This is a genomic window from Macrococcus lamae (assembly GCF_004359545.1).
In the GTDB taxonomy this organism is placed as follows: domain Bacteria; phylum Bacillota; class Bacilli; order Staphylococcales; family Staphylococcaceae; genus Macrococcus; species Macrococcus lamae.
The window spans coordinates 1-85,239 of sequence record NZ_SCWB01000011.1; the positions used below are offsets into that span (position 1 = coordinate 1).

Consider the following 85,239-nt stretch of genomic DNA (forward strand, 5'->3'; position numbering starts at 1 on the left):
GTTATTACGTAATTACATCAGTAAAAAAATGGATGATCGCTACCTCTGTTTAGGTGTTTTCAATTTTTAAATTTTCGTAGAAAATAAAAGTTCAGAAAATTCTGTATTTATTTATGCAACACTAGTGAAATGATATCTAAAATTTAATTATATTATCTCATATCATTGCATATTTTATGACTTAAACAAATAAAGACTAATAATTTAATTCGCTAAATATTAAGTACTCCTTTTTTTACTTTTCTCTACGGTAAAAATTAAAAAAGTACATTCGTTTTGAATGTACTTAGTTTTATTTATGGTAAGCCTGCCCCTTCATAATTCTAAAACTTCTATACAACTGCTCAAGCAATATCACTTTCATCATCTGATGGGGGAAGGTCATTTTGCTGAAGGAGAGTTTGTAGTTGGATCTTGCGCTGACGGTCTGATGCAGGCCGTTTGAGCCGCCGATGATGAAGGTTAGGTGGCTTTTGCCGGTGTTCATGTTATTTTCGATGTGCTGTGAGAGTTCGACTGAATCCAGTTGCTTGCCTGCGATTTCAAGCGTATAGACATAGCTGTCGTCTTTGATTTTTGATAGGATGCGCTCCGCTTCTGTGTGCTTCGCGATTTCAATGTCTTTATCACTCATATTATCCGTATCTTTCTCGTCCTGCACTTCGATTAGCTCTATCTTCGTATAGGCACCGAGTCGCTTTACGTATTCATCCACTGCCTGCTTCCAGTACTTTTCTTTTAACTTACCCACAGTTATTAAGGTTATTTTCATATATATTCATCCTTTTTGTATGACTTATCCTAGTTATCCACAAGTTATTCACTTATTCACATTTCTCAATCCTTATTTTACACTGATTTAATAATTTATTGTAATTTTTATTTACATAAAGTCTGCATAAACATAAAAAAAGACGCCCATTTTACTGGACATCTTTATACATTGTGGATAACTCTCGTTTTACCCACAGAGTTATCCACTATTTTCTGTGAATTACTTGTAAAGGTTGTAAACTACAGTTCATAAATCATTGTCGCAAAGTCTTTATCCGTATCATACAGTACGACATCATTCCGCGTATCTATATCATGCTCGTTCAGCACTTGTTCTACACTCATACGGGCCAAATCCTTCATATTATTATCCCGTGACAAATGAGAGAGATAAATCCGCTTCGTCGATCCTGTAATCACTTCGCGCATCGCATAAGCCGCATCTTCATTTGAGACGTGGCCTTCGTCGCTGAGTATACGCTGTTTCGTCTTCCATGGATATCTGCCCATTCTCAGCATATCGACATCGTGGTTGCTTTCAAAGATGAAGCAGTCACTGCCATGGATCATGCCCTTCATACGGTCTGATACATATCCTGTGTCCGTAATCAGCGACAATTTTTTATGGTCGTTATGAAAGATATAAAACTGCGGATCAACAGCATCATGAGAGACGCTGAATGACTCGATATCGAATCCTGCGATTGATTTTGTTTCGTATGGGTTGAAGATGAATTTCTGGTCGGACGGTATATTTCCGTCTTTACGTTCAATGGCTTGCCATGTGTTCTCGTTCGCATAAACTGGCAAGTTGTATTTTCGTGCAAGTACACCGAGTCCTTTAATATGATCGATGTGTTCGTGCGTCACAAGTATGCCGTTGACATCTTTAATGTCACGGTCTATCTGGTTAAACAGTGCTTCCATCTTCTTGCCGGTCAGACCGACATCAACCAGCAGCGCCCCTTTGTCACTTTCGACATAAGTCGCATTTCCGGTTGAGCCGCTTGCCAGTACAGACATTTTTATCAACTTAATCACTCACTTCATTACTTCAATATAGTTTCTTCAGGCTCCAGTGCATCCACATAGAACGTTTCACGTTTTTTGTCATTATGAATGATAGCTACCTGCCACGTTGGTTTCAATACTTGTCCTTCAATATTCGGGCTGACGGAATAATAGCCAAGTCTGACTGCTGATACTTCATCTCCTGAGTGAAGGACATTCTGGTAATAGAGTGTCTCTATTGCCTCTTTCGGCTTAATGACCTGCTTCTTCTCGTTATTTTTACCGAGACCTATTTGCAGATCATCGAGATACGTCTGTTTGAACCTTTGAACTTGATGATCTTCATCATATTTAAAGACTATCTGTGCTGTTTCGTTATTCAGAATCGGGTACTTATCAAATGTCTGTTCATAGTAGATTCGTTTATTCTGACGATCAATGCCGCTAAGAATGTATTCCATACCATGAAAAGGTTTGTCTTTAATGAAACTGTCCAGCGACTCAATGATAGACTGAGCTTCTATTTCTGGAATAGTGATTGCTGCATCAACTTTATCGCTTAAAATAGTTGCTTTCTTTTTATCTTTAGTGTCTTTATGGAATACTTTGCTTCTTCCGGACACATAACTGAGCTTCACACCTTCTGTTGAAGGCAATTTCGGAAGCTTAATATTTTCCTTTTCAAACGATAGTGTTTCTTCGTGCTGTGTATCAATTGTATGCGACTGCTGCACTTTTTGATAGTAAATAAAGCCAAGACAGACATTCATTACGAGAAAGACAAAGATGAAGAGGGAGCTTGCATGTTTCCAGTCCACTATTTCAGCCTCCCATCTTCGAATTTCTTCCATTCCCCTTTATAGTTAACGTACCAGTTCGGTTCAAACAAGAGCGTTGACTGTATTTGCAGATCGCTCGGCTCAGAGATCTTCATCTCATAACCGATCAGTAAATGCGTTACTTCTTCAAACTGGTAATGTTTATTTGAAGCAAGTGCGAACCTTACTTGTTCAGCACTGGGAAGATTTTTAGTGGTTGTTGTTGACGGGACTGCGACGCTCGTCGATAATAACCCCCGGCGATATTCGTATATTTCTTTGTCTCCCCATGTCACGTTAATCTCCGATAACCCCGAGTTATTGAAAACAGGAAGTCCGCTTAAGAACATCTGATAGTCTATGGAATTATTTTCGTTATAAACAGAAAACAGTCGGTAATCATCAGTAAATCCACCGTGCTTGCTGATGAAACTGAATGATTTGACCAAATTATTATAAGGTTCTCGTTTAACACTGTCTGTCTGCGATAAGTTGTTATATTTATATATGGAGTTCTGGGTAATGGATACGACTCCTGTATTACCGAAGTAAGTTGTCGAGCCATTTTTACGAGTGCGCTCGATTACGTGTTCCTTTTCATCAAGCACTGCATTGTTGATATCTTCAACATTAATTCTATCAGCCATATAACGATAGGTTTTTGCATGCTTTGCATTCGACGGCGCGTAAACATTAGTTTTTTCGTCTGTTGTAATCTCATTAGTAATAATTCCTGAGTATTTAATCATCTGCTCATTATATTGGTTTAACAGTTTGTTGAACGGTTTACTTTCAGCATTCGTCTGCACTTTCAACATCTTCTTATCAGATATTAAGTAAAGTATCAGTTCGGAATGACTTTCACTGTCAATGATGAGTCGGTTGAACATGTTCCCATTTGTCAGCTTATTGTCTAAATCCAATACACTCGTCAAATACATCGCATTCGGCATATTGACCGTAAAGTCGAAAATGACATAACGATTAGCAATGTCACCTGATAGTTTGTTGTCAAGCAGCGACATTTTTTCAACTTTACTGCCCGCTATATAATTTGTCAGGTCCATAATGGCATCTGAATCAGATGTTCCTTGGACATTTTGTTCACTATAGGAAATGATCTGAAACGGCATGAAAATACTTCTGATATTATCGTTGTTTCTTGGACCGATTGTTGGTATTTTTTCTTCAATAGAAGATTCCACATTGGTCAGCTCAGGTGTATAATTCCATATTTTATATGTGAGAACGATGCTAGAAATAATCAGACTGAAAAGTATTAAGCTTTTCAAAACATCTTTAAACATCCCAATCACCATCATCCAATACTTCACAAGGAAGTGTGATATAGACTGACGTGCCTTGTCCTTCTTTACTGTTAGCCCAGATTCTTCCGTTATGAGATTCAACAATTTCTTTACTGATTGCAAGACCAAGACCTGTACCGCCCATGTTTCGTGTTCTTGCCTTATCTACACGGAAGAATCGGTCAAAAATCTTATCCACTTTATTGAGTGGTATACCAATCCCATTATCTTTAATTTGGATCGTCATACGGTTGAACAGCATATTCTGTTTCACGTGGAATTCTACCTTTTTTCTACCTTTTGAGTACTTCAATGCATTGGAGATGACATTATCGAATACTTGGGTCATTTTATCGGGATCGATTTCAACGAATATACCTGCTTTAGGAATATCACGAACAAATGTCGCATTTTTACCTTCTGACATCTCAAAACGATTGATAATCTTATGGATGAACATATTAAAATCAATGAGTTCTTTGCTTAACACTTCTCCTGAATTATCCATTTTGGACAATTGCAGCAGATCATTCACAAGACGTATCATGCGGTCCGTTTCTTCACGTGTCACTGTCAAAAACTGGGGTGCGAGTTCAGGATTTTGCCAAGCGCCTTCTTCAAGCGCTTCAATATAGCTGCGCATTGATGTTAAAGGTGTCCGAAGTTCATGTGATACGTTTGCGACAAACTCACGACGTTCATTTTCAACATGATGCTGTTCTGTCACATCGTGAAGAACGGCAATGTAACCATTGATAAACCCTGTATCCTGGATAATCGTGGAAAAACTCGTTCTGACAATCAGGTGTTCTTTCTCATTGACATCCATAATAATGCCGCCCGAATTGTCCTGCAATTCTTCCAGAGAATAATGCTCTTCAATTTTAAGGACGTCGAGCACGTGACGACCTTCAATTTCATCGCGGTTCATATCAAGCATTCTCAGCGCCATATCGTTGACGATTCGTACGCGTCCGCGTCTATCTGTTGCGATGACTCCGTCGCTCATATGCGTGATAACTGAATCCAGACGCCGCTTTTCACTTTCCGTGTTAGCTTGAGCTTCCTGGACACGTTTTGCCAGGTTATTGAACGTCAGAGCAAGTTCACCAATTTCGTCCCCACCATATACTTTTACACGGTTTGTATAGTTACCTTTAGACATTTCAAGAGCCTGATTACGCATATCAGCGATAGGTTTAGTAATGGTTCTCGCAATAAAGAACCCTAGTATTCCTGTAATGACAAGAGACAGCCCTGTTCCGATGATGAAAATCTGGTTGATCTTATCAAGCTGTTGATAAATAGTTTCTATCGTGGATTCCACATGGATGACACCGATGACTTTATCGTTGACATTGACTGTTTCATTCATCACCCAGACTCGCTCTTTTGTTGTTCCGACATTGCGCAGTTGAATTCGGTCATTGCCGCTGCCAAGTGATAGTGCTTTCTGTATTTGTGTATCATTATTCTTTTGAATCGACGGCACTGCGTTATTATTTTTACTGGAGGCGACAATTAGTTCGTCACTATTGATTACTCTAATTTCGTCTATATCAGAGCGCGACTCACCAATACCTGAACGAGAAGAATACTCATCAATAATATTCTGAATTTCACTTTCTGCGTTATCATTGCTGCCACTATCCTGATATGCCTTTTGAATATCATAATCAATCTGTTTGACTTGACGTGTAATATTATTCTTGAAGTTATCTGTCAGCTCTTTTTCAAGATTGTTCGTAAAATATAGACCGATGATCTGCATACCAATAATAATCAGCAGAACATAAATCAGTACGAGTTTGATATGGAGTGATTGTAGACGCTTTAAAAACTTCTTCATCATTTATTCCTGTGACTGCAGAAAATAACCCACACCACGTCGTGTGACAATATATTCCGGATGAGAGGCATCGTCCTCAATTTTTTCTCTTAATCTTCGAATCGTGACATCGACTGTACGAACATCACCAAAGTAATCATATCCCCACACCGTCTGGAGCAAGTGTTCCCGCGTCATCACCTGGCCGATATGCTTTGCGAGATAATGAAAAAGTTCAAATTCACGATGTGTCAGTTCAATATCCTGACCCCGTTTCTTAATGGAATAGGCATCTGGATAAACAGTAATATCCCTAATGACGATATCGTTTGTTTCTTCTTTTTCCTCAGACTGAGCCTGTGTATAATGACGTCTGAGATTAGCCTTAACCCGGGCAATCAGTTCTCTCGTGCTGAACGGTTTTGTGACATAGTCATCAGCTCCCAGTTCAAGACCTAATACCTTATCGATTTCTGAGTCTTTCGCTGTCAGCATAATAATCGGCATATCATATTTCTTTCTGACTTCACGACATACTTCCATGCCGTCACGTCCGGGCAGCATAATATCAAGCAGAACGATATCCGGCTGCACTTCATAAATTAATTCAACCGCATCATCACCGTCATAGGCTACGGAAACATCGTATCCTTCTTTTTTCAAGTTAAATTCCAATATATCAGCAATCGGTTTTTCATCATCAACTATAACGATTTTCCTCGACATTACATAACCTCTTTTCATAATAGAGTCTATAATTATATGCTACCTTTTAATTTAACATTTTTTTAGAAATTTTTCTATCAGCCATTCTCGGGCACAAAAAAAGATATGCATCAGATGCATATCTAGAAAAGCGGTCCCGACCGGGATCGAACCGGCGATCTCCTGCGTGACAGGCAGGCATGTTAACCGCTACACCACGGGACCTTAATATGATTTTAATTAGTGACCCCTACGGGATTCGAACCCGTGTTACCGCCGTGAAAGGGCGGTGTCTTAACCGCTTGACCAAGGGGCCTTAAATTTTCAGCACAAGATTGATTATAGCATGAGTATAATTCAGCTGGCAAGCGTATTTAGAAAATTTTTAGTATAATAAATAATATACATATTTAAACGAGAGTGAGGTGTATTTATGATCGATATTTCTCCAGAAAAATTACATAAAAAGCTCCCACTTCGGGAGAAAATCAAACGGTTCATCATGATTACAGCAGGTGCCATACTGATGGCCATTGCCCTCGAACTATTTCTTGTACCTAATCAAGTGCTGGACGGTGGTATTGTCGGTATATCCATTATGTTCAGTCATCTACTTCATCTACCACTTGGTCTATTCATCTTCTTATGTAACTTACCTTTTTTCTTCTTAGGTTATAAACAAATCGGTAAATCTTTCGCAATTTCCACTATATACGGCATTGTTGTACTTTCAATTGCAACAGCTATTCTTCATCCTGTTCCTGCGTTTATTGATGAAAAGTTTCTCGTCACTATATTCGGCGGAGCTATACTCGGTATAGGTGTCGGGCTTGTTATCCGTTACGGTGGTTCACTGGATGGCTCTGAAATACTTGCTATACTTATCAGTTCTAAGTCTCCATTTTCAGTCGGAGAGATCGTCATGGTTATCAACTTCTTTATTTTCATTGCAGCTGGATTCGTCTTCACGTGGGAGTCAGCGATGTATTCAGTGATTGCCTATTTCATTGCTTTTAAAGCGATTGATATTGTTCAGTTAGGGCTGGATGAGTCAAAGTCTGCCTGGATTATCAGTGACCATTATGAAGAAATCGGCGATGCTATCACAGACCGTTTAGGACGCGGTGTGACTTATTTATCAGGCGAAGGGGCATACACAGGCGAAGGTAAGAAGATTATCTTTGTCGTTATCACACGACTTGAAGAATATAAGCTTAAAGATATCATCAATCATTTTGATGACTCTGCCTTCGTTGCTATCGGTAATGTATCAGAAGTAAAAGGCGGCCGCTTCAAGAAGCGCGATATTCACTAATTACTACTCTATTATGATTAAATACAAAAAATCCTGAAACGATATCGTTCGTTTCAGGATTTTTTACTTGATAAGCATCACTTATTTCTTCCAGAGATCTTCAAGTAGATTCGTCTGATTACGGTCTGGTCCTACTGAAAAGATAGAAATTTTCACATCGCACAGTTCAGAAATGCGTTCCAAATAGCGACGGGCATTGTCAGGCAGTTCTTCCATTGACTTACATGCTGTGACATCTTCTTCCCATCCTGGCAGCTCTTCAAAGATAGGTTTACAGCGGTTCAACTCATTCAAATTCGCTGGATATTCTGTTATTTCCTGTCCATCCAGCTCGTATGCTGTACAGATTTTTACGGTTTTAAGACCTGTCAGTACATCGATTGAGTTAATCGATAAATCTGTAATACCACTTACACGACGTGAATGACGTAGTACGACTGAGTCGAACCAGCCGACACGTCTCGGACGACCAGTAGTTGTCCCGTATTCACGACCGACTTCACGGATATGATGGCCATCTTCGTCAAATAGTTCTGTCGGGAATGGACCATCGCCGACGCGTGATGTATAAGCTTTACATACACCGATGACGCGGTCAACGAATGTCGGTCCGACACCTGTACCAACTGTCACATTGCCAGCAATTGGATTACTTGATGTAACGAATGGATAGGTTCCGTGATCAATGTCGAGCATGACGCCTTGCGCACCTTCGAACAATACTTTCTCATCTGCCTGGAAAGCATCATCCAGCACTTTTGCTGTATCTGTGACGAATGATTTCAAGCGTTGTCCTGCGGCAAAATACGGTTCAAAGATTTCTTCAAATGTAAATCCTTCAGCACCGAACATTTTTTCAAATAATTCATTTTTAGCATTTAAGTTGTCCTGCAGCTTCACTCTGAATGTTTCTTCATCCAGCAGGTCAGCAACACGGATACCGATACGCTGAACTTTATCGACGTAAGCCGGTCCAATACCTTTTTTAGTCGTACCAATCTTGTTATCTCCGCGTTTTTCTTCTTCCAGCGCATCCTGCTTCAGATGGTAAGGCAGAATGACTTGTGCACGGTTAGATATGCGTAAGTTATCTGTAGAAACGCCGCGCGCATTCAATGCATCTAATTCTTTCAGTAACGCAACTGGATCAACAACGACTCCGTTACCAATCACTGATAATTTATCTGAATAAAAAATACCAGAAGGTACTAAATGTAATTTATATATTTCACCGCCGAATTTAATCGTATGACCTGCGTTATTTCCACCTGAAAAACGTGCAATCACATTTGCCTGTTCCGATAGGAAGTCTGTAATCTTACCTTTTCCTTCGTCTCCCCATTGTGTTCCAACTACTACGATAGATGACATCCTTGCACCTCCAAATTTAATCAACCTTAGTTATTCTATCAATGAATGATATAAAAATCAAACGAAATCCGAACGTTTCAAATGTAATTTTTGATAGAGCAGTCAAGATTTAATGGTTATTATTAAACAGCTGTAATCGTTGGTATATAAGAAATGATAACGATAATAAGAAAATTTAATATACAGACAAACCATATGAAGTCTATACAAAAATAAAATAAAAAACGTACTTTTTAATAATAATATTAAAAAAAGTACGTTTTTTAAAAAGTTGTTGCTAATATAATTATTACTAATCAGTAAATCAGCCTTCAAGGCCAGAATATTCGTAACTGATATCAGTGAATTTATTGTACTGTTTCATAAAGTTAAGCTTAACAGTGCCTGTTGGACCGTTACGCTGCTTGGCGATGATGATCTCAATTTCACCGTTCTCATCCTGCACGCCTGCATCAACTACGCCGTCTTCTCCGTCCTCACCATTACCGCGGTTATAATAATCATCGCGATACAAGAAGGCAACGATATCAGCATCCTGCTCGATTGACCCGGATTCACGGATATCACTCATCATCGGTCGCTTGTCCTGACGCTGCTCTACACCACGAGAGAGCTGACTGAGTGCAATCACCGGACATTCCAGTTCTCTCGCCAGAGCTTTCAGCATTCGTGAAATTTCAGATACTTCCTGCTGACGATTATCCGAACTTCTTGAACCCGATCCTTGAATCAACTGTAAATAATCAATCAGTATCATGTCAAGTCCATGTTCCTGCTTCAACCGACGGCTCTTCGCCCGAATGTCAGTAATACGGATTCCCGGTGTATCATCGATATAAATATTGGTTTTAGCAAGCTTACCGATAGCAACCGTAAATCGGTTCCAGTCCTCATTTTCCATCGTTCCGGTACGCAGACGGTTCGAGTCGACATTGCCGGTACTGCAGATCATACGAGTCGCAAGCTGGTCAGCTCCCATCTCCAAAGAAAAGATGGCGACAGAATAGTCATTATTATGAGTAGCCACTTGCTGTGCGATGTTGAGTGCGAATGCTGTTTTACCGACTGAGGGACGAGCGGCAATAATGATTAAGTCATTTCGGTTGAAGCCGGCTGTCATTTTATCAAGATCGCGATACCCTGTCGGTATGCCAGGTGTCTGCCCCTGGTTGCGGTCAAGTTCTTCAGCATTTTCAAATACTGTCTGAAGGATTTCTTTAATATATTTGAAACCGTCAGTTCCTCGTGAGGCTGAAATCTCCATGATGCGTTTCTCAGCGTCACTGAGCAGCGATTCTAGTTCAAGCTCATTATTATAGCCATCTTTAGCTATAGAATCAGCGACTGTAATCAGTTGTCGTTTTACAGCATCCCGAAAGACAATTTCGGTATAAAAATCAATATTGCGTGTCGTCGGAACAATATTGGATAATTCCAGCAAATAAGCTGGTCCACCTGCTTCATCAAGCGTTCCTTCTGCTGTCATCTGATTGGTAATAGTTACAATATCTACTTCAGAGTTTTTTTCAGCAAGCGACAGCATAGCTTGAAAGATGTGCTGATGATTCTTCCGGTAGAAGTGCTGAGGCATCAAACGTTCGAGCGTCGGCATCAGCAGCTCCGGATCGATCAATATCGCACCAAGGACAGACTGCTCCGCTTCTAAATGATGGGGCATCTGCAGTGATTGATTGTAGTCTTCCATCGGTGCGCCTCCTTCTAATGTTACGCTTCAGTCACATGGACTTTCAGTGTTGCGGACACTTGATGATGAAGTTTTACGGGCACATTGGTGTAACCCAGACTTCTGATACCATCAGGCAGGTCCATTTTTCTTTTATCAACTTTAATATCATGCTGCTGCTTCAATGCTTCTACAATCTGTTTTGTACTAACGGATCCAAAAAGTCGTCCGCCGTCTCCAGCCTTGGCTGTGACACTGACTTCAAGCGCTTCAATGCGCTCTTTTAACTCTTCAGCATCAATTAAAGCCTGCTCTTTATCTTTTTCTACACGTTTATTTTGAGCTTGTAACTGTTTAAGGTTACCCGGTGTTGCTTCAATCGCATAATTATTTTTAAGCAGGAAGTTATTTGCATAACCTACCGGTACCTCTTTGACTTCACCTTTTTTTCCTTTTCCTTTAACGTCCTGTGTAAAAATCACTTTCATTATACTTCACTCCTCGAAAATTGTTCTGCGATGACCTCTTCAAGCTGGTCAATCGCCGTTCCTACTGTCATATTAGTTAACTGCACGGCAGCATTTGATAAATGACCGCCACCACCCATTGCTTCCATCACAAGCTGAACGTTGATTTCACCTAGCGAGCGGGCCGATATTCCGATCATATCGTCACTTCTTCTTGCTACAACAAACGATGCCTCAACACCGTCAAGGCTGAGTAATTCATCTGCAGCCTGAGCGACAACGACTGGATGATAGATTTCATCGTCTCTACCGTAAGCTATCGCTACTCCGTCTCTGCCAAGTTCCACTGTTTTGATAAGTTCACTACGCTTTATGTACGTATCAATATCATCTTTCAGGAAGTGCTGACAGAGAATCGTGTCTGCCCCGTGGCTCCTCAAATAACTTGCCGCATCAAATGTACGAGACCCTGTACGCAGTGTGAAGTTTCTTGTGTCTACAATAATACCGGCCAGCATGACAGTCGATTCAAGACGCGTCAATTTGTGTTCTTCCGGCTGATATTCCAGCAACTCCGTCACAAGTTCCGCCGTGGAACTTGCATAAGGCTCCATATAGACAAGCAGCGGGCTTAAAATAAAATCTTCTCCTCGGCGGTGATGGTCAATGACTACTTTACGTGATGCTTTATTCAATATATTCTCATCAATGACCATATTCGGCTTATGCGTATCTACAACAACAAGTGTCGTCCGGTTAGTCATCAAGAGCCATGCTTCATCAGAAGTGATGAAAGTTTCATTCAGTTCTGGTTTTTCAGCGATTTCACCCATAACGCGGCTCAATGTGTCATCGATGTCATGATCATTTAATACTATATAGGCTTTCAATTGATTCATCTTAGCAAATCTTGCTACTCCGATGGCTGCACCGATAGCATCCATATCCGGACGTTTATGACCCATGATGATGACATTATCACCTTCAGCTAATATATCTTTTAAGGCGTGGGAAATAACCCGGGCACGAACGCGCGTACGTTTTTCCATAGGATCTGTTTTTCCGCCGAAGAAGCGCACACCACCTGCAGAGTTTTTAATCGCTACTTGGTCACCCCCACGCCCAAGTGCAAGATCGAGACTTGATTGAGCGAGTTCACCGAGAGCAATCAGATTATCAGCACCTTCACCGATTCCAATACTTAATGTAATCTGTGTTTTCTTCTCGCGACTCTTCTCACGTATAATATCCAGCAAGTTAAATTTCGTCTGTTCAATCTGCTTAAGGATATGGTGGTTCAAGAAAATGATAAACTGGTCTGAAGAATAGCGTTTGACAAAGACATTGTTCTCCTCAGCCCAAGTGTTTATGGCCGCTGTCATCATACTGTTCATTTCTGTTCTGTTGGCATCACTCATATTCTGTGTCAGTTCATCATAGTTATCAAGAAAAATCGTACCGATGACCGGCTTTGATTCCTCGTACAATTCATAAGTTTCTACTTTATCGGTAATATCCAGGAAGTAGAGGACATTTGTCTCCTTTGAGTATCTCACTTTAAACTTGGAGTCATTGTATTGTGCAGGGACTTCTTCAACACCTGTCACTTTCAGCTGATTAAGCAGATTTGGAAAGATTTCATTGATAGAGTCGCTTAAAATCGGACGATCAATTTTGTCATTAATAAAAAGATTATGCCATTCAACATGATCTGATTCATCAAGCAGCACGACTCCGACAGGTAGCTCTGTGATGGCATACGTCTTGCTTTTTTCAACGCGTGTTGCCAGCTGCTGAAAATACCTTTCGTTTCGCTGAATACTGTTTCTCAGCACAAACGCACAGACAATGATGATTGCTATAATGATACTTCCTGCAAGTAATGCCATTAAACGATGAACAGTAAATAACAGGACTACTAGAATAAGAGCAGCCAGACACATTACTGCGAAAGGAAATACAAGTGTCTGCCTATTATATTTACGATTCATCACGACACCTCACCATACATTATAGTTTGATTCTTGCTTTGACGTTAATAATTAAATCCAGCATACCTAAAAGCTGAGTCACCGGCGCCATTATAAAGGCGAAGATAAACATCAGTATATTGATAATAACAGGGGTACGTTTCACTTTAATAAAGAAACTGATCAGTGAAATTCCTTGAATAAATATAATCCATTCTAACACATACTGTAAGTTTGTTACTATGCCGAGAAGAACGACATCTTCAGGTGACAGAAACAATTTTATAAGCACAGCAATGACGTATATATACAGCGCGGTCTTTGGTACACGCCAAAAATAAAGCGGTCTGAACTCCGGAACTGCTATTTTTAAGTTTCTTAAGAGTGGCATTACAATCAACAAGCTGATTAAACTTAATAGAAAAGCTAACAGTACGATAACACCAGGAACCTGCAGCTGCAGCTGATCAAGAGCCGTATTGAACAGCTGGATATTTTCCCGGGAAATGTTGTCTTTCCCGAGCTCTGCTTCGACCATTGTCATATAAGAATCTTTAATATTGCTGAACCATTCCTTTGTCGTTGGCATTAAATCCATCAGCTGCATGAAAATAATTGAAGCAAGTGAATAGAGACTGAGAAAAGTTGTCAAAGCAAACAACATGTATTCTTTCGAAGCTCGGGCCTCAAGCAGTCGTCCAATTAAATAACCAGCGAGCAATGTTCCGATAATTACTTGAAGAGCAAATAAATCGAAAGCTATCAGTGAAATAGTAATCACTATCCCACTCATCAAATAGAAACCACGTTTATCTTTGCAAAATAAATAGACAGCCGGCAATAACAGAAACGGTGCCAGTATGAGAATAAGTCCAGGTAACAAGTCCATTAGTAAACCGACTAACAGCATAATGGCACTAATAACTATCGTTTTAATTAAATCCAATTTCAAATCTGAACACTCTTTCTCATATAATTTTCATAACGTTTCTATTTTACAACTTATGAGCCAATACCTCAATGTATGACCATTAGACTATAAACCATAAAAAAACACACTGTCTGTAAAGACAATGTGTTCAGCGCTATCAAATGACTTTCTATTCTTCAATTGCAAGTTCAATACCTGCTTCAAACTTAACATCTTTACCAACCATTACGCCGCCTGATTCAAGAGCCTGGTTCCATGTAATGCCATATTTCTCGCGGTTGATTTTTCCAGATACGATGAAGCCAGTTACATCTCCACCTGACATCGGATTTTTCTGGACGCCATTAAACTCTACATCGAACGTTTCAGTGTGAGTTACATCTTTAATTGTTAGTTCACCAGTTACAGAAGTTTCTGATACAGAAGAAGAAACAAATTTAATTTCAGGATACTGTTCAATGTCGAAGAAATCAGCTGATTTTAAATGGCCATCACGATCTCCATTATTTGTGTCGATAGAATCAACTTTAACAGCTGCTGTTACTTGAACAGTTGATAAGTCGTTGATATCTCCAGTTGCCTGAACATCGTAATCAGTGAATTCACCTTTTACTTTTGAAACCATTAAGTGTTTGATAGAAAATTCAATAGAGCTGTGATTTGGATCTAATTTAAAGTTTGTCATGGGTTAATAACCTCTTTCTGATTTGTGTTTTATTAATTCTATATTTAATATATCAGATATAATTAATATAGTAAAGTATAAATTTTATATTAATTTTGAAATTACAAAATTTACAAAGTTATAAAATTTTATACGGATAATTTATTCATTATCAATATCATTTATGTTATGTTATCAGAATAGTCTGATTACAATTGATATGGAGGTAATTATATGAGTACATCAAAGACTGAAAGCAAGGGTATTATGAATCGCTTTTTAGATGTCATTGAAAAATCCGGGAATAAGCTTCCTGATCCAGTAGTCATTTTTATTTCTTTATGCGGCATTATTTTATTTGCTTCCTTCCTTGCAGGAATCACAGGGTTATCCGCCAAAAATCCGGCTGATGGAAAAGTTGTCCATGCGGTTAATTTACTGACACCTGATGGTTTTGTCAAAATACTGACTAAGGCTGTAGAAAACTTTGCTGCCTTTCCGCCTCTTGGTCTTGTGTTAGTAGTCATGCTCGGAGTTGGTCTGGCAGAGAAAACAGGCTATTTTGAAACAGTAATGAAATCTACTATTGAAAAAGCACCTAAGAAAATTATCATTCCTGTCATCATACTTGTTGGGATATTGGGCAATTCAGCAGGTGATGCGGCTCCTATTGTTCTTCCTCCTATAGCGGCGATGGTATTCATCAGGCTCGGCTATCATCCAATTGCTGGACTTGTCATGGCATATGCGGCAGCTCTCGGAGGATTTTCAGCAAGTTTATTAATCGGCATGACAGATGCATTGATGGTTGCTTTTACAGAACCTGCCACTAAACTTATAGATGGTACAGTAAAAGTCAATGCAGCAATGAATTACTATTTCCTTTCAGCTTCTACAGTATTGCTGTTAATCGTAGCATGGTATATTACTACAAAAATTACCATTCCACGATTTGGTTCTTACCAAGATCCCGAAGCCTCATCAAACAGTAATGATGATATTACCCCACAGGAAAGAAAAGCGATGCATCTTGCTAATTTAAGCCTGCTGTTGTCTTTATTACTGTTTGCAGCACTTGCCATTCCACAGAATGGTCTACTCAGAAATGCCGAAACTGGCAGCTTAATTGAGAATTCCCCGCTAATGGCCGGAATAGTCCCTATTATTACCTTACTATTTCTTATACCAGGTCTTGTTTATGGTTTTGTTGCCGGTACTATGAAAAGTACTAAACAATTCGCTAGTATGCTTGGAGAATCTATGAGTACCATGGGACCATTTATCGTTATCGTCTTTTTTGCAGCACAGATGCTCGCTTACTTCTCATGGAGTAACCTTGGTACTATTATTGCCATTAAAGGAGCAGAAGCACTGCAGGGACAGAATGGTGTGGTTCTAATTCTTGGTATCATCATTCTATCTGCTTCTATCAACATGCTGATTGGCAGTGCATCAGCTAAATGGGCAATACTTGCTCCGATACTCATCCCAATGCTAATGCTTCTCGGATTTCACCCGGCATTCACTCAGGTCATATACCGTGTAGGTGACTCAATCACAAACCCTATCACACCGATGATGCCTTATTTGCCACTATTACTATCTTATGCTCAGCGTTATCAGAAAGATGTAGGCCTCGGTACATTAATTGCAGCGTTAATGCCATATTCAATTGGTTTTGCTATTTTCTGGTCTATTCTTGTAGTCATCTGGTATTTACTTGGTATTCCAGTTGGACCTGGCGGACCTATTCATTTGGAGGGATAAATAATGAGTTATCAAAATTATGAGGAAAGAATTATTCAGTATCGCAGACATCTGCATGCACATCCTGAATTATCATTTCAGGAGTACGAAACAGCAAAATACATTAGAGAAATTTTAGAAACGATGGAGAACTGTGAAGTTATTCATCTGACAGAGACAGGCACTGTTGGTGTGTTCAATAAAGGTCAAGGAAAGAAAGTAGGATTACGTGCAGATATTGATGCGCTCCCTATTGAGGAAGAACGAACAGAATTTGACTTCGTATCACAAAATAAAGGAGTCATGCATGCCTGCGGACATGATGGACATACGGCCATACTACTTGGAGCTGCTCATTATATTAATGAACATATAGATGAATTTCCTAATGAAATCCATTGTATCTTCCAGCATGCTGAAGAGCTTATTCCAGGTGGCGCAAGAGAAATGGTTGCAACAGGTCATTTTGATGATTTTGACTTTATATATGGTCACCATCTAATGGCTCTTCTCGAAGAAGGACTGATTGACATTAAAGAAGGTGCTGCAAGTGCAAACTCCGATGTCTATCAAATCATCATTCAAGGTAGAGGTGGTCATGCGAGTCAACCCCATGTAAATATAGATCCTGTGCTCATAGGTTCACAGTACATCACTAATCTTCAGCAAATCGTTTCTCGTCAAATTGATCCGTTTATGCCGGCAGTTATTTCTAATACTGTATTCCAAGGAGGTCAGCTTGCCTCAGCGAATGTAATCCCGGACAAAGTGACTCTCGGAGGTTCAGTAAGGACTACAACTGTTGAGACAAGAGAGTTGATTAAGCGTAATATGGAAAAACAGCTGAAAAATCTCTGTGAAGGTGTTGGAGCTAATTACACATTTAACTATACAGATGGATATGATGCTGTAATCAATGATCCTGATAAAACAGAATTTGTACGCTCAATTGCTGAAAATTTATATCCCGGTAAAGTCGTCAGAGAATTGCCGATGATGGGTGGTGAGGACTTCAGTGCTTTTTCCAATAAAGTTCCTTCTTTCTATGCTTTCATCGGAACTGGACGTAAAGAAGGAGAATATGATGTCGCTCATCATCATCCAAGATTCGCTCTGAATGAAGATGCTTTTGAGATAGGTTACAATCTCTTTATTGAAGTAGCAAAAGAATATCGTTAAACAAAAAATCGGTTGGAATTGAATATTCCAACCGATTTTTATTGTTTGCTGCTAATGGTATAACTTATTTAATAATAGTCTGTCCGCCCATATAAGGAACTAATGCTTCTGGTACGGTAATTGTGCCGTCCGCGTTCTGATAGTTCTCAACTAATGCTGCAAAGGTACGACCGACTGCAAGTCCTGAACCGTTCAATGTATGGACGTATTCGGTTTTACTGTTTTTATCGCGCTTGAAGCGGATGTTGGCACGTCTTGCCTGAAAGTCAGTCATATTAGAGCAAGAGCTGATTTCTTTATACGCATTATAGCTCGGCAGCCATACTTCGATATCATACGTCTTAGCAGAACCGAAACCGATGTCTCCTGCACATAATGCAATGGTACGGTAAGGGATGTTCAACGTCTGAAGTACTTTTTCAGCGTGCTGCGTCATCTCTTCAAGTGCAGCATAAGAGTTCTCCGGCATTTCAAAGCGGACCATCTCTACTTTGTTGAACTGATGCATACGAATCAGTCCTCGAGTATCACGGCCGGCAGATCCTGCTTCAGAACGGAAACATGCTGTCTGTGCTGTAAATTTCACAGGGAATAAGTCTGCGTCCATAATTTCATCGCGGTAGTAGTTCGTCAGCGGTACTTCTGAAGTAGGGATTGTATAGAATCCTTCTTTCTCAACTTTGAACAGATCTTCTTCAAACTTAGGCAGCTGTCCTGTACCGAACATTGACGCCGCATTAACCAGCTGCGGTGTCACCATTTCCTGATAACCGTGCTGCGTCGTATGCATATCTATCATGAAATTCATCAGTGCCCGTTCAAGTCTGGCACCATCTTTAGTGAGGAACACAAATCTTGCACCGGATACTTTTGCTGCGCGTTCAAAGTCAGCCATTTTCAGCTCGTCAACGATATCCCAGTGAGCTTTCGCCTCAAAATCAAAGGTACGCGGCTCACCCCATTTACGGACTTCTACATTGTCGTCTTCGTCTTTACCGGCAGGTGTTTCATCACTTACCAAGTTCGGCAGACTCACTAACTGATTACGCAGTTCTGTGCTGACGGTATCCAGCTGATCATCAATTGCTTTAATTTCTTCGCCGACTTGGCGCATTGCTGCAATAGCGTCATCAGCATTTTCCTTGTTGCGTTTTTTAAGAGCAATTTCTTCACTTGCTTTATTGCGATTTGCTTTCAATTCCTCCGTCTTCACAGTCAGATCGCGGGATTGTTTATCCAGTTCAAGAATTTGGTCAACGATTTCGGGATTGAATCCACGCATTTCCAGTTTCTGTTTGACAAAGTCAGGTTCACTTCTAAATAATTTGATATCTAACATGATGTTGCCTCCTAAAAATGTATTTTCGGTAACAAAAAAATACCACATCCCCATAAAAGGGACGTGGTATTACGCGTTGCCACCCTAATTAACAGCCTGAGCTGTTCACTCCATTAACATAACGGTTAGACCGATTACCCGCTTCATTCGGATAGATTTCATTTCCTGTATTCATCAGTTCTCACCAGCCACTGACTCTCTGAAGCATACGTTAGAAATTACTTATTCCCGGGTAATAGACTATTTAATTAATCCTATCTTATCAAATGAACTTTAGATGTGCAACTGAATCTGTTAGACTATCTGTATTCATATTAAAGGAGACTATCATGGAAACTATATCGCGCATCACTATTCCTCAGAGAGAAAATGAATCTCACAAAGGATATTATGGCCGGATACTACTGATCGGCGGCAATCAGAACATGGGAGGTTCCATTATGCTCAGTGCTCGTGCGTGTGTCTACAGCGGAGGTGGCTTAACGACAGTGGTCACCCATCAGTCAAACCACACGGCACTTCATTCACGCTGTCCAGAAGCCATGGTCAGTGACTTATCAGATATTAAGCGACTGAGTAAGCTTGTAGCAGATGCAGATTGTATTCTTATCGGTCCAGGGCTTGGTCTTGATTTCCAAGGAAATAATACATTGACATTCCTCTTCCAGCATATTAAAAACAATCAGACTGTTATCATCGACGGAGATGCTATCACTATATTAAGCAAATTAAGACATCCGCTGCCGGACTGCAACATTATCTTTACACCGCATCAGAAAGAATGGGAACGACTAAGCGGTATTGAGATTGATGATCAGACACCTGAACGTAATAGAGCGGCTGCTCAGGAACTCGGCGCTCAAGTCGTATTAAAGAAACATAATACTGAGCTATACTTGAATTCTGGTGATTACCGCATCGAAAAAGGGAATCCTGCGATGGCTTCAGGTGGAATGGGTGATACATTAGCCGGCATCATCGCAAGCTTCGCCGGCCAGTTTGAGATTGAAGAAGCAATAAAGAAAGCCGTGTTTATTCATAGTAAGATTGGCGATAAACTGGCACAGGATATGTATGTCGTTCCTGCCTCTAAAATTATCGACGAGATTCCTTATATGATGAAACATCTGGAAGAAGAATAGTTAATAAGAAAACCGGATAGACTTATAAGTCCATCCGGTTTCTATTTTATTTCATGAAAAATTACTCGTCTTCTTTTAAATGATCCATCGTTTCAACATCTTCACTATCTTCAAAGATGTCTTCATCTTCTGTCTCATCCACTGTATCAACTGTTCCAACTAAATGGCCATCTTCCGACTCGATAACTTCCTCGTCCGGCAATTCATCTTCAACAGAATCTTTGTCGACTTTCGCAACAGTTGCTACATGCTGTCCTTCTGTTAAACGAATCAATTTGACACCTTGTGCTCCGCGGCCGTTCTGCGAAATGTCATTGACATCAAGGCGAATGATCACTCCTTGGTTTGTGACAATCATCAGATCTTCAGCGCCAGTCACTGTAGAAATATAGACCAACTTACCATTTTTCTCAGTAATAGTCGCCGTCTTGATTCCTTTACCGCCACGGTTTGAAATGCGGTAGTCGCTTTCTTTCGTCCGCTTACCGTATCCTTTTTCAGTGACTATGAGTACTTCATGCTCATCATTTGAATTGATGACATCCAGTCCGATCACTTCATCGCCTTCACGGAGAGAAATACCTTTCACTCCTGTCGCTGTACGACCGAGCGGCCGTAGTGTACTTTCCTCAAAACGAATCAGAGAAGCATTCTTTGTACCAATAATCAGCTGTTTTGTGCCATCCGTCAGCCGGACTGCAATCAATTCGTCATCTTCTCTGAAACTGATTGCGATTTTACCGTTCTTATTGATACGAGCAAAGTTAGACAAGCTTGAGCGCTTAATCAGACCTTTTTTAGTCGCAAAAATAATAAAGGCATCTTCACGTTCCAGATTTTTCACTGCAATCATCGTACTGATGGTCTCATCTTTTTCAAGAGACAGGGCGTTGACGATTGGAATACCTTTAGACTGGCGTGACAGCTCAGGTATTTCATAACCTTTCAGTTTGTACACGCGCCCTTTATTCGTAAAGAACAGAACATGATCATGTGTTGAAGTCGTTACAATCTGACTCACAAAGTCATCTTCGATTGTATTCATTCCCTGAACACCACGTCCTCCACGATGCTGTGCACGGTATGTCGATACCGGAAGACGCTTAATGTAGTTATTGTGACTTAATGTAATGACAATGTGATCTTCAGGAATTAAATCTTCATCTTCCAGGTGATCAAATCCACCCACTGTAATTTCAGTACGTCTGAAATCGCCAAAACGTTCTTTGATTTCTGTAAGTTCCTCGCGGATAATATCAAGAATTTTCTCTTCGTCAGCAAGAATGGCTTTCAGTTCACCGATATAAGCAAGCAGTTCCTGATATTCCGCTTCAATCTTATCGCGTTCAAGTCCTGTCAGACGACGGAGACGCATATCCATAATTGCCTGTGCCTGACGTTCAGATAAGCTGAATTTAGTCTGTAAGCTTTCCATAGCCTGCTGATCCGTTTCGGATGAACGAATCAATGCAATGATTTCATCGATATGGTCAAGTGCGATACGTAGACCTTCCAACAGATGGGCACGGTCTTCTGCTTTCTTGAGGTTATATGCCGTACGTCGACGAATCACTACTTTCTGATGCTCAAGGTAGTAATAAACCATCTGTTTTAAGTTAAGTACTTTAGGCTTACCATCTACAAGCGACAGCATGTTCATACCAAACGATGTCTGCAGTGGTGTCAATTTGTACAAGTTATTTAAGAGAACATTAGCATTGGCATCCCGGCGCACATCAATAACGATACGCACGCCTTCTTTCAGACTTGTCTCATCTCTTAAATCTGTAATACCATCTACTTTCTTATCACGAGCGAGTTCAGCAATCTTCTCTACAAGTTTCGCTTTGTTGACCTGATAAGGAATCTCTGTGACAATAATCGTTTCTTTACCGTTTGGACGCGTTTCGATAATCGTTTTAGCACGCATCATGACAGAACCGCGGCCTGTTTCATAAGCGCGACGGATGCCACTGCGTCCTAATATCAATCCCGCAGTCGGAAAGTCAGGACCATGAATATGATCCATGAGTTCGGATACAGTAATATCAGGGTTATGACTCAGTGCCAGTACACCATCAATGACTTCGTTCAAGTTGTGCGGCGGAATGTTCGTCGCCATCCCTACAGCGATTCCTGATGCCCCATTGACGAGCAGATTAGGAAAACGCGCAGGTAGAACTGCCGGTTCACGTTCATTGCCATCATAGTTATCAACAAAGTCGATCGTATCTTTATTGATGTCACGCATTAACTCCATTGCAATTTTCGACATACGTGCTTCCGTATAACGCATGGCAGCCGCTCCGTCACCGTCCATTGAACCGAAGTTCCCTTGACCATCCACTAACGGATAACGGTAACTGAAGTCCTGTGCCATACGTACCATCGCTTCGTAAATGGAAGAATCGCCGTGCGGGTGATATTTACCCATGACATCCCCGACGATACGTGCTGACTTCTTGTACGGCTTATCTGAAGTCATCCCTTGGTCGTTCATGCCATATAAAATACGACGGTGAACCGGCTTCATGCCATCTCTGACATCCGGAAGCGCACGTGATACGATAACACTCATTGCATAATCAAGGAACGATTCACGCATTTCCGTACTGATATTTCTATCTTTTAAACGTTCAATATTTTCTGCCATCAAGGCGCCTCCTATACATCTAATGTTGCGTATTCAGCATTCTCCTCGATAAACTGACGACGATGTTCTACGACATCCCCCATCAGCATCTCAAAAGTTTCATCTGCTTCAATCGCATCTGTCAAGGTTACCTGCAGCATGCTTCTGTTTTCAGGATTCATTGTTGTTTCCCATAATTGATCCGCATTCATCTCGCCGAGACCTTTATAACGGGACAGCTGAATCTTTGGTGTCGGGCTGAGTTCTGTTCGCAATCGATCGAGTTCACGATCATTATAGACGTAATAAACTTTCTTGCTTTGTTCTACTTTATATAACGGCGGCTGGGCAATATAAATATAGCCTGCCTCAATCAGCGGACGCATAAACCGGTAGAAGAATGTTAACAGCAGGGCACGGATGTGTGCACCATCGACATCTGCATCGGTCATAATGACAATTTTATGGTAACGTGCTTTTGATATGTCAAATTCACCGCCGATACCAGTTCCCATCGCTGTAATCATTGCCCGGACTTCGTTGTTTCCAAGAATTTTATCAAGGCGCGCTTTCTCGACGTTCAGAATTTTACCGCGCAGTGGAAGGATAGCTTGTGTTTTTGAGTCACGTCCTGACTTCGCTGAACCACCCGCTGAGTCACCCTCTACAATATACAGTTCGCTGTCTTCCGGCGATTTACTTGAACAGTCTGCAAGTTTACCTGGAAGGCTCGCAACGTCAAGCGCTGTTTTACGGCGTGTTACTTCTCTTGCTTTTTTTGCAGCAAGACGTGCACGTGATGCCATAATTCCTTTATCGACAATAATTCTAGCGACTTGTGGATTTTCATACAGGAAGCGTTCAAAGTGTTCTGAGAACAAGTTATCCGTGATTTGACGGACTTCAGTATTCCCGAGCTTCGTCTTTGTCTGTCCTTCAAACTGAGGCTCACCGTGCTTGATAGAAACGACTGCGACCATACCTTCACGTACATCTTCACCGATTAATTTTTCTTCATTCTCTTTGATCAGTTTATTTTTAGTTGCATAGTTATTGATCACTCGTGTCAATGCGCGCTTAAATCCATCCTCATGCGTTCCACCTTCATATGTATGAATGTTATTGGCATATGATAAAAGGTTAGTTGCATAACCTGTGTTGTACTGAATGGAAATCTCCACTTCTACGTCAGTGCGGGATGCATGAATATAAATCGGTTCAGGGAATAGCACTTCCTTCGATTTATTCAGCAGTTCGACGTATGATTTAATACCGCCTTCATAAAAATAATCATCACTGATGATGTTATCTTCGTCACGTTCATCAACGATTTCTATACGAATGCCTTTATTCAGGAAAGCAAGCTCTCTAATACGTTTTTGAAGTATCTCATATTCATATTCAGTCGTTTCCGTGAAAATTTCTTCATCTGCTTTAAAACGGATCGTCGTGCCAGTGTGTTCTGTATCACCAATGACTTTCAAGTCAAAAGCAGGCGTTCCTTGATGATAAGTCTGATGATGAATTTTACCGTCTTTATGGACATAAACTTCCAGTGTAGAAGATAAGGCATTAACAACTGAAGATCCTACGCCGTGAAGACCACCGGACACTTTATATCCGCCGCCGCCGAATTTACCGCCGGCATGAAGGACTGTTAAAATGACTTCTACAGCAGGACGTCCCATTTTTTCATGCATATCAACAGGAATTCCACGTCCATTATCGGTCACTTTAATCCAGTTGTCTTTTTCAATGATGACTTTGATATGATCTGCAAATCCTGCCAGCGCTTCGTCAATACTATTATCAACGATCTCCCATACAAGATGATGCAAACCTTTTGATGCAGTGGAACCGATATACATACCAGGACGTTTACGTACCGCTTCAAGTCCTTCAAGTACTTGTATCTGATCCGCTCCATAAAGTTCTAAATTGTTTTCCAAAGATGGTCACCTACTCTTTATTAGTTTGAATATGCCCGTGATCGACGTAGAACAGTTTCGCCTGATCGATAGTTTCATGTTCTATTCCTTCGACAGAAGTCGTCGTCACAAATGTCTGTACTTTATGTTGAATTGTCGAAAGGAGATGTGTCTGCCTTGTATCGTCCAGTTCGCTGAGCACATCGTCCAGCAGAAGGATAGGATATTCTCCTACCTCTTCGTTAATCAGTTCTATTTCAGCGAGTTTAAGTGACAATGCTGTTGTTCGCTGCTGCCCTTGTGAGCCATATGTCTGAACATCGATGCCATTGATAGAGAATGTTAAATCATCGCGATGAGGTCCATACAGACTTGCCATACGTTCAATCTCCTTATCCATAGATTCAGACAATCTCAGATAAGTCGCCTCTGTCAATGCATCCAGAGTATCTTCCCGCTGCAGGCTGGATTGGTAATGAATATTCAGCACTTCTTCATTTTTAGTAATACCACTGTGAATTTCAACTGCCTTCTCTTCCAGCTGGCTGATGAACTGATGTCGACGCATCGTAAGTTTTGCAGCAAATTCGCTGAACTGCTGATTTAATACTTCAAGCATTGTACGGTCACCTTGCGGATTGAGCCTTAACTGCTTCAAATAATGATTTTTCTGTTTTAATATACGCTGGAAATTAGATAAGTCATTGAGGTAGACAGCTGAAATCTGACCGATTTCTATATCAATAAAACGACGTCTGATCTGCGGGCTGCCTTTAACAAGGTTTAAATCTTCGGGCGCGAAAAGTACGACGTTCATATGACCGATATACTGGGTTAACTTGCCTTGCTCCAGATGATTGGCCTTCGCTTTTTTACCCTTCGATGATATTTGCAGTGAAAGTGGCATGACGCCATATTTATATTCGAGTTCACCTTCAATCAACGCAAAATCTGCATCCCATTTAATGAGTTCTTTATCATGATTAGCGCGATGACTTTTAGCAAGCGCGAGACAATAAATTGCTTCAAGCAAATTAGTCTTACCTTGAGCATTCGCACCGATGAGAACATTCACTTCGTCATGAAATGATAATGTGATATGTTCATAATTTCGGTACTGTGTAAGCTTTAAAAACTTAAGCTTCATCGAACAGAAGGATAAGAAATCTTGAACTTACCTTCCCTTTCAATTTCAAGAATATCGTCCTGATGCAGCTTCTTTCCACGCCGTGCTTCTTCCTCGCCGTTCAACAGCACAGGACTATCCTGTAAATACCATTTCGCCTGGCCACCAGTACCTATAATCCCTTCAGCTTTAAGAAACTGTCCGAGTGTAATTTCATTGTCAAACTGTACTGTCTTTACCATCTCAGGTTCACTCCTATCCGTCTCAGTCATCATTTAATTATACCTTTTTTCGCCTAAAAAAGCATGTTTTTGAGCCAAAAAAGACACTTTATGACTATAAATAGCTTTTCTGTGACGGTATCAATAAAAAAGACCAGGACATTAAAAGTCACTCTTCAAAAATACTTCACATCATGCTTTCCCGGAGGAGCTGCATTTCATTTTCAAAGAAACTTAGACTTTTGTCCTAGCCTTTTTATTAATCTATTAAGTTCACTGGTTTTTTTACAAAAAGCATTAAAATTGTGATCATAAGAAATGCTGTTCCTGCAAGGAACGGAATGGTAATGAATCCTGCCCAGTTGATGTATTCAGTATTACATGGTACACCTCCGACGCAAGCTTTCATAGAAGAAAAACCCGGTATTTTCTGCTCCATGTAATGATAAATTGAAAAACCGAGACCAATGACTGAAAATGTTAATGCTAAATATTTAAACGGATAAAATTCATTCAGCGCAGCAAATCCGAGAATGACAACTAACGGATACATTAATATGCGCTGATACCAGCACATTTCACAAGGTACAAAGTGTTTAATCTCTGAGAAATACAGACTGCCAAGCATTGCAATAATGGCTATTACCCAGGCAATAAAGAACAGTTTATTATTGCGTGCCATTATTTCTTTGCATCCTCTATCGCTTTTTCAATTGACTCAAGCTTAAGCGGATCACTTAATAATTGACCGTTAATAATAACTGTCGGTGTCTGACTAATCATATATTTCTGATTTAATGTCACATCTTCGTCTACTGCTGCTGTTTCTGTTTTATCTTCAGCAGCTTTAACTATTTTGTCAACATCTTTCACACCTGCTTTTTCAGCTGCGTTTTTTACGACATCAGTTGTCAGCCATTCATCTGTAGTCGAGTGATTGTCGTTTGGCTGTGCTTCAAATAATGCATTGTGAAAATCCCAGTATTTCTTTGGTTCATTTTTTAGTACCGCTTCAGCAGCATGTGCTCCTGTCAGAGATTCTTCCCCGTGAAATGGTGTATTAATAAAATACATCTTCAGGTCACCATTTTTAATATATTTATCTACAAGTTTCGGCTGTATTTCCATATCGAAGTATTTACAGGCAGGACATTTATAGTCACCGAACTCGATAAGCGTAACAGGAGCATCTTTATCACCGAGCATCGGCTGACCTGTTACATCAATCTTACTGTAATCTGTACTGGTTTCAACATCTTTATTTGTAGTAGCAGCAGTATCGTCCGTCTTAACATCTTTCTTGTTAAACACGACCATTAAAGCAATGGCTGCGATAACAACAAGGGCGAGAACCATCGCGAAAATCATACTTCCTCTATTTTTCATCATTTTCTCCTTACTAGTAATGACTTTGATATAAAATCAAGATAGTATAAATTTTATACTATCTTGACCCATTTAACCACTATTTAATCATTACTATTCTGTGACAATGCTATTTCATTTGTAACGCCTGTCTGAAGTTTTTAATGAGTCCTTTACCATAGCTGAAAACACTACCTTTATAGACACGTGCTGCAAGCATAAGAAGTAGAATGACAGTGATGATACATATGATGATACCGATGATGATCTGTACGTCATTTGTTTCAGTGGATAATGTACGCAGCAGCATGACCATTGGTGTGAAAAACGGAATATAGCTTGTAATTTTGACAAGCATCGTATCAGGATTCGTCATACTGAAAATTGTAATATAAAATGCGGCTATATTAAGAAAGGTAATCGGCATCATTGCCTGACCAATATCTTCCACTCTGTTAGTCAATGCACCGACAATGGCAGATAAACTGATATTGATCAACAGGCCAAGCAGCATGAAAATCACGGCATAAATAATTACGCGTGTCGTTTCTCCTGTGAACTTAAGTCCCATATCAGTAAGAACACCCTTTAAATCAAATAAATACAGACATGCTAAAATGGTCAGCGCCAGTATAACGATCTGAGTAAGCGCAACAGCGATAATTGCAGCAATCTTTGCCAGAATGTGATTGACAGGTGAGACGCTTGTTACAATCATCTCAATAACGCGGGACGATTTCTCCATCGCAATATCAGTAGCAGCCTGGGAACCGTAATTAATAGTGATAAAGAACACAAGAAAAACACCGATATAGACGACAGCTGTATTCAATGCTTTGGCGTCGTCACTGAGCGATGTATTGTTATGCTCAGACAGCACTTTGTTTTCTACATCAGCCTGTGCATTCAGCTTGCTGACATCTGCTGGTGATAAGTCAAGAGACTGAGCTGCCCGGCTGCTCTGCAAGGCGGACAGCGTGGACTGGATAGATGACAAATCGTTCTCCCCAGCAGCTTTTTTTGTCAGCACATCTGCTTTTAACATGTCTCCCGCTTCAGTCAGATGAATCAGACGTTGATATTTATCATCCTCGACACCTTTTTTTCCGGCCGTATACGATGATTTCTTTAAATTCAGATTTTTATCAGTCTGCTGGTAAGCTTTTAGAAATGTCTCCTGCAACTGTGTATTGTCACTTGATATCACAGTAATTTCATTCTCACTGTGGTCGAAAAAATCAATGATTTTATCAATATTGCTGAGTGCGAGCAGTACACACATCAACAGTATGGTGATGAAAAGAAATGAACGGCTTGATACTTTTTTCCAGTAAGTCAGCCAGAATGTCGGAAGAAATTTATTCATGACGACGTCCCACCTTTGCAATAAAGATATCATTCAGCGACGGTTCCGCTACTTCAAATCTTGAAACATAACCCAATTGTTTCACTGCTTCAAAGACATGCGGTGCTACTGCCTGATCATTGATTGTCAGACGGACATCATTCCGGTTCTGTTTGAAGTCAAGTACTCCTGAAATTTCTTTTAGACTACTGAAATCGTGATCACCGGCAATGATAATCTCTTTTCTGCCGAAATCCTGTTTTACCTGTTTGATATTTCCTGATACTACGGTTTTACCTTTATCGAGTATACAGACACGGTCACACATCTCTTCAACATGTTCCATACGATGTGAACTGAAGACAATAGTGGTGCCATTGTCATTCATTTCCTTGACTGAAGCTTTCAGCAGTTCTACATTGACTGGGTCTAATCCGCTAAAAGGCTCATCCAGAATGAGTAATTTCGGTCGGTGGATAATGGCACCGATCAGCTGGATTTTCTGCTGATTTCCTTTAGATAATGATTCAATCTTCTTATTCATATTTTCCGGCACTTCGAATCTATCAAGCCAGTATTTAAGTTCCCGTAATACTTCTGCGCGTTTCATCCCTTTTAACTGTCCAAGATAATTAATCTGTTCTGAAACTTTTAACTTTGGGTTCAATCCACGTTCCTCCGGTAAATAGCCGATATGGTCAGTCACACTATAGTTAATCGGCTTGCCATTATAGGTAATTGATCCAGAGGTCTTTTCAAGGAGACCTAGAATCATACGGAAAGTCGTAGTCTTGCCCGCGCCATTTCCGCCTAAAAAACCTAGCATTTCATGTTCAGGAACCTGGATATTTAAATTATCAACTGCAGTAAACGTTCCAAACTGTTTCGTCACATTTTGCAAATCCAGCATAAATCAGCCTCCCTTTCTTCTTCATGTTAGCAATAATGGATGAAACTTACAAAACAAAAAAAGACGAATTTCATCTCTGAAATTCGTCATTTACGGTTATTTAATAAGTTCTGATTGGTAGAATCAGCTGGATGACATTTTCATCATCTTTCGGCTTAAGAATAAACGGTCGCATCGTCCCGAAGAACTCAACAGATACTTCATCGTTATCAATTGCTCGTAATGCATCCATCATGTATTTTGAGTTGAATGAAATTTTCAGCCCCTGACCTTCAAATCTTGAAGTTGCCACATCCTCTTTAACAGTACCAATTTCCGGAGATGTAGAAGACAGCTCGACCTGGTTTTGATCAGCTGACAGCTTAATGACGTTGTTGCCTCCTTCACGAGCAAGCAAAGAAGCACGGTCAATCGCATGGAAGAAATCTCCGTTATCGATTGCAAGTGAGGTTTCGTAGCTTTCAGGGAACAGACGTGAAGTGTCTGGATAGTTTCCTTCAAGTAGTCTTGAGATGAAGTTAATATGTCCTACTTTAAAAAGCACTTGGTTTGCTGCAAAGAAAATTTCAATCGTTTCATCGTCGTCATTAATGATTTTATTAAGTTCATTCAAAGCTTTACCTGGAATAATTGCATTAATGTTATCCACAGAAGCATTTTCAAGCTTTAGTCGACGTAGTGCAAGTCTATGTGAATCTGTTGCAGTACAGCTAAGTTCTCCGTCTTTAATCAGCCAGTTAACACCAGTTAACACTGGACGTGTTTCTGAGGTGGACACTGCAAAGTTTGTCTGTCTGATCACATTTTTCAATACTTTGATAGGCAACGTCATCGAGTCCTGTTCAGATACTTGCGGAAGCAGCGGATATTGATCCGGGTCAAGGCCTGAGACATTGAACTCTGACTGTCCTGAGGTGATTTTAGCCTGGAACTGACTGTTCGTTTCGATGATTACTGATGCAGCAGGAAGCTTTTTGATGATATCAACAAAGAAACGACCGGGTAGTACGATAGATCCTTTTTCTTCGATAGTCACAATTTCTTCATGGTTAATTTCTGCTGGAATTGTAATCTCGATAGAAACTTCTGAATCTGAACCTGTTAGTACCAGTTTATTATCAGAAGCATCGATTTTGATACCTGTCAGAATAGGTAGTGTTGTTCTAGGCGAAATCGCTTTTAACGTATCATTTAACTGTGTAATGAAATAATCTCTTTGGATAGTAAATTTCATAGTAGGAAAAACTCCTTATCGTCGTTTTATATATATTATATTATATCTTTTAAATTCGTAGTAATAGTAATAGGGGCTGTGAATAGGTGGATAACTGAGTTAAGCGTATGATACTAAAGATATCCACATGTGTATAAGTTGTTTGTAACTTATGACTCTTCATTCACATTATCCACAACTAACCGGTAATCTCTTTTTCCAGATTTTCTATCTCTTTTTTCAGTGCAGCATCATGTTCAATCTGAGTTTTAATTTTTTCATGTGCATGAATGACTGTTGTATGATCTCGGCCGCCGAATTCCTCGCCGATTTTAGGCAGAGAATAATCAGTCAGCTCACGCGCAAGATACATAGCAATCTGTCTTGGAAAAGCAATAGATTTTGTACGTTTTTTAGCTGTGAAATCTTCCATTCTTACATTATAGAACGAGCCGACAATCGTCTGGATATCCTGGATACTGATTTTTTTAGGTTTGTTTGTAGAAATGATATCCTTCAATGCTTCTGCAACAAGGTCAGGAGTCAATTCACGTTTAACCAATCTGGAATATGCAGTGACACGTGTCAGTGCTCCTTCCAGCTCACGAATATTGGATTGAATCTGACTTGCGATATAGAGCATAGCTTCGTTAGGAATTTCTATGTTCTCTTCTTCCGATTTCTTACGTAGAATAGCAATTCTTGTCTCCAGGTCAGGTGGCGTTACGTCTGTAATGAGACCCCATTCAAAGCGTGAACGCAAACGGTCTTCAAGCGTCGGAATTTCTTTAGGCGCACGGTCACTGGAGATGACAATCTGTTTGTTGTTCTGATGAAGTTCATTGAATGTATGGAAAAATTCTTCCTGCGTTGACTCTTTGCCTGCAAGGAACTGAATATCATCTATCAGCAGTACATCGACATTTCGATATTTTGATCTGAATTCCTCGGTTTTATTGTCTTTAATAGAGTTGATGAATTCATTTGTGAATTTTTCACTCGATGTATAGACGACTTTAGCATTTTCTTTATGTTCCATTACGTAATGACCGATTGCATGCATTAAATGAGTTTTACCAAGTCCGACACCACCATAGATGAATAGGGGATTATAAGCTTTAGCAGGTGCTTCTGCGACAGCTAAAGATGCTGCATGGCTGAAGCGGTTGCCGCTGCCGATAACAAATGTATCAAATGTATTATCGATGTTTAGTTGACTAGGCATAACTTCCTGTTCTTTACGGTTGTTAACGAGTTCAGGTTTAATATCCTCTGCAATGGTGTCTTCTCCAGAAACAATTTTTACTTCAAGTGTTTCTCCGATAGTTTCCTCAATTGTATCTTGAATAATAGTAATATAATTTTTGTTCAGCCAGCTGGCATGAAAAGCAGTCGGTGCTTCAATGATGACCTGACTATTATTCAGCAGACTGATCGATGTATGATTGAACCATGTTTCATAACTCGGCGTAGATAGTTTCTTCTCAAGATTTTCCAGGACCTTTTTCCAGATTGAATCGATTCCACTCATAGTGTGCCTCTTTCTTATAATATTTTTTCAGAAGTTATACACATTTACCCACTTTGTGTATAATCTTAAGCACAAGGTGTGAATAATTATCCACATATTATTAACATCATGTGGATAATTAAATAAAGGTTTATAGTTTTTCACACGAAATATAACAAAATATTATCAAATAAATATGATAATATCAATACATTTATAGAGTTATCCACAAAGTTATCATTACGCACATGCTTTTTTATACAAATATGTGGATTTGTGAGTAACGATAAGAATAATTGTGAGTATCTAAAAATTAATTCCTAATTATCCACAAAACAATTTTAAATAACTGTGGATAAGTGTATAACTCTTTTGTGACATATGACCTTTTTGGTAGTTGCAATGACTTATGTAATTTGTTATACTTCAGTAGTTATTGTCAATCACATACAAAGTGAAATATAGATGAATAGATTAATAGGAGGTGTCCTAAGTGGTAAAACGTACTTATCAACCAAATAAACGTAAACATAGTAAAGTTCACGGTTTCCGTGCACGTATGAGCACTAAAAACGGACGTAGAGTTCTTGCACGTCGTCGTCGTAAAGGCAGAAAAGTATTATCAGCTTAAGATCACTCTCGCAGTGGTCTTTTTTTTGTTTAAAACGAGGGTCTCATCTAGTATAATTGTATAAAATGCGAGCCTGGAAATGAGTGAAGGTAGTGGAAAAGAATTATCGGATCAAAAAGAATGAAGACTTTCAGACAATCTATAAGAGTGGCAGATCTGTAGCCAATCGTCAATTTATTGTCTATCGTTACGATGCTCATAAGCATGAACATTTCAGACTAGGCATATCAGTCTCCAAAAAGTTAGGAAATGCTGTCGTTAGAAATCGTATAAAACGTTCTATCCGTGAGAGTTTTAATAAACATAAGGCAGATATTGTTGCAGCAGATTTTATTGTCATCGCCAGAAAACCGGCTAGTGAGATGTCTGTAGAAGAGATCAACAGCAGTCTTGAACATGTCATGAAAATCGCTAAAGGATACAATAAACGAATTAAGTAGAAGGAGGCTATGTTTGTGCTGCAGAAGACGTTCACAGGCAGAACAGTGGAAGAAGCGGTTCAGCTTGGTTTAAGTGACATGTTTGTTACAGAAAACCAAGTTAAAATAGAGGTCATCAAGCCAGGTAAAAAAGGGCTGCTCGGATTCGGTCAGAGCGATGCAGAAGTGAATCTCATTATTATCGACCCTGAACTGAAGAAATTAAAGTCACTTGATGAATTGAAGCAGGACACTTTGCTAAAAGAACACTCTCAGCCGGCTCAACGAGAAGAAGCGAGCGATTTTGAACAGCGGGAAGAGCAGTTTTCAACAGATGCTCGCGACACATTAGCTGAAAACGCTGAAAAGACAGCGGATTATATCAAAGATATTATTAAAGCGATGAATATTGACGTTACATCTGAATGTCTTATAAACGGTAATAAAATAACGATTGAATTATTTTCAGCGGATGCTGCTCGAATTATCGGAAAACGCGGACAAACATTAAATGCCTTGCAAGTATTCGCACAAACTTACTTCCAGCATATTCAGAAAAGCTTCATCATCGTCACACTCGATATTGAAAATTACAGATTTAAAAGGAAAGAGACACTGCAGAAACTGGCACTGAACATGTCAAAAAAAGCTAAAGTGACGAAACAACCCGTTAAATTTGAACCAATGCCGAGCTATGAACGGAAAATCATGCATCAAATACTTGCTGAAATGAAAGATATAGAGACGTATTCAGAAGGAAGAGAACCTAATAGATATTTAGTCATTAAAGCTAAATAACGATTAATGAATTAACTCTAAAAACTTTTGTTTTTAGAGTTAATCTGTTTATTTAAAGCATATTCATTTTAATTTTTATCAGTTCGTTCTACAATCAACAAATGACTATTATGGAGGAGATACTATGGAGTTTGATACGATTTCGAGCATATCGACACCGATGGGTGAAGGAGCTATAGCTATCGTCAGATTATCAGGTCCGGAAGCTGTGACGATTGCTGACCGCATATATAAAGGAAAAACGGCACTCTCGGATGTTCAAAGCCATACGATAAATTACGGCCATATCGTTGATCCAGTATCTTCTGACATAATAGAAGAAGTGATGGTAGCTGTTATGCGTGCACCGAAAACATTTACGCGTGAGGATATCGTTGAGATTAACTGTCACGGAGGAATAATGACGGTCAATCGAATCCTTGAACTCACATTGTCAAATGGTGGGCGTCTGGCAGAGCCTGGAGAATTTACAAAACGAGCTTTTTTAAATGGACGCATCGACTTATCGCAGGCAGAAGGAATTATGGACTTCATCCGTTCTAAAACAGACCGGGCAAGTAAAGTGGCGATGAATCAAATAGAAGGCCGCCTATCGACAATGATTAAAGGATTGCGCCAATCAATTCTTGAAATTTTGGCACAGGTTGAAGTTAATATCGATTATCCTGAGTATGATGATGTAGAAGAAGCGACGACTCAGTTTCTGCTCAGTGAAGCAAAAAAAATTGATTCAGCAATTGACAGACTGCTGGCAACAGGCGCTCAAGGAAAAATACTCCGTGAAGGCCTGTCAACAGTCATTATCGGTAAACCTAATGTCGGTAAGAGTTCTATGCTGAACAACTTAATTCAGGACAATAAAGCTATAGTGACAGAAGTCGCTGGGACGACAAGAGACCTGCTGGAAGAGTACGTGAATGTTCGCGGCGTACCGCTAAGACTTGTAGATACAGCAGGTATTCGCGAGACAGAAGATATCGTCGAAAAAATTGGTGTGGAGCGCAGTCGTGAAGCACTGAAGAAAGCAGACTTAATATTATACGTTCTGAATTACAATGAACCACTCTCAGAGAGCGATTATCAGCTGGCTGAAGTCATCAATAATGAAGACGTTATTGTCATTATCAATAAAACAGACCTCGAGCAGCAGCTGAATCTGGAAGAAGTCAAACAGATGGTGGGCAATGTACCGATAGTTCAGACATCGATGTTATCACAGAGCGGTATTGACGCATTGGAAGAGGAAATCAGCAGAATGTTCTTCCAAGGGGAAGTTGCGGCTCAAGACATGACCTATGTCTCAAATGCAAGACACATCAGTCTCTTGAAACAGGCAAAACAAACCATTAACGATGCAATGATCGCTGCAGAGTCAGGCGTTCCTATTGATATCGTTCAAATAGACCTAATCAGAACTTGGGAATTACTCGGAGAAGTTATCGGAGAAGAAGTATCAGACAGCTTGATTGATCAGTTATTCAGTCAGTTCTGTCTCGGTAAATAAGGAGGAAATAAATTGGAACAATATGATGTAATCGTCGTCGGTGCCGGTCATGCTGGTGTAGAAGCAGGACTTGCTTCTGCCCGCAAAGGTGCAAAGACACTTATGCTGACTATCAGTCTTGATTCAGTCGCATTTATGCCGTGTAACCCGTCTGTCGGAGGTCCGGCAAAAGGAATCGTCGTCCGGGAAATAGATGCTTTAGGCGGTCAGATGGCTAAAACTATCGATAAAACGCATATTCAAATGCGTATGCTGAATACTGGTAAAGGTCCTGCTGTACGCGCGCTGCGTGCTCAGGCTGACAAAGTGCTTTATCAGCAGGAAATGAAGGAAGTTATTGAAAACACCCCTAACCTTGATATTATGCAGGGAATGGTTGAACGTCTGATCATTGAAGATAATAAAGTGAAAGGCGTAGAAACAGTGATTGGTACGACATATTATGCCGATGCAGTCGTGCTCACTACAGGAACATTCCTACGTGGTGAAATCATTCTTGGAAACATTAAATATTCATCGGGTCCGAACCACCAGATGCCGTCCATTAAACTTGCAGATCATCTGCGGGACCTTGGCTTTGATATTGTCCGTTTTAAAACAGGGACACCACCACGCGTCAACGGAGGAACTATCGATTATTCTAAAACAGAAATTCAGCCGGGTGATAATGTCGGCCGCGCCTTCAGTTATGAAACAACAGAATATATTTTAGATCAGCTGCCATGCTGGCTGACGTATACAAATGATAAAACCCATAAAGTCATCGATGAAAACCTGCATCTATCAGCGATGTATTCAGGAATGATTAAAGGGACCGGTCCACGTTACTGTCCGTCAATTGAGGACAAATTTGTCCGCTTTAACGACAAACCACGTCATCAGATTTTCTTAGAGCCTGAAGGACGCAATACGAAAGAAGTATACGTTCAAGGTCTTTCAACAAGCTTACCGGAACATGTTCAGCGTCAGATGCTGCAGTCAATTCCGGGTCTTGAAAATGCGGATATGATGCGGGCTGGATACGCTATTGAATATGATGCGATGGTACCGACTCAGCTCTGGCCGACTCTTGAAACTAAGAAAATTGACGGTCTCTTTACAGCCGGGCAGATCAATGGAACGTCAGGCTACGAGGAGGCTGCTGGTCAAGGACTGATGGCGGGTATCAATGCAGCTGCGAAAGTGCTGAATCACGAGCCTGTCATTTTAGGTAGAGCAGATGCTTATATCGGCGTATTAATTGATGACCTTGTAACGAAAGGAACGAATGAACCATACCGTCTGCTGACGAGCCGTGCTGAACATCGCCTGCTGCTTCGTCATGATAACGCGGACATTCGTCTGACAGAAATCGGACATACTATCGGGCTGATTACAGATGAACGCTACCAGAAGTTCCAGTTAAAACTAGATGCTATTTCCGAGGAAATGAACCGCCTTTCTAGTTACCGTATTAAACCGAGTGACAGAACACAGGCAATCATTGAAACGCGGGGGGGTACTGCATTAAAAGACGGCATTTTAGCAATCGATCTGCTGCGCCGCCCTGAAATGGATTATGCATCTATTATCGAATTGATGGACGAAGAGCTTGCAGTTGATTCTGAAGTAGCTGAGCAAGTAGAGATTCAGACAAAATATGAAGGTTACATCCAGAAATCTTTGCAGCAGGTAGAAAAAATGAAACGGATGGAAGGTAAGAAAATTCCTGAAAACATCGATTACGATGCTATTCATAGCCTGGCGACAGAAGCCCGCCAGAAATTGAAAGAAGTTAAACCGCTTAGCGTCGGCCAGGCATCACGTATTTCCGGTGTTAACCCAGCAGATATTTCAATTCTCCTTGTCTATATTGAACAAGGTAAAATCGCAAAGGTGAACTAGATGAACGAAGAACAATTTATTGACGAATTAGCTCAAAAAGGGTTTGAATTAACAGAAAAACAACAGAAACAGTTTGCAATCTACTATAAGAATTTAGTAGAGTGGAATGAGAAAATTAATTTGACAGCAGTGACTGCTAAAGAAGAGGTTTATTTAAAACACTTCTTTGATTCGATCACACCTAGTTTCTACTTCGACTTCAATTCAGTCGACACACTGTGTGACGTCGGTGCAGGCGCCGGTTTTCCGAGCATCCCTATAAAAATTTTATACCCACATATTAAATTGACAATTGTTGATTCATTGAACAAACGTATTAACTTTCTCAATCATCTGGCAGCAGAGCTGAACCTTGAACAAGTGAGTTTTATACATGACCGTGCAGAGACATTTGGTAACAATCGTTCTGATAACCGTGAAAAATTTGATGTTGTAACCGCTCGAGCGGTCGCCAGGCTATCAGTGCTCAGTGAACTGTGTCTACCTCTCGTCAAAAAGGGCGGACATTTACTAGCATTGAAAGGCGCGCAGGGTGAAACAGAGATTGAGGAAGGATTGTTCGCTGTCAATATATTAGGTGGCGAAATAGTAGCGAATCATCAGTTCACTTTACCGATGGAAGAAAGTACGCGTTTTATTGTCGATATTGAAAAACGCAGACAGACACCGAAAAAATATCCGAGAAAACCTGGAACACCGAATAAAGAACCGCTGATCAAGTAAAATGATACGACTTAAGAAAGTGAGCCGATTGTGATGAAAAAACCCTTTTCTAAATTATTTGGACTGCGAGATAAGGAAGAAGATGTAGTAATAGCGCGTGAACAAGGAAATGTTATCGTCCTACCGATAGAACGTATTGTGCCGAATCGTTATCAACCGAGACAAGTCTTTGATGAGGAAAAAATTCAGGAGCTTGCAGACTCTATTAAATCATATGGACTACTGCAGCCGATTGTTGTCAGACCGATCGAAGAAGGCATGTTTGAAATTATTGCCGGAGAACGACGCTTCCGTGCGATGAAATTAAACGGTACAGTTGAGACAGAAGTCATCGTTAAACCGATGAATGACAAACAGACTGCAGCGATTGCACTGATTGAAAATATTCAACGTGAGAACTTATCTGCTGTTGAAGAAGCAGAAGCGTATAAGAAATTACTGGATCTGGATGGTATTACACAGCAGGATCTTGCAGTTAGTCTTGGTAAAAGTCAGTCGTTCATCGCAAATAAGTTAAGACTTCTGCGTCTGACACAGCCAGTACTGGAAGCACTCAGCAGAGCGCATATTACAGAACGTCATGCGAGAAGTCTGCTGGCATTGTCACCAGAGCAGCAATATGAAATGCTCGGTATCATTAAAAGCCAGGGATTGAACGTCAAGCAGACAGAGGAACGCGTGAAACGTATGCTCGGCGGCGAAGATGTTAAACCTACACGTATCGCCTTTACACGTGACATTAAGCTTGCCTTCAACACAATCGGTGAAAGTATCAAAGCAGTCGAAAAAAGCGGTATAAAAGTAAAGCGTAAAGATACAGAATACGAGAATTTCTATGAGATTTCCATTAAAGTATTCAAAAATCCTGACAGTAAATAGATGACTATTATAAAAATACGGATAGTTCCAGAATAGAAACGGATTTTTTGTTTCTGTCTCTTTAGGAGCTGCCGTATTTTTTGTGTGCATGCTTCTGTTTTTAGGTTGTGCAGTTTATGCTTAAAATTGATATAATCGGTATTATGAATATGCCCGTAATAGAAACGAGGAGAGAGTTACATGAAAATTTTAGCGATTGCGAACCAAAAGGGCGGCGTAGGGAAGACAACAACGTCCGTCAATTTAAGTGCAGCTCTTGCAGCACTAGGTAAAAAAGTACTGTTAGTCGATACAGATCCACAAGGTAATGCGACAAGTGGTGTCGGTATAGATAAAAATAATGTGGAATACTCGGTGTACGATATGCTGGTTGAAGATATCTCTATTAATAAAGTTGTGCTGAAAACTGAACAGGAAAATCTCTGGATCATCCCGGCGAATATTGCTCTTGCTGGTGCAGAGATTGAACTGGTCTCAGCGATGAGCCGCGAAGTTCGCTTGAAATATGCTTTCAAAGAACTGGAGCAGGATTTTGATTATATTATCATTGATTGTCCGCCGTCGTTAGGTCTGCTTACCATCAACTCATTTACTGCTGCTACAGGTATTATCATTCCTGTGCAATGTGAATACTACGCGCTTGAAGGATTGAGTCAGCTGCTGAATACTATCAAGCTTGTTCAGCGACATTTGAATCAGTCGCTTGAAATTGAAGGTGTTCTGCTGACGATGCTGGATGCCCGTACGAATCTTGGTAATGATGTCATGGCTGAAGTCCGTGCGCACTTTGGTGAAAAAGTATATGATACCATCATTCCGAGAAACGTCCGTTTGTCTGAAGCACCTTCTCATGGCCAGCCGATCAATGTTTATGATGCTCGTTCTGCCGGCGCTAAAACGTACAATGAATTAGCAGAGGAGGTCATCAGTCATGGCTAGAGGTCTTGGAAAAGGTTTAGGTCGTGGGCTGGATGCTCTGTTTCAGGATAATAAGGGCGATGAAGTTGTAGAGCAACTGCGTTTAGATACAATTCGTCCTAACCCCTATCAGCCGCGTCAGGAATTTGAGGAAACAGCTCTGAATGAACTTGCTGAATCTATTAAAATCCACGGTGTTCTTCAGCCGATTATTGTCAGAAATTCTGTCAAAGGCTATGACATCGTTGTCGGAGAACGTCGCTATAGAGCGAGTAAGCTTGCCGGTAAGCACGATATTCCTGCTGTCGTTAAATCTTTGACCGATAAGCAGATGATGGAGCTTGCCATTATCGAGAACTTACAGCGTGAAGATTTAAATCCATTGGAAGAAGCAAGAAGCTATCAGCTGATGATGGACAACTTGAACTTAACGCAATCTGAAACAGCAGACCGGCTTGGTAAATCAAGACCATATATTGCTAATATGCTGCGCCTGCTAAATTTACCGGTTGACATTAAGCAGTTGATCAACGATAAGAAGATTTCAGGTGGCCATGGTCGTACATTACTTGGCTTGAAAGATGCTGAAACAATGCAGGCTGCCGCCGCTAAAGTCATCAGCGAATCGATGAGCGTCCGACAGCTTGAACAGTACGTAAAGTCACTAGGTGATCAACCAGTCAAGGAAAAACATGTTGCTGCAAAACCGAAGTTTCTTGTGAAACATGAGCAGTCACTCAAAGAACGCCTCGGTACTAAAGTTGAAATTTCTAAGTCTCGTAAAAAAGGTAAAATTGCCATTGAATTCACATCTGAAGAAGAATTCAACCGGCTGATAGAGTTACTTGAAAACGCTGGACGCTAATAGGTGACTTATGACTTATTTCAATGATTTTTTACAGGAAGTCGTTAAACCATTTACAGATCCCGTGCTCTGGACAACGATTGTTAAAAATATTTTCTGGGCTATAGTGACCATCATCTGTGCCATCATCATTATTAAATTCGCTCATAAATTTATTGAGCAGTTCTTCAATGTCAGAAGACGGTCCAATTTATCTCAGTCGGAGAAAAGAGATATTACACTGATTAAGCTGCTTCAGAACATCGCGTCATATGTCGTCTGGTTCATCGTCATAACGACGATTTTGAGTAACTTCGGCATTAAGGTGGAAAGTATTATAGCGGGCGCAGGAGTAGCAGGTATAGCTATTGGATTCGGTGCTCAGACACTTGTGAAAGACATAATTACCGGGTTCTTCATCATCTTTGAAAACCAGTTTGATGTTGGAGATTACGTGAGAATTAATACGACAGGCACAAAAGTAGCAGAAGGTACAGTGCAGTCTATCGGTCTCCGTTCGACACGTATCCGTTCATTTACAGGAGAGTTGACCATCCTGCCTAATGGAACAATGAATGAAATCGTTAATTTCTCAGTCAATAATTCTGTCGCTGTATTCGAAGTGTCCGTCTCAAGTGATGAGAATTTGGCGGAAGTTGAGCAACTGCTTGAACCTTATCTGGAATCACTCAGAGAAAAATATGAGGAACTGACTGCGATACCTGAAATTTTAGGTGTTGAAATGGTAAAGGCAGGAGAAGCGGTTATCAAGATTGCTGCTGAAACATTGCCAAATAACCATACAAAAATTGCGCGTCTGCTACGCCGTGATCTGAAGGGCTTCCTGGATAAACAGGGTATAAAAGCACCGGTACCACGTATGATTATGTACAATCAGCCGAAAGGAGGTCCGACAGATGAGCAGTAATTATCAGCTGAACGATATTGTTGAGATGAAAAAACAGCATGCCTGCGGTACAAACGCCTTTCGGATTATCCGACTCGGTGCTGATATTAGAATTAAATGTGAAAACTGCGGCAGAAGTATTTTACTGCCTCGACATGAATTCAACAAAAAAATAAAAAAAATAATTTCGTCTGGTGACGGAGCTTAAAGGAGAAACATATATGGCATTAACAGCTGGAATTGTCGGTCTTCCGAACGTCGGAAAATCTACATTATTCAACGCAATCACTAAAGCAGGAGCACTCGCTGCGAACTATCCGTTCGCGACCATCGACCCGAACGTCGGTATCGTAGAAGTACCGGATTATCGTCTCGACAACTTAACGGAACTTGTTAAACCGAAGAAGACGGTACCGACAGCATTCGAATTTACAGATATAGCAGGTATCGTCAAAGGTGCTTCAAAGGGTGAAGGACTGGGCAATAAATTCTTATCTCATATCCGAGACGTTGATGCGATCTGTCAAGTCGTCCGTGCGTTCGATGATGAGAACATCACTCACGTATCGGGTAAAGTAGACCCGATCGATGATATCGAAGTTATCAATATGGAGTTGATCCTTGCCGACCTTGAGTCAGTGGAAAAGCGTTATGCACGTGTACAGAAGATGGCTAAGCAGAAAGACAAAGAGGCAGTAGCTGAAGAAGCGGTGCTTTCCATCGTGAAAGAAGCACTGGAAAATGAGCAGCCGGTAAGAAGTATTGAATTCACGCCGGAGCAATTGAAAGTTGTGAAAGGGATGCATTTACTGACAGCAAAACCGATGCTTTACGTAGCAAATGTATCAGAAGACGATTTAGTAAGCGGCGATGAAAATGACTATTTAAAAGCGATTAAAAACTATGCTGAGAACGAAGGTTCTGAAGTCATTGTTATTAGTGCAAAGATCGAAGAAGAACTGGCGGCGCTTGACGAAGAAGATAAGAAGGAATATTTAGCTGATCTTGGAATTGAAGAAGCGGGTCTTGATAAACTTATCAGAGCATCTTACCATTTGCTTGGTCTTGCAACTTACTTCACAGCAGGAGAGCAGGAAGTACGCGCCTGGACATTTAGACATGGTATGACGGCACCGCAATGCGCAGGAATTATTCATACAGACTTTGAACGTGGATTCATTCGCGCAGAAACAGTAAGCTATGATGATTTAGTGGATAACAAAGGGATGACTGGTGCTAAGGAAGCGGGTAAAGTCAGACTTGAAGGAAAAGAATATTTGATGAAAGATGGAGATGTCGTACATTTTAGATTTAATGTCTAAGGAGGACCTATATGCAGCCTTTAAAACGGATTATCTATGGAATCAAGGTCATTACAAAGTCTGACAACAGCAAAGAAAAAATGTATCAAGTGACATACTATTACTTTGTCCAGGCAGTACTGCCTGACGAGCATGTGACTTTAAATGAGGACATCTATGACAAGATCAGCTATGCCGACACCGCCATACGCTACTTAGATATTATCAGCTGCGATGATATAGAACCTGGAGACAGTGATTACTATTTATATGAATATCTTTATAAGACGAAAGACACGAAGCTGTTCCATGTTAAAGATATGGTCGTCTATAAGTTGAATGAAGTATTGTACTAATGTTGTAATCTGTATTAATCTGTGCTATAATTTTCAATTGTGAGTAATGAAAATTATTCCTTGCTTTACTTAGTAAAGCCGCATAGACCATAAGGAGGTGTAATAGATGAGAACATACGAAATTATGTACGTTGTACGCCCGAACATTGAAGAAGATGCGAAGAAAGCGTTAGTAGAACGTTTCAACGAAATCTTAACTTCAAACGGAGCAGAAATCATCGAAGCAAAAGACTGGGGTAAACGTCGTTTAGCTTACGATATCAATGACTTCAAAGAAGGCTTCTACCAAATCGTACGCGTTAACTCAACAGACCAGGCAACGAACGAATTCGATCGTTTAGCTAAGATCAATGACGATATCATTCGTCATATTATCGTTCGCGAAGAAGAAAAATAATAACAGGTGGGGGCGATTGCATGCTTAACCGAGTTGTATTAGTAGGTCGTTTAACAAAGGATCCAGAATACAGAGTCACACCATCAGGCGTCTCAGTAGCCACATTTACGTTAGCAGTTAATCGTACATTTTCAAATGCGCAAGGAGAACGCCAGGCAGATTTCTTGAACTGTGTTGTCTTCCGTAAGCAGGCAGAGAATGTTAATAACTTCTTAAGTAAAGGTAGCTTAGCCGGTGTAGATGGCAGATTGCAATCTCGCAGTTATGATAATCAAGAAGGTCGTAAAGTGTACGTGACTGAAGTCGTCTGTGACTCAGTACAGTTCCTTGAACCAAAAGGTGCTAACCAGAACCGTCAGAACAATAGTGATGACTATTCAGGCTATGACTCAGGATTCGGTGGACAGACACAAGGTCAGAATTATCAATCTAACAACACTAACAACCAAAATCAATCCAATCAGAATAATAATGCATCAGCTGCGCCATCAAACAATCCTTTTGCTAATGCAACAGGACCGATTGATATCAGTGATGATGATTTACCGTTCTAAGATATTATTGTAAGGGAGGCAACAATCATGGCAGGTGGACCAAGAAGAGGCGGTCGTCGTCGTAAAAAAGTTTGTTATTTCACAGCAAACGGTATTACACATATCGACTATAAAGATTCAGAAATGCTTAAAAAATTCATCTCTGAGCGTGGTAAAATTTTACCACGTCGTGTCACAGGAACTTCAGCTAAATACCAACGTATGTTAACTGTAGCAATCAAACGTGCACGTCATATGGCTTTATTACCATATGTAAAAGAAGAGCAATAAGATATAAGACCTTGCTGACTTTTGTCGGCAAGGTCTTTTTACATTGTGCTGATATAATCCTGCAGCTTAGTCAGAGAAATGCCATTTGCCTCGTGATATTTGGCCGTATAGATCTGAGTGATTGCCAGGAATCTTTGCCTGCTGTCTTTAATCGTCTTTACAAAAAGGTTCATTGGTACTGGCTGGTCATCACGGAGACCAGGCTGCATATAGTAAATAGGGTATTTGTGATAATCGAACTTTTTATAGAACGGTTCTAGCGGACTATTACGATTCTCATCCTGTTCACATTCAAGCATAATAGACTCAAGATCCGTGTCGATGCTGGACATCCGTTCTTCAGCATAATTCATAAGCTTAGCAGCAATGTTACGTCCTCTATAATCAGGATGGACGACTAAATAGATGATAAATCCGATGTGATACTGTTTCTCCAGATGGAATGTAATAAATCCTACAAGTTTATCAGCAATAACCATACCAACAAAATGATACCGTTCATCTGACAGACTCATACTGTTAAGAAATACTTGTTCTGGTTCTCTAATATTAATAGGGAACGTTTCTCCGTATAATGCCATTGCTTCATCGAAGAAAGTCGATTTTGTAATATTAACAAACATTTTGATTCCCTCTCTATCGATATGATTCTTATTATATCATCAATAAATCTTCGTCTAAAAAATTAATACATAATATAACAAAAAAGTTGATTATTGATTTAACATTAAATATAATTTAAATAGTTGTGTAATATTATACATTAACTATCATTATACAACCACATACGCATTTCTAATTAAATCTAACGGAGGATGAGATGGACGACAGAATGTTAAGGATGATTCTGTTTCAAAATTGTCAGCTGCTTGAAAAACTTGATCCTAATAAGGCTGAACTTTATCAGCAGCAAAGCAGGATTTTAAAAGAAGGTATTATTTATGAGTATGGAATGATATTCGAAGAATTGCCGAAGGATGACGAATGTATTCCGCACGAGATAAGCGAAGAGGTAATAGAAATCATTTCTATGTTTTCGCATATTGGAAATTCTATCAAAGCGCAGCAGTTAATTTTACCGTTTTCTCATGTATTTCTTGGTTTTAATCGTAATGATGATAATGAATGGCACCATGCCCGTTATACTGAACATTATTTATCTGCCATTATTGATTCAGATGAAAGATTGGATTTAACTTTGTATTACTCGATGAAGAATAAGCCGAGTTGTCTTTATCATTATCGCCATATGTTAAAGGTCTATTCTCCCTATAAGGAAAAAACTTATCTATCCTTAAATGAGTTATATAATATTTTAAATCATTATATTTTAAAATAAAAAGGAGCTAGGATTAATAATCCTGCTCCTAACCTAAATGATCTAATAATACAGACGTCAATACGCCGAATGCAGTCACTAGACCGACTACTGCACCGCCATCTTCATACGCTTCTGGCATCATTGTCGCACCGATCATTGTTATAATGCCACCTGCTGCAAAGCTTGAAATAAATGCGAGTATTTTCGGATCAGCATGGTCCAGGAAGACATAACCACCTAATGCACTTAACCCTGCAATAACTGTTACCGCAATAAACAACATCAGTACTTTCTTTTTTGAATTTCCACTTTTAAGCATTCCTGTCGTACTAGATAAACCTTCAGGTATATTGCTAATAAAAATAGCGAGTAGTAACAGAAGACTTACTCCTTTACCACCGATTAAACTTGCTCCCAGCATAATTGATTCAGGGATTGCATCCATAACGGTTCCAATGAAAATACCAATTCCTGATTCATCGTTATTACTTTCTTTCTTATTCGGAATTTCAGACCTTTTACGATGTTTGCCGCCTTTACGGGAGATAATAGCTTCCAGCACTGTGAATGTGACAGCACCTGTAAGGAAACCAATGATCGTATTCATAATCTCACCTTTAGCAAGTGATTCCTGAAGGAGCTCAAAGGTTGCTGCACCAATCAATACACCAACACCGAATGCCATAATAAATCCTAATAATTTTTTAGGTATATGAACGACGAGACTGATAAGAGAACCTAATAAAACAGCACCGCCACTAACTAAACCCCAAACTAAAGCCATACCCATCAATTTTCCCTCCAAAAAAACCTCGAAGGAACCCTTCGAGGTTAGGTAGATTTAATGATTGAATTAACGACGGTCTAAGTCGTTATCGAAGCGGTCACCGTCTAAACGGTCGTTACCTAAACGATCATTGTCTACATGACGGTTGTTAGTGTCGTCAATGTTAACTTCTTCTTTACGTACTGTTTCAGATACGTGTGCTGTATCTTGAACACGGTTTTTCTTGATTACTAATTCTTCAGCGACAACGTTTTCTTTTTCAACGTTGATACGTTCTTCTGTTAATGGGACACGAATTGTATCGTTATCTAAACGGTCAAAATCCATATCTCCTTCTACTTTTTCGTCTACACGGCGACGTTCAATTGTAACTTCGTCACGGCTGACTGGTACATCAAATTCTTGACGTTCTTCTACAACATCTTTATCAATACGTACTTCACCAGTTTGAACTTGGTCTTTTCCTACCCGGATACGTTCTTCATGTAAGCGGATTTTTTCGTCATCTGATAAATCAGTACGGTTTTTAATATCTTCGTCGAACTCATAGTTACGGCGGTCGTTATTTACTCCATCACGGCCTCCTACTAAATTGTTGTCTAAACGGTCGTTATCTACTCTGTCAAAATCGTTAGTGTTGTTAAATTCGTTTCTCATGTCTACTCGTTCCTCTCTATTATTAAGATTACTTTCTCGGTGGTGCGATGAATACTGTGCATCAGTGTCTGATTCGTAACTTGATCGACCACTTAAACCAGTGGTACCATCATCAGGATGATCGTAGCTTTTTTCATTCAGCGTACGTCCAGTATTGCCTGTACTCAATGTTTCTTGACTCACATATCCACCTGCTACACCATTCGTTGAATTACGATGGCTGGCAGTTGAAGTGCTGTCATAAGCGTTGTTTGTGCTGGAAGTGTTATAAGTCGCATCATTATCTACATAAAGTAAGATATTGCCGCTTTCAACTTCTCTCACATACTGACTTTGTTCTGCATCTGATAAGTTTAACTTTTCAAATACACGATGCTGCGGGTCTTCACCTGTAAATAAGGAAGCCACTTTGTCACCAAATGAACCATCAGCGTTCTTGAATTGGACATCTGTATAATCCAATGCTGAACCTTCAAGCTTATTCTTCGAAATTACATGCATGTCGCGTTCTGCAACACCTTGTGATTTCAGGTTGTCAATTCTACTTAAAAGTGCTTGTTCGCTTGAAAACGATTCAATGTTCCTCATTTCAACGTTTACCTCCCAATTACTTTTAATGTGATTGTGATGCTCTAAGATGTCGTTGTAATTTTCTTGTGATAGTAAAGAAATACCCCTACATTTTAAAAACTAAACACTAAAAACAAAATAATTTGAAATTGTATAAATAAAAAAATATGTTTTTTACTATCAAATAATTTATAAGCCCTTATCTAATGCGGATTCCTTATTGATATCCATCACTAACTTTGTTATCATCATAAGGGTAAAAATAAATTAAAAATACTCATATAATATAAAGGATATGGCTTTAAAGTTTCTACCACGTCGCCGTAAATGACGTGACTATGAGTAATAAAAGATCAGCCCCTGTGCATTCTTATCATTGGAATAGGATGTATTTGGCTTTCTTTTCTTACTCACCTTTATTCTTTAATATGGTGAGTTTTTTTGTTGAGGAGGATTCAATTGGAATTGCTGCAGCAGAAAGTAAAAGAAGACGGTGTAGTTATTGACGGCTCAATCTTAAAGGTGGATGCATTTTTGAATCATCAGATTGATGCGCGTTTAATGAAAGAAGTCGGCCTGGAGTTCTACAATCACTTCAAGGAAAAAGAAATTACGAAAGTATTGACGATTGAAGCTTCAGGTATTGCACCGGCTATTATGGCGGCACTTGCATTCGATGTACCATGCCTGTTTGCCAAGAAAGCAGTGCCATCGACATTGACTGAAGCAGTCCATACGACAGACATTCATTCCTATACAAAAAACAAAACAAGTCATGTCGTTATTTCACAGAAGTTTCTCACAAAATCCGATAACGTTCTGATTATTGATGATTTCCTTGCTAATGGTGAGGCAGCTCTTGGTCTTTATGATTTAGTCACGCAAGCGGGTGCAAATTGCGCAGGTGTCGGTATCGTCATCGAGAAGAGCTTCCAGCAAGGTGCCGGAAGATTAAGGGAAGCAGGACTTGATGTCTTGAGTCTCTGCCAGATTGCTTCGCTTCAAGATAACAAAGTGACATTAGTAGGAGAAGAATCATGAAAAACTTACTACTCAGTATCCAGCACCTGCTTGCTATGTATGCCGGGGCGATTATAGTTCCTATTATTGTCGGTGGTGCGCTTCAATTCTCTCCGAAAGAGATCGCTTATTTAGTATCCATTGATATCTTCATGTGCGGAGTAGCGACATTCCTGCAGGTTTATAAAGGCATCGGTATTGGATTGCCTGTTGTACTGGGATGTACATTTACGGCAGTGACACCGATGATCATGGTAGGTTCAAAACATGGTATCGATGTATTATATGGTTCGTTATTTGCCTCAGGTATAATTATCGTTCTAATTGCCCCTTTTTTCTCACATTTAGTTAAAATTTTCCCACCTGTTGTAACAGGCAGTGTCGTGACAATCATTGGAATCACTCTCATGCCGGTAGCGATGAATAACCTGGCAGGTGGACAGGGGTCTAAAGATTACGGAGATCCACTCAATATCACTCTCGGATTGATTACTTTAGTCATTATCCTTCTCATTCATAGACTATCATCAGGTTTTATCAGATCCATTGCAATATTGCTCGGACTTGTTATTGGCACTGTCATTGCTGCATTCTTCGGTCTGGTTCATACTGATGCGGTAGTACAATCCAACTGGTTTGAATTGCCCCGCCCGTTTCGTTTCAGCGGCTTTAAGTTTGAGCTCGGTTCTATTCTGCTGTTTGTCATTGTCGGTATTGTCAGCTTGATTGAATCAACCGGTGTGTACTCAGCGCTCAGCGAAATTACGAAGACACCGATCAGCCGTAAGGATATTTCTAAAGGTTACAGAGCTGAAGGGATAGCTATTATTCTAGGTTCAATTTTCAATGCCTTTCCTTATACCGCTTATTCTCAGAATGTCGGACTCGTTTCATTATCAGGTGTTAAATCGAACAAAGTGATGTACGGTATGGTGGGCTTGCTGCTCATCTGCGGTTCTATTCCGAAACTCGGGGCTCTAGCAACCATTATTCCGTCTGCTGTCCTCGGTGGAGCAATGATTGCCATGTTCGGCATGGTAATGGCATATGGCGTTAAGATGCTCGGGGCCATCGATTTTACCAAGCAGGATAATCTGCTGATTATAGCGGTGTCTGTCGGTATCGGTCTTGGCATCACGACGGTGCCTGGAGCATTTGCTAAGTTCGGCGAAGATTTTGCATGGCTGACTCAGAACGGCATTGTTCTTGGAACATTTACAGCGATTATTCTGAATTTATTATTTAATGGTTTAAATAATGAACAAACTACAGATTATATGAAATAATGAGTGAATAGAAAAAACGTTTGATTTTAAGAATAAAAAATGGAGGTAGTCAGCATGTGGGAAACAAAGTTTCAAAAAGAAGGACTAACGTTTGATGATGTATTACTAATACCAGGTAAATCTGAAGTACTGCCGAATCAGGTCGATTTAAAGGTGGCTTTATCAGAGCATCTAAAATTAAATATTCCTATTCTTTCAGCAGGGATGGACACAGTAACCGAAGCAAAGATGGCGATTGCTATGGCTCGTCAAGGTGGACTTGGTGTTATTCATAAGAATATGTCTATTGAGCAGCAGGCAGATGAAGTACAGAAAGTGAAACGTTCAGAGAATGGTGTCATCACCAATCCATTTTTCCTGACACCAGAAGAGCGGGTATTCGCAGCAGAGCACTTAATGAGCAAATATCGTATTTCCGGTGTACCGATCGTCAATAATGAAACAGAGATGAAACTAGCGGGCATTATCACTAACCGTGATCTTCGCTTCATTGAAGATTACTCCATTAAAATTGATGACGTGATGACAAAGGACAATCTTGTTACTGCACCGGTCGGCACTACGCTTACTGAAGCAGAAAAGCTGCTGCAGCAGTATAAGATTGAAAAATTACCGCTTGTAGATGATAACGGAATCCTAAAAGGGTTAATCACGATTAAAGACATCGAGAAAGTGATTGAATTCCCGGATGCCGCTAAAGATGAGCATGGTCGCCTGCTAGTTGCAGCAGCAGTCGGTATCGCGAAAGACACCATCACACGTGCTAAGCACTTAGTGGAAGCAGGGACAGATGCGCTCGTTATCGATACGGCTCATGGTCACTCTAAAGGTGTCCTTGATATGGTCAAAGAACTGAAAACAAATTTTCCGGAAGTGACGTTGATTGCCGGTAACGTCGCAACTGCTGAAGGGACTAGAGCTCTCTTTGAAGCAGGAGCAGACGTCGTCAAAGTTGGTATCGGACCAGGCTCTATCTGTACGACACGTGTTGTCGCAGGTGTCGGTGTGCCTCAGATTACAGCGATTTATGACTCTGCAAGCGTCGCACGTGAGCTCGGTAAGACCATTATCGCAGACGGCGGTATCAAGTTCTCAGGAGATATCGTTAAAGCACTGGCAGCAGGCGGACATGCGGTCATGCTAGGTTCACTCTTAGGCGGTACAGAAGAAAGTCCGGGCGCAACTGAAATCTATCAAGGTCGTCAGTACAAAGTATACCGCGGCATGGGTTCACTTGGCGCAATGGAGCAGGGCTCAAAAGACCGTTATTTCCAGGATGACAAAGAAGCGAAGAAATTTGTGCCGGAAGGTATTGAAGGGCGTATTGCCTATAAAGGTGCATTGCAGGATACGGTTTATCAGCTCATTGGCGGCATTAGAAGCGGTATGGGTTATACAGGTTCAAAAGACTTACAGGCGCTGCGTGAAGAAGCGCAGTTCATCAAGATGACAGGTGCCGGTCTGAAAGAAAGTCATCCGCATGACGTACAGATTACTAAAGAAGCACCGAACTATTCTATCTAACTAAGGAGATAAACAAATGGAAATGGCATTTGAACAGGAGTTAATCCTGGTACTCGATTTCGGCAGCCAGTACAACCAGCTAATCACGAGACGTATTCGTGAAATGGGTGTCTACAGTGAGCTACACGACCACGAAATCTCAATCGAAGACATCAAGAAGATGAATCCAAAAGGAATCATTCTGTCAGGTGGACCGAACTCAGTGTACGAAGAAGGTTCATTCACAGTAGACCCTGAAATCTTCAACTTAGGTGTGCCCGTACTCGGTATCTGCTACGGCATGCAGCTGATGACAAAATTACTCGGCGGCTCTGTAGAACGTGCGAACGAACGTGAATACGGTAAAGCGATTATTACAGCAGAAACACATTCACTCTTCCATATGCTGCCTGAAGAACAGACCGTATGGATGAGCCATAGCGATAAAGTCATCAATATCCCGGAAGGTTTCCGTATGATCGCGAACTCACCAAGCTGTAAATATGCAGCGGTTGAGAACGCAGAACGTCAGTTATATGGCGTACAGTTCCATCCGGAAGTCCGTCACTCTGAATACGGGAACGATCTTCTTCGTAACTTCATCCGTAAAATCTGTCACTGTACAGGTGAATGGACGATGGAGAACTTCATCGATATCGAAGTGGAGAAAATCCGTGAGCAGGTCGGCGACAAGAAAGTATTATGTGCCATGAGTGGCGGAGTTGATTCATCAGTCGTAGCGGTTCTTCTGCACAAAGCAATCGGTGATCAGCTGACATGTATCTTCGTGGATCATGGGTTACTGCGTAAAGGCGAAGGCGACATGGTCATGAAACACTTTGCGGAAGGCTTCAATATCAATATCATCCGTGTCGACGCGAAAGACCGCTTCATGACTAAACTTGCCGGCGTATCAGACCCGGAGAAAAAACGTAAAATTATTGGTAACGAATTCATCTATGTCTTCGATGATGAAGCGTCAAAATTACAAGGTGTCGAATTCCTGGCACAAGGGACGTTATACACAGATATCATCGAATCAGGTACAAAAACTGCACAGACCATTAAATCACACCATAACGTCGGTGGATTACCGGAAGACATGCAGTTCAAACTGATTGAACCGATCAACACGCTCTTCAAAGATGAAGTACGTGCGCTCGGAATCGAACTCGGCATTCCAGAACACCTCGTATGGCGACAGCCATTCCCAGGCCCAGGTCTTGGCATCAGAGTACTCGGCGAAATCACAGAAGAGAAGCTGGAAATCGTGCGTGAATCAGATGCAATACTCAGAGAAGTCATTGCGCAGGAAGGCTTAGAACGCGACATCTGGCAATACTTCACCGTCCTCCCAGACATCCGTTCAGTTGGCGTTATGGGCGACTACAGAACATACGATTATACAGTCGGTGTCCGTGCCGTCACAAGTATCGATGGCATGACCAGTGACTTCGCACGAATCGACTGGGAAGTGCTGCAGAAAGTCTCAAGCCGAATCGTCAACGAAGTGAATCACGTTAACCGCGTAGTGTATGATATTACGAGTAAGCCACCTAGTACGATAGAGTGGGAATAGAATAATGAATTTAATAGACCTTACAGCCACGGCGGTTGTAAGGTCTTTTTGTGTGTTAGGCTATTAAAAAAGTAGCCAAAAAGTAGCGTAGTGTGAGAAAGTCTAACTATTTTATAGCATTTATTCTTGATATTGATTCATTATCTCAAGTTCAATTGCATCTGATTCCTTTTTCAGTTCATGTATATATTCCAGCTGATAATATAGTCCGTTCAGCTCATCGGCTACCAGGGAAAAAATCTCTTTTAAATTAGTGAGTGAGATGGTAACATTTTCATAAGTTTCAGCGTAGAAATATGTTTTTTCACTTTTGTTCATTGGATACCTTGAAAAATCCATGTGAGGACTTATCTTAAAAATTTGGTACTCATTTAATTGGCTGATATAGGAATTTGTTTGTTTAAATCTTTTTAAATCTTTTTCAATTTTATATAAATTTGTATGATTTAATAACTTCACAACAATACTCATTAATTCACTAATATTGTGTGAGCTAAATGGATTATTTTTAATATTACTAATGTGATCATTATCAGATTCGAGTAAATAAAAGTATGCAATTATTGATTTTAAACGCAACTCTATATAATGATTTAATGAAAATAATATTGGAAATATGAGGCTATCTGCCTTTTTATCAGAATTATCATTAATGCACTCATTTACTAGAATATTGGTGGATTCATAATATGCTTCACTCATGGTATCAAATAAACTTGGTCTATCCTTGAAAGTAAATCTCCAATTTAAAAAAGCGTGTTTATTGATACCATCATGATTATTAAAAATGTCTATCTTCATAATTATCTCCCCACCGCTTCTAATTTACTCATCATGTCTTTATCCATCTGTTCAGTAACATGACTGTATATTTGTAATGTTGTTTTATGATCAGTATGGCCAACACGTTCCATAATTGCTTTAAGTGACACACCTAATTGGCTAAGTAGTGATATATGGCTGTGTCTTAGCGTGTGAGTTGTTACGTGCTTTGTAATGATTTGTTTACCATCTTTATCTTTAATTAAGCCTACAGCCATCTGTATATTGCGATTGATGGATGATAGAGCCATAGGATTGCCATAATGATTAGTAAATATAAACCCTCTATCTTTGTACATACGTTCCCACTGTAAAGCTTTCTTGTTCTCCAGCATGACTTTACGCAAAATATCACAGCTTCTTGTTGTGAGTGATATTGTTCTATAAGATGCTTCGGTTTTAGTAGTATCTTTTACACCGTGGCCAGTACCATCATCTATCCAATGTATTGTACCGTCTATTTCTAATGTTTTTTTATCAAAGTCAATATTATTTGGCTGTATGGCCAAGCATTCCCCTACACGCATACCATTTAAGGACATAAACTCAACGATATAAGCCGTCATAATAAAAGATAGCTTCATATATCCGGCACGCTTTAAAGTGGCCATCTCGTTTAGTTTCTCAATGATTAGCTGTATCTCTGACATTTCTAAATAGTTTTCACGCTTTGCTTTAACTTCGTCTCGTGTTTTGGCTTGTTTAGGGATAACAACGTCATCCAGGTATGATATATCAGTTAGTTTATATTTCTTTTGTGTATGCTTCATGATGTTTCTAATGATACTCATAGCATCTTTAATGACTTTATGGCTTAAGTTGTCTTTACTTGCTGAATTAATTAGATCCTGGACTATCTCAGTATTCATATTCTTAACTAAGATGTCTTTATTGATGTTTCTTTTAATGTGTTTGATTTTATAGAACTTGGTTGAAATGGTTGATTTTTTACTACCGGAAACAGTTTTATAGTTGTCAAACCATTCATCACATGCCTTGTGAAATGTGAGTGTCTTAAGTGATTGAGGTGTCTTATCCGTAATCTTATGCTTAACTTTCTCATCTAATAGCTTCTGTGCTTCCCTCTGTGATGGCTTCGTATCCTTATTCATAACCACGGATACATATTTCTTCTTTTCAGTCAGAGGATCTTTATAGCTTTCATAAAAACGATATCTTTGTTTACCGTGTTTATCAATAAAGGGTACGCAATACATGGCCTAGTCCTCCTTATTTTCTTCAATCACATCAAAGTCTCTTAACATTGGGATTGCTTCAACATAAGTTAATAACTTTCTTTTCTCTTCCTGGGTCAATATTATGCTCTCTCTTTCAATATGGCCGAAATCATATTCTATATTTCTAGACATAACTACATCATTATCATTTTGAGAAAGTAACCAATAAATATTGTAATAAGGCTTATTGAGTACTTTAATCTGACTATTTGTGTCTGTATCATCTTTTTCTATAAAACCTTGTTCTAATAATTTTTCTTTGTCGGCACTGTTTAAATCTAATTTTTCACTTAATCCGTAAGCTATATAGATTTGAGCCGTAACACTATCGTTTAAATGCAATATTTCAGAAAAATTTTCAATGTATTTGGCAGAGGGGTTTGCTCTATTGTTTTCTACCATAGATATATAGGATCTTGAAAATTGCATGACCTCTGAAAGTTTGTCTAAAGTGAATCCTTTTTCTTTTCTTAGTTTCTTAAAAATGTTCATAATCATCCTCCTTTAGACTTCATAATACTGCCTATTAAATATATATTCAACAAAAACTATACTAAAAATAGTTAAAAATATAATTTTTATTGTTCATTTATGTTGACATATAAATCTAGCAACACTATAGTATAGTTATAACTATACTAATTATTAAATTAGATTAGTTTAAATTATTCTAAGGAGGTATAGTATGAAACTTAAAGCTAAAAGAAATGAGTTGAAAAGGGTTCTAGCTTTAAACGGTTACACACCTAATGCTTTTTGTGAAAAACATAAGGTATCTAAGACATTACTTTATAACATCTTAAATCATTCTGTGGAAGTATCAGCAACTACGGGCCGTAAAATTAGTAAAGGCTTAAAAAGAGATGTTAGTGAATTATTTGAAGTTGTGGAACAAAGACAAAAGGAGGTGATTTAAAAATGATGATCATTAAAACAATTTTCTATTCAGTGTTTAGTGTGTTAGTTGCAACTCAATTCAGTCATGAACACCATATTGTATATGGCACAACATTTTTTTTAATGCTTATGTTCTGTAGTTATGAATTATTGAAACATGAAAAGAGAGGGGGATATTAAATGAATAATGTAGTTGAAATGCAAAGGCCACATCCAAGTAATTCAGTGTTAAGTGATGACCAGGTAGCACCGGTTAAGATGATTTATTGTAAAGTATCAACCTTACCGAAGTTATTTAATATTTCAAAAGCAACGGCATACCGCTTCTTGAAAGAAGCAGATACATTGGATGAATTTAAAGATCGTATATGTGTGGATGTATCAGCAACTATGACCCTGGTACACATTGAGACATTTGAAGAATTTCTTAAGTTCAAACACAAAAAACATTATTGAGGAGGTCATACCAATGAAAAATGAAGATGTTATTCAGTATATTGAAGCTGTACAGATGAAACTAAGAGCAGTGTCACAACAGTCTTATACACATTTAGATGGAATTGATAAAGCCTTAGAAACTGAGTGGGTGAAAGAGAACGGTTTAGCCCTTTATTTAATGCATGAATTTAAGCAAGATTCCTATATCACTAACATAGTTATCAGTGACATCATAAAAGACGTTCAGAGTCTTAAAGAAATTATCACTAATAATAAAAAAGTCGATAGTGAACAGCTACCACACCGACACACTACCGACTGAAAAACCGCTTCAATGAATAAACATTAAAGCATAGTTATTTTAACACAATACAAACTTTAAAAGGGAGATTTGCTATGACTAACATGGAATTTTTGGCGGTTAAACTACTCAAGCTATTCCGAGGGGGAAAACCCAAAAAGAATAGAGGTGAACTCCCATTGTTGCAAATACAGACATTTATATGTAAAAAAAATGAACATCTTATTCACTTTGATAACCGTGTTAATACATTCATGCTACAGCCATGGTGTGATGTGCGAGATGTGAAAGTCAATTTCTACAATGAGAACGGTTATACAATTCACGTTGTTACAGTGATGTATACAGATACTACAAAAGCACATTATTAATTAATGAGAGAGGTGAAAATATTGAATGGCATTAACTAGAGATACTGAAATAATTAAACCTTTATTCGATAATGTCCCAGGTGAGCTGAGAACTCATGATAATTGGGTGTTATGGAAGAAAGTAAAAACGAAAAAAGGTGCTTATACAAAAGTACCTTACTACACCAAAACAAAAAAAGCCTCATCAACTAACAGCACTACATGGCTATCCTTTGAAAAGGCTAAGTCCCTATATGAAAATGGTGGTTTTGACGGTATTGGCTTTGTATTTGACGGAAAGTCAAAAATCATAGGTATTGATTTAGATAACGTTGATACTGACAAACTAAGTGATCATAAATTTATTGATAATTGGAAAGATAGAACATACACAGAATTATCACCATCCGGAAACGGTGTTCACTTATACATTATAGCAGATGTCCCCGGCCAATTTCATCCAGGTTTTAATAACAGGGATAACAACATAGAGGCATATAGCATGGCTCGATTCTTTACTGTTACTGGCCATGTGTTAGGCAGTGTAGAAGTAACAGACCAACAAGAATTGGCCAACAAGCTGTATAACAAGTATGGTACTAAATTAGAGCCTATGAACAATCTACAAGCTTTATTAGATATACCTGTAGATGACTCAATGGATGCTAAAGAAGTAATCAGACGTATTAAAAAAGGCTCTAATGAAGAAAAGAAAGACAGGATATTGACGTTACTTGATACAGGTGATTATCAGTCGCTAGGTTTTGAATCACATAGTAACGCTGATTATTCACTCATAAATGATTTACTATTCTATAGTGATCTAAATTATCAGTTAGTTTATGAAATGATGTCAGAAAGTCCACTGTGTGACCGTGAAAAATGGCACTCACCTAGACGGCATCCGCTTCAACCCGACACATACACATCATACGGATATTATTCTATTGTGAAATGTTGTGATCAGTATCTAACTCAAAATAAAAAGACATACAGCACATATCACTTAAAACGTGCTGAGGATGAATTTGAAGAAATTTCTGAGTCACAGGATGAGGATAATACAGAATGGATTAAACGATTAGATAGGCACAGTAAAACAGGTGCAATACTTAATTCAAGAAGTAATATGAAGTTGATTATATGCAACGATTCAAAGTTAAAAGATATATTCCGCTTTAATGAGTTTAGTAGTACTCGAGAGATAGGCAAAAAGCCATTTTGGAGGCTAACTGGTGACAATTCGGTGTATTGGACTGATAGTGATGACTCAGCCCTTAAAAACTATATCAGTACTGTGTATGGTGTCGAGGGGGATAACAGAATAAGAGACTTACTCAATGAAATATTCTATAGAAATACCTATCATCCTGTTGAAGATTATTTAGAAAGTCTTGAGTGGGATGGTGAGCTTAGACTTAACACATTGTTTATTGACTATCTAGGAGCTTCAAATACAGATTATATTAAACGAATATCTGAGTTGTCTTTTATTGGGGCGGTTAAGCGAATATATGAGCCTGGAAGCAAACATGACACGATGATAGTGTTATACGGCCAACAGGGTGTAGGTAAATCATACATCCTTAAGCGATTAGCTAGAGAATGGTTCAATGACTCAATTATTAAAATTTCTGACCGAGATGGATATATGGCTTTACAGGGTTCATGGATCATTGAATTTTCTGAGTTGGCCAGTTGGAATAAAAAAGAGGTTGAGGATGTTAAACAATTTGTGTCCTCGCAAGTAGATACTTATCGAGAGCCATATCAAAGGCATCAAACAAGAAAGCCAAGACAATGTGTATTTTTCGGTACTACTAACAATCGAGAGTTCTTAAACGACACAACAGGTGCAAGACGTTTCTATCCTATTGAGGTTGGTACTCAAGAAAGTAAATTCAATGTGTTTAGCGATTTAACCGATGAGGTGGTCAATCAGATTTGGGCTGAGGCCGTCGATAAATACAGATTAGGTATTTCTAATGTGTTAGATCCTACAAGTGATAAAGACATCATAGAACAGGCACAAGCCATACAAAAGCAACATACTGAAGATGATGGTCTAGCTGATAAGATTATTGCCTATCTTGATACACCGCTTCATGAGTTAGATGGCACTTTAGGAGATGTAAAAGAAGATGATTATGGGTACCTGGATAGAATCTGTTGGGAGATGGTTTGGGATAACATCATTTTCGGTAAAGGCATGGCCAATACCACACAAAAACGTAAGATAAATAATGCTCTCAACAGTATCGAATGGCTAGAGCCTAAAAGCTCCATAAGATTTTCAAAATACGATTTTACTAAGAAATACGGACATACTCGAGGTTTTATGGTGAATAGATAATTGCTTTAGTTTGCTGACATGCTAACACAATGCTTACAAACTTGCTGACGGTAAAAACCTACAGCTCGTTGGCTCTATCCTACTTGTAAGCATTGTAAGCAATTATATATAGGATATAAGTATATAGAGTAATAGGAATATAGGGGGCATACCTCCGTGTAAGATACACATGAATGGATAAAAAAGTTTGAAAAGTTTTGCTTACATCGAAAAAATGGCTCAAAACATTGGTATGACTGGGCTGAAGCGTAATCAATATTGTGTAAGCATTTTGCTACAAATAGCTAAAAACAAATAAAAATTAAAAGAAAGGCGGTAAGTATGACAAATTTATCAGAGAAACAAAAAAAATTTGCCAATGAGTATTTAAGGTGTTTCAATGCTACACAATCGGCCATTAAAGCTGGATACTCCCCTGCGTCAGCACGTACAACAGGTTACAGATTGTTGAAAAATGTTGATGTTAAGCAATATATGGAGGGGCTAAGGTCTGAAATTGAGGATGAAACGATTTTAACAGCTAAACAGCTATTAACTATTTTATCTGAGACAGCAGTCGGAAATTTAGAAGAAGAACAGGCACATGTTATTAAAGTGCCTCACTTTATCAAGAATGAAACAACCGGTAAAGATAATTTAGTTTATACAGAAAGGGTCGAGAAAGTAATGGTAAAGCCTAAAATGGCTGATCAGAATAAAGCTCGTGAATTAGTCGGTAAATATCATGCACTATGGACTGATAAGACTGTTGTGGATGATATGTCACAGGTTCATATCACAGTTGATTATGGAGATGGTGAGCCGGAATATATTGATTATGAATTAGATCCAGGCAATGAAAATAATAAAAACTATAATAATGAAAAAGGAGAAATTTAAAAATGACAGAATTTAATTATGAGGTATTAAGTAACACTGAACATATGACAAAGGTAAATAATGTGAAAGATGCAATCGCTACAGCAGGGCTTTTATTAATTAAAGGTTATAGAGTACATAGAGTACTATCGGACATCACACCGCTTCTAAGTACAGCACAAAATGAATATTCAGCACATTTGAGAGATTTGAAAGAGGATAAGCAAAAAGAACTTAAACAGCTGATCTATAATTTTGAAAGTGAAAAGAAAGTATATGATGATCCTCAACAAGAGGCTTTACACCGTCAAGACTTTGAGGTTAAGCTAAACGCTATGAGAGACACAGAAGTGATTGATTTCTTAATGAATGTTAACGCTGAGGACATCACACCTTATGAGTTTAATAGATTAGTAGCCACTGTGAACGATAAAGGCTTAGAAAGTACAGGATTACAAGAGAAAATCACTGAATTGAAGTATACAGTTACTCAGCCATATACAGCTAAACCGGAATATAAGCAATTAGAGAATGATATTACTGTGTTAGATAATATCCCAGTGAGTAATGATGTGCTTTGGTATCATACTGGAACAGATTTTAAACAGCTAGATGTTGAAAACACCTTAAATAAAGTGATTGATGAGTATAAAGATGTTGAGTATCGTATCAGTCCATCAGAAGAGGAAAATGTAAAAGCTAAAATCATCAGTAACATGTAATGATACTAAGTTTAACTATTAATTAGTGATGAGGTGGTTAATTGAAGCTTATACGACTGAATAAAAGTTATAACTATGTAATTGAGGAATTGACAATGGCTGAGGAGATCTTTTTAAGAGACTTCTCGCCAGTCAATATTAGAATGAAAATTTCATATTTAACTAATCAGATTAATGAGATGTATTATTTATCAGTAAGTCATCCTATACCAACAAACATAGGCATAGTTACTATTGGTTGTAGTGTGTCTGATTTAGCTTTATGGATTATAGATCAGAAAAACGCATTGGCACGATATAAAAAGAGATGTGACCGAAACATGAAGATATTAAGACAGTGCTTAAAGCGGTATACATTAGAAGAACAAAAAGAGATAAAAAGGTACTTAGCCACTGAGGGTAGGTATGGTGATATAGAATTAATGAAGCGTGTGAAAAAAGATTTATTTCAACTATCTGAGTATGAACGATTAAAACGACATAAGGCTTTTAAACAACAAGCCCTAATAGAAAAGTATAAACATGCTGAGAAGATTAAAAGAGCTTTGACTCTAAGCCGTGAGAGTGTATATGAAACAGTCTAACCGTGCACAACTAAGAAACTTTATCCTGGAATACCATAAAACTCATTCATTAACTCTAGAGAAAGATTTAGAATTGGATGATGATATGTTCTTTGATATAAATACTCCTGTAGAAGTTGATATGAGTACCGCTATGACTCAAATATCCCTTACAGGTGATTCAGTATACCTAAATACTCTATTAGAGAAAGTAGATCAGTACGGCACACTTAAAGAGCAATATATATTTCTGTGTTTGTTGCGTGGTTATGGTATTAATCGTACAGCTGAAATATTCAATTTAGATCCACGGAATATACGCTATAAATTTGATAAGCTACTCGATAAGATTTTAAAGCACTCTAATAGTGCAATTTAAGGCAATGATTGATATAATTGTGTTAGATACAGTATCAAATCAAATTTAGAAGTACAATTTTCTGATATGTTTTTGGGATAGCACTTTCACCGTGCTGAACCGCTCACCATTATGGTGGGTGGATTTTTTATGTTTATAAATGTGTCTAAATTGTGAACTTTAAAGATTTTGAATTTTTAGATATTTAGTTAATTTATTGTTTAAAGAGTAAATAAGGGTATATAATAAATAAACAAAGAAGAACGTACGTTCCGAAAAAAGTTAATGGCAAAAGCTTTTTGTCATATTAATACCGAATACAGACACAATCATGACAAAAGGCAGTTTGAATACTGTCTATTTTTGTGCTTGTATTCAGAACACTTGGAGCAGTTGTCGAAAGGGGGATATTATAATGAGAGAGTTAGCCAATCATATTCTTAGTGTAGCTCATAGAAGTGATAGTCCAATTACTAATTTGCAGTTACAAAAAATTATGTATTTTACATTGGGATTTATGATTCAAAATAATATATCAATAAATTTTGCTAGGGATATATTCGAAGAATCACCAATGGAAGCTTGGTTATATGGCCCTGTAGTACCTGAGATATATGAAACGTACAAAAAATATAAGAGTTCTCCTATACCAGACGAAGGAGAGATTTCAGAAATCTTAGAAGTCCCACAACTCGGATTGGTGATTAGGAATTTAATTGACATCAATCCTTTTATCTTAGTGGAAATAAGTCATGAGCATCGTTTTTGGGATCAACATAGAAATGCAATCGTACACACAAACGAGAGACCTCAATATACATTTGATGACTTAGTAGAGGCTTTTAATGGATAACAAATACACATTAAAAGATATAAAGAAAGAATGGAATATTGATGTAGATACTAATATTACTAATATTTCTCAAGTCATTAGAGATTCATATGAGAGTTATGTGAAGGATCCAGCTGAGTATAATGGTTCAGACATAAATTTTGAAGAATTACAAAGAAGTTGTGAGGGTTTACAGCCACAGTTGATTCCCTATTCAATATTGACAGAAATAATATTCAGAAATGATATGTCTGAAAATAATTTAAAAATCAAAGAAATCAGAGAAACTACCTATGCCGAAATACTTCAATCAAATTACGAAAAGTTTTTAAATGATAAATATAGTTTGAATTCTGATTCAAAAAATATAGATCCTTTTCAAAATAATAACTTTATTGAAAAAGAACTTGTTGAGCAAGATAAAGAAAAGATAATTATTGTTTATAAGATGATTGAACATATAAAACTCGCTATTTCTCAGAAAGAAGGGTTGTATGAAAAACAATCTATTGCTATATCTAGGTTAAATAGTGATATTGATGAGAATCAAAAAAAGGTAAAAAAGTTTGAAGATTCGATAAAAAAATTGTCTGATATAGAAAAATCTATAGAAAGTGTGTACCCTCAATTTGTAGCTATACTAGGTATTTTTACATCTATTATATTTGCGGTATTTGGAGGTTTTAATCAAATATCAGCTGTAGGTAAAAATTTACAAGATACTGAGATCACTAAGTTATTGATATTCTTACCTATGGTTATGTTGGGTATTATATTTCTAGTATTTATTTCATTTAATGCAATAAGTAAGCTCACAAATCTTCCTCTTTCAAGTTGTAAGTGTGAAGATAAAAAGAATTGTGACTGTCAATTTCACGAAAAGCATCCATCTATTTTCTATTCAGGCATCTTATTTTTTTATATAATGTGCATTGGAGCTTTATTAAGAATATATTCCATAAAAGACCCTAAAATCACTTTATCTTCTATGTTTAATGAAATAAATGGTGATGATGCAATACCTACTATTTTATTAAGTGTTTTAATCATTCTAGCAATTATAATGTTAACTAGGTATTTACTTAACGGAAGGGTAGAAAAACCAAAAGATACTATTGCTACTAAAGATATAGTTATTGTTGCAAGAAAAGATTTGTATACATTCACAATTATTAATATTTCAATTAGTATATTGTTTTTCTTAATTGTACTGATGATTATAAGAAGATAGCCAAAAAGTAGCCAACTTTTGATAAAAGTAGCGACACTGTGAGAAGTAAATCAGAAATAGAATGCTTAAACCCCTTGATACATAAGGTTTTGAGACTGTGAGAAATTACAGTTAGTGTAGTTCGGGATTGAGTGGGAATAGAAATGAAAAATCCTCTAGCCTTTAAGGTTAGAGGATTATTTAAATTATTATTCACTATCTTCTTTCGACGGCAGCGGATAGAACCCTGCTTTGAACTGCTGCCATAAGGGCTCTGGCAATTCATGTTTGTTTGGATCGTGTAAGTCGAAGTATGAGATAATCTCGTCTTGTCGTCCTTCTTTGATCTTACCTACAAAGGCATGATCGAGTAGGAGTTCTCTGCCGACTGCTATGAGTTCTACACCTGTATTAAGCGCTTCAATCGCATCATCTGCTGTGAAGATTGAACCGATACCGATTAAAGGCACACGACCATCGACCCATTTGTGCAGTAGTTCGATACGATTCTGTCCGGCATACTTACCTTCGTGTACATCGCCATGAATGTGCATGAGTGAAGCGTGCAGGTAATGAAGCGGCTTCTCAATCAGGCTTTTGATCAGCTGCTCTGTCAGTTCCATTTTAATTCCCGGGTTATAAGCTTCTTCCGGCGAGAAGCGGTAACCGATAATGAAGTGATCATTACCATGTTGTTTCACTGTATTCACCACTTCGTCTACTACTTTCGTTGCGAACAGGAACGGGTCTTTCCACTGGTCAGTTCGCTTATTGAAGTGAGGAGAGACAAACTGGTGAATGATATAACCATTTGCACCGTGAATTTCTACGCCGTCGAATCCTGCTTCAATGGCACGGCGTGTTGCTTCGCCGAATGCTTTGATGGTTTCTTCGATTTCGTCCGCTGTTATTTCTCTAGCAGAATGCGTATGCTTCTGACCAAAGCTTTTCAGTTCCATGGCACTAGGTCCTGCAACGTCGCCATCTGGTGTGTATTCGGGTAATGCCTGCACACCGCCATGATGAATCTGTACGATCGCTTTTGCGCCGTTCTTTTTCATGACAGCTGCAAGTCTTTTCAGACCTTCTATGTCGCTGTCGCGTGCAATTGAAGGCTGCCCTGGGAATGCCTGTCCAAGTTCTGTAACATAAGTCGCCGCTGTAATAGACATGCCGACGTCTTTTGAACGACTTTCCATATAAGGAATTTCTCGATCTGCAATCGTGCCGTCTTCATTTGAGGAAATATGTGTTAACGGTGCCAGCACGAAACGATTTCGTAGTTCTACACCATTGTTTAACGTTAAAGGCTGAAACAAATCTTTATATTTAGGGTTCATTAGTAAGTCTCCTTATATGATAAATAAGTTCTGTCGTAAAGCTTATTATATTGTAGTGAGTGAAAGCAAAACATTTGATTGTTAAGTCCATCCTGTCACAAAATTGTGCAATCTTCTGCTGATACTATATTAAGACTTTGTTGTATGATGGTCTTATAGAATGATAAGAAAGGTGATAGCAATGAACTCAACATACAAAAAGCTATTTGTATTTATTCTTGGACTGATTGAAATCATCGCAGGTTTTGCTGTATATAATACGTCAGTATTCGGCGGCATAACACTGGTTGCGTTAGGATTGATTTTCTTTGCAGTCATGTTCATGATCAACTTACGAGAAAAAGATCCAAAACATCCTTACATTTACTAGAACAACAACATAGATGGATAACGGATGCTCTTACAGAGCGCTCTTTTTTTGTTATAAATGATGCTGTGAAAAAATAATCTCAGTCTTCAGTTGTTTACGCGCTTCATAAGCATTGAGCGCTTTTAGCTGTTCAATTATTTTCTGTTGTAAGGTGAAGGCAAGTTCCTGGGTCGTGACTTTGGCAGAAAGTTCAACAATCTTCTGATCATCGATATCCCATTTCTCTAGCTTGATTTTATTGCCGTCGATTTTCCCTTTATGACGTTCGAATGCCACTGGACCGATTAACGTTGGGGTATCCATATTTGTCAGATAAGGTAAGAATGAAGCGGGCGTGTCTGTCGATAAATGGGTATGGCTTTCGTCAAGTGCGGGCAAAATATGGTCATCTACTGGTACTTCGTTGACATGCGTCACGCTCAATGTCTGCTTATTGATGCCATATTCAATCTCCAGCTCACCGTTAATGCCATCTGCTTCTGCCTGTTCAATAGCACGTTGTATGTCGTTATCCATGACAGGATAGCGTTTCTTATACTGAATCTCCAGAAACTCATCGTCTTCTGATTTTCTGATGCGTATCGTTACTTTATTGTGATAATTTTGTCGTTCCTGATGATCGATGAACTGCACGAGAAAATCTTCATCTTTCTTCTTAGCGCCGAATGCTGCTAGAATATCCTGATCGATATGGCCTTTATTGTCGAGTACTTTTGTACTGTCTGCGTATACTTTCACTTCATAGCGCATAACTACTTCCTCCATTTTTCTGTGTGTTTACCCTATAAACAAATATCTAATAGAAATTTTACGAATTTAATTGACAGCAATTAATAGATATTATATGATTGTTATTGTCTTATTTGGAGGAATACCCAAGTCCGGCTGAAGGGATCGGTCTTGAAAACCGACAGGGGCTTAACGGCCCGCGGGGGTTCGAATCCCTCTTCCTCCGCCATTATTTTTAAACCAAGACTAATATTTTGATATGCAGATGTCCACTCCAGGGCATCTTTTTTTTATGTCTGCTATAATATAAAGAAAATTCAGATTTTTAGAGGTGGCACATGAAAATTACAGCGATTGATATGAGACTTAAGTCATCCCCACTCAGTAAAACATTTAAAACATCGCTCCGAGTAGTGGAAGCGGTGGAAAGTTTGTATGTCTTTATCCATACAGATAGCGGTGCCATCGGACTTGGTGAAGCGGTGCCTACTCATGCGATTACAGGCGATACTATACCGGGTATTTGTGGTGCTATTCATATTATTAAAGAAAGACTGATTGGACAGGATATTTCTATAGATCTGCTGCCGGTTATTCAGCAAGCAATTATCGGGAATACAAGTGCAAAAGCTGCACTTGATATGGCGGTATACGATTTGCTGGCTCGTGAACAACAGCAGCCGTTATACGAATATCTTGGCGGAACTTATCAGGAGTTTGAAACGAGCTACACAGTTAGTCTGAACAGACAAGAAGAGATGACGGCAGATGCGCTGCAGTACAAAAATCTGGGTTTTAACTATCTTAAAGTGAAGCTTGGCGGGAAAGTCGAAGAAGATATTGAGCGCATTCAGGCAATTAGAGAAGCAGTTGGGGAAGATGTTAAGCTCGGCATTGATGCGAACCAAGGATGGTCTGTCAAAGATGCTGTTAAGTTCTGCCTTGAAATTGAACGTCGCGGCATCGGAATAACAGTCATTGAACAGCCTGTATTCAAACGAGACATTAAAGGACTCGCTGAAGTAAAGAGAAACACGAAAGTGCCTATCATGGCGGATGAAAGCTTATTCTGTGTCTATGATGCTAAAGAGCTCGTTGAACAATGGGCAGCAGATAAATGGAATATTAAGCTTATGAAAACAGGCGGTCTCTATGAAGCTCTGAAAATCCATCAGATTGCTTCTGTGCCGTGCATGGTCGGCAGTATGATGGAGTCGCATGTTTCTGTTACAGCAGCACTGCATCTGACGATGGCTATCAATGCAGATCAGGTAGATTTCGATGCGCCGCTGATGCTGAAGGAAAAACCAGTATCTGGCGGCATCCATTACGAGAAGAACTATGTCACGTGTAATAGGGACAATGGACTTGGAATAAATAATACGGCGTTATGGGAGGAACTTAAAGATGAGAAAAGTATGTAATGTCGCAGTAGGAACCGTCTGGTCAGCGCCGGACAAAACACGTGAAGTTGACGCAAAAGCATTAACACATCCAGCCGATATACAGCAGTGGCTGCTTGGATTATCGCTGGACGAAAAATTATCATTCAGTGAGGAGCTGAGTATCGATACACAGATTCTGTACGGTGAAGAAGTAGAAGTACTTGAAGAGCAGGACGAGTGGACGAAAGTTGCCTGCATTCATCAGGCATCTGAACAGCATGAACTCGGATACCCAGGATATATTCCTAGCAGTCAATTGTCAGATCCATTAAAAATTGATGAGGACAGTCGCTATGCACGTGTCATTGTGCCAAAGACGTTATCCTATAAAGATAGCGCGCCGCATATCGTTCTCAGCTTTAATACGACACTCCCAGTAATATCAGATTCAGAAGAATTTGTTACTGTCATGAGTCCGGATGGTCCACTAAAATTACGTACAGCAGACGTCGTTATTCAGCAGAACTACTGGCCGGACATTCAGCATGACTTTAAACAATTGTATAATACCGCGAGACAGTCTATAGATCTTGGGTATTTATGGGGAGGCATGTCGAGTTACGGTTATGATTGTTCCGGCTTCGTCTATCAGATGTACCGTCATATGGGTCATAAATTGCCGCGCGATGCACACGAGCAGTATGCAGTGACACATCCGGTAGAAAAAGATGAGCTGATGCCGGGAGACCTTGTTTACTTTTCGAGCAATCAGTCCATCGATTCCATTTCCCATATCGGTATTTATATTGGTGACGGCATGATGATTCATTCACCGCATACACCAAAAGCTATAGAAGAAATGACCATTAATTCAGGATACTACGAAACTATTTACGTAGCAGGGAGTCGAGTGATTGACTTCCAGTGATGATATCAACCAGCATCAGGCCGAATGAGTGAAAGGCCTGGTGTATTTTAATGGAGTCAGGATGATCAGTCATACAGACAAATAACAATACTTTGTCGTTACTTCTTATGATGCCGACTTCATGTCTGACATGATCAAATTCTCCAGACTTAGTTCCTATTTCTACAGCACTGTCATCAATATACAGACGGATTTTTTCCTTCAACTGCTGATGTTTCATAATGTTAAACATTTCTTCAAAATGCTCATGAGCGGTAATCATCTTTAATATACTCATCATATCATTAGCAGAAGTCATATTATCAAATCCTGAAAGCCGTCGTTCTGTATCCATCATCTTTCTATTCAGAACAGTATAAGACCAGTTATTTTCCATGAAATAATGATTCAATTGATTCATACCGATATATTTTATTAAAGTATTGGTTGCTGTATTATCGGACGAAATAATCATCAATGTCACAAGGTCGCGAATACAATATTCATTAACTGACAGATAAGGAGAAGGACCGCACCCTTCAATACGTGTATCCAGTTGTAGCGATCTATCCAGCTCGTCATATAGAAAAGTATAAATATATAACATAATAGGTAACTTAATCAGACTTGCTGAAGGAAACTGCATATCAGCTTGATAATCGCTGTATAGAACTTTGTTATCATCTGCTAATATCACTGCTTTGGTTTTATTCTCTTCAAAAAATAAATGCATACCCTTCATCCCTCCATGTTCTTTACTGATAAGTATAAATAAGTAATCCAAGTGTGACTAACATTTAAACAGTATATTTTAGTTTTGTAAACCTTTTCAGAAAACCTTTACATACTTGTATAGACAGATTACAATAAAGATAATCAAATTTAAGGAGATGACAGAATGGCAGTTAATAGAGATGATGTCAGACGTATCATTGATGCAATAGGCGGTAAAGAGAATGTCAATGCAGCAACGCACTGTGTTACACGTCTACGTTTAGCGTTAAATGATGAGAGTAAAGTCAACAAAGAAGAGCTGGATAAAATCGATCTTGTTAAAGGATCATTTGCAGCGAACAACCAGTTTCAGATTGTTATCGGACCTGGTACAGTAGACGAAGCTTACAAAGTATTCACAGAAGAAACAGGCATCGGAGAGAGCTCCAAAGAAGAAGTCAAAACAGCAGCAGCACAGAATATGAATCCATTGCAGCGTGCTATCAAAACACTAGGTGACGTCTTCATTCCATTATTACCAGCCATCGTTACAGCAGGTTTACTGCTTGGGCTTAACAATGTTTTAACAGCAGGCGGTTTATTTGGAGATAAATCATTAGTTGAAATGTATCCTCAATTGAAAGACTTAGCTGAAATTATCAATTATATCGCAGCAGCACCGTTTATTTTCCTGCCAGCTTTAATCGGTTGGTCGGCTATGAGAGTATTTGGAGGTAGTCCGATTCTAGGTCTAGTTCTTGGTCTCATTATGTGTCATCCGGGTCTTGCGTCACAATACAGCTTAGGTAACGCTGAAACTGGTGAATTGACAAAAATTCCGGAGTGGAATGTTTTTGGTCTCCATATTGAAAAGTTAAATTATCAAGGACAAGTTCTTCCCGTACTTATTGCAGCCTGGTTGCTGGCAAAAGTGGAACGTTTCTTAAATAAACGAGTTCATGATTCAATCAAAATGTTAGTTGTTGGACCTATTTCTTTATTACTAGTAGGATTCCTTGCATTTGTTATTATAGGTCCAGTTGCTTTATGGTTAGGAACTCAGATTACAGATGTAATACAGTTTATCTTTACTAAAGCAGGCTGGTTAGGTGGATTAATTTACGGTATCATCTACGCACCACTTGTAGTAACAGGTTTACATCATATGTTCTTAGCGGTAGATTTCCAACTGATGAATTCAAAATTAGGCGGTACGTATTTATGGCCAATCTTAGCAATTTCTAATATTGCTCAAGGTTCTGCAGCATTTGCCGCATGGTGGTTATATAAACGCCGTAAGATGGTCAAAGAAGAAGGCTTGGCCTTAACATCCGGTATTTCTGGGTGGCTTGGTGTTACAGAACCTGCGATGTTCGGGGTCAATATTCCACTGAAATATCCATTTATCGCAGCAGTTATCACGACAGGGATTGTCGGAGCCATCTTTGGATCACAGCAATTATTAGGTAGAGTTGGCGTTGGCGGAGTGCCAGGTATCATCTCAATCAACGAAGGTTTTCGTATGACATTCTTAATTGGTATGATTATTGCTATTGTGTTACCGATTGTATTAACTCTTCTCTTCTCTAAGTTCGCCAAGGAAAAAGGTGACGAAGTCGTAACTGAACGTGTTGTGGATTAACTTGTAAATACAAGTTAATTGTTATAAATTGAGAATATCTCAAAACGTTAGGAGTTTTTAAAGTGGCTGTTTCAGACTGGAAGAAATCAGTGGTGTATCAAATTTATCCAAAATCATTTAACGATACAACAGGTAATGGACAAGGTGATATTAACGGGATTATCGAGAAACTTGATTATTTAAAGACGCTCGGAGTCGATTATCTATGGTTAACGCCGGTCTATCGTTCTCCGATGAATGACAATGGTTATGACATCAGTGATTACTACGAGATTAATCCGGATTTCGGGACAAAAGAAGATTTCAAGCGTCTGCTGGATGAAGCCCATGCGCGCGGTCTTAAGATTATGTCGGATATCGTCATTAATCATACGTCTACAGACCATCACTGGTTTGTAGAATCTCGTCAATCTAAGGATAATCCATATCGTGATTACTACATCTGGAAAGATGGTATCGGTGATAACCCGCCGACGAACTGGGGGTCGAAGTTCGGCGGCAATGCCTGGCAGAAAGATGAAGTAACAGGTCAGTATTATCTTCGTCTCTTCGATGTGACGCAGGCTGATCTGAACTGGGAGAATGACAAGCTTCGCCGGGAAATCTACGATATGATCAATTACTGGATTGATTTCGGCATGGATGGTTTCCGCTTTGATGTCATCAACTTGATTTCTAAAGGTGAATACAAAAATTCTGAAGCAATCGGTAAAGAGTTCTATACAGACGGGCCACGTGTGCATGACTTCCTGCATGAACTTAATCGAAATACATTCGGTGACAGGGATGGGTTCATGACTGTCGGTGAGATGAGCTCAACAACACTTGAACATTGCATCGCCTATACAAAACCTGAGCGTCAGGAACTGAGCAGTGTCTTTAATTTTCATCATCTTAAAGTAGATTATAAAGACGGCGAGAAGTGGTCGGAGATGCCTTATGACTTTATTGAACTGAAGAATATTTTCTTTAAATGGCAGATAGGTATTCAAGCAGGAGGCGGTTGGAACGCTATCTTCTGGTGCAATCATGATCAACCGCGTGTCGTTTCACGCTTTGGCAATGATGCTACAGAAGAGAATCGTGTGAAAAGTGCAAAAATGCTGGCGATTGCGCTGCATTTTCTGCAGGGAACTCCTTACATTTACCAAGGTGAGGAAATTGGAATGACCAATTTGTATTTTGAGGATATGAAGCAGTACCGTGATATAGAATCATTGAATGCTTATCAGATTATGAAAGAGCGAGGTATTTCGGAAGAACAGGCGTTGCGCATTTTACAGCATAAGTCACGTGATAATTCACGGTCTCCTGTGCAATGGGATGATTCTGAGAATGCCGGCTTTACGACAGGTACACCGTGGATTGAAACAGCTAAGAACTATCAGACTGTCAATGTGAGACAGGCGCTTGCAGATAAAAATTCCATCTTTTACACGTATCAGCGTTTAATCGAACTGCGTCATGAACTGGATATCATGACTTATGGAAAAGTTCTGCCGTTGCTGGAGAAACATCCTGAATTATTCGCATACGAACGACAGCTGGATGATCAAACAGTGATTGTCATTGCTAACTTCAGCGACAAAGTTATTTATGTACCTGAGGATATAGCAATAGATGGCGACGTGCTTATTAACAACTATGAAACGTACAATAGAGCCCTCCAGCCATATCAGGCAGTCGCTATTAGAAAATAATTGCAAACACCTTGTTCCAAAACAGTCATTTTATGTTACGATATTTGGAAATAAGAGGTGACGACAAAGATGAATAGAAACAAGTACCGGATGATTTATCAGGAACTGAGCGGTAAAATCATTAACGGAGAATATAAACAGAATGAACAGCTGCCGTCTGAGAATTTGCTTGTAAAACAGTACAGCGTGTCACGTGAAACCGTGAGAAAAGCACTTAGTCTGCTGCAGACAAATGGTTTTATACAGAAGTTGAAAGGGAAAGGGTCAGTCGTCATCTATAATGAATCGATGAACTTTCCTGTTTCTCAGCTGATCAGCTTCGAAGAGATCAAAGAATCGCTCAACATGGATTACATCACCCGCGTTGAATCATTTGAAAAAGTATTTGCTTATGAACATCCTAGAGTAATGACAGCGTTGAACCTCACAGAACAGACAGAACTGTTCAGAGTGGTGAGAACGAGACGTAAAGGAGATAAAGTCAATATTATCGATACTGACTACTTCCTTGTAGACCTCATGCCTGTACTCACTAAGGAAATTGCTGAGCAGTCGATTTATTCCTATATTGAAAACAAACTAGGACAGATCATCAGTTTCTCAAATAAAGCTATTACCTTTGAACCTATGACAGAAACAGAACTTGAACTCTTCGGTGAAGTAACGCCGCCTTATGCAGCGACCGTACGCTCTATTGTACATCTGGCAAATGCACTGCCATTTCAATATAATATTTCGAAACATAGAGCGAGTGAGTTTAAATTTGTCGACTTCTCAAGACGTGCAGTGAACAAGAAATAGTAACACAAGAAAAGCAGAGTATTTTTCTTGCCAAATATTCGTTATATATAGTATGATAGATTCTGCCGTGCTAAGTGGGGAGTTAGCGGTTCCCTGTACTTGCAAGCCGCTTAGGCAAGACCGAATCCCTCTGCCGAGAGTAACATATTGTGAGGCCTGACCTTAACACGTGGTGTTGAGAAGACGGTCCGAGTCAATATAAGCCCATGAATCATGTCAGGTCCGGAAGGAAGCAGCATTAAGTGGTCACTTGTATGTGGCTGGGGCAGCCGTCTTTGAGCTGTCGATTGAGGTTCCGCTTGTGGATGTTAAACGAAGCAGAGGTGCACGGTATTTATATGATAAATAACGAAATGCCATATATGACAGGCCTGAAATTCAGGTCTGTTTTTTATTTGAAAATCTATAATCTGAAAAAATAGTATTAGTACATATTTGTTGTGTGAAAGTGGTATAGTAGATAGCGGTAGAGAATTACTCACAGAACGGGAGAGTTTTTAATGAAGTTTTGTAATTTGACGATTGATGAATTTGAATCATTTGTTAATGATGAATTCAGTCATTATACACAGTCTAGAGTACATTACGAGGGACGTAAGGCTTTAGGACTTGATGTACATTTAGTGGGCGTGAAAGAAGGGGAGAAGGTGCTGGCAGCTTGTCTGTTGAACGGGGCACCGAGCTTTAAATTCTTCAACTATTTCTACACGCATAAGGGGCCTGTTTTTGACCACCATGATAAAGAATTAACAGACTTTTTCTATAGAAATCTTACTGACTACTTGAAGCAGCGTAAAGGGTTATTTGTTTTAGTCGATCCTTATATTACACGCCACCTTCTTGATGGGGACGGTAATGTCACTGAGTCGTTTGAAATGGATGACATCATCGCAAACATGGAACATGCAGGCTATGTTCACCAAGGGTACAACATCGGTTACTCCAATGACTCTCAGGCGCGGTTTTTATCTGTGCTTGATTTAACGGATAAAACAGATGCTCAGCTGTTAAAGGAAATGGAATACAAGACACGCCGGAATATCAATAAGACGATTGAGATGGGCGTGCAGCTGCGTGATCTGGATGAAGAGGAGATGGATAAGTTCTTCAGACTGTATAAGATGGCTGAAGATAAGCACGGCTTCTCCTTATTCGATCTCGCTACGTTCAAGCGCATGAAGAAGATTTACGGTGACAATGCACGCGTTGTTATGGCTTATATTGACTTAAATGATTATTTGGCTCTTCTGAACGAACAGCTCGCGTCTAAACGCGCTGATTACGAGAAGTCAGCTGCAGAGCTAGCAGAGAAACCTGACTTCAGGAAGCTGAAAAATAAGACGGCGGAACTTGAGAAAGCAGCCATTCAGCTTGAGAAGAAAGCACGCGATATAGAAGCGTTGAAAGCAACTGATGGAGATGTTCTTGAGCTTGCGAGCGCGATTTATGTATTCAACAATCACGAGCTGTATTACTTATCAAGCGGTTCAAATCCTGCATACAATCAGTTTATGGGTGCTTACCACATGCAGTGGGAAATGATTAAATTTGCGAATCAGTTAGGACTTAAGCGCTATAATTTCTACGGAGTGACTGGTGACTTCTCAGAAACTTCTCAGGACCTTGGTGTAGCTAAGTTCAAGAAAGGGTTTAATGCGTATATTGATGAGCAAATCGGCGATTTTATCAAGCCTTTGAATCCTGTAGCTTACGCATTATATAAAAAAGTTAAGAAAAAATAATAGCTGTCATTAGAGATTGACCGATCTGGTCTTTCTCTTTTTTTGTTATGAAGCGGTTCTGTCTAATGGTATAATAGAGAGACTAAAACTTATGGAGGGGACGTCTTGAGTTATCAGGCTTTATATCGTGTGTTCAGATCACAGGCATTTGAAGAAGTGGTCGGTCAGAAGCATGTGACAACTACTCTGAAGAATGCTATAGCGAGAAGTAAGATTTCACATGCGTATTTATTTAACGGACCACGTGGTACTGGGAAGACGAGTATCGCCAAAATATTTGCGAAAGCCATCAACTGTAATGAGCGTCATGACGGTGAACCATGTAACGAATGTCCAAGTTGTGTATCGATTACAAGTGGCACGAATTCAGACGTCATTGAAATCGATGCAGCGAGTAATAATGGTGTTGATGAAATCCGTAATATCCGGGATAAAGTGAAGTATGCCCCAGGTGAATCGAAATATAAAGTATATATCATCGATGAAGTACATATGCTGACGACTGGCGCATTCAATGCTTTGCTGAAGACGCTCGAGGAACCACCCAGTCATGCCATCTTCATCCTGGCAACGACAGAACCGCATAAAATTCCACCGACAATCATCTCCCGCTGTCAGCGCTTTGATTTCAAGGCAATTTCAACGCCTGACATTGTTGAGCATCTGAGTTATGTGTGTGATAAGGAAGGTATTAAATACGAATTATCTGCACTGGAATTCATCGCTCAGACTGCTGAAGGCGGTATGCGGGATGCTCTGAGTATTCTGGATCAGGCGATTGCATTTGGCGATGAAAATCTGACACTATCGCATGTGTTGAATGTGACAGGAAGCGTCGGCAAAGAAGACTTGCGAAAGCTCACTGATGCTATTGTGACGTATGATGTGCGCCTGGCATTTGACCAGTACCATCAGCTGTTAAGTGATGGCAAGGAAGTGAATCGTCTTGTCAATGACTTCATCTATTATCTGCGCGATGTCATCGTCGATTTTGCAACAGGGACTAAAGGAGAAGGGCACATATACGAAGTAGAACTGCCTGTCATATACGAAATGATTGATAAGATCAATGATACGCTCGTTTCCATGCGTTTTGCGGTCAACATGAACATTCATTTTGAAGTATTGATAGTGAAGCTCTCTGAACTCGTGAAGTCTCATGAACATGGCGCAGGGGCAAGCACGCAGTATATTGATGCCCGGATGAAGGAATTTGAAGAGAAACTGGCGCAAGTGCAGCTGAATCCGACAGCTGCTGCCCCTTCTAAACCAAAAGCTAAAACAGAACGCAATGCCAACAAGTTCTCCGTTTCTCAGATTGAAAATGTCCTGGATAACGCAAACCGGGAAGATTTAACTTATCTGCAGGAAAACTGGCAGTCACTCATCGAGCACGTGAAACAGAATAATAGAGCACTGGTCAGTCTGCTGCAGAATTCAGAGCCTGTCGCAGCGAGCAGCACTCACGTATTAATTAAGTTTCAGGAAGACATTCACTGTGAACTTGTCAATAAAGGTGACGATAAACGTGAACAGATTGAGTCGATTGTATACACAATCATCAATAAAAAAGTTAAAATGGTAGGTGTACCTGATTCGCAGTGGCTGCAAGTCAGACATGACTATATTAAGCATAAGAAGCAGCAGACTGAAGTGAAACAGGAGCCGAAAGATGACATCGTCAAGACGGCAGAAGAGCTGTTCGGTAAAGACACAATAAATTTAATTGATTAATAGGAGGAAACAACGATGCGCGGTGGTGGAAATATGCAGCAAATGATGAAACAAATGCAGAAAATGCAGAAGAAAATGGCAGAAGAGCAGGAAAAATTAAAAGAAGAACGCATTGAAGGGACAGCAGGCGGCGGCATGGTCACTGTAATCGTCTCAGGCCATAAGGAAGTCCTTGATGTCATTATCAAGGAAGAAGTCGTGGATCCGGAAGATATCGAAATGTTACAGGACTTAGTACTGGCAGCAACTAACGAAGCATTATCCAAAGCAGATGATGTGACGGCACAACGCTTAGGTCAGCATACTAAAGGAATGAACATTCCAGGAATGATGTAATGCATTATCCTGCACCAATTTCACGGCTCATAGACAGCTTTATGAAACTGCCGGGAATCGGTCCAAAGACTGCGGCGCGTTTAGCGTTTCATGTGTTGGACATGAAGGAAGACGATGTGATGAATTTTGCGAAGGCATTGGTCGATGTAAAGCGTGAACTGACGTACTGTTCTGTCTGCGGGCATATAACGGATACGGACCCATGTTATATTTGTGCGGATAAAACGCGGGATCGCTCTATGATCTGTGTCGTTGAGGAATCAAAAGATGTCATTGCGATGGAGAAGATGCGTGAATATAAGGGGATGTACCATGTGCTGCAAGGTGCTATCTCTCCGATGGAAGGCATTGGACCAGAAGATATTAATATTCCAAGTCTATTGAACCGATTGAAAGATGAACAAGTTCAGGAATTGATTTTAGCGACGAATCCTAATATCGAAGGCGAATCGACAGCGATGTACATTTCTCGTTTAGTGAAGCCGATTGGCATTAAGACAACACGTCTTGCTCATGGGCTCCCTGTCGGCGGCGATCTTGAGTATGCAGATGAAGTCACGCTATCTAAAGCCATATCAGGTCGTACAGAGATATAGTTAATAAAAAGCAGTGATGCACTTAACAAGTGTATCACTGCTTTTTTTGTCTCTTAAAAATGTTACACGAGACGCTTTCTTATAGCACCTGATAATGTATCGACAATGATGACCATAATAATGATACCAATCAGAATGATGCCGACGCGGTCCCAAGTTCTTCCCTGTAATGCGAAGATAAGGGGGGTCCCGATACCTCCAGCACCAATTAATCCGAGGATGGATGCACTACGTAAATTGATTTCAAAGCGATAGAGCACAAATGAAATGAATGCCGGCAGTATTTGCGGAACAACAGCGAACATCAATGTCTTCGTCTTGTTAGCACCAGTTGCGGTCAATGCTTCAGATGGGCCAAGGTCCAGGTTTTCAATGTCTTCAGCAAACAGTTTGCCGAGCATACCGATAGAATGAATACCGACCGCCAGTACTCCGGCGAAGGCTCCAGGTCCGACGGCTTTGATGAATAACAGCGCCATAATGATTTCCGGGAAGACACGGATAACACTGAGAAAGAATTTGCTGACCTCTGACAGGAAACGATTGGAGATGTTACGGGCTGCAAGAAAGGCAAGCGGAATACAGAGCACTGCGGAAATAATTGTTCCTAGAAAAGCGATAGCAAATGTTTCAAGCAGTCCGCGCAGTAAGTCCTCACCTTCAGGCATGTAGACATAGCTCCAGTCAGGATGAATAATGCCTGACAGAATATTTGAAAGAATTTCCCAGGACTTTTCCTTGATTTCGATTTTTGGCATTCCACTGAACGCCCATATGTATATTGCAAGCAGCAAGATAATAAGGAGGATGGTTCTGATAATGGCAGGCACTGATGATTTAGGTTTTAAATAATCATAGTTCTTTGTCATAACAGTCTCTCCCTTACTTTCGTACTAGTGTAGTCAATAATCATTACAATCAGCAATGTGAATAGAATAATTGTTGTTACTTTCGGATATTCAAAGTAACCAAGTGTCTTATCATAGAACAATCCAATACCGCCTGCTCCTACGAGTCCGAGAACAGCTGCCGCACGGATATTGATTTCAAAAGTAAACAATACAAATGACAAGTACGGTGCAAGTGCCTGAGGTAAAACACCGAATGTAATCCATTTGTATTTGTTGGCACCGACTGCAGTCATCGCTTCAAGCGGTCCGTTATCGATGTTCTCGAGTGCTTCATAAAATAGTTTTGCTACGATGCCGAATGACAGTACAGTCAGCGCGAAAATCCCCGGTAATGCACCGATGCCGAAAACTGCTACAAATATAGAAGCGAGCAGCAGGTCTGGAATGGTGCGGATGATATTCAGAACGAAGCGGACAGGCATGTTGATCCAGCGTGACTTAAAAACATTGCTCGCTGATAAAAGAGCGACGGGCAGTGCTAACAGTGAACCGAACGTTGTGCCAAGTACCGCCATACGGATCGTATCAAGCATAGGTTCTATAATTTCAGAAAAATAAGACCAGTCAGGAGGCAGCATTTCTTTAATCAGATTCATCATTTCTGGTGCACCAATAGCTAGACTCTGAAAACTGAATTCTGTCTGGTAACCGCTCCAGATAATTAAAGCGATGAGTAATAGCAGAGAGAAGATGGTTTTGTAACGCTTAGCATGATTAATAGGAGTTGGGTTCATCAGCTGACCCCCGTCTTCTCGTCATCTTTTATTTCACGACCATATATTCTGCTGAAGGCATCATCTGTCGCTTGTTCTACTGGTCCGTCAAAGACAACGCGGCCTGCCTGCAGACCAATAATTCTTGTAGCATATTCGCGTGCGAGATCAACGAAATGGAGGTTGACGATGATGGTAATACCCAGATCTTTATTGATGCGCAGTAAGTCGTCCATTACTTGTTTCGTTGTTAGCGGATCAAGTGAGGCAACTGGTTCGTCAGCAAGAATGATCTTCGGCTCTTGTGCCAAAGCACGTGCGATTGATACACGCTGCTGCTGCCCGCCTGACAATTCGTCAGCACGGCTATAGGCTTTTTCAACAATATTGACGCGATCAAGCGCCTCAAGAGCGATCTGTTTGTCCTGTTTTGGAAACAATCCGAGCACCATCTTCCATGTCGGATGATAGCCGACGCGTCCTGACAGGACATTCCTGATCACAGAAGAGCGTTTAACAAGGTTGAAGCTCTGAAAAATCATCCCGATATTGCGGCGCATCATCAGCAGTTTGTTTCCTTTAGCCTGTGTAATAGACTCGCCATCGATAGAAATATCGCCTGACGAAATTTCATGAAGTCGGTTGATGGAACGCAGCAACGTTGATTTTCCTGCCCCTGATAAACCAACGATCACTACGAATTCTCCTTGGCTGACCTGAAGATTGACGTGATCCAATCCAACATGTCCGTTTGGGTACACTTTACTGACGTCGTTAAATACTATTTGACTCATAGTGACACTCCTTTATAGTAAAAGGCTAAACCCACCGATGTGAGTTTAGCCTTTTTAATAGCATAAAAAATCTATTCTTTGACCTTCTTATCGTACTCACGGATAATATCGAACTTAGAATCATCCGATTTCACATAACCTTCATGTGAATAAACTTCGCGGATAACTTTCTGACCTTCTTTATCTTTACCGATATTGATAAACGCTTCTGTCAATTTATCTTTCCACTCTTTAGACATATCTGAACGGACTGAAATAGTATCATTAGGAATTTTTTCAGTGAATTTGACAATTTCAGTATCTTTGAAAACGTTTGGTTGGTCACCTTTCACGATATTACGTGCATCCTGGAATGTTACCGCTACATCTACATCATCATTTAGTAAAGAAATAACTGCCTGGTCATGACCTTTAACAGTTGTTACTTCCATATCTTTTAATGGATCGATACCTTCTTTTTTTAATTCGACAGCAGGGAAGACATATCCAGCTGTTGAAGTAACATCCTGCATCGCGATTTTCTTATCTTTCATATCTTTAAGGTTTTTGATGCCTGAATCTTTTTTAACGATAAACTGAGATTTGTAGTAATCCACAAGTTCTTTTGTTGGTGTACCATCATCATTAACACCGTAACGCTGTGCCTGCAGTAATACGTCAGCAGCTTTTTGATCATGTGCTAATACATACGCAGTTGGTGGAAGGAAGCCGACGTCTACTTTTTTAGACTTCATTGCTTCAACAATCGTGTTGTAGTTAGTAGATACAGATACTTCTACTGGAATATCAAGTTCTTCTTTAAGCAGTTTTTCAAGAGGTTTCGCTTTAGCTTCAAGTGTTTCTGCATTTTGAGAAGGAACAAACTGCACTGTTAATTTATCAGGTTTGTAACTTTCTTTGCTGGATGAAGCTGTAGAATCTTTTTGATCTTCTGACTTTGTTTCTGTAGAACCACAAGCTGCGAGTACTGTAACTGCCATTAACGCAGGCACAGAAGTTTTAACGATTTTTTTAAACATGATGATGCTCCTTTTCCTTGTTTTGTAACGCACGAGTAAATAATAACAAAAGATTTAATGATATAGCTATGACATTACTGTAAATATTGTAAACTGTCACGTAAATATTGTAAACGGTTACTTATAATTTTTACATCCTGTTTATAGACAGTTAATACTAATCTGTTAAAAATAAATAGAAGGAGTCACTAGCTGAATAACGATTGGGAAAAGAGGAAAAACAATGATTAAAAAGACTGTTCTTGCAACTCTTGTCACATTAACATTTACAGCAACAGCGGCACAGGCTGAAAATTTCAGTGACCAGGCACCCATCATTAAACCGGTGGTAGCAAACGGTAAGAGTGTACTTGTTGATAATACCCACGGACAAACAGCCGGTGCGGCAGACTGGGTAATTGACGGAGCATTTTCTGACTTCGGTCAAGGTATCGCGGCGAAAGGTTATCAAGTTAAGGAGTTACGAAAAGGAACGCCGATTACTTATGAAGATCTCGTAGTTCATGATGTCTTCGTAATACCAGAAGCAAATATTCCTTTTAAACAATCGGAACAGGATGCCATCCTTAAATATGTTAAGGGAGGCGGCAGTGTTTTCTTTATCGCTGATCATTATAATGCAGATAGAAATTTAAACCGCTATGATTCATCAGAGATCTTCAACGGCTATCGTCGAGGTGCTTATACTGATCCGATGAAAGGGATGTCGACTGAGGAAAAACAATCAGCAAGAATGGCGGGTGTCACGAGCACGGATTGGTTGGCAAGCAACTTTGGTGTTAGATTCAGATATAACGCCTTAAATAATATTACAGCGACAGATATTGCAAGAGATGCTGGAGCATTCGGAATTACAAATGGTGTCAACAGTGTAGCAATGCATGCAGGGTCGACGATTGCTCTCACTAATCCTGATATTGCGAAAGGGCTCGTCTATTTACCATCTGGTTTAACATCGACAGACAAATGGGGTCCTGCAGTGGATCAAGGTGTCTATTTTGGCGGTGGTAAGGAAGAAGGTGCTTATGCAGCCATTAGTAAAGTTGGACTTGGTAAAGCGGCATTTATTGGAGATTCTTCTATGGTGGAAGATGCAACGCCGAAATATTTAAGAGAAGATAACGGTCAAATTAAGAAAACATATGATGGTTATAAGGAGCAGAACGACAGCACGTTACTTACAAATGTTATTGACTGGCTGGCTGAAGACGAAGCATATACATCTTTTAAGGAAAAAGGACTGACACTCGATAAAGCATCACCAATTTTACCTTTTGAAGTTCCATCAGTTTCAACCGAACCGGAGAGTGAGCCATGGTCATCTCCGGCAGCGACTTACAAGTGGTATGATGAATCAACTTTCAAGCAACGCAGTTATGGTTATAAGGCAGAAGCGGTTCCGGCACCACAGTCGGGCTACGACTTCGTTCTCCCCGAGATCACTAACGGCACATCGTTCAACGTAAAGCTGACTTTCAGCGGATTAACACCAAATACAACTTATAACAATCTTAAAGTCGGTATTTATAATGCTGGCGGTACACAACTTGGTTCTTTCTATATGAATGGACAGTGGAGTGCTACAGGATATAGTCCATCATTCACTATGACTACTGATGCCAGCGGGGCGGCTGTTACGACATTAACAGTAAAAACAACAAAGGGAATAACCGGTAGTGCCAGTATCAGATTGAAAAGAGGAACGTCTACTCTTTATACAGAAGCATTAAGCATTAAATAATAGAACATTACAGGAAAGCAGCGGTTAATTTCGGCTGCTTTTTTTATATGAAGTCATTTGTTATAATATGGAATAGTCAAAGGAGTGACGTAATGAATAAGCTGGGATTAGTATTAGAAGGCGGCGGTATGCGCGGCATTTACACGGCAGGAGTGCTGGATTTGTTTTTAGACAAGCAATTAGATTTCGATTATATTATCGGCGTTTCAGCAGGAGCTAATATGGCAGCTTCCTATTTATCTAAGCAGCGTGGTCGCAATCGGCAGGTCAGTCTCGACTTTTTAGGAGATAAACGATATTTATCCGTACAGAATTATATTAAAAATCGCGAAATGTTTGGCATGGATTTCATCTTTAATGAAATTCCAAGTATTCATGTGCCATTCAATATGAATGACTTTCTTCTATATGAAGGACAATATGTTGTTGCCTGCACTAATTGTGAAACAGGAGAGACAGAGTATTTTGAGAAGTCTCATTTACAAAAAGACCTATTGACCATATTAAGGGCTTCAAGTTCACTTCCTTTAATGGCACCTATTGTTGAATATGATGGTAAGAAGTTGCTGGATGGCGGTGTTACAGATCCGATACCACTACGTAAAGCCCAGGCTGATGGTATCAAGAATAATGTTGTTGTACTGACACGTCCAAAAGGATATGTGAAGAAGTCAGGTCGTCTTGCTAAATGGTTTAAAGTTAAAGGATATCCAAAAGTTGATGAAGCGATGCGTAGACGTCCGGCACGCTATAATGAAACGCTTCATTATGTCAATCGCCAGGAAGAGACGGGTCGAGTCGTGATCATCCGACCTTCAATCGATTTGAAAGTAGATCGTCTCGAGAAAGACAAAGAAAAACTTGATACTCTTTATAAGCTTGGATATTCAGATGCTGAAAAAGCTTTAGAAAAGATTGAGAAGCTAAGAAGTTTTAATTTATAATTGAAAGTGTAAATTTTATGCTTGTACAAGGGTTTAGAACCCTGTATAGTTATATCTTGTCCGGCAGAGATAAAAGCAACTCACAATAAAAAATTCAAAAAAAGAGTTGACTTATAATTTACGTAAGAGTATAATTAAATCTTGTTCGACAAAGATATAACTTAATACAAAAACTTGATTTTAAAACTTATTTTTAAAAAAGAGTTGACTTTCTAAAAGGAAGAGAGTATAGTTAAATCTTGTGAGACAAAAAATGAACATTGAAAACTGAATCGCAATATGTCAACGTTAATTCCAATAATTTGAGTACTTAGTACTTTAATGAGTGATTGCCATAAGCAATCAACGAGCTTTTATCAGACAAACTATTATGGAGAGTTTGATCCTGGCTCAGGATGAACGCTGGCGGCGTGCCTAATACATGCAAGTCGAGCGGACGGACAGGAGTGCTTGCACTCCTTGATGTCAGCGGCGGACGGGTGAGTAACACGTGGGTAACCTACCTGTAAGACTGGGATAACTTCGGGAAACCGGAGCTAATACCGGATGATATCTTCCACCTCATGGTGG

Annotated in this window: 84 protein-coding genes, 3 tRNA genes, 1 rRNA gene, 1 other RNA gene, 1 riboswitch and 1 other annotated feature; of the genes, 51 read left to right on the top strand and 38 right to left on the bottom strand. The window is 39.5% G+C overall.

Annotation, left to right across the window (positions count from 1 at the left end):
* Positions 1-292: 292 nt before the first annotated feature.
* The 8 genes from rlmH to ERX29_RS06960 form a co-directional block, all read right to left on the bottom strand.
* A complete protein-coding gene (gene rlmH / locus ERX29_RS06925; protein ID WP_133443978.1) occupies positions 293-772 on the bottom strand; it encodes a 23S rRNA (pseudouridine(1915)-N(3))-methyltransferase RlmH in 480 nt (159 codons plus the stop codon).
* 242 nt (positions 773-1,014) lie between these two features.
* Positions 1,015-1,815 carry an MBL fold metallo-hydrolase gene (locus ERX29_RS06930; RefSeq protein ID WP_133443979.1) on the bottom strand — a complete coding sequence of 267 codons (801 nt, stop codon included), beginning with the start codon at positions 1,813-1,815 and terminating at the stop codon, positions 1,015-1,017.
* An 8-nt stretch (positions 1,816-1,823) separates the two neighbouring features.
* Positions 1,824-2,603: a two-component system regulatory protein YycI gene (locus ERX29_RS06935; RefSeq protein WP_165981092.1), complete on the bottom strand. Its 780-nt coding sequence runs from the start codon at positions 2,601-2,603 to the stop codon at positions 1,824-1,826.
* Positions 2,603-3,895 (bottom strand): YycH family regulatory protein, encoded by a 1,293-nt coding sequence (locus ERX29_RS06940; RefSeq protein WP_165981093.1) that lies wholly within the window; start codon positions 3,893-3,895, stop codon positions 2,603-2,605. Before ERX29_RS06940 ends, ERX29_RS06935 begins: the two co-directional genes overlap by 1 nt.
* 7 nt (positions 3,896-3,902) lie before the next feature.
* Positions 3,903-5,759 (bottom strand): cell wall metabolism sensor histidine kinase WalK, encoded by a 1,857-nt coding sequence (gene walK / locus ERX29_RS06945; protein ID WP_133443982.1) that lies wholly within the window; start codon positions 5,757-5,759, stop codon positions 3,903-3,905.
* Between the two features lie 3 nt (positions 5,760-5,762).
* Complete coding sequence (yycF, locus tag ERX29_RS06950) at positions 5,763-6,464, bottom strand: response regulator YycF (protein ID WP_133443983.1); 702 nt, start codon at positions 6,462-6,464, stop codon at positions 5,763-5,765.
* A 131-nt stretch (positions 6,465-6,595) separates the two neighbouring features.
* A tRNA-Asp gene (locus ERX29_RS06955) sits at positions 6,596-6,668 on the bottom strand.
* A gap of 19 nt (positions 6,669-6,687) precedes the next feature.
* Positions 6,688-6,759: transfer RNA gene (locus ERX29_RS06960), tRNA-Glu, on the bottom strand.
* A 117-nt stretch (positions 6,760-6,876) separates the two neighbouring features.
* Here ERX29_RS06960 and ERX29_RS06965 point away from each other — a divergent pair.
* Entirely contained in the window at positions 6,877-7,758 is an 882-nt protein-coding gene (locus tag ERX29_RS06965; protein WP_133443984.1) for a YitT family protein, read from the top strand.
* An 81-nt stretch (positions 7,759-7,839) separates the two neighbouring features.
* On the opposite strand, the gene ERX29_RS06970 is transcribed toward ERX29_RS06965, so the two are convergent.
* The 6 genes from ERX29_RS06970 to ERX29_RS06995 all read right to left on the bottom strand — a co-directional run bounded on the left by ERX29_RS06970 (position 7,840) and on the right by ERX29_RS06995 (position 14,866).
* Positions 7,840-9,129, bottom strand: a complete 1,290-nt coding sequence (locus tag ERX29_RS06970) for an adenylosuccinate synthase (protein WP_133443985.1) — start codon at positions 9,127-9,129, stop codon at positions 7,840-7,842.
* 304 nt (positions 9,130-9,433) lie between these two features.
* Entirely contained in the window at positions 9,434-10,834 is a 1,401-nt protein-coding gene (gene dnaB, locus ERX29_RS06975; protein WP_133443986.1) for a replicative DNA helicase, read from the bottom strand.
* A gap of 20 nt (positions 10,835-10,854) precedes the next feature.
* Positions 10,855-11,301 carry a 50S ribosomal protein L9 gene (gene rplI / locus ERX29_RS06980; RefSeq protein ID WP_133443987.1) on the bottom strand — a complete coding sequence of 149 codons (447 nt, stop codon included), beginning with the start codon at positions 11,299-11,301 and terminating at the stop codon, positions 10,855-10,857.
* Positions 11,301-13,271: a DHH family phosphoesterase gene (locus ERX29_RS06985; RefSeq protein ID WP_133443988.1), complete on the bottom strand. Its 1,971-nt coding sequence runs from the start codon at positions 13,269-13,271 to the stop codon at positions 11,301-11,303. The genes rplI and ERX29_RS06985 overlap by 1 nt, the downstream gene beginning before the upstream one ends.
* A gap of 19 nt (positions 13,272-13,290) precedes the next feature.
* Positions 13,291-14,202, bottom strand: coding sequence for a DUF2232 domain-containing protein (locus ERX29_RS06990; protein WP_133443989.1), 912 nt, complete (start codon positions 14,200-14,202; stop codon positions 13,291-13,293).
* A gap of 148 nt (positions 14,203-14,350) precedes the next feature.
* Entirely contained in the window at positions 14,351-14,866 is a 516-nt protein-coding gene (locus ERX29_RS06995; RefSeq protein WP_133443990.1) for a YceI family protein, read from the bottom strand.
* A gap of 213 nt (positions 14,867-15,079) precedes the next feature.
* On the opposite strand from ERX29_RS06995, the gene ERX29_RS07000 reads away from it, so the two are divergent.
* Both ERX29_RS07000 and ERX29_RS07005 read left to right on the top strand, forming a co-directional pair.
* Complete coding sequence (locus tag ERX29_RS07000) at positions 15,080-16,612, top strand: AbgT family transporter (protein WP_133443991.1); 1,533 nt, start codon at positions 15,080-15,082, stop codon at positions 16,610-16,612.
* 3 nt (positions 16,613-16,615) lie between these two features.
* Positions 16,616-17,770: a M20 metallopeptidase family protein gene (locus tag ERX29_RS07005; RefSeq protein WP_133443992.1), complete on the top strand. Its 1,155-nt coding sequence runs from the start codon at positions 16,616-16,618 to the stop codon at positions 17,768-17,770.
* Positions 17,771-17,834: 64 nt separating this feature from the next.
* Here ERX29_RS07005 and serS read toward each other — a convergent pair whose 3' ends face one another.
* Positions 17,835-19,109 (bottom strand): serine--tRNA ligase, encoded by a 1,275-nt coding sequence (serS, locus tag ERX29_RS07010; protein WP_133443993.1) that lies wholly within the window; start codon positions 19,107-19,109, stop codon positions 17,835-17,837.
* 54 nt (positions 19,110-19,163) lie between these two features.
* Positions 19,164-19,355 (bottom strand) — a binding site (T-box leader).
* Positions 19,356-19,438: 83 nt separating this feature from the next.
* Between serS and ERX29_RS07015 the strand changes: the two genes are divergently transcribed.
* Positions 19,439-20,251, top strand: coding sequence for an NAD(P)H-hydrate dehydratase (locus tag ERX29_RS07015; protein WP_133443994.1), 813 nt, complete (start codon positions 19,439-19,441; stop codon positions 20,249-20,251).
* 61 nt (positions 20,252-20,312) lie between these two features.
* Here ERX29_RS07015 and gyrA read toward each other — a convergent pair whose 3' ends face one another.
* From gyrA to dnaA, 10 genes are all read right to left on the bottom strand, one after another.
* Positions 20,313-22,904: a DNA gyrase subunit A gene (gene gyrA, locus ERX29_RS07020; RefSeq protein WP_133443995.1), complete on the bottom strand. Its 2,592-nt coding sequence runs from the start codon at positions 22,902-22,904 to the stop codon at positions 20,313-20,315.
* An 11-nt stretch (positions 22,905-22,915) separates the two neighbouring features.
* Positions 22,916-24,832, bottom strand: coding sequence for a DNA topoisomerase (ATP-hydrolyzing) subunit B (gene gyrB / locus ERX29_RS07025; protein WP_133443996.1), 1,917 nt, complete (start codon positions 24,830-24,832; stop codon positions 22,916-22,918).
* Positions 24,833-24,842: 10 nt separating this feature from the next.
* The gene (recF, locus tag ERX29_RS07030; RefSeq protein WP_133443997.1) at positions 24,843-25,958 is read right to left on the bottom strand and encodes a DNA replication/repair protein RecF; all 1,116 of its coding nucleotides are present in this window, start codon (positions 25,956-25,958) and stop codon (positions 24,843-24,845) included.
* Positions 25,955-26,179: a S4 domain-containing protein YaaA gene (yaaA, locus tag ERX29_RS07035; protein WP_133443998.1), complete on the bottom strand. Its 225-nt coding sequence runs from the start codon at positions 26,177-26,179 to the stop codon at positions 25,955-25,957. Before yaaA ends, recF begins: the two co-directional genes overlap by 4 nt.
* Positions 26,180-26,417: 238 nt before the next feature.
* On the bottom strand, positions 26,418-26,840 hold the full coding sequence (locus ERX29_RS07040) for a disulfide oxidoreductase (RefSeq protein ID WP_133443999.1): 423 nt from the start codon (positions 26,838-26,840) through the stop codon (positions 26,418-26,420).
* Positions 26,840-27,544 carry a DsbA family protein gene (locus ERX29_RS07045; protein ID WP_165981094.1) on the bottom strand — a complete coding sequence of 235 codons (705 nt, stop codon included), beginning with the start codon at positions 27,542-27,544 and terminating at the stop codon, positions 26,840-26,842. Before ERX29_RS07045 ends, ERX29_RS07040 begins: the two co-directional genes overlap by 1 nt.
* A 109-nt stretch (positions 27,545-27,653) precedes the next feature.
* Positions 27,654-28,889: an ABC transporter permease gene (locus tag ERX29_RS07050; RefSeq protein WP_133444001.1), complete on the bottom strand. Its 1,236-nt coding sequence runs from the start codon at positions 28,887-28,889 to the stop codon at positions 27,654-27,656.
* Positions 28,882-29,778, bottom strand: coding sequence for an ABC transporter ATP-binding protein (locus ERX29_RS07055; RefSeq protein WP_133444002.1), 897 nt, complete (start codon positions 29,776-29,778; stop codon positions 28,882-28,884). Before ERX29_RS07055 ends, ERX29_RS07050 begins: the two co-directional genes overlap by 8 nt.
* Before the next feature lie 100 nt (positions 29,779-29,878).
* Positions 29,879-31,012, bottom strand: coding sequence for a DNA polymerase III subunit beta (gene dnaN / locus ERX29_RS07060; protein ID WP_133444003.1), 1,134 nt, complete (start codon positions 31,010-31,012; stop codon positions 29,879-29,881).
* Between the two features lie 178 nt (positions 31,013-31,190).
* Positions 31,191-32,522, bottom strand: coding sequence for a chromosomal replication initiator protein DnaA (gene dnaA, locus ERX29_RS07065; protein WP_133444004.1), 1,332 nt, complete (start codon positions 32,520-32,522; stop codon positions 31,191-31,193).
* Positions 32,523-32,994: 472 nt separating this feature from the next.
* On the opposite strand from dnaA, the gene rpmH reads away from it, so the two are divergent.
* The 16 genes from rpmH to rpsR all read left to right on the top strand — a co-directional run bounded on the left by rpmH (position 32,995) and on the right by rpsR (position 44,886).
* Entirely contained in the window at positions 32,995-33,132 is a 138-nt protein-coding gene (gene rpmH / locus ERX29_RS07070) for a 50S ribosomal protein L34 (RefSeq protein WP_133417655.1), read from the top strand.
* Positions 33,133-33,224: 92 nt separating this feature from the next.
* The gene (gene rnpA, locus ERX29_RS07075) at positions 33,225-33,572 is read left to right on the top strand and encodes a ribonuclease P protein component (RefSeq protein ID WP_133444005.1); all 348 of its coding nucleotides are present in this window, start codon (positions 33,225-33,227) and stop codon (positions 33,570-33,572) included.
* 9 nt (positions 33,573-33,581) lie between these two features.
* Positions 33,582-34,349 carry an RNA-binding cell elongation regulator Jag/EloR gene (gene jag, locus ERX29_RS07080; protein WP_243720005.1) on the top strand — a complete coding sequence of 256 codons (768 nt, stop codon included), beginning with the start codon at positions 33,582-33,584 and terminating at the stop codon, positions 34,347-34,349.
* Positions 34,350-34,473: 124 nt separating this feature from the next.
* Complete coding sequence (gene mnmE / locus ERX29_RS07085; RefSeq protein ID WP_133444007.1) at positions 34,474-35,853, top strand: tRNA uridine-5-carboxymethylaminomethyl(34) synthesis GTPase MnmE; 1,380 nt, start codon at positions 34,474-34,476, stop codon at positions 35,851-35,853.
* Positions 35,854-35,865: 12 nt separating this feature from the next.
* Positions 35,866-37,737: a tRNA uridine-5-carboxymethylaminomethyl(34) synthesis enzyme MnmG gene (gene mnmG, locus ERX29_RS07090; protein ID WP_133444008.1), complete on the top strand. Its 1,872-nt coding sequence runs from the start codon at positions 35,866-35,868 to the stop codon at positions 37,735-37,737.
* Complete coding sequence (gene rsmG, locus ERX29_RS07095) at positions 37,738-38,460, top strand: 16S rRNA (guanine(527)-N(7))-methyltransferase RsmG (protein ID WP_133444009.1); 723 nt, start codon at positions 37,738-37,740, stop codon at positions 38,458-38,460.
* 33 nt (positions 38,461-38,493) lie between these two features.
* The gene (gene noc / locus ERX29_RS07100; RefSeq protein ID WP_133444010.1) at positions 38,494-39,339 is read left to right on the top strand and encodes a nucleoid occlusion protein; all 846 of its coding nucleotides are present in this window, start codon (positions 38,494-38,496) and stop codon (positions 39,337-39,339) included.
* Between the two features lie 180 nt (positions 39,340-39,519).
* Positions 39,520-40,278, top strand: a complete 759-nt coding sequence (locus ERX29_RS07105; RefSeq protein ID WP_133444011.1) for a ParA family protein — start codon at positions 39,520-39,522, stop codon at positions 40,276-40,278.
* Positions 40,271-41,122, top strand: a complete 852-nt coding sequence (locus ERX29_RS07110) for a ParB/RepB/Spo0J family partition protein (protein WP_133444012.1) — start codon at positions 40,271-40,273, stop codon at positions 41,120-41,122. The genes ERX29_RS07105 and ERX29_RS07110 overlap by 8 nt, the downstream gene beginning before the upstream one ends.
* 10 nt (positions 41,123-41,132) lie before the next feature.
* Entirely contained in the window at positions 41,133-42,029 is an 897-nt protein-coding gene (locus tag ERX29_RS07115; RefSeq protein ID WP_133444013.1) for a mechanosensitive ion channel family protein, read from the top strand.
* Entirely contained in the window at positions 42,019-42,216 is a 198-nt protein-coding gene (locus tag ERX29_RS07120) for a DUF951 domain-containing protein (protein WP_133444014.1), read from the top strand. The genes ERX29_RS07115 and ERX29_RS07120 overlap by 11 nt, the downstream gene beginning before the upstream one ends.
* Positions 42,217-42,229: 13 nt before the next feature.
* Positions 42,230-43,330, top strand: coding sequence for a redox-regulated ATPase YchF (gene ychF / locus ERX29_RS07125; protein WP_133444015.1), 1,101 nt, complete (start codon positions 42,230-42,232; stop codon positions 43,328-43,330).
* Positions 43,331-43,341: 11 nt separating this feature from the next.
* Positions 43,342-43,665, top strand: coding sequence for a hypothetical protein (locus tag ERX29_RS07130; RefSeq protein WP_133444016.1), 324 nt, complete (start codon positions 43,342-43,344; stop codon positions 43,663-43,665).
* Positions 43,666-43,771: 106 nt separating this feature from the next.
* A complete protein-coding gene (gene rpsF / locus ERX29_RS07135) occupies positions 43,772-44,062 on the top strand; it encodes a 30S ribosomal protein S6 (protein ID WP_133444017.1) in 291 nt (96 codons plus the stop codon).
* Positions 44,063-44,082: 20 nt separating this feature from the next.
* Positions 44,083-44,616 carry a single-stranded DNA-binding protein gene (ssb, locus tag ERX29_RS07140; RefSeq protein ID WP_133444018.1) on the top strand — a complete coding sequence of 178 codons (534 nt, stop codon included), beginning with the start codon at positions 44,083-44,085 and terminating at the stop codon, positions 44,614-44,616.
* A 27-nt stretch (positions 44,617-44,643) separates the two neighbouring features.
* Positions 44,644-44,886, top strand: coding sequence for a 30S ribosomal protein S18 (rpsR, locus tag ERX29_RS07145; RefSeq protein ID WP_133444019.1), 243 nt, complete (start codon positions 44,644-44,646; stop codon positions 44,884-44,886).
* Positions 44,887-44,924: 38 nt separating this feature from the next.
* Here the strand turns inward: rpsR and ERX29_RS07150 are convergent, their stop codons facing one another.
* Complete coding sequence (locus tag ERX29_RS07150) at positions 44,925-45,509, bottom strand: GNAT family N-acetyltransferase (protein WP_133444020.1); 585 nt, start codon at positions 45,507-45,509, stop codon at positions 44,925-44,927.
* 197 nt (positions 45,510-45,706) lie between these two features.
* On the opposite strand from ERX29_RS07150, the gene ERX29_RS07155 reads away from it, so the two are divergent.
* Positions 45,707-46,225, top strand: coding sequence for a YfbU family protein (locus tag ERX29_RS07155; protein ID WP_133444021.1), 519 nt, complete (start codon positions 45,707-45,709; stop codon positions 46,223-46,225).
* Between the two features lie 28 nt (positions 46,226-46,253).
* Here ERX29_RS07155 and ERX29_RS07160 read toward each other — a convergent pair whose 3' ends face one another.
* Together ERX29_RS07160 and ERX29_RS07165 are read right to left on the bottom strand one after the other, a co-directional pair.
* Positions 46,254-46,997, bottom strand: coding sequence for a ZIP family metal transporter (locus tag ERX29_RS07160; RefSeq protein ID WP_133444022.1), 744 nt, complete (start codon positions 46,995-46,997; stop codon positions 46,254-46,256).
* Between the two features lie 63 nt (positions 46,998-47,060).
* On the bottom strand, positions 47,061-48,239 hold the full coding sequence (locus tag ERX29_RS07165; protein WP_133444023.1) for a YsnF/AvaK domain-containing protein: 1,179 nt from the start codon (positions 48,237-48,239) through the stop codon (positions 47,061-47,063).
* Between the two features lie 239 nt (positions 48,240-48,478).
* A riboswitch (purine riboswitch) is annotated at positions 48,479-48,580 on the top strand.
* Positions 48,581-48,680: 100 nt separating this feature from the next.
* On the opposite strand from ERX29_RS07165, the gene xpt reads away from it, so the two are divergent.
* From xpt to guaA, 4 genes are read left to right on the top strand one after another with little or no spacing between them, the layout of a single operon-like run.
* The gene (gene xpt / locus ERX29_RS07170; RefSeq protein ID WP_133444024.1) at positions 48,681-49,262 is read left to right on the top strand and encodes a xanthine phosphoribosyltransferase; all 582 of its coding nucleotides are present in this window, start codon (positions 48,681-48,683) and stop codon (positions 49,260-49,262) included.
* Positions 49,259-50,527: a nucleobase:cation symporter-2 family protein gene (locus ERX29_RS07175; RefSeq protein WP_133444025.1), complete on the top strand. Its 1,269-nt coding sequence runs from the start codon at positions 49,259-49,261 to the stop codon at positions 50,525-50,527. The genes xpt and ERX29_RS07175 overlap by 4 nt, the downstream gene beginning before the upstream one ends.
* Positions 50,528-50,581: 54 nt before the next feature.
* Entirely contained in the window at positions 50,582-52,051 is a 1,470-nt protein-coding gene (gene guaB / locus ERX29_RS07180; protein WP_133444026.1) for an IMP dehydrogenase, read from the top strand.
* 16 nt (positions 52,052-52,067) lie between these two features.
* Positions 52,068-53,609: a glutamine-hydrolyzing GMP synthase gene (gene guaA / locus ERX29_RS07185; RefSeq protein WP_133444027.1), complete on the top strand. Its 1,542-nt coding sequence runs from the start codon at positions 52,068-52,070 to the stop codon at positions 53,607-53,609.
* A 120-nt stretch (positions 53,610-53,729) separates the two neighbouring features.
* On the opposite strand, the gene ERX29_RS07190 is transcribed toward guaA, so the two are convergent.
* From ERX29_RS07190 to ERX29_RS07200, 3 genes are read right to left on the bottom strand one after another with little or no spacing between them, the layout of a single operon-like run.
* On the bottom strand, positions 53,730-54,410 hold the full coding sequence (locus ERX29_RS07190) for a hypothetical protein (protein ID WP_133444028.1): 681 nt from the start codon (positions 54,408-54,410) through the stop codon (positions 53,730-53,732).
* 2 nt (positions 54,411-54,412) lie between these two features.
* Complete coding sequence (locus tag ERX29_RS07195) at positions 54,413-55,648, bottom strand: tyrosine-type recombinase/integrase (protein ID WP_133444029.1); 1,236 nt, start codon at positions 55,646-55,648, stop codon at positions 54,413-54,415.
* Between the two features lie 3 nt (positions 55,649-55,651).
* Positions 55,652-56,161 (bottom strand): helix-turn-helix domain-containing protein, encoded by a 510-nt coding sequence (locus ERX29_RS07200; RefSeq protein ID WP_165981095.1) that lies wholly within the window; start codon positions 56,159-56,161, stop codon positions 55,652-55,654.
* 193 nt (positions 56,162-56,354) lie between these two features.
* Here ERX29_RS07200 and ERX29_RS07205 point away from each other — a divergent pair, with 193 nt between their 5' ends.
* The 11 genes from ERX29_RS07205 to ERX29_RS07255 all read left to right on the top strand — a co-directional run bounded on the left by ERX29_RS07205 (position 56,355) and on the right by ERX29_RS07255 (position 64,572).
* On the top strand, positions 56,355-56,585 hold the full coding sequence (locus tag ERX29_RS07205) for a hypothetical protein (RefSeq protein WP_133444031.1): 231 nt from the start codon (positions 56,355-56,357) through the stop codon (positions 56,583-56,585).
* 161 nt (positions 56,586-56,746) lie between these two features.
* Positions 56,747-57,022 carry a helix-turn-helix domain-containing protein gene (locus ERX29_RS07210; protein ID WP_133444032.1) on the top strand — a complete coding sequence of 92 codons (276 nt, stop codon included), beginning with the start codon at positions 56,747-56,749 and terminating at the stop codon, positions 57,020-57,022.
* Between the two features lie 13 nt (positions 57,023-57,035).
* Entirely contained in the window at positions 57,036-57,326 is a 291-nt protein-coding gene (locus tag ERX29_RS07215; protein WP_133444033.1) for a hypothetical protein, read from the top strand.
* A 158-nt stretch (positions 57,327-57,484) separates the two neighbouring features.
* Positions 57,485-57,676, top strand: coding sequence for a hypothetical protein (locus ERX29_RS07220; protein WP_133444034.1), 192 nt, complete (start codon positions 57,485-57,487; stop codon positions 57,674-57,676).
* Positions 57,677-57,701: 25 nt separating this feature from the next.
* Positions 57,702-60,008, top strand: coding sequence for a VapE domain-containing protein (locus ERX29_RS07225; RefSeq protein WP_133444035.1), 2,307 nt, complete (start codon positions 57,702-57,704; stop codon positions 60,006-60,008).
* 321 nt (positions 60,009-60,329) lie between these two features.
* Entirely contained in the window at positions 60,330-60,887 is a 558-nt protein-coding gene (locus tag ERX29_RS07230) for a terminase small subunit (RefSeq protein ID WP_133444036.1), read from the top strand.
* 2 nt (positions 60,888-60,889) lie between these two features.
* The gene (locus ERX29_RS07235) at positions 60,890-61,588 is read left to right on the top strand and encodes a hypothetical protein (RefSeq protein ID WP_133444037.1); all 699 of its coding nucleotides are present in this window, start codon (positions 60,890-60,892) and stop codon (positions 61,586-61,588) included.
* A gap of 41 nt (positions 61,589-61,629) precedes the next feature.
* Positions 61,630-62,172 (top strand): hypothetical protein, encoded by a 543-nt coding sequence (locus ERX29_RS07240; protein WP_133444038.1) that lies wholly within the window; start codon positions 61,630-61,632, stop codon positions 62,170-62,172.
* Complete coding sequence (locus ERX29_RS07245) at positions 62,159-62,530, top strand: hypothetical protein (RefSeq protein ID WP_133444039.1); 372 nt, start codon at positions 62,159-62,161, stop codon at positions 62,528-62,530. The genes ERX29_RS07240 and ERX29_RS07245 overlap by 14 nt, the downstream gene beginning before the upstream one ends.
* A gap of 394 nt (positions 62,531-62,924) precedes the next feature.
* Positions 62,925-63,362: a Panacea domain-containing protein gene (locus ERX29_RS07250; protein ID WP_165981096.1), complete on the top strand. Its 438-nt coding sequence runs from the start codon at positions 62,925-62,927 to the stop codon at positions 63,360-63,362.
* Positions 63,355-64,572, top strand: a complete 1,218-nt coding sequence (locus tag ERX29_RS07255) for a hypothetical protein (RefSeq protein ID WP_133444041.1) — start codon at positions 63,355-63,357, stop codon at positions 64,570-64,572. Before ERX29_RS07250 ends, ERX29_RS07255 begins: the two co-directional genes overlap by 8 nt.
* Positions 64,573-64,760: 188 nt before the next feature.
* Here ERX29_RS07255 and ERX29_RS07260 read toward each other — a convergent pair whose 3' ends face one another.
* Positions 64,761-65,891 (bottom strand): NADH-dependent flavin oxidoreductase, encoded by a 1,131-nt coding sequence (locus ERX29_RS07260; protein ID WP_133444042.1) that lies wholly within the window; start codon positions 65,889-65,891, stop codon positions 64,761-64,763.
* Between the two features lie 181 nt (positions 65,892-66,072).
* On the opposite strand from ERX29_RS07260, the gene ERX29_RS07265 reads away from it, so the two are divergent.
* Positions 66,073-66,261 carry a hypothetical protein gene (locus tag ERX29_RS07265; protein WP_133444043.1) on the top strand — a complete coding sequence of 63 codons (189 nt, stop codon included), beginning with the start codon at positions 66,073-66,075 and terminating at the stop codon, positions 66,259-66,261.
* Positions 66,262-66,312: 51 nt separating this feature from the next.
* Here the strand turns inward: ERX29_RS07265 and ERX29_RS07270 are convergent, their stop codons facing one another.
* Entirely contained in the window at positions 66,313-67,011 is a 699-nt protein-coding gene (locus ERX29_RS07270; protein ID WP_133444044.1) for a hypothetical protein, read from the bottom strand.
* Between the two features lie 115 nt (positions 67,012-67,126).
* Between ERX29_RS07270 and ERX29_RS07275 the strand changes: the two genes are divergently transcribed.
* The 3 genes from ERX29_RS07275 (at position 67,127) to ERX29_RS07285 (ending at position 69,303) form a co-directional block, all read left to right on the top strand.
* A tRNA-Ser gene (locus ERX29_RS07275) sits at positions 67,127-67,219 on the top strand.
* Between the two features lie 109 nt (positions 67,220-67,328).
* Positions 67,329-68,414 carry a dipeptide epimerase gene (locus tag ERX29_RS07280; protein ID WP_133444045.1) on the top strand — a complete coding sequence of 362 codons (1,086 nt, stop codon included), beginning with the start codon at positions 67,329-67,331 and terminating at the stop codon, positions 68,412-68,414.
* On the top strand, positions 68,398-69,303 hold the full coding sequence (locus tag ERX29_RS07285) for a C40 family peptidase (RefSeq protein WP_133444046.1): 906 nt from the start codon (positions 68,398-68,400) through the stop codon (positions 69,301-69,303). Before ERX29_RS07280 ends, ERX29_RS07285 begins: the two co-directional genes overlap by 17 nt.
* Here the strand turns inward: ERX29_RS07285 and ERX29_RS07290 are convergent.
* Positions 69,263-70,015 carry a serine hydrolase gene (locus ERX29_RS07290; RefSeq protein ID WP_165981097.1) on the bottom strand — a complete coding sequence of 251 codons (753 nt, stop codon included), beginning with the start codon at positions 70,013-70,015 and terminating at the stop codon, positions 69,263-69,265. The two genes, ERX29_RS07285 and ERX29_RS07290, sit on opposite strands and share 41 nt — an antisense overlap.
* 165 nt (positions 70,016-70,180) lie before the next feature.
* Between ERX29_RS07290 and treP the strand changes: the two genes are divergently transcribed.
* The 8 genes from treP (at position 70,181) to recR (ending at position 78,547) form a co-directional block, all read left to right on the top strand.
* The gene (treP, locus tag ERX29_RS07295; protein ID WP_133444048.1) at positions 70,181-71,638 is read left to right on the top strand and encodes a PTS system trehalose-specific EIIBC component; all 1,458 of its coding nucleotides are present in this window, start codon (positions 70,181-70,183) and stop codon (positions 71,636-71,638) included.
* A 62-nt stretch (positions 71,639-71,700) separates the two neighbouring features.
* On the top strand, positions 71,701-73,338 hold the full coding sequence (gene treC / locus ERX29_RS07300; RefSeq protein ID WP_133444049.1) for an alpha,alpha-phosphotrehalase: 1,638 nt from the start codon (positions 71,701-71,703) through the stop codon (positions 73,336-73,338).
* 69 nt (positions 73,339-73,407) lie between these two features.
* Positions 73,408-74,139: a trehalose operon repressor gene (treR, locus tag ERX29_RS07305; protein ID WP_133444050.1), complete on the top strand. Its 732-nt coding sequence runs from the start codon at positions 73,408-73,410 to the stop codon at positions 74,137-74,139.
* Between the two features lie 65 nt (positions 74,140-74,204).
* An RNA gene (ffs, locus tag ERX29_RS07310) (signal recognition particle sRNA large type) lies at positions 74,205-74,470 on the top strand.
* A gap of 169 nt (positions 74,471-74,639) precedes the next feature.
* Positions 74,640-75,881, top strand: a complete 1,242-nt coding sequence (locus ERX29_RS07315) for an aminoacyltransferase (protein ID WP_133444051.1) — start codon at positions 74,640-74,642, stop codon at positions 75,879-75,881.
* A 105-nt stretch (positions 75,882-75,986) separates the two neighbouring features.
* Positions 75,987-77,615 carry a DNA polymerase III subunit gamma/tau gene (dnaX, locus tag ERX29_RS07320; protein ID WP_133444052.1) on the top strand — a complete coding sequence of 543 codons (1,629 nt, stop codon included), beginning with the start codon at positions 75,987-75,989 and terminating at the stop codon, positions 77,613-77,615.
* Between the two features lie 15 nt (positions 77,616-77,630).
* On the top strand, positions 77,631-77,951 hold the full coding sequence (locus tag ERX29_RS07325) for a YbaB/EbfC family nucleoid-associated protein (protein ID WP_133444053.1): 321 nt from the start codon (positions 77,631-77,633) through the stop codon (positions 77,949-77,951).
* On the top strand, positions 77,951-78,547 hold the full coding sequence (recR, locus tag ERX29_RS07330) for a recombination mediator RecR (protein WP_133444054.1): 597 nt from the start codon (positions 77,951-77,953) through the stop codon (positions 78,545-78,547). The genes ERX29_RS07325 and recR overlap by 1 nt, the downstream gene beginning before the upstream one ends.
* Positions 78,548-78,609: 62 nt before the next feature.
* On the opposite strand, the gene phnE (ERX29_RS07335) is transcribed toward recR, so the two are convergent.
* From phnE (ERX29_RS07335) to ERX29_RS07350, 4 genes are all read right to left on the bottom strand, one after another.
* Positions 78,610-79,416 (bottom strand): phosphonate ABC transporter, permease protein PhnE, encoded by an 807-nt coding sequence (gene phnE / locus ERX29_RS07335; RefSeq protein ID WP_133444055.1) that lies wholly within the window; start codon positions 79,414-79,416, stop codon positions 78,610-78,612.
* Entirely contained in the window at positions 79,413-80,192 is a 780-nt protein-coding gene (gene phnE / locus ERX29_RS07340; RefSeq protein ID WP_133444056.1) for a phosphonate ABC transporter, permease protein PhnE, read from the bottom strand. Before phnE (ERX29_RS07340) ends, phnE (ERX29_RS07335) begins: the two co-directional genes overlap by 4 nt.
* Positions 80,192-80,965, bottom strand: a complete 774-nt coding sequence (gene phnC / locus ERX29_RS07345) for a phosphonate ABC transporter ATP-binding protein (RefSeq protein WP_133444057.1) — start codon at positions 80,963-80,965, stop codon at positions 80,192-80,194. The genes phnE (ERX29_RS07340) and phnC overlap by 1 nt, the downstream gene beginning before the upstream one ends.
* A 71-nt stretch (positions 80,966-81,036) precedes the next feature.
* Positions 81,037-81,984 carry a phosphate/phosphite/phosphonate ABC transporter substrate-binding protein gene (locus ERX29_RS07350; protein WP_133444058.1) on the bottom strand — a complete coding sequence of 316 codons (948 nt, stop codon included), beginning with the start codon at positions 81,982-81,984 and terminating at the stop codon, positions 81,037-81,039.
* A gap of 223 nt (positions 81,985-82,207) precedes the next feature.
* Between ERX29_RS07350 and ERX29_RS07355 the strand changes: the two genes are divergently transcribed.
* The 3 genes from ERX29_RS07355 to ERX29_RS07365 all read left to right on the top strand — a co-directional run.
* Complete coding sequence (locus ERX29_RS07355) at positions 82,208-83,725, top strand: DNA-binding protein (RefSeq protein ID WP_133444059.1); 1,518 nt, start codon at positions 82,208-82,210, stop codon at positions 83,723-83,725.
* Positions 83,726-83,817: 92 nt separating this feature from the next.
* A complete protein-coding gene (locus tag ERX29_RS07360; RefSeq protein ID WP_133444060.1) occupies positions 83,818-84,669 on the top strand; it encodes a patatin-like phospholipase family protein in 852 nt (283 codons plus the stop codon).
* A gap of 367 nt (positions 84,670-85,036) precedes the next feature.
* Positions 85,037-85,239 (top strand): 16S ribosomal RNA (locus ERX29_RS07365); the annotation flags it as partial.

What these genes read in the sequence shown, in the direction of transcription:
- ERX29_RS07040 (WP_133443999.1), bottom strand. Translation starts at nt 26,840, where the DNA reads ATGGCACGCAATAATAAACTGTTCTTTATTGCCTGGGTAATAGCCATT.
- ERX29_RS07115 (WP_133444013.1), top strand. Translation starts at nt 41,133, where the DNA reads ATGACTTATTTCAATGATTTTTTACAGGAAGTCGTTAAACCATTTACA.
- recR (WP_133444054.1), top strand. Translation starts at nt 77,951, where the DNA reads ATGCATTATCCTGCACCAATTTCACGGCTCATAGACAGCTTTATGAAA.
- serS (WP_133443993.1), bottom strand. Translation starts at nt 19,109, where the DNA reads ATGTTAGATATCAAATTATTTAGAAGTGAACCTGACTTTGTCAAACAG.
- ychF (WP_133444015.1), top strand. Translation starts at nt 42,230, where the DNA reads ATGGCATTAACAGCTGGAATTGTCGGTCTTCCGAACGTCGGAAAATCT.
- gyrA (WP_133443995.1), bottom strand. Translation starts at nt 22,904, where the DNA reads ATGGCAGAAAATATTGAACGTTTAAAAGATAGAAATATCAGTACGGAA.
- dnaB (WP_133443986.1), bottom strand. Translation starts at nt 10,834, where the DNA reads ATGGAAGACTACAATCAATCACTGCAGATGCCCCATCATTTAGAAGCG.
- jag (WP_243720005.1), top strand. Translation starts at nt 33,582, where the DNA reads ATGTTTGTGCTGCAGAAGACGTTCACAGGCAGAACAGTGGAAGAAGCG.
- ERX29_RS07360 (WP_133444060.1), top strand. Translation starts at nt 83,818, where the DNA reads ATGAATAAGCTGGGATTAGTATTAGAAGGCGGCGGTATGCGCGGCATT.
- mnmE (WP_133444007.1), top strand. Translation starts at nt 34,474, where the DNA reads ATGGAGTTTGATACGATTTCGAGCATATCGACACCGATGGGTGAAGGA.
- dnaN (WP_133444003.1), bottom strand. Translation starts at nt 31,012, where the DNA reads ATGAAATTTACTATCCAAAGAGATTATTTCATTACACAGTTAAATGAT.
- noc (WP_133444010.1), top strand. Translation starts at nt 38,494, where the DNA reads ATGAAAAAACCCTTTTCTAAATTATTTGGACTGCGAGATAAGGAAGAA.
- ERX29_RS07315 (WP_133444051.1), top strand. Translation starts at nt 74,640, where the DNA reads ATGAAGTTTTGTAATTTGACGATTGATGAATTTGAATCATTTGTTAAT.
- ERX29_RS07225 (WP_133444035.1), top strand. Translation starts at nt 57,702, where the DNA reads ATGGCATTAACTAGAGATACTGAAATAATTAAACCTTTATTCGATAAT.
- ERX29_RS07205 (WP_133444031.1), top strand. Translation starts at nt 56,355, where the DNA reads ATGAAACTTAAAGCTAAAAGAAATGAGTTGAAAAGGGTTCTAGCTTTA.
- treP (WP_133444048.1), top strand. Translation starts at nt 70,181, where the DNA reads ATGGCAGTTAATAGAGATGATGTCAGACGTATCATTGATGCAATAGGC.
- ERX29_RS07255 (WP_133444041.1), top strand. Translation starts at nt 63,355, where the DNA reads ATGGATAACAAATACACATTAAAAGATATAAAGAAAGAATGGAATATT.
- yaaA (WP_133443998.1), bottom strand. Translation starts at nt 26,179, where the DNA reads ATGGTAAAGACAGTACAGTTTGACAATGAAATTACACTCGGACAGTTT.
- ERX29_RS07155 (WP_133444021.1), top strand. Translation starts at nt 45,707, where the DNA reads ATGGACGACAGAATGTTAAGGATGATTCTGTTTCAAAATTGTCAGCTG.
- ERX29_RS07210 (WP_133444032.1), top strand. Translation starts at nt 56,747, where the DNA reads ATGAATAATGTAGTTGAAATGCAAAGGCCACATCCAAGTAATTCAGTG.
- ERX29_RS07015 (WP_133443994.1), top strand. Translation starts at nt 19,439, where the DNA reads ATGGAAACTATATCGCGCATCACTATTCCTCAGAGAGAAAATGAATCT.
- ERX29_RS07110 (WP_133444012.1), top strand. Translation starts at nt 40,271, where the DNA reads ATGGCTAGAGGTCTTGGAAAAGGTTTAGGTCGTGGGCTGGATGCTCTG.
- ERX29_RS06985 (WP_133443988.1), bottom strand. Translation starts at nt 13,271, where the DNA reads ATGAATCGTAAATATAATAGGCAGACACTTGTATTTCCTTTCGCAGTA.
- ERX29_RS07190 (WP_133444028.1), bottom strand. Translation starts at nt 54,410, where the DNA reads ATGAAGATAGACATTTTTAATAATCATGATGGTATCAATAAACACGCT.
- rplI (WP_133443987.1), bottom strand. Translation starts at nt 11,301, where the DNA reads ATGAAAGTGATTTTTACACAGGACGTTAAAGGAAAAGGAAAAAAAGGT.
- rlmH (WP_133443978.1), bottom strand. Translation starts at nt 772, where the DNA reads ATGAAAATAACCTTAATAACTGTGGGTAAGTTAAAAGAAAAGTACTGG.
- ERX29_RS07235 (WP_133444037.1), top strand. Translation starts at nt 60,890, where the DNA reads ATGACAGAATTTAATTATGAGGTATTAAGTAACACTGAACATATGACA.
- ERX29_RS07195 (WP_133444029.1), bottom strand. Translation starts at nt 55,648, where the DNA reads ATGTATTGCGTACCCTTTATTGATAAACACGGTAAACAAAGATATCGT.
- ERX29_RS07285 (WP_133444046.1), top strand. Translation starts at nt 68,398, where the DNA reads ATGAGAAAAGTATGTAATGTCGCAGTAGGAACCGTCTGGTCAGCGCCG.
- phnE (WP_133444055.1), bottom strand. Translation starts at nt 79,416, where the DNA reads ATGACAAAGAACTATGATTATTTAAAACCTAAATCATCAGTGCCTGCC.
- ERX29_RS07230 (WP_133444036.1), top strand. Translation starts at nt 60,330, where the DNA reads ATGACAAATTTATCAGAGAAACAAAAAAAATTTGCCAATGAGTATTTA.
- ERX29_RS07245 (WP_133444039.1), top strand. Translation starts at nt 62,159, where the DNA reads ATGAAACAGTCTAACCGTGCACAACTAAGAAACTTTATCCTGGAATAC.
- ERX29_RS07165 (WP_133444023.1), bottom strand. Translation starts at nt 48,239, where the DNA reads ATGAGGAACATTGAATCGTTTTCAAGCGAACAAGCACTTTTAAGTAGA.
- rpsR (WP_133444019.1), top strand. Translation starts at nt 44,644, where the DNA reads ATGGCAGGTGGACCAAGAAGAGGCGGTCGTCGTCGTAAAAAAGTTTGT.
- ERX29_RS07270 (WP_133444044.1), bottom strand. Translation starts at nt 67,011, where the DNA reads ATGCGCTATGAAGTGAAAGTATACGCAGACAGTACAAAAGTACTCGAC.
- ERX29_RS07355 (WP_133444059.1), top strand. Translation starts at nt 82,208, where the DNA reads ATGATTAAAAAGACTGTTCTTGCAACTCTTGTCACATTAACATTTACA.
- rpsF (WP_133444017.1), top strand. Translation starts at nt 43,772, where the DNA reads ATGAGAACATACGAAATTATGTACGTTGTACGCCCGAACATTGAAGAA.
- ERX29_RS07150 (WP_133444020.1), bottom strand. Translation starts at nt 45,509, where the DNA reads ATGTTTGTTAATATTACAAAATCGACTTTCTTCGATGAAGCAATGGCA.
- ssb (WP_133444018.1), top strand. Translation starts at nt 44,083, where the DNA reads ATGCTTAACCGAGTTGTATTAGTAGGTCGTTTAACAAAGGATCCAGAA.
- ERX29_RS07260 (WP_133444042.1), bottom strand. Translation starts at nt 65,891, where the DNA reads ATGAACCCTAAATATAAAGATTTGTTTCAGCCTTTAACGTTAAACAAT.
- ERX29_RS06995 (WP_133443990.1), bottom strand. Translation starts at nt 14,866, where the DNA reads ATGACAAACTTTAAATTAGATCCAAATCACAGCTCTATTGAATTTTCT.
- phnE (WP_133444056.1), bottom strand. Translation starts at nt 80,192, where the DNA reads ATGAACCCAACTCCTATTAATCATGCTAAGCGTTACAAAACCATCTTC.
- ERX29_RS07250 (WP_165981096.1), top strand. Translation starts at nt 62,925, where the DNA reads ATGAGAGAGTTAGCCAATCATATTCTTAGTGTAGCTCATAGAAGTGAT.
- guaA (WP_133444027.1), top strand. Translation starts at nt 52,068, where the DNA reads ATGGAAATGGCATTTGAACAGGAGTTAATCCTGGTACTCGATTTCGGC.
- ERX29_RS07050 (WP_133444001.1), bottom strand. Translation starts at nt 28,889, where the DNA reads ATGAATAAATTTCTTCCGACATTCTGGCTGACTTACTGGAAAAAAGTA.
- ERX29_RS07105 (WP_133444011.1), top strand. Translation starts at nt 39,520, where the DNA reads ATGAAAATTTTAGCGATTGCGAACCAAAAGGGCGGCGTAGGGAAGACA.
- ERX29_RS07045 (WP_165981094.1), bottom strand. Translation starts at nt 27,544, where the DNA reads ATGAAAAATAGAGGAAGTATGATTTTCGCGATGGTTCTCGCCCTTGTT.
- phnC (WP_133444057.1), bottom strand. Translation starts at nt 80,965, where the DNA reads ATGAGTCAAATAGTATTTAACGACGTCAGTAAAGTGTACCCAAACGGA.
- walK (WP_133443982.1), bottom strand. Translation starts at nt 5,759, where the DNA reads ATGAAGAAGTTTTTAAAGCGTCTACAATCACTCCATATCAAACTCGTA.
- ERX29_RS07200 (WP_165981095.1), bottom strand. Translation starts at nt 56,161, where the DNA reads ATGAACATTTTTAAGAAACTAAGAAAAGAAAAAGGATTCACTTTAGAC.
- ERX29_RS07175 (WP_133444025.1), top strand. Translation starts at nt 49,259, where the DNA reads ATGAAAAACTTACTACTCAGTATCCAGCACCTGCTTGCTATGTATGCC.
- guaB (WP_133444026.1), top strand. Translation starts at nt 50,582, where the DNA reads ATGTGGGAAACAAAGTTTCAAAAAGAAGGACTAACGTTTGATGATGTA.
- ERX29_RS06965 (WP_133443984.1), top strand. Translation starts at nt 6,877, where the DNA reads ATGATCGATATTTCTCCAGAAAAATTACATAAAAAGCTCCCACTTCGG.
- ERX29_RS07265 (WP_133444043.1), top strand. Translation starts at nt 66,073, where the DNA reads ATGAACTCAACATACAAAAAGCTATTTGTATTTATTCTTGGACTGATT.
- yycF (WP_133443983.1), bottom strand. Translation starts at nt 6,464, where the DNA reads ATGTCGAGGAAAATCGTTATAGTTGATGATGAAAAACCGATTGCTGAT.
- ERX29_RS07000 (WP_133443991.1), top strand. Translation starts at nt 15,080, where the DNA reads ATGAGTACATCAAAGACTGAAAGCAAGGGTATTATGAATCGCTTTTTA.
- ERX29_RS07290 (WP_165981097.1), bottom strand. Translation starts at nt 70,015, where the DNA reads ATGCATTTATTTTTTGAAGAGAATAAAACCAAAGCAGTGATATTAGCA.
- ERX29_RS07350 (WP_133444058.1), bottom strand. Translation starts at nt 81,984, where the DNA reads ATGTTTAAAAAAATCGTTAAAACTTCTGTGCCTGCGTTAATGGCAGTT.
- dnaA (WP_133444004.1), bottom strand. Translation starts at nt 32,522, where the DNA reads ATGAGTGGAATCGATTCAATCTGGAAAAAGGTCCTGGAAAATCTTGAG.
- ERX29_RS07005 (WP_133443992.1), top strand. Translation starts at nt 16,616, where the DNA reads ATGAGTTATCAAAATTATGAGGAAAGAATTATTCAGTATCGCAGACAT.
- ERX29_RS07055 (WP_133444002.1), bottom strand. Translation starts at nt 29,778, where the DNA reads ATGCTGGATTTGCAAAATGTGACGAAACAGTTTGGAACGTTTACTGCA.
- ERX29_RS07120 (WP_133444014.1), top strand. Translation starts at nt 42,019, where the DNA reads ATGAGCAGTAATTATCAGCTGAACGATATTGTTGAGATGAAAAAACAG.
- ERX29_RS06970 (WP_133443985.1), bottom strand. Translation starts at nt 9,129, where the DNA reads ATGTCATCTATCGTAGTAGTTGGAACACAATGGGGAGACGAAGGAAAA.
- ERX29_RS07325 (WP_133444053.1), top strand. Translation starts at nt 77,631, where the DNA reads ATGCGCGGTGGTGGAAATATGCAGCAAATGATGAAACAAATGCAGAAA.
- ERX29_RS07160 (WP_133444022.1), bottom strand. Translation starts at nt 46,997, where the DNA reads ATGGGTATGGCTTTAGTTTGGGGTTTAGTTAGTGGCGGTGCTGTTTTA.
- rsmG (WP_133444009.1), top strand. Translation starts at nt 37,738, where the DNA reads ATGAACGAAGAACAATTTATTGACGAATTAGCTCAAAAAGGGTTTGAA.
- ERX29_RS07130 (WP_133444016.1), top strand. Translation starts at nt 43,342, where the DNA reads ATGCAGCCTTTAAAACGGATTATCTATGGAATCAAGGTCATTACAAAG.
- ERX29_RS07215 (WP_133444033.1), top strand. Translation starts at nt 57,036, where the DNA reads ATGAAAAATGAAGATGTTATTCAGTATATTGAAGCTGTACAGATGAAA.
- treR (WP_133444050.1), top strand. Translation starts at nt 73,408, where the DNA reads ATGAATAGAAACAAGTACCGGATGATTTATCAGGAACTGAGCGGTAAA.
- ERX29_RS07280 (WP_133444045.1), top strand. Translation starts at nt 67,329, where the DNA reads ATGAAAATTACAGCGATTGATATGAGACTTAAGTCATCCCCACTCAGT.
- recF (WP_133443997.1), bottom strand. Translation starts at nt 25,958, where the DNA reads ATGAAGCTTAAGTTTTTAAAGCTTACACAGTACCGAAATTATGAACAT.